Source organism: Pseudomonas khorasanensis, from assembly GCF_014268505.2.
In the GTDB taxonomy this organism is placed as follows: Bacteria; Pseudomonadota; Gammaproteobacteria; order Pseudomonadales; family Pseudomonadaceae; genus Aquipseudomonas; species Aquipseudomonas khorasanensis.
On record NZ_JABWQP020000004.1, the window covers coordinates 57,672 to 173,014 of the forward strand.

The 115,343-nt window shown below is 60.7% G+C and carries 90 protein-coding genes, 3 pseudogenes and 1 riboswitch (1 of these 94 only partly in view); of the genes and pseudogenes, 49 read left to right on the forward strand and 44 right to left on the reverse strand.

Annotation, left to right across the window (positions count from 1 at the left end; genetic code table 11):
• From HU727_RS11855 to hemE, 7 genes are all read left to right on the forward strand, one after another.
• Nucleotides 1–171 carry the end of a type IV pilus secretin PilQ gene (locus HU727_RS11855; RefSeq protein WP_186531891.1) on the forward strand. The gene continues 1,908 nt to the left of window position 1, outside the view, so the window shows 171 of its 2,079 coding nt (coding positions 1,909–2,079); the start codon falls outside the window, past its left edge; its stop codon occupies nucleotides 169–171.
• A 4-nt stretch (nucleotides 172–175) separates the two neighbouring features.
• Nucleotides 176–694, forward strand: coding sequence for a shikimate kinase AroK (gene aroK, locus HU727_RS11860; protein ID WP_186531889.1), 519 nt, complete (start codon nucleotides 176–178; stop codon nucleotides 692–694).
• A 152-nt stretch (nucleotides 695–846) separates the two neighbouring features.
• Entirely contained in the window at nucleotides 847–1,947 is a 1,101-nt protein-coding gene (gene aroB, locus HU727_RS11865) for a 3-dehydroquinate synthase (RefSeq protein WP_186531887.1), read from the forward strand.
• A 10-nt stretch (nucleotides 1,948–1,957) separates the two neighbouring features.
• Nucleotides 1,958–3,553 carry an AAA family ATPase gene (locus HU727_RS11870; RefSeq protein WP_186531885.1) on the forward strand — a complete coding sequence of 532 codons (1,596 nt, stop codon included), beginning with the start codon at nucleotides 1,958–1,960 and terminating at the stop codon, nucleotides 3,551–3,553.
• Nucleotides 3,554–3,903: 350 nt separating this feature from the next.
• Nucleotides 3,904–8,349: a glutamate synthase large subunit gene (gene gltB / locus HU727_RS11875; RefSeq protein ID WP_186531883.1), complete on the forward strand. Its 4,446-nt coding sequence runs from the start codon at nucleotides 3,904–3,906 to the stop codon at nucleotides 8,347–8,349.
• Between the two features lie 33 nt (nucleotides 8,350–8,382).
• Nucleotides 8,383–9,801 carry an FAD-dependent oxidoreductase gene (locus HU727_RS11880; protein ID WP_007909438.1) on the forward strand — a complete coding sequence of 473 codons (1,419 nt, stop codon included), beginning with the start codon at nucleotides 8,383–8,385 and terminating at the stop codon, nucleotides 9,799–9,801.
• Between the two features lie 253 nt (nucleotides 9,802–10,054).
• A complete protein-coding gene (hemE, locus tag HU727_RS11885; protein WP_083367241.1) occupies nucleotides 10,055–11,122 on the forward strand; it encodes a uroporphyrinogen decarboxylase in 1,068 nt (355 codons plus the stop codon).
• 57 nt (nucleotides 11,123–11,179) lie between these two features.
• On the opposite strand, the gene HU727_RS11890 is transcribed toward hemE, so the two are convergent.
• The 3 genes from HU727_RS11890 to HU727_RS11900 all read right to left on the reverse strand — a co-directional run bounded on the left by HU727_RS11890 (nucleotide 11,180) and on the right by HU727_RS11900 (nucleotide 14,412).
• Nucleotides 11,180–11,824 carry a retron system putative HNH endonuclease gene (locus HU727_RS11890; RefSeq protein ID WP_186531881.1) on the reverse strand — a complete coding sequence of 215 codons (645 nt, stop codon included), beginning with the start codon at nucleotides 11,822–11,824 and terminating at the stop codon, nucleotides 11,180–11,182.
• Nucleotides 11,821–13,089, reverse strand: coding sequence for an AAA family ATPase (locus tag HU727_RS11895; protein WP_186531880.1), 1,269 nt, complete (start codon nucleotides 13,087–13,089; stop codon nucleotides 11,821–11,823). The genes HU727_RS11890 and HU727_RS11895 overlap by 4 nt, the downstream gene beginning before the upstream one ends.
• Nucleotides 13,090–13,167: 78 nt before the next feature.
• Nucleotides 13,168–14,412, reverse strand: coding sequence for an MFS transporter (locus HU727_RS11900; protein WP_437180409.1), 1,245 nt, complete (start codon nucleotides 14,410–14,412; stop codon nucleotides 13,168–13,170).
• Between the two features lie 151 nt (nucleotides 14,413–14,563).
• Between HU727_RS11900 and HU727_RS11905 the strand changes: the two genes are divergently transcribed.
• Together HU727_RS11905 and HU727_RS11910 are read left to right on the forward strand one after the other, a co-directional pair.
• Complete coding sequence (locus tag HU727_RS11905) at nucleotides 14,564–15,466, forward strand: LysR family transcriptional regulator (RefSeq protein WP_186531878.1); 903 nt, start codon at nucleotides 14,564–14,566, stop codon at nucleotides 15,464–15,466.
• Nucleotides 15,467–15,741: 275 nt separating this feature from the next.
• A complete protein-coding gene (locus tag HU727_RS11910) occupies nucleotides 15,742–15,927 on the forward strand; it encodes a helix-turn-helix domain-containing protein (RefSeq protein ID WP_186531877.1) in 186 nt (61 codons plus the stop codon).
• 115 nt (nucleotides 15,928–16,042) lie between these two features.
• Here the strand turns inward: HU727_RS11910 and HU727_RS11915 are convergent, their stop codons facing one another.
• From HU727_RS11915 to HU727_RS12015, 21 genes are read right to left on the reverse strand one after another with little or no spacing between them, the layout of a single operon-like run.
• Entirely contained in the window at nucleotides 16,043–16,486 is a 444-nt protein-coding gene (locus tag HU727_RS11915; protein WP_186531876.1) for an excinuclease, read from the reverse strand.
• A 20-nt stretch (nucleotides 16,487–16,506) separates the two neighbouring features.
• Nucleotides 16,507–17,742 (reverse strand): beta-ketoacyl-ACP synthase, encoded by a 1,236-nt coding sequence (locus HU727_RS11920; protein ID WP_186531874.1) that lies wholly within the window; start codon nucleotides 17,740–17,742, stop codon nucleotides 16,507–16,509.
• On the reverse strand, nucleotides 17,742–18,470 hold the full coding sequence (gene fabG / locus HU727_RS11925; RefSeq protein WP_186531873.1) for a 3-oxoacyl-ACP reductase FabG: 729 nt from the start codon (nucleotides 18,468–18,470) through the stop codon (nucleotides 17,742–17,744). Before fabG ends, HU727_RS11920 begins: the two co-directional genes overlap by 1 nt.
• Nucleotides 18,463–18,927, reverse strand: coding sequence for a hotdog family protein (locus HU727_RS11930; protein WP_186531872.1), 465 nt, complete (start codon nucleotides 18,925–18,927; stop codon nucleotides 18,463–18,465). Before HU727_RS11930 ends, fabG begins: the two co-directional genes overlap by 8 nt.
• On the reverse strand, nucleotides 18,924–20,120 hold the full coding sequence (locus HU727_RS11935) for a beta-ketoacyl-[acyl-carrier-protein] synthase family protein (RefSeq protein WP_186531871.1): 1,197 nt from the start codon (nucleotides 20,118–20,120) through the stop codon (nucleotides 18,924–18,926). Before HU727_RS11935 ends, HU727_RS11930 begins: the two co-directional genes overlap by 4 nt.
• On the reverse strand, nucleotides 20,117–20,728 hold the full coding sequence (locus HU727_RS11940; RefSeq protein WP_186531870.1) for a hypothetical protein: 612 nt from the start codon (nucleotides 20,726–20,728) through the stop codon (nucleotides 20,117–20,119). Before HU727_RS11940 ends, HU727_RS11935 begins: the two co-directional genes overlap by 4 nt.
• Nucleotides 20,728–21,453 (reverse strand): class I SAM-dependent methyltransferase, encoded by a 726-nt coding sequence (locus HU727_RS11945; RefSeq protein ID WP_186531869.1) that lies wholly within the window; start codon nucleotides 21,451–21,453, stop codon nucleotides 20,728–20,730. Before HU727_RS11945 ends, HU727_RS11940 begins: the two co-directional genes overlap by 1 nt.
• Nucleotides 21,450–22,697: an NAD(P)/FAD-dependent oxidoreductase gene (locus tag HU727_RS11950; protein WP_186531868.1), complete on the reverse strand. Its 1,248-nt coding sequence runs from the start codon at nucleotides 22,695–22,697 to the stop codon at nucleotides 21,450–21,452. The genes HU727_RS11945 and HU727_RS11950 overlap by 4 nt, the downstream gene beginning before the upstream one ends.
• Nucleotides 22,684–23,847: a cation:proton antiporter gene (locus HU727_RS11955; protein WP_186531867.1), complete on the reverse strand. Its 1,164-nt coding sequence runs from the start codon at nucleotides 23,845–23,847 to the stop codon at nucleotides 22,684–22,686. The genes HU727_RS11950 and HU727_RS11955 overlap by 14 nt, the downstream gene beginning before the upstream one ends.
• Nucleotides 23,844–26,174 carry an MMPL family transporter gene (locus tag HU727_RS11960; protein WP_186531865.1) on the reverse strand — a complete coding sequence of 777 codons (2,331 nt, stop codon included), beginning with the start codon at nucleotides 26,172–26,174 and terminating at the stop codon, nucleotides 23,844–23,846. The genes HU727_RS11955 and HU727_RS11960 overlap by 4 nt, the downstream gene beginning before the upstream one ends.
• Nucleotides 26,158–26,760 (reverse strand): outer membrane lipoprotein carrier protein LolA, encoded by a 603-nt coding sequence (locus tag HU727_RS11965; RefSeq protein WP_186531863.1) that lies wholly within the window; start codon nucleotides 26,758–26,760, stop codon nucleotides 26,158–26,160. The genes HU727_RS11960 and HU727_RS11965 overlap by 17 nt, the downstream gene beginning before the upstream one ends.
• A complete protein-coding gene (locus HU727_RS11970) occupies nucleotides 26,757–27,182 on the reverse strand; it encodes an acyl-CoA thioesterase (protein ID WP_186531861.1) in 426 nt (141 codons plus the stop codon). Before HU727_RS11970 ends, HU727_RS11965 begins: the two co-directional genes overlap by 4 nt.
• On the reverse strand, nucleotides 27,175–28,719 hold the full coding sequence (locus tag HU727_RS11975; protein WP_186531859.1) for an HAL/PAL/TAL family ammonia-lyase: 1,545 nt from the start codon (nucleotides 28,717–28,719) through the stop codon (nucleotides 27,175–27,177). Before HU727_RS11975 ends, HU727_RS11970 begins: the two co-directional genes overlap by 8 nt.
• The gene (locus tag HU727_RS11980; protein WP_186531858.1) at nucleotides 28,700–29,647 is read right to left on the reverse strand and encodes a lysophospholipid acyltransferase family protein; all 948 of its coding nucleotides are present in this window, start codon (nucleotides 29,645–29,647) and stop codon (nucleotides 28,700–28,702) included. Before HU727_RS11980 ends, HU727_RS11975 begins: the two co-directional genes overlap by 20 nt.
• On the reverse strand, nucleotides 29,644–30,378 hold the full coding sequence (locus HU727_RS11985) for a glycosyltransferase family 2 protein (RefSeq protein ID WP_186531857.1): 735 nt from the start codon (nucleotides 30,376–30,378) through the stop codon (nucleotides 29,644–29,646). Before HU727_RS11985 ends, HU727_RS11980 begins: the two co-directional genes overlap by 4 nt.
• Nucleotides 30,371–32,050: an acyl-CoA synthetase family protein gene (locus HU727_RS11990; protein ID WP_186531856.1), complete on the reverse strand. Its 1,680-nt coding sequence runs from the start codon at nucleotides 32,048–32,050 to the stop codon at nucleotides 30,371–30,373. The genes HU727_RS11985 and HU727_RS11990 overlap by 8 nt, the downstream gene beginning before the upstream one ends.
• Nucleotides 32,047–32,592 (reverse strand): COG4648 family protein, encoded by a 546-nt coding sequence (locus HU727_RS11995; protein ID WP_186531855.1) that lies wholly within the window; start codon nucleotides 32,590–32,592, stop codon nucleotides 32,047–32,049. Before HU727_RS11995 ends, HU727_RS11990 begins: the two co-directional genes overlap by 4 nt.
• Nucleotides 32,589–32,843, reverse strand: coding sequence for an acyl carrier protein (locus HU727_RS12000; RefSeq protein WP_186531854.1), 255 nt, complete (start codon nucleotides 32,841–32,843; stop codon nucleotides 32,589–32,591). The genes HU727_RS11995 and HU727_RS12000 overlap by 4 nt, the downstream gene beginning before the upstream one ends.
• 9 nt (nucleotides 32,844–32,852) lie before the next feature.
• On the reverse strand, nucleotides 32,853–33,128 hold the full coding sequence (locus HU727_RS12005; protein WP_186531853.1) for a phosphopantetheine-binding protein: 276 nt from the start codon (nucleotides 33,126–33,128) through the stop codon (nucleotides 32,853–32,855).
• A complete protein-coding gene (locus HU727_RS12010) occupies nucleotides 33,106–33,918 on the reverse strand; it encodes a lysophospholipid acyltransferase family protein (protein WP_186531851.1) in 813 nt (270 codons plus the stop codon). Before HU727_RS12010 ends, HU727_RS12005 begins: the two co-directional genes overlap by 23 nt.
• Nucleotides 33,894–34,619: a beta-ketoacyl synthase chain length factor gene (locus HU727_RS12015; protein WP_186531849.1), complete on the reverse strand. Its 726-nt coding sequence runs from the start codon at nucleotides 34,617–34,619 to the stop codon at nucleotides 33,894–33,896. Before HU727_RS12015 ends, HU727_RS12010 begins: the two co-directional genes overlap by 25 nt.
• 356 nt (nucleotides 34,620–34,975) lie before the next feature.
• Between HU727_RS12015 and HU727_RS12020 the strand changes: the two genes are divergently transcribed.
• Complete coding sequence (locus HU727_RS12020) at nucleotides 34,976–35,746, forward strand: ParA family protein (protein ID WP_186531847.1); 771 nt, start codon at nucleotides 34,976–34,978, stop codon at nucleotides 35,744–35,746.
• 132 nt (nucleotides 35,747–35,878) lie between these two features.
• Here HU727_RS12020 and trxC read toward each other — a convergent pair whose 3' ends face one another.
• From trxC to HU727_RS26100, 6 genes and pseudogenes are all read right to left on the reverse strand, one after another.
• A complete protein-coding gene (gene trxC / locus HU727_RS12025) occupies nucleotides 35,879–36,313 on the reverse strand; it encodes a thioredoxin TrxC (protein WP_186531845.1) in 435 nt (144 codons plus the stop codon).
• Between the two features lie 80 nt (nucleotides 36,314–36,393).
• On the reverse strand, nucleotides 36,394–37,857 hold the full coding sequence (selO, locus tag HU727_RS12030; RefSeq protein ID WP_186531843.1) for a protein adenylyltransferase SelO: 1,464 nt from the start codon (nucleotides 37,855–37,857) through the stop codon (nucleotides 36,394–36,396).
• 48 nt (nucleotides 37,858–37,905) lie between these two features.
• Nucleotides 37,906–41,259 (reverse strand): mechanosensitive channel MscK, encoded by a 3,354-nt coding sequence (gene mscK / locus HU727_RS12035; RefSeq protein WP_186531841.1) that lies wholly within the window; start codon nucleotides 41,257–41,259, stop codon nucleotides 37,906–37,908.
• Between the two features lie 34 nt (nucleotides 41,260–41,293).
• Nucleotides 41,294–43,036: a potassium/proton antiporter gene (locus tag HU727_RS12040; protein ID WP_186531839.1), complete on the reverse strand. Its 1,743-nt coding sequence runs from the start codon at nucleotides 43,034–43,036 to the stop codon at nucleotides 41,294–41,296.
• Between the two features lie 320 nt (nucleotides 43,037–43,356).
• Nucleotides 43,357–44,229: a methyl-accepting chemotaxis protein gene (locus tag HU727_RS26095; RefSeq protein ID WP_371042268.1), complete on the reverse strand. Its 873-nt coding sequence runs from the start codon at nucleotides 44,227–44,229 to the stop codon at nucleotides 43,357–43,359.
• A 30-nt stretch (nucleotides 44,230–44,259) separates the two neighbouring features.
• Nucleotides 44,260–44,982, reverse strand: a pseudogene (locus tag HU727_RS26100) (MCP four helix bundle domain-containing protein); the annotation flags it as partial.
• A gap of 276 nt (nucleotides 44,983–45,258) precedes the next feature.
• Here HU727_RS26100 and HU727_RS12050 point away from each other — a divergent pair.
• The 4 genes and pseudogenes from HU727_RS12050 (at nucleotide 45,259) to HU727_RS26110 (ending at nucleotide 47,825) form a co-directional block, all read left to right on the forward strand.
• The gene (locus HU727_RS12050; protein ID WP_186531835.1) at nucleotides 45,259–45,489 is read left to right on the forward strand and encodes a hypothetical protein; all 231 of its coding nucleotides are present in this window, start codon (nucleotides 45,259–45,261) and stop codon (nucleotides 45,487–45,489) included.
• Nucleotides 45,486–45,788 carry a cell division protein ZapA gene (locus tag HU727_RS12055; RefSeq protein ID WP_186531833.1) on the forward strand — a complete coding sequence of 101 codons (303 nt, stop codon included), beginning with the start codon at nucleotides 45,486–45,488 and terminating at the stop codon, nucleotides 45,786–45,788. The genes HU727_RS12050 and HU727_RS12055 overlap by 4 nt, the downstream gene beginning before the upstream one ends.
• Nucleotides 45,789–45,932: 144 nt before the next feature.
• Nucleotides 45,933–46,958, forward strand: a pseudogene (locus HU727_RS26105) (HAMP domain-containing protein); the annotation flags it as partial.
• 135 nt (nucleotides 46,959–47,093) lie between these two features.
• Nucleotides 47,094–47,825 carry a methyl-accepting chemotaxis protein gene (locus tag HU727_RS26110; RefSeq protein ID WP_437180410.1) on the forward strand — a complete coding sequence of 244 codons (732 nt, stop codon included), beginning with the start codon at nucleotides 47,094–47,096 and terminating at the stop codon, nucleotides 47,823–47,825.
• 145 nt (nucleotides 47,826–47,970) lie between these two features.
• Here HU727_RS26110 and HU727_RS12065 read toward each other — a convergent pair whose 3' ends face one another.
• Together HU727_RS12065 and putA are read right to left on the reverse strand one after the other, a co-directional pair.
• Nucleotides 47,971–49,773 (reverse strand): acyl-CoA dehydrogenase, encoded by a 1,803-nt coding sequence (locus HU727_RS12065; RefSeq protein WP_186531829.1) that lies wholly within the window; start codon nucleotides 49,771–49,773, stop codon nucleotides 47,971–47,973.
• Between the two features lie 213 nt (nucleotides 49,774–49,986).
• Complete coding sequence (gene putA / locus HU727_RS12070) at nucleotides 49,987–53,940, reverse strand: trifunctional transcriptional regulator/proline dehydrogenase/L-glutamate gamma-semialdehyde dehydrogenase (protein ID WP_186531827.1); 3,954 nt, start codon at nucleotides 53,938–53,940, stop codon at nucleotides 49,987–49,989.
• 458 nt (nucleotides 53,941–54,398) lie between these two features.
• On the opposite strand from putA, the gene putP reads away from it, so the two are divergent.
• The 5 genes from putP to HU727_RS12095 all read left to right on the forward strand — a co-directional run bounded on the left by putP (nucleotide 54,399) and on the right by HU727_RS12095 (nucleotide 60,509).
• Complete coding sequence (gene putP, locus HU727_RS12075; RefSeq protein ID WP_186531825.1) at nucleotides 54,399–55,883, forward strand: sodium/proline symporter PutP; 1,485 nt, start codon at nucleotides 54,399–54,401, stop codon at nucleotides 55,881–55,883.
• A gap of 257 nt (nucleotides 55,884–56,140) precedes the next feature.
• Nucleotides 56,141–58,156 (forward strand): type VI secretion system Vgr family protein, encoded by a 2,016-nt coding sequence (locus tag HU727_RS12080; protein ID WP_186531823.1) that lies wholly within the window; start codon nucleotides 56,141–56,143, stop codon nucleotides 58,154–58,156.
• The gene (locus HU727_RS12085) at nucleotides 58,146–58,859 is read left to right on the forward strand and encodes a DUF4123 domain-containing protein (RefSeq protein ID WP_186531821.1); all 714 of its coding nucleotides are present in this window, start codon (nucleotides 58,146–58,148) and stop codon (nucleotides 58,857–58,859) included. The genes HU727_RS12080 and HU727_RS12085 overlap by 11 nt, the downstream gene beginning before the upstream one ends.
• A gap of 326 nt (nucleotides 58,860–59,185) precedes the next feature.
• The gene (locus HU727_RS12090; RefSeq protein ID WP_186531820.1) at nucleotides 59,186–59,506 is read left to right on the forward strand and encodes a hypothetical protein; all 321 of its coding nucleotides are present in this window, start codon (nucleotides 59,186–59,188) and stop codon (nucleotides 59,504–59,506) included.
• 163 nt (nucleotides 59,507–59,669) lie between these two features.
• Nucleotides 59,670–60,509, forward strand: a complete 840-nt coding sequence (locus HU727_RS12095) for a 23S rRNA (adenine(2030)-N(6))-methyltransferase RlmJ (protein ID WP_166218667.1) — start codon at nucleotides 59,670–59,672, stop codon at nucleotides 60,507–60,509.
• Nucleotides 60,510–60,666: 157 nt separating this feature from the next.
• Here the strand turns inward: HU727_RS12095 and msrA are convergent, their stop codons facing one another.
• The 5 genes and pseudogenes from msrA to aceE all read right to left on the reverse strand — a co-directional run bounded on the left by msrA (nucleotide 60,667) and on the right by aceE (nucleotide 70,764).
• Nucleotides 60,667–61,332, reverse strand: coding sequence for a peptide-methionine (S)-S-oxide reductase MsrA (gene msrA, locus HU727_RS12100; RefSeq protein ID WP_186531819.1), 666 nt, complete (start codon nucleotides 61,330–61,332; stop codon nucleotides 60,667–60,669).
• Between the two features lie 195 nt (nucleotides 61,333–61,527).
• A complete protein-coding gene (locus HU727_RS12105) occupies nucleotides 61,528–64,224 on the reverse strand; it encodes a putative bifunctional diguanylate cyclase/phosphodiesterase (protein ID WP_186531818.1) in 2,697 nt (898 codons plus the stop codon).
• 254 nt (nucleotides 64,225–64,478) lie between these two features.
• Nucleotides 64,479–65,875: pseudogene (locus tag HU727_RS12110) on the reverse strand (alkaline phosphatase D family protein).
• 279 nt (nucleotides 65,876–66,154) lie between these two features.
• Complete coding sequence (aceF, locus tag HU727_RS12115) at nucleotides 66,155–68,107, reverse strand: dihydrolipoyllysine-residue acetyltransferase (protein WP_186531817.1); 1,953 nt, start codon at nucleotides 68,105–68,107, stop codon at nucleotides 66,155–66,157.
• A gap of 11 nt (nucleotides 68,108–68,118) precedes the next feature.
• The gene (gene aceE, locus HU727_RS12120; protein ID WP_186531816.1) at nucleotides 68,119–70,764 is read right to left on the reverse strand and encodes a pyruvate dehydrogenase (acetyl-transferring), homodimeric type; all 2,646 of its coding nucleotides are present in this window, start codon (nucleotides 70,762–70,764) and stop codon (nucleotides 68,119–68,121) included.
• Between the two features lie 384 nt (nucleotides 70,765–71,148).
• Between aceE and glnE the strand changes: the two genes are divergently transcribed.
• From glnE to HU727_RS12175, 11 genes are all read left to right on the forward strand, one after another.
• Entirely contained in the window at nucleotides 71,149–74,088 is a 2,940-nt protein-coding gene (glnE, locus tag HU727_RS12125; protein ID WP_186531815.1) for a bifunctional [glutamate--ammonia ligase]-adenylyl-L-tyrosine phosphorylase/[glutamate--ammonia-ligase] adenylyltransferase, read from the forward strand.
• 201 nt (nucleotides 74,089–74,289) lie between these two features.
• A complete protein-coding gene (waaF, locus tag HU727_RS12130; protein ID WP_186531814.1) occupies nucleotides 74,290–75,324 on the forward strand; it encodes a lipopolysaccharide heptosyltransferase II in 1,035 nt (344 codons plus the stop codon).
• A gap of 1 nt (nucleotide 75,325) precedes the next feature.
• On the forward strand, nucleotides 75,326–76,387 hold the full coding sequence (gene waaC, locus HU727_RS12135; RefSeq protein WP_186531812.1) for a lipopolysaccharide heptosyltransferase I: 1,062 nt from the start codon (nucleotides 75,326–75,328) through the stop codon (nucleotides 76,385–76,387).
• Nucleotides 76,387–77,508 carry a glycosyltransferase family 4 protein gene (locus HU727_RS12140; RefSeq protein WP_186531810.1) on the forward strand — a complete coding sequence of 374 codons (1,122 nt, stop codon included), beginning with the start codon at nucleotides 76,387–76,389 and terminating at the stop codon, nucleotides 77,506–77,508. Before waaC ends, HU727_RS12140 begins: the two co-directional genes overlap by 1 nt.
• A complete protein-coding gene (gene rfaP / locus HU727_RS12145; RefSeq protein ID WP_186531808.1) occupies nucleotides 77,509–78,315 on the forward strand; it encodes a lipopolysaccharide core heptose(I) kinase RfaP in 807 nt (268 codons plus the stop codon).
• Nucleotides 78,315–79,049, forward strand: coding sequence for a lipopolysaccharide kinase InaA family protein (locus HU727_RS12150; RefSeq protein ID WP_186531806.1), 735 nt, complete (start codon nucleotides 78,315–78,317; stop codon nucleotides 79,047–79,049). The genes rfaP and HU727_RS12150 overlap by 1 nt, the downstream gene beginning before the upstream one ends.
• The gene (locus HU727_RS12155; RefSeq protein WP_186531804.1) at nucleotides 79,046–79,798 is read left to right on the forward strand and encodes a lipopolysaccharide kinase InaA family protein; all 753 of its coding nucleotides are present in this window, start codon (nucleotides 79,046–79,048) and stop codon (nucleotides 79,796–79,798) included. Before HU727_RS12150 ends, HU727_RS12155 begins: the two co-directional genes overlap by 4 nt.
• Nucleotides 79,798–81,249 (forward strand): lipopolysaccharide kinase InaA family protein, encoded by a 1,452-nt coding sequence (locus HU727_RS12160; RefSeq protein ID WP_186531802.1) that lies wholly within the window; start codon nucleotides 79,798–79,800, stop codon nucleotides 81,247–81,249. The genes HU727_RS12155 and HU727_RS12160 overlap by 1 nt, the downstream gene beginning before the upstream one ends.
• Nucleotides 81,250–81,603: 354 nt before the next feature.
• The gene (locus tag HU727_RS12165) at nucleotides 81,604–83,358 is read left to right on the forward strand and encodes a carbamoyltransferase family protein (protein WP_186531800.1); all 1,755 of its coding nucleotides are present in this window, start codon (nucleotides 81,604–81,606) and stop codon (nucleotides 83,356–83,358) included.
• Nucleotides 83,351–84,259: a glycosyltransferase family 2 protein gene (locus tag HU727_RS12170; RefSeq protein ID WP_186531798.1), complete on the forward strand. Its 909-nt coding sequence runs from the start codon at nucleotides 83,351–83,353 to the stop codon at nucleotides 84,257–84,259. The genes HU727_RS12165 and HU727_RS12170 overlap by 8 nt, the downstream gene beginning before the upstream one ends.
• Nucleotides 84,260–84,307: 48 nt before the next feature.
• A complete protein-coding gene (locus HU727_RS12175; protein WP_186531797.1) occupies nucleotides 84,308–85,768 on the forward strand; it encodes a hypothetical protein in 1,461 nt (486 codons plus the stop codon).
• Between the two features lie 3 nt (nucleotides 85,769–85,771).
• Here HU727_RS12175 and HU727_RS12180 read toward each other — a convergent pair whose 3' ends face one another.
• Nucleotides 85,772–86,425 carry a lipopolysaccharide kinase InaA family protein gene (locus tag HU727_RS12180; protein ID WP_186531796.1) on the reverse strand — a complete coding sequence of 218 codons (654 nt, stop codon included), beginning with the start codon at nucleotides 86,423–86,425 and terminating at the stop codon, nucleotides 85,772–85,774.
• A 129-nt stretch (nucleotides 86,426–86,554) separates the two neighbouring features.
• Between HU727_RS12180 and msbA the strand changes: the two genes are divergently transcribed.
• The 7 genes from msbA (at nucleotide 86,555) to HU727_RS12215 (ending at nucleotide 94,792) form a co-directional block, all read left to right on the forward strand.
• A complete protein-coding gene (msbA, locus tag HU727_RS12185; protein ID WP_186531795.1) occupies nucleotides 86,555–88,375 on the forward strand; it encodes a lipid A export permease/ATP-binding protein MsbA in 1,821 nt (606 codons plus the stop codon).
• Nucleotides 88,369–89,265 carry a GNAT family N-acetyltransferase gene (locus HU727_RS12190; RefSeq protein ID WP_186531794.1) on the forward strand — a complete coding sequence of 299 codons (897 nt, stop codon included), beginning with the start codon at nucleotides 88,369–88,371 and terminating at the stop codon, nucleotides 89,263–89,265. Before msbA ends, HU727_RS12190 begins: the two co-directional genes overlap by 7 nt.
• A gap of 4 nt (nucleotides 89,266–89,269) precedes the next feature.
• Nucleotides 89,270–90,670 (forward strand): PIG-L deacetylase family protein, encoded by a 1,401-nt coding sequence (locus tag HU727_RS12195; RefSeq protein WP_186531793.1) that lies wholly within the window; start codon nucleotides 89,270–89,272, stop codon nucleotides 90,668–90,670.
• A gap of 64 nt (nucleotides 90,671–90,734) precedes the next feature.
• A complete protein-coding gene (gene hldE / locus HU727_RS12200) occupies nucleotides 90,735–92,156 on the forward strand; it encodes a bifunctional D-glycero-beta-D-manno-heptose-7-phosphate kinase/D-glycero-beta-D-manno-heptose 1-phosphate adenylyltransferase HldE (protein ID WP_186531792.1) in 1,422 nt (473 codons plus the stop codon).
• A 129-nt stretch (nucleotides 92,157–92,285) separates the two neighbouring features.
• Complete coding sequence (locus HU727_RS12205) at nucleotides 92,286–93,260, forward strand: glycosyltransferase family protein (RefSeq protein ID WP_186531791.1); 975 nt, start codon at nucleotides 92,286–92,288, stop codon at nucleotides 93,258–93,260.
• The gene (locus HU727_RS12210) at nucleotides 93,261–93,947 is read left to right on the forward strand and encodes a hypothetical protein (protein WP_186531789.1); all 687 of its coding nucleotides are present in this window, start codon (nucleotides 93,261–93,263) and stop codon (nucleotides 93,945–93,947) included. It begins immediately after the preceding gene.
• Nucleotides 93,948–93,994: 47 nt separating this feature from the next.
• The gene (locus HU727_RS12215) at nucleotides 93,995–94,792 is read left to right on the forward strand and encodes a hypothetical protein (RefSeq protein ID WP_186531788.1); all 798 of its coding nucleotides are present in this window, start codon (nucleotides 93,995–93,997) and stop codon (nucleotides 94,790–94,792) included.
• 4 nt (nucleotides 94,793–94,796) lie between these two features.
• On the opposite strand, the gene HU727_RS12220 is transcribed toward HU727_RS12215, so the two are convergent.
• The 4 genes from HU727_RS12220 to HU727_RS12235 all read right to left on the reverse strand — a co-directional run bounded on the left by HU727_RS12220 (nucleotide 94,797) and on the right by HU727_RS12235 (nucleotide 98,289).
• Entirely contained in the window at nucleotides 94,797–95,762 is a 966-nt protein-coding gene (locus tag HU727_RS12220; protein WP_186531787.1) for a metal ABC transporter ATPase, read from the reverse strand.
• A 31-nt stretch (nucleotides 95,763–95,793) separates the two neighbouring features.
• Nucleotides 95,794–96,606 (reverse strand): aldo/keto reductase, encoded by an 813-nt coding sequence (locus tag HU727_RS12225; protein ID WP_186531786.1) that lies wholly within the window; start codon nucleotides 96,604–96,606, stop codon nucleotides 95,794–95,796.
• Nucleotides 96,603–97,778, reverse strand: a complete 1,176-nt coding sequence (locus HU727_RS12230; RefSeq protein ID WP_186531785.1) for an NAD(P)/FAD-dependent oxidoreductase — start codon at nucleotides 97,776–97,778, stop codon at nucleotides 96,603–96,605. The genes HU727_RS12225 and HU727_RS12230 overlap by 4 nt, the downstream gene beginning before the upstream one ends.
• A 178-nt stretch (nucleotides 97,779–97,956) precedes the next feature.
• Entirely contained in the window at nucleotides 97,957–98,289 is a 333-nt protein-coding gene (locus tag HU727_RS12235) for a DMT family transporter (RefSeq protein WP_016771980.1), read from the reverse strand.
• 109 nt (nucleotides 98,290–98,398) lie between these two features.
• Here HU727_RS12235 and HU727_RS12240 point away from each other — a divergent pair, with 109 nt between their 5' ends.
• Together HU727_RS12240 and waaA are read left to right on the forward strand one after the other, a co-directional pair.
• Entirely contained in the window at nucleotides 98,399–99,295 is an 897-nt protein-coding gene (locus HU727_RS12240) for a LysR family transcriptional regulator (protein ID WP_186531784.1), read from the forward strand.
• An 11-nt stretch (nucleotides 99,296–99,306) separates the two neighbouring features.
• Nucleotides 99,307–100,581 (forward strand): lipid IV(A) 3-deoxy-D-manno-octulosonic acid transferase, encoded by a 1,275-nt coding sequence (gene waaA / locus HU727_RS12245; protein WP_186531783.1) that lies wholly within the window; start codon nucleotides 99,307–99,309, stop codon nucleotides 100,579–100,581.
• A 57-nt stretch (nucleotides 100,582–100,638) separates the two neighbouring features.
• Here waaA and HU727_RS12250 read toward each other — a convergent pair whose 3' ends face one another.
• Nucleotides 100,639–102,072 (reverse strand): TolC family outer membrane protein, encoded by a 1,434-nt coding sequence (locus HU727_RS12250; protein ID WP_186531781.1) that lies wholly within the window; start codon nucleotides 102,070–102,072, stop codon nucleotides 100,639–100,641.
• Between the two features lie 205 nt (nucleotides 102,073–102,277).
• Nucleotides 102,278–102,383, forward strand: a riboswitch (TPP riboswitch).
• A 146-nt stretch (nucleotides 102,384–102,529) separates the two neighbouring features.
• Here HU727_RS12250 and thiC point away from each other — a divergent pair.
• On the forward strand, nucleotides 102,530–104,422 hold the full coding sequence (gene thiC, locus HU727_RS12255; protein WP_186531779.1) for a phosphomethylpyrimidine synthase ThiC: 1,893 nt from the start codon (nucleotides 102,530–102,532) through the stop codon (nucleotides 104,420–104,422).
• 114 nt (nucleotides 104,423–104,536) lie between these two features.
• The gene (gene cytX / locus HU727_RS12260; protein WP_186531777.1) at nucleotides 104,537–105,829 is read left to right on the forward strand and encodes a putative hydroxymethylpyrimidine transporter CytX; all 1,293 of its coding nucleotides are present in this window, start codon (nucleotides 104,537–104,539) and stop codon (nucleotides 105,827–105,829) included.
• On the opposite strand, the gene HU727_RS12265 is transcribed toward cytX, so the two are convergent.
• The gene (locus tag HU727_RS12265; protein ID WP_186531775.1) at nucleotides 105,798–106,544 is read right to left on the reverse strand and encodes an RsiV family protein; all 747 of its coding nucleotides are present in this window, start codon (nucleotides 106,542–106,544) and stop codon (nucleotides 105,798–105,800) included. The genes cytX and HU727_RS12265 overlap by 32 nt on opposite strands.
• 227 nt (nucleotides 106,545–106,771) lie before the next feature.
• Between HU727_RS12265 and HU727_RS12270 the strand changes: the two genes are divergently transcribed.
• The 8 genes from HU727_RS12270 to parC all read left to right on the forward strand — a co-directional run bounded on the left by HU727_RS12270 (nucleotide 106,772) and on the right by parC (nucleotide 115,243).
• Nucleotides 106,772–107,389, forward strand: coding sequence for an NUDIX domain-containing protein (locus tag HU727_RS12270; protein ID WP_186531773.1), 618 nt, complete (start codon nucleotides 106,772–106,774; stop codon nucleotides 107,387–107,389).
• Nucleotides 107,380–107,832: a DUF1249 domain-containing protein gene (locus HU727_RS12275; protein WP_186531771.1), complete on the forward strand. Its 453-nt coding sequence runs from the start codon at nucleotides 107,380–107,382 to the stop codon at nucleotides 107,830–107,832. Before HU727_RS12270 ends, HU727_RS12275 begins: the two co-directional genes overlap by 10 nt.
• A gap of 98 nt (nucleotides 107,833–107,930) precedes the next feature.
• Nucleotides 107,931–108,746, forward strand: a complete 816-nt coding sequence (cpdA, locus tag HU727_RS12280) for a 3',5'-cyclic-AMP phosphodiesterase (RefSeq protein WP_186531770.1) — start codon at nucleotides 107,931–107,933, stop codon at nucleotides 108,744–108,746.
• Nucleotides 108,747–108,903: 157 nt separating this feature from the next.
• The gene (locus tag HU727_RS12285) at nucleotides 108,904–109,512 is read left to right on the forward strand and encodes a YqiA/YcfP family alpha/beta fold hydrolase (protein ID WP_186531769.1); all 609 of its coding nucleotides are present in this window, start codon (nucleotides 108,904–108,906) and stop codon (nucleotides 109,510–109,512) included.
• Nucleotides 109,513–109,553: 41 nt separating this feature from the next.
• The gene (parE, locus tag HU727_RS12290) at nucleotides 109,554–111,461 is read left to right on the forward strand and encodes a DNA topoisomerase IV subunit B (RefSeq protein WP_186531768.1); all 1,908 of its coding nucleotides are present in this window, start codon (nucleotides 109,554–109,556) and stop codon (nucleotides 111,459–111,461) included.
• A complete protein-coding gene (locus HU727_RS12295; protein ID WP_186531767.1) occupies nucleotides 111,461–112,450 on the forward strand; it encodes an esterase-like activity of phytase family protein in 990 nt (329 codons plus the stop codon). The genes parE and HU727_RS12295 overlap by 1 nt, the downstream gene beginning before the upstream one ends.
• Entirely contained in the window at nucleotides 112,447–112,971 is a 525-nt protein-coding gene (locus HU727_RS12300; protein ID WP_186531766.1) for a retropepsin-like aspartic protease family protein, read from the forward strand. Before HU727_RS12295 ends, HU727_RS12300 begins: the two co-directional genes overlap by 4 nt.
• Before the next feature lie 7 nt (nucleotides 112,972–112,978).
• Entirely contained in the window at nucleotides 112,979–115,243 is a 2,265-nt protein-coding gene (gene parC / locus HU727_RS12305; RefSeq protein ID WP_186531765.1) for a DNA topoisomerase IV subunit A, read from the forward strand.
• Nucleotides 115,244–115,343 lie beyond the last annotated feature (100 nt).

Below are 115,343 nucleotides of genomic sequence, written 5' to 3' on the forward strand. Positions count from 1 at the left end.
GTTTTTTCAAATACTCAGAGCAAGGTTGTAGATAAGGTGCCATTTCTTGGCGATGTGCCGTATCTTGGCCGCCTTTTCCGGCGTGATGTGGTTTCGGAGAAAAAATCCGAGCTGCTGGTATTTCTCACTCCGCGTATCATGAATAACCAGGCGATTGCTGTGAGTCGTTGATTCTGTGCGAAATTTGATACTTGTAGGACCGATGGGTGCTGGCAAAAGCACCATCGGCCGATTGCTGGCCAAAGAGCTGCGCCTGCCGTTCAAAGATTCCGACAAGGAAATTGAGCTGCGCACGGGTGCCAATATCCCATGGATTTTCGACAAGGAAGGCGAGCCCGGCTTTCGCGACCGTGAGCAGGCGATGATCGCCGAGCTGTGCGCGTTCGATGGCGTGGTGCTGGCGACCGGTGGCGGCGCGGTGATGCGTGATGCCAATCGCAAGGCGCTGCATGAAGGCGGGCGTGTGGTGTATCTGCATGCCTCCGTCGAACAGCAGGTCGGGCGCACCTCCCGCGATCGCAATCGACCGCTGCTGCGCACGGCCGATCCGGCAAAAACCCTGCGTGACCTGTTGACGATTCGGGATCCGCTGTACCGGGAAATTGCCGATCTGGTGGTGGAAACCGACGAGCGGCCCCCACGCATGGTGGTGCTCGACATTCTAGACCGCCTCGCGCAGTTGCCACCCCGTTAAAGCATCGCCCGAAATGCGCTATCCTCGGCGTCCCGTTACTGCCTGCCGAGGGTGTGGCGGATGGCGCGCCAGCGGCGTCATATCCGCTGAAGCCGCAGAACACAAATAATTCCAGGGCAGGATGCCTGCTTCCATCTTCACTGTGGGGACACATGCAGACACTCAAGGTCGATCTAGGCGAGCGCAGCTACCCGATTCATATTGGCGAAGGTCTGTTGGATCAGCCCGAGTTGCTGGCGCCGCATATCCACGGGCGGCAGGTGGCAATCATCTCCAACGAGACTGTTGCGCCGCTCTATCTTGAACGTCTGACCCGCAGCCTGGGGCAGTTCTCGGTGATCTCGGTGGTATTGCCCGATGGCGAAGCCTTCAAGAACTGGGAAACCCTGCAGCTGATTTTCGACGGTCTGCTGACTGCCCGTCACGACCGCCGCACCACCGTCATTGCTTTGGGTGGCGGTGTGATCGGCGACATGGCCGGTTTTGCTGCCGCCTGCTATCAGCGCGGTGTCGATTTCATTCAGATCCCTACCACGCTGCTGTCCCAAGTCGATTCGTCGGTGGGCGGCAAGACCGGCATCAACCACCCGCTCGGCAAGAACATGGTCGGCGCGTTCTATCAGCCGAACGTTGTGCTGATTGATACCGCTTCGCTGAAAACCCTGCCTGAGCGTGAGCTGTCGGCAGGTCTGGCGGAAGTCATCAAGTACGGTCTGATCTGTGACGAGCCGTTCCTGACCTGGCTCGAAGAAAACGTCGACGCCCTGCGTGCGCTGGATCAGAAAGCCCTGACTTATGCGATCGAACGTTCCTGCGCGGCCAAGGCTGCCGTGGTCGGCGCTGACGAAAAGGAAACCGGTGTGCGCGCCACGCTCAATCTCGGCCACACCTTCGGCCACGCCATCGAGACCCACATGGGCTATGGTGTCTGGTTGCATGGTGAGGCGGTCGCGGCAGGTACCGTGATGGCGCTGGAGATGTCCGCTCGTCTCGGCTGGATCAGCGAGCAGGAGCGTGATCGCGGTATTCGTCTGTTCCAGCGTGCCGGCCTGCCGGTGATCCCGCCTGCAGAGATGACCGAAGCCGATTTTCTTCAACACATGGCAATTGATAAAAAAGTGATCGACGGTCGTCTGCGCCTGGTGCTGCTGCGCCGGATGGGCGAAGCGGTAGTGACCGACGATTATCCGAAAGAGGTTCTACAGGCCACGCTGGGAGCGGATTACCGCGCCCTGGCTCAGCTTAAAGGTTAAAACGATTCCGATGACTAGTTTGCATGCCGACGAGGCGTTTCTCGGCCATTTTCAGTTAAGTCACGACCCCTTCGCGCCACGGGTGCCGGGCTTCAAATTCTTTCCGGCCCAGCGCAAGCCGGTGCTGGGTCAACTGCATCACCTGGCGCGTTACAGCCAGCTGCTGCTGGTGGTGACCGGCCCGCAGGGCAGCGGCAAGACCTTGCTGCGTCAGGCGCTGGTCGCCAGCACGAACAAGCAGTCGGTGCAGAGCGTGGTGGTTTCCGCCCGTGGCGCCGGTGATGCTGCCGGCGTATTGCGCCAGGTGGCGCAGGCGCTGGACGTCGCTCAGGCCGAACTCGGTGCGATTCTGGAGCAAGTGGTGCAGCTTGCCCTGACCGGGCAGGAAGTCTATCTGCTGGTGGACGACGCCGAGCAGCTCGACGAGTCGGCGCTTGAGGCGCTGATGGCGCTGGGCGCGGGCACTCCGGAAGGGCGCCCTCACGTGTTCCTGTTCGGCGAGTCATCGCTGATCGCTCAGCTCGAGGCCTTGCACCTCGAAGAAGAGCGTTTCCACGTCATCGAATTGCAGCCGTACACCGAAGAAGAGACCCGCGAATATCTCGACCAGCGGCTGGAAGGTGCGGGCCGGGGTGTCGAACTTTTCACTGCGGATCAGATCTCTGATATTCACGAAAGCTCCGAGGGCTGGCCGGGCAACATCAACCAGGTCGCTCGCGATGCTCTGATCGAAGTCATGATTGCCAGCCGCTCCGCGGTCAAGCGTCCAAGTATGGGGTTCAACATGCCGAAGAAACACGTATTGGCGATTTCCGCCGTCGTTGTGGTCGCGGTTGCCGCCGCCTGGCTGATGCCGGGTCGCAGCAAGGCACCGACCACCGGTGCTCCGGCCACTGAACAGGCACAATTGCCATTGGGCCAGGGCGCAGCGAATGGCGCCAACCCGTCCGTTGAGTTCGCCGGCAACACCCAGCCGATGCCGCTGCCGCTGGTCGGCAACTCACAACCGGTTATGCGTGGCCCGCTGGCCGAAGCCGCCGGTGGCATTACCGAAGGCGATGACGGTGTGCCGCTGGAAGGCTCCAGCGATACGCCGCCAACCGTGACCACCTCCGCGCCGCCTGCTGGCGTTCCAGCAGGCCCTGCGCCAACACCGGTTCCGGTCCCTGCCGCCAAGCCGGCGCCAACCCCGGCACCGACGCAAATCGCCACGGCCAAGCCTGCTCCGGCAACGCCAGCGCCCGCCGCGAAACCGGCGCCAGCCGCTGCGGCCAAACCGGCCACCGCTGCCAAGCCAGTCACCGTTGCCAAAGCGGCCGGCGGCAGCTGGTACGCCGGTCAGCCGACCAGCAATTATGTCGTGCAGATCCTCGGCACCAGCTCGGAAACTGCCGCGCAGAGCTTCGTCAAGGAGCAGGGCGGCGAGTACCGTTATTTCAAGAAAGTCCTCAACGGCAAGCCGCTCTACGTGATCACCTATGGCAACTTTGCCAATCGTGATGCGGCTGTTTCTGCCATCAAGGCCTTGCCAGCGAAGGTTCAGGCTGGTAAACCTTGGCCTCGCACTGTCGCCAGCGTCCAACAGGAACTGGCAACAACTCGCTGAAGATTCGGCGACCTTACCCAGGTCGCCTCTCCCGGCACCTCAAAATTTCCCCAAGTGCGCGCCGCCTGAAAAGGCCGCGTGCCTTGTGGTGTCTGCGTCACAGTAGTCTTTGAGTCGTTGCGGTCAGAATTTAAAAAAGTTTTGACTAGCACAGCATATCGCTTTAAACCTTTCACAATTGCGACATGAATTTGCGACAGTTCGTCGTCAAATTTGTGAGCCTCTGTGTCGCTGTGTACAATGACCACCCTTTTGCCCCGCCAAGCCGGCGTACGTTCGGCGCGGAATGCAAGTGGTTGAATTGAAAAGAAATTTGCCTCCAATAGAGGCAGCCTGGTGAGAAAGTGTCTATGAAAGCAGGTCTGTACCAACCAGATGAATTCAAGGATAACTGTGGTTTCGGCCTGATAGCTCATATGCAGGGCGAGCCCAGTCATACCCTTTTGCAAACGGCCATCGAGGCCCTGACCTGCATGACCCACCGCGGTGGGATTAATGCCGACGGCAAGACCGGTGACGGTTGCGGTCTGCTGATTCAAAAACCCGACGCCTTTCTGCGAGCCATTGCCCTGGAAAGCTTCGGCGCCGAAATGCCCAGGCAATATGCCGTGGGCATGGTCTTCTTCAATCAGGATCCGGCCAAGGCCGAAGCCGCTCGCGAGAACATGAACCGCGAGATCCTTGCCGAAGGCCTGCAACTGATCGGTTGGCGCAAGGTGCCGATCGACACCAGCGTCCTCGGCCGCCTGGCCCTTGAGCGCCTGCCGCAGATCGAGCAGGTCTACATCGGCGGTGAAGGCCTGAGCGATCAGGACATGGCCGTGAAGCTGTTCAGCGCCCGTCGCCGTTCGTCGGTATCCAATGCCGCCGACACCGACCACTACATCTGCAGCTTTTCGCACAAGACCATCATCTATAAAGGCCTGATGATGCCGGCCGACCTGGCGGCGTTTTATCCAGACCTGAGCGACGAGCGCCTGCAAACCGCGATCTGCGTGTTTCACCAGCGCTTCTCCACCAACACTCTGCCGAAGTGGCCGCTGGCACAGCCGTTCCGCTTCCTCGCCCACAACGGCGAGATCAACACCATCACCGGTAACCGCAACTGGGCGCAGGCCCGCCGGACCAAGTTCACCAATGATCTGATGGATCTGGAAGAGCTCGGCCCGCTGGTCAACCGTGTCGGTTCCGACTCATCGAGCATGGACAACATGCTTGAGCTGATGGTTACCGGCGGCATCGACCTCTTCCGTGGCGTGCGGATGATCATTCCGCCTGCGTGGCAGAACGTCGAAACCATGGACCCGGATCTGCGTGCGTTCTACGAGTACAACTCGATGCACATGGAACCGTGGGACGGCCCGGCCGGCGTGGTCATGACCGACGGTCGCTACGCGGTGTGCCTGCTCGACCGTAACGGTCTGCGTCCGGCGCGCTGGGTTACCACCACCAACGGTTTCATCACCGTTGCGTCGGAAATCGGCGTCTGGAACTACCAGCCAGAAGACGTGATCGCCAAGGGCCGTGTCGGCCCGGGCCAGATCCTTGCCGTGGACACCGAAACCGGACAGATCCTCGACACCGATGCGATCGACAACCGTCTCAAGTCCCGTCATCCGTACAAGCAATGGCTGCGCAAGAATGCCCTGCGCATTCAGGCGACCATGGAAGACAATGACCACGGTTCGGCTTTCTACGACGTCGATCAGCTCAAGCAGTACATGAAGATGTATCAGGTCACGTTCGAAGAACGCGATCAGGTCCTGCGTCCGCTCGGCGAGCAAGGCTACGAAGCCGTCGGCTCCATGGGCGACGACACGCCGATGGCCGTGCTGTCCCAGCGCGTGCGCACGCCGTACGACTATTTCCGTCAGCAGTTCGCGCAGGTCACCAACCCGCCAATCGATCCGCTGCGCGAAGCGATCGTGATGTCGCTGGAAATCTGCCTCGGTGCCGAGCGCAACATCTTCCAGGAGTCGCCGGAGCACGCCTCGCGTGTGATCCTCAGCTCGCCAGTGATTTCGCCAGCCAAGTGGCGTTCGCTGATGAACCTCGACCGTCCGGGTTTTGAACGGGCGATCATCGACCTCAACTACGACGAAAGCCTCGGCCTCGAAGCGGCGATCCGCAATGTCGCCGATCAGGCGGAAGAAGCCGTGCGCGCCGGTCGTACCCAGATCGTGCTGAGCGACCGCCATATCGCCCCGGGCAAACTGCCCATCCACGCCTCGCTGGCGACCGGTGCCGTGCACCACCGCCTGACCGAGAAAGGCCTGCGTTGCGATTCCAACATTCTTGTTGAAACCGCAACCGCGCGCGATCCGCACCACTTTGCCGTGCTGATCGGCTTCGGCGCCTCGGCGGTGTATCCGTTCCTGGCCTACGAAGTGCTCGGCGACCTGATCCGTACCGGTGAAGTGCTGGGCGACCTCTATGAGGTGTTCAAGAACTACCGAAAAGGCATCACCAAGGGCCTGCTCAAGATCCTGTCGAAGATGGGCATTTCGACCATCGCCTCGTACCGTGGTGCGCAGCTGTTTGAAGCCATCGGTCTGTCCGAAGAGGTCTGCGAGCTGAGCTTCCGTGGCGTGCCTAGCCGCATCAAGGGCGCGCGTTTCGTCGACATTGAAGCCGAGCAGAAAGCCCTGGCCGTCGAAGCCTGGAGTCCGCGCAAGCCGATCCAGCAGGGCGGTCTGCTGAAGTTCGTCCACGGTGGCGAATACCACGCGTACAACCCGGACGTGGTCAATACCCTGCAAGCCGCCGTGCAGCAGGGCGACTATGCCAAGTTCAAGGAATACACTTCGCTGGTGGACAACCGTCCGGTGTCGATGATTCGCGACCTGCTCAAGGTCAAGACCCTCGACACGCCGCTGGACATCAGCGAAATCGAGCCGCTGGAATCGGTGCTCAAGCGCTTTGACTCCGCTGGCATCTCGCTGGGCGCACTGTCGCCGGAAGCTCACGAAGCCTTGGCCGAAGCCATGAACCGCCTCGGTGCGCGTTCCAACTCGGGTGAAGGTGGTGAGGATCCAGCACGTTACGGCACCATCAAAAGCTCGAAGATCAAACAAGTCGCCACAGGCCGTTTCGGCGTAACCCCGGAATACCTGGTCAACGCCGAAGTGCTGCAGATCAAGGTCGCGCAAGGCGCCAAGCCGGGCGAGGGCGGGCAACTGCCGGGCGGTAAAGTGAACGGGCTGATCGCCAAGCTGCGTTATGCAGTGCCGGGCGTGACCCTGATTTCGCCACCGCCGCACCACGACATCTATTCGATCGAAGACTTGTCGCAGCTGATTTTCGACCTCAAACAGGTCAACCCGCAGGCACTGGTTTCGGTGAAGCTGGTAGCGGAAGCGGGCGTCGGCACCATTGCCGCCGGTGTGGCCAAGGCTTATGCGGACCTGATCACCATCTCCGGCTACGACGGGGGCACCGGTGCTTCGCCGCTGACCTCGATCAAGTACGCCGGTGCGCCGTGGGAACTGGGCCTGGCTGAAACTCACCAGACCCTGCGCGGCAACGACCTGCGCGGCAAGGTCCGGGTGCAGACCGACGGTGGCCTGAAAACCGGTCTCGACGTGATCAAGGCGGCGATTCTCGGCGCCGAGAGCTTCGGCTTCGGCACCGCGCCAATGATCGCGCTGGGCTGCAAATACCTGCGCATTTGCCACCTGAACAACTGCGCCACCGGCGTTGCGACTCAGAACGAGAAGCTGCGCAAGGACCACTACATCGGTACCGTCGACATGGTGGTGAATTTCTTCACCTATGTCGCCGAGGAAACCCGTGAGTGGCTGGCCAAACTTGGCGTGCGCTCCCTCGAAGAGCTGATCGGCCGCACCGATCTGCTGGAAATCCTCGAAGGCCAGACCGCCAAGCAAAACCACCTGGACCTGACACCGCTGCTGGGCAGCGATCATATTCCGGCAGACAAGCCACAGTTCTGCGGCGTTGAGCGCAACCCGCCGTTCGACAAAGGCCTGCTGGCCGAGAAGATGGTCGAGCTGGCAACCGCGGCGATCAACGACCTCAGCGGCGCCGAGTTCGAACTGGATATCTGCAACTGCGATCGTTCGATCGGCGCACGGATCTCCGGCGAAATCGCGCGCAAGCATGGCAACCAGGGCATGGCCAAGGCGCCGATCACTTTCCGCTTCAAAGGCACGGCCGGGCAAAGCTTCGGTGTGTGGAACGCTGGCGGCCTGAACCTGTACCTGGAAGGTGACGCCAACGACTACGTCGGCAAGGGCATGACCGGCGGCAAACTGGTCATCGTTCCGCCGAAAGGCAGCGTCTACAAGACTCAGGAAAGCGCAATCATCGGCAACACCTGTCTGTACGGCGCCACGGGCGGCAAGCTGTTCGCCGCCGGTACCGCGGGCGAGCGTTTCGCTGTGCGTAACTCCGGTGCCCACACGGTTGTGGAAGGCACTGGCGATCATTGCTGTGAGTACATGACCGGTGGTTTCGTCTGCGTCCTGGGCAAGACCGGTTACAACTTCGGCTCAGGCATGACCGGTGGTTTCGCCTACGTGCTCGATCAGGACAACACCTTTGTTGACCGGGTCAACCATGAACTCGTGGAAATCCAGCGGATCAGCGGCGAGGCGATGGAAGCCTATCGCAGCCATTTGCAGAACGTGCTGAACGAGTACGTCGCGGAAACCGACAGCGAGTGGGGTCGTGAACTCGCTGAAAACCTCGATGATTACTTGCGGCGTTTCTGGTTGGTCAAGCCCAAGGCTGCCAGCTTGAAAACCCTGCTATCCAGCACTCGTGCCAACCCGCAGTGATATGCGCCTGAAGAGTTTGATGAGGTTTTAACAATGGCTGAACGTCTGAATAACGACTTCCAGTTCATCGATGTCGGGCGCAAGGATCCGAAGAAGAAACTGTTGCGTCAACGCAAGAAAGAGTTCGTGGAAATCTACGAACCGTTCAAACCCCAGCAGTCGGCCGATCAGGCCCACCGCTGCCTGGGTTGCGGCAACCCGTATTGCGAATGGAAGTGCCCGGTGCACAACTTCATTCCCAACTGGCTGAAGCTGGTGGCCGAGGGCAACATCCTTCAGGCCGCCGAGCTGTCGCACCAGACCAACACCCTGCCGGAAGTCTGCGGCCGGGTGTGCCCGCAGGATCGCCTGTGTGAAGGTGCTTGCACCCTCAATGACGGTTTTGGTGCGGTGACCATCGGTTCGGTCGAGAAATACATCACCGACACCGCATTCGCCATGGGCTGGCGCCCGGACATGTCCAAGGTCAAGCCGACCGGCAAGCGCGTCGCGATTATCGGCGCGGGCCCGGCGGGTCTTGGCTGCGCGGACGTACTGGTGCGCGGCGGCGTGACCCCGGTGGTGTTCGACAAGAACCCGGAAATCGGTGGCTTGCTGACCTTCGGCATCCCCGAGTTCAAGCTTGAAAAGACCGTGCTGAGCAATCGACGCGAAGTCTTCACTGGCATGGGCATCGAGTTCCGCCTCAACACCGAAGTCGGCAAAGACGTGACCATGGAGCAATTGCTCGCCGAATACGATGCCGTGTTCATGGGCATGGGCACCTACACCTACATGAAGGGCGGTTTTGCCGGTGAGGACTTGCCGGGCGTTTACGACGCGCTCGATTTCCTGATCGCCAACGTCAATCGCAACCTGGGCTTTGAAAAGTCGCCGGAAGATTTCGTCGACATGAAAGGCAAAAAGGTTGTTGTACTTGGCGGCGGCGATACGGCGATGGACTGCAACCGCACCTCGATTCGTCAGGGCGCCAAGTCGGTGACCTGTGCCTATCGTCGTGACGAAGCGAACATGCCCGGCTCGCGCAAAGAGGTGAAGAACGCCAAGGAAGAGGGCGTGAAATTCCTCTACAACCGTCAACCGATCGCCATCGTTGGTGAAGACAAGGTCGAAGGCGTGAAAGTGGTCGAGACCCGTCTCGGCGAACCGGACGCCCGTGGCCGTCGCAGCCCCGAGCCGATCCCGGGTTCGGAAGAGATCATCCCGGCCGACGCCGTGGTCATTGCGTTCGGTTTCCGCCCGAGCCCGGCGCCGTGGTTCGAGCAGTTCGAGATCCAGACCGACAGCCAGGGTCGCGTTGTCGCGCCCGAGCAAGGTCAGTACAAGCACCAGACCAGCAACCCGAAAATCTTCGCCGGTGGCGACATGGTGCGCGGGTCCGATCTGGTGGTGACGGCGATCTTCGAAGGCCGCAATGCCGCCGAAGGGATCCTGGATTACCTGGGCGTCTAACCCCGGCGCCTGAGCCAAACGCACTAACCCTGTGGGAGCGAGCCTGCTCGCGAAAGCGGTCTGTCAGCCAACTTCAATGTTGGATGTGCCGGCCTCTTCGCGAGCAGGCTCGCTCCCACAGTTGTTTTAGGGTGTTGCGGAAAATCGTGTTCCAGCGCAATAAATTGACCCGATAGACAAAAGGCTGACCCACATCCGTGCCTTTTGCGTCGCGCTCTGAGAAAATGCCCGCACTTTTTTTCCGGATGCCGACATGACTGCCCTGAAGAACGACCGTTTCCTTCGCGCCCTGCTCAAGCAACCCGTTGACGTCACCCCGGTGTGGATGATGCGCCAGGCCGGTCGCTACCTGCCGGAGTACCGCGCCAGCCGCGCCCACGCCGGCGACTTCATGAGCCTGTGCATGAACCCGGAATTCGCCTGCGAAGTCACCCTGCAGCCGCTTGACCGCTATCCGCAACTGGACGCGGCGATCCTGTTTTCCGACATCCTCACCATTCCCGATGCCATGGGCCAGGGCCTGTACTTCGAGACCGGTGAAGGTCCGCGCTTCAAAAAAGTCGTCAGCACCCTGGCCGATATCGAAGCGCTGCCGATCCCGGATCCGCATAAAGACCTCGGTTATGTCATGGACGCGGTCAGCACCATCCGTCGCGAACTCAACGGTCGTGTACCGCTGATCGGCTTCTCCGGCAGCCCGTGGACGCTGGCGACCTACATGGTCGAAGGCGGCTCGTCGAAAGATTTCCGCAAGACCAAAGCGATGCTTTACGACAACCCGCAAGCCATGCACTTGTTGCTGGACAAGCTTGCGCAGTCGGTGACCTCGTACCTCAACGGCCAGATCATGGCCGGTGCGCAAGCGGTGCAGATCTTCGATACCTGGGGCGGCAACCTGTCGGCGGCGGCGTATCAGGAATTCTCCCTGGCCTACATGAAAAAAATCGTCAGCGGCCTGATCCGCGAGCATGACGGTCGCAAAGTGCCGGTGATCCTCTTCACCAAGAATGGCGGCCTGTGGCTGGAAAGCATCGCCGAGGCTGGCGCTGACGCCCTGGGCCTGGACTGGACGTGCGACATCGGCAACGCCCGCGCCCGCGTCGGCGATAAGGTGGCGCTGCAAGGCAACATGGACCCGACCGTGCTCTACGCCAAACCGGAAGCGATCCGCACGGAAGTCGGGCGCATTCTGGCCAGTTACGGCAAGGGCAGCGGCCACGTGTTCAACCTTGGCCACGGCATCACGCCGGAAGTTGATCCGGAGCATGCGGGCGCTTTCCTGCGCGCGGTGCATGAGCTGTCGGCGCAGTATCACGAGTGATCAGCGCACAATAAAAAACGCCCGGCCAAGTGCCGGGCGTTTTTGTTTGAACAAACCTTAACGACCGAGCAATTGCTCGGCGTAGCGCGCGATGATGTGGTCGAAAGGCTTTTGATCGGAGGCTTTGGCCGCTCGAATCACATTGACGAGGCGTTCAAGGTCTTCATTGCTGGCGCTCGCGATGAATTCATCATCAAACAGTCGACGGATCGTGTCTCGGCGCCGGTTGTTCAGGTAGGCAATATCCAGCGCCAGAACTTCAATCATTTTGGCGGCTGGCAGGTCTTCAGAGTCTGCGGGCTGGATTCCGCCATTTTGCAGATATCGGAAGCGCAGTTCGCATTGCTCATCCATTGGAGATATGTGCAACGCTTCTTCAAACCAGTTGCCTTTGCGGTGTCCACAATGCAGTGGATTGCCGGGCCTGGTTTCACGCAGACAAGACGCGAAAAGATTTTCGTAGTCCAGCGCAAGGGCTTCAAAGTGCTCTTGAGGGCGCAAATGTTCTATGTGACTGGTAGCCGCTTCTATCTCTCTGCCGCAATAACAGCAGAGTGATCCTTGTTCCTCTAACAAGGCCGCGTGTAGCTCTCGCTTTTGCGGGTTTTGCAGAACGGGATAGGTTGGAACCCATTCATCGTTTGCCGAGCTTTTCCAGTCTGTGAATGAGGCGGGTTCAGTTCCTTTGAGCACTCGCTTCATTTACCAAGAATCTCCTTGCGCCTGAGCAGTGCCTCTGCACCGGCAAACTCCGGAAGATCCGGAGCCTTCTTCTTCAGGGCCTCAAGCTGCGATTTCGCCCTTTGCAGGTCGTTGTTCTCCAAGGTTGAAAAAAGCTCCGAGAGCAGGTTTTCAATCTCGGGTTCGCGCTGTTCAACGCCCATGACTTCTTCGAGCACGCTGCTGGAGTCCAGACCATAGGTAACGCGAGGGTGTGAGGATTCGCCGTTGTGCAGGACGATCACCTCTTCGGGCTTCAAGCTGCCGATGATTTGCGGGGAGTGACTGGCGGCGATGAACTGGACATTGGGGAACGCTGTCGTCAATGCCGGAACGATGCTGCGTTGCCACGCGGGATGCAGATGAATATCCAGTTCATCAATGATGATCACGCCTGATGTATTCTTCAGGGCGTCCTTGCCCATATGAGGGTTGAGGATGTACATACGGCGGGCGATGTCGGTGAATAGCGCGATCATGCCGCGCTGACCGTCACTGAGGTGATTGAAGGGAATGGTTTTCTGGTCGATGTCGATCAGCAAGCTTTGCAACCTGAGGTCATAGCGCAGATTTTGTGCATGAGGAATTGCGCAAGCTATAGCACTGTTGACCCAAACCAGCTCGTCGTTGAAATCTGCAGAATGTTGATTGGCATCCAGAAGATCCTGCATTCGTTCCAGTGTTCTGCCGATCAACCAGCTCTCGAAATCACTGAGATCTGCCACTGCATCGAACCAGTTTGCATAACCATCAAAACGCGACAGGCGTTGTTTGGCTGCAAACTCTGCTGATACGCCTGCGCCTTGCCAGCGACGATTGGAGCGATAGAACGCCAGCATCGGTAAATCGACCGGCATGGCCAGGTTGATCTTCTGCCTGAGCTTGACCAACTCAGCCTCGAAAGCTGAATTCACGAGTGGGGGAAAGCCATCTCCGTCTCGTTTCAGAATCCATTCGGTTGCGCCAAAAAACACCCCCGCCCCTTGTACCAGCAGCGGGTACTGCCGTTCGAAACGGCTTCTGTTTTCAAAGCGGTCAATGACGAAGCGAATATCTTCATCTTTTATTGAGATCTGACTCGGCTTTACCGCGTTGCCGAATTCGATGAAGGAAACAGCAATGGCCTGGAGCAATGATGTCTTACCGCTGCCATTGACCCCCACCACCAGATTGAACCCAGGCTGGAAGTCAAAAGTGGCATCTTCGTAGCAACGAAAATTCTTAATGTGGAGACGGTCCAGGCGCATTCTGGCTTCCCTTTACCCAAACAGACGAATGTCGTCAGTGTACCTTGGCGTGCGATTACCGCTAGGGCGCAGTTGTGGCTAAACCTGTGCTGCGCCGGGCAACCGCGGCAACTTCGCCAGCTTCAACGCCACCAGCAAGGCAATCAGCAACAACGCGCCAATAAACAGGCCGATGCCATTCCACCCGCCCAGATGCCAGAACACCCCGCCCGCCGTCCCGGCAATGCTCGACCCGGCGTAATAACTGAACAGATACAACGACGATGCTTGCCCCTTGGCCCTCAACGCCCGCCGGCCGATCCAGCTGCTCGCCACCGAGTGCGCTGCAAAAAATCCGAAAGTGAATACCAGCATGCCGACGATCACCAACAGCAGCGACGTGAACATTGTCAGGGCCAGTCCTGCGAACATCAGCGCAATGGTCGCCCACAACACTTTGCGTCGGCCCATTTTGTCCGCCAGCGAACCGATCCTTGCCGAGCTGTAGATGCCGGACAGATAAACCACCGAGAGCAAGCCGACAAACACCTGATCAAGGTTGTACGGCGCCGCGAGCAAGCGATAGCCGATGTAGTTGAAGAGGGTGACGAACGCGCCCATCAGCACGAAGGCTTCAAGAAACAGCAGCGGCAGACCGGCATCGCGAAAGTGCAGGGTGAAGCCGTCGAGCAAACTGCGCGGGTGCAGTGAGCGGGGGCGGAAGTTGCGCGACTCCGGGAGGATTTTCCAGAACACCGCCGCCGCAATCAGCGCCAGACCGCCGATGACCAGCATCGCCGTGTGCCAGCTGACAAAGTCGATCAGCACGCCGGTGATCAAGCGCCCGCTCATCCCGCCGATCGCATTGCCGCCGATGTACAAACCCATTGCCAGGCCGATGTGTTGTGGATGGATTTCTTCGCTCAGATAGGTCATCGCTACCGCTGCCAGGCCGCTCAATGACAGGCCGATCAGCGCACGCATGATTAATACGCCGTGCCAGCTCGGCATCATAGAACTGGCGATGGTGCACAACGCGGCAGCAAACAGTGCGGCGACCATCACCGGTTTACGGCCGATGCGGTCGGAAATCGGCCCGGTGATCAGCAGACCGAAGGCCAACATGCCGGTCGCCACCGACAGGATCAGACTGCTCTGCGCAGCGTTGATTCCGTACTCGTGGGACAGCAGCGGCATCATCGGTTGCACGCAATAGAGCAGGGCAAACGTCGCAAAGCCGCCACAGAATAGTGCCAGCACCGTGCGCATGAACGCCGGCGTGCCTTTTTCGATGTAGATCTCCTGCAGCACGGCGCGGGTATCGTCGTCGGCAGGGGGCGGGATTTCGTGGGCAAGGGGCGCGACAGCAGTTTTCACTTCAGACCTCGGAGAGCGCAGCCGGGCAGGCAATGAAAAAATCATATAGCTGGCTAATGTTTCTATCCAATATATTGTTCGACCTGTTTGATAGCTTCAGCGACCTAATGGAAATCCTATGGAACTGCGTCATCTGCGTTACTTCATCGCCGTCGCCGAAGAACTGCATTTCGGCCGGGCCGCGCAGGTGCTGGGTATCTCGCAGCCACCGCTGAGCCAGCAGATTCAGGCGCTGGAGCAACAGCTGGGCGCGCGGTTGTTTGAGCGGACCAATCGTCGGGTCGAGTTGAGCGAGGCCGGCCGCTTGTTCCTGCAGGAGGCGCGACTGGTATTGGCGCAGGTCGACAAGGCGGCGGATGTCGCCCGGCGCGCGCAGCTGGGCGAACTGGGGGAATTGAAGATTGGCTTCACCTCTTCGGCGCCGTTCAACTCGACCATCCCTCAGGCGATTTTCTCGTTTCGTCAGCGTTTCCCCGCGGTCCATTTGAGCCTGCGGGAGATGAGCAGCACCATGGTCGCGGATGCCTTGGTCGATCAGTCGATCGAGGTGGGCATCATGCGCCCGCTCGGCTTGCCGGATTCGCTGAGTGTCGTCGAGTTGATGCGTGAGCCGCTGGTGGCTGTGCTCAGTTCGAAGCATCCGCTGGTCCAGGACAGCGAGGAAGGTCTGTTCCTGTCGGCGCTGGCGCTGGAGCCGTTCGTGTTTTTTCCGCGCAGCTATGGCAGTGGCCTATATGCGCAGTTGTTGAGCCTGGCCCGTGACGCCGGCTTCAGCCCGCACTTCGCACAGGAGGCCGGCGAGGCAATGACCATTATCGGCCTGGTCGCGGCGGGCCTTGGCGTGTCCGTGCTGCCGGCGTCCTACCAACGCATGCGCATCGACGGCGTGGTCTATCGCCCACTGCTCGATCCCGAAGCGATTTCAGCGGTATGGCTGGTGCAGCGCAAAGATCAGAAATCGCCGATGGCCAAGGCGTTTGTCGAACTGCTGACGCGCAAGGTTGAGCCTCTGACGGTGTGAAGGCGGCTGGCGCTTTCGCGAGCAGGCTCGCTCCCACAGTTGAGCTGGGTCTCCACCGAAATTGTGTCCTAGCTCCTGTGGGAGCGAGCCTGCTCGCGAAGAGGCCGGAAGCAGCACACGTGCTGGTCCCGGTAGCAGCACACTCTGTGGTCAGTGATCATTTCTGAATCATACGAAGTTAGGAAGTCTCCTACCCAGGTACAGGAAACCGCTGTCTTGTCGGCATTCCTAATCGTCGCTAATTTGTGTTTCCTCATCACTTCCCGAAGAGAACCATGATCGAAAAATTCACGCGTTGGGACTCCGCCGATTTTCTGCTGACGGATGCGGACCTGAAAGATTATCTGGAGGCTTGTATGGACGAAGCAGGAGAGGATGACCGGTTCATTGTCAAAGCGCATGAAACCATAGAGCGAGCGCGTCTTGAAATTATGGGTAACTATGCCGAAAGGGGCTTGTGAGACTCTGAGGATCCTGGGGCAACCAGCCATCGCAGATCCAGGCAGGTAACCGGCGATGACAAGTCAACCTGCCTGTAAAAGGGCGCCGAATGGCGCCCTTTGTCGTTTCTGGCGGTTACTGAATCCTCGCCAGATCACCCTTCAACGCAACGCCCGCCATGATCGCGCCGGCGTGGCATTCGTAGGTCTGCGCGTCCTTGCGCTCGTTGCTCTTGTAGAAGCTGACGATATTGGTCACGGCGTTGGCGCCGGCGTTCTTGGCGGCCTGGTGCAGGCTGATGATTGCCGATTGGGCGACCCACTCGCAGGCGACTTCATCGGATTTGTTGAAGGCGTTGGTTTTCTTGTTGGTCACGGCGCCGGAGCTGACGACGGTGACCTTGCCGGCCGGGGTGTTGCCGGCCAGATAGAACTTCACGCTGCCATCGATTTTGCCGGAGCGGGTGGCTTCGGCGACGGCTTTGTCGAACGGCAGGTAGACCGCCGTGTCGCGGGCCTGGCTGACCGCGGGCAAGGCGCAGAGCAACAGAGTGGCGGCAGCGAGTTTCTTGAAGTGCATGAAGGTCTCCTTGACCTGGATTAATTCGGTTGCGGCCAGCGGCGGAAGATCAACGAAGTGTTGACGCCACCGAAAGCGAAATTGTTGTTCATCACGTAGTCGTGGTGCATCTGGCGGAACTCGCCGCGCAGGTAGTCGAGCTTGCCGCAGTGCGGGTCGACTTCGTCGAGGTTGAACGTGTGCACGTACTGATCGCGATTGAGCATTTCGATGCTGAACCATGACTCCAGCGCGCCACAGGCGCCGAGCGTATGGCCGAGGAAGCTCTTTTGCGAGCTGATCGGCATGTGCTCACCGAACAGGCTGCTGGTGGCGAGCGTTTCGGCGATGTCGCCCTGTTCGGTCGCCGTGCCGTGACCGTTCACATAGCCGATGGCGTCCGGGCTGATCCCGGCGTCTTCCAGTGCCAGCTCCATGGCGCGGCGCATGGTCGTTTGTTCGGGACGGGTGGTGTGCTGGCCATCGGCGTTGCTGCCGAAACCGACGATTTCGGCGTGAATGTGCGCGCCACGGGCGAGGGCGTGTTCCAGTTCTTCGAGGACCAGCATGCCGCCACCTTCGCCAATTACCAGACCATCGCGGCCCTTGTCGTACGGGCGCGGGCTGGTTTGCGGTGCGTCGTTTTTCAGGCTCGTGGCATACAGCGCGTCGAAGACCATGGCTTCGGTCGGGCACAGCTCTTCGGCGCCACCGGCGAGCATCAATGGCAAGCGGCCGAACTTGATCGCCTCGTAGGCGTAGCCGATGCCCTGGCTGCCGCTGGTGCAGGCGCTGGACGTCGGGATCAGGCGCCCGGTAAGGCCGAAGAAGATGCTGATGTTCGCGGCCGTGGTGTGCGGCATCATCCGCACGTAGGAGTTGGCGTTCAGCCCCTCGGCCACCGAGTTGAGCAGCATGTTGCCGAACGCCTTGATCTCGTCGGTGCTGCCGGTGGAGGAACCGCAAGCGACGCCCATGCGCCCGTCCTTGATCGATTCGTCGCCGAGCAGGCCGGCATCGGCCAGGGCTTGTTCTGCCGCACCGACCGCCAGCCGCGAAACCCGGCCCATGCTGCGCAGTTGCTTGCGGGTCCAGTGCGCCGGTACCACGAAGTCATCGATGGGCCCGGCCAGCCGTGTGTTGAGTTCGCTGAAGCGGTCCCACTCGTCCATCCGGCGAATGCCGCTGCGGTTGGCCGCGAAGTTGCCGGCAATGGTCTGCCAGTCGCTGCCCAGCGAGGTGATGCCGGCCATGCCGGTGACGACGACGCGCTTCATCAGCACAGGCCTCCGTTGACCGCCAGAACCTGACGGGTGATGTACGAGGCTTCCGCCGACATCAGGAAATTCACCGCACTGGCTACCTCTTCAGGCGTGCCCATGCGTTGCGCGGGGATCATTTTCATCAGCTCTTGCACCGGCACGTTTTCGTCGAGCATGGCCGTGTCGATCAGGCCCGGCGCGACGCAGTTAACGGTGATTTTGCGCTTGCCCAGCTCGATCGCCAACGCTTTTGCCGCACCGATCACGCCGGCCTTGGACGCGCTGTAATTGACCTGGCCACGGTTGCCGATCAGCCCTGAAACCGAGGTGATGCAGACGATGCGCCCGGCGGCGCGGCGACGGATCATTGGCATCATCACCGGGTGCAGGACGTTATAGAAACCGTCGAGGTTGGTGCGCAGGACGACGTCCCAATCGTCATCGCTCAGCGCCGGAAACGCGCCGTCGCGGGTCAGCCCGGCGTTGAGCACCACGCCGTAATAGGCGCCATGGGTGTCGACATCGGCTTCGAGAATGCTTTTGCAGGTCTCACGGTCGGCGACGTCGAATTGCAGGATGCGCGCCTTACGCCCCAGTGCCTGGATTTCAGCCTGCACCGCCTGGGCTTCGGTCATGCCGCTGCGGCAATGCAGAACAATGTCGTGCCCGGCTTGAGCCAGACGCAAGGCAATGGCGCGGCCGATACCACGGCTGGAGCCGGTGACCAGTACGGATTCAGTCATCGTTCGACTCCTTTGTCTGTTGCAGATATTGGTTGGCTTGCGGCGGGCGGAACACGTTCAGTCGAGCGCTGGCGTGGATACCGTCGCCGTTGATGTGGCATTCGAACACGCCCATGCCGTTATCGTCTTCCAGTGAGCGCAGACCATGGATGGTCAATTCGCTGCCTGCCGGGAACGCCTCGACATTGCATTCGAACTTGCGCGTGCCGAGCAGAAAGCCCAGTTCCACCGGATTGCCCTTTTGCCGTGCGTGGCACCCGGCGAACGCGGCGACGCTCTGTGCCATCAGCTCGACGCCGACCCACGCGGGCAGGCTGCCGTCGGGCAGGCTGAACAGGCCGTCGGGTTTGACCGTGATGCGGGTGAAAATCTGCTCATCGTCGAAGCGGTCGATCGTGTCGATCAGAATCATGTCGCCAGCGTGGGGCAGCAGTTCGGCGAGCGGCCAGTCGTTCATGGGGCGTCTCCGATAATCAGGCTGACGTTATTGCCACCGAAGGCAAACGAGTTGCTCATCAGGTAGCGCGGTGCAATGGACGACAGACGTTCGCTCGCGGTCACCCACTTCAGCGCCGGCAGCGCAGGATCGGCCTGGCCGTCCCATAGGTGCGGCGGCAAAGCTTGTTGAGGGTTTTCGGCGCTCAGGCTCAGCCAGCAAAACGCCGCTTCCAGCGCGCCGGCCGCGCCAAGCGTGTGGCCGGTCAGCGGCTTGGTCGAGGAGCAGGCGACGCCTTCTGTAAACAGCGCCGCGACGGCCAGACTTTCCATGGCGTCGTTATGCTGGGTGGCGGTGCCGTGCAGGTTCAGGTAGTTGATTTGGGCCGGCTGCAGGTGCGCGCGAACCAAGGCTTTGTGCATCGCTTGCAGGGCGCCGCGACCGCTCGGTTCCGGCGCGGAAATATGGTGCGCATCAGAGCTGGCGCCAGCACCCAGCAGGGCAATGCCCGGTCCTTCGCCACGCTGCTTGCTCATCACAAACAGCACCGCAGCTTCGCCTATGTTGATGCCGTTGCGATTGGCTGAAAACGGATTGCAACGTTCATCAGAGACCGCTTCCAGCGAGGAGAACCCGTTGAGGGTCAGCTTGCACAAACTGTCGACGCCGCCGCACAGCACCGCGTCGCACAGGCCCAGATCAAGCAGCCGCTGGGCGCTCATCAAGGCGCGTGCGCTGGAGGTGCAGGCCGTGGATATCACGTAGGCCGGACCGCTCAGTTGCAGCCAGTCGGCGAGGAAATTCGCGGGTGCGCCGAGCTCCTGCTGACGGTAGTCGTACTCGCTGGGAAATTGCTGCTCGCGGATGTAGTGGGCCAGGCCACGACTGGCCTCATCTATGCCCGAAGTGCTGGTGCCAAGCACCACGCCGATGCGGTCACGGCCAAAGGTCTGGATCGCGCGGTCGATGTCGTCACGGATCTGCAGCGCGGCTTCCAGCAACAGTTGATTGTTGCGGCTGCTCTGATCGGCAAGATCCGCAGGAATCGACGCCAGCTCACCGCGCACGGCGGCCACCGGTAATTCACGCTCGGCCACCCAGCCGGATTCGCGGCGCATCCCCGAGCTGTCGCCGGCGAAAAGGTTGCGCGCGACTTCAGACTTGTCGCGGCCCAGGGCGCAGATCACGCCGAGAGCATTCAGGTAAGCGGTCATGGTGTCGATTCACCTAACGGGGAAACGCGATAATTCAAGCCTTGCGACAGGTCCACTTCGAAGCTCAGCGGTTGCGCGTAGCGGATGTCCCAGCGTGTCGGCAAGGAACGCTGCGCGCCTTGTTGCTGCGCGGCGGGGTAGTTGCGCTGCAGTTCGGCGGACGGCGTCAGGGCAAAAAGCAGCGCGGCGAACAATTCCCGGGCTTCGGGATTGGGCGGCAACAGACCATCGGCCTGCCAATGCCCGTCGATCAATTGCTGACGGGCCTGGGGAATGCCTAGCGGGTCCATCATCGACCAGCGCGTACCGGCGCCTTCGCGCTGGATCACCAGCAATGAATCCTGACGCTGCCCGGCTTGCTGGCGTTCGATGTGCAGTTGCAGCGGCAGGGGCAGTGTTGGGTCGGCCGCTGGCAGCGGTGGCTGGCTGGCGCAGGCATTGAGCAGCAGGGCTGACAAAACGATCACCAGCCATGCAGCAAACCCTGTGGGAGCGAGCCTGCTCGCGAATGCAATCTGACATTCGCCACCTTTGCTGACTGATACACCGCTTTCGCGAGCAGGCTCGCTCCCACAGGGTTTCAGGTGTTCAGATCGGTAGCCGTACATCAGACAGATTCCTGCAATGGCTTGCGCGCGACGACATTCACCAGCGTCTCTTCGCGCTCACCGAATGGCTTGGGTTTGCTCAACCCCAACCGCTCCAGCAGACCGAAATCCTTCGACCGGCTCCACCACAGATACGGGTAAGAGACGTTGCGCTCGGCAAACTCGAAACCCTGCCCGCGAATCATCTGCAAATACTCGGCGGCGCTCTTCTGAACGTGCATCGGATGACGGAACAGCCAGCGAATCACCCACGTATCAATGTAAGCCTCGGTGGACTCGGCGAACAGCAGATAACCGCCCGGCTTGAGTACGCGATAGAACTCCGCCAAAGCCTTTTCCTGCTCCACCAAGTGGTGGAAGGTCTGGTGGCAGAACAGCAGATCGACGCTGGCATCCGCCACGTTGAGCATCGCGCAATCGCTGCCGATCAGCTCGACTTCCAGCCCAAGGCGCGCGGCCTCTTCGGCGCTCAGCGCGAGGCTGTGCGGGTCGGCATCGACGCCGATCAGCCGCTGTGGAGCGAAGGTCTGGCGCAAGTGGCCGAAGGATTTGCCCTGGCCGCACCCGGCATCAAGCAATACAGGATTGGCGGGCAGGGGATCGCTGAACAGTCCATGCAAATCATTGATCGCCACGCGCAACACATGGTGCTGCCAGGTGTGGCTGCGCAGGAACCAGAAGCCGAAGCGCGTTTCCTCGACGTAACTGTCGCTCAAGTAGCTCATGAGGCGTCCTGTGCACAGAGTTCGGAAATCATCTTCAAGCGCCGGCGCGCTTCGCTGACGAACGGGTTGCTTTCGTCCCAGGCGTAACCGGCCAGAATCGAGCAGATCATCCGCCGAATGTCCGCCTGGCTGTCTTCGTAAAAAATCACGTCCTGGAACGTGCCGGCGTACCAACCCTCGACGTAGCAGCGGAAAGTGTCCACGCCGCGTTTCAGCGGTTCGGCAAACTCGCTTTGCCAGTCGACCGCTTCACCCTGCAACTGGCGATGCAGCACGCCTGCAGCCATGCTCGCCGAACGCATGGCAATGGTCACACCGGAGGAAAACACCGGGTCGAGGAATTCCGCCGCGTTCCCCAGCAGTGCGAACCCCGGGCCGTGCAAGGATTTGACGTTGGCCGCGTAGCCACCGAGCGTGCGTGCCGGCGTGTCCCAGACTGCTTTATCGAGGACGCCGGCGAGGCTCGGCGTCTCGGCGATGAAGCTGCGCAGACAGGCGTCGAGATCGCTGTCGCGGTTCTTGAAGTGTTCTTCAGCCGCCACCACGCCCACCGAGCAACGACCGTTGCTGAACGGGATGGTCCAGAACCACACGTCGCGGTGTTCGGGATGGGTGGTGACGAGGATTTTTTCGCGGTCGAACGCCGGGTTGTCGATGTGATCTTCAACGTGGGTGAACACGGCCTGGCGCACCGGAAAATTCGACGGCGCTTCGAGGTCGAGCAAGCGTGACAGCACTCGGCCGTAACCGCTGGCATCCAGCACGAAATCCGCTTCGACGCGGTATTCACTGCCATCTTCGCGGCGCACGTCTAGCTGCGGTTTTGCGCCTTCGAAGTCGACGCTGACGATCGCATCGCCATAGCGGATTTCTACGCCCTGCAATGCCGCTTGATCGGCCAGCAGTTTGTCGAAATCGGCGCGCTGAACCTGAAAGGTGGTCGGCTTGCCAGCCGTGAACGTATCGCTGAAATCGAAGGCGCTGTAGCGCTCGCCCCAGGCAAACGCTGCACCGGTCTTGCGCTGGAAGCCGGCGGCGATGACGGCGTCGAGCATGCCGGCTTCCTCGACGAAATCCAGGCAATGGCTGAGCAGGCTTTCGCCGATGGAAAAGCGTGGGAAATGCTGGCGTTCGAGCACCAGCACATCGTGGCCCTTGCGCTTGAGCAGGGCGGCGGCGATAGCGCCGGACGGGCCGGCACCGATGATCACGACCTGACGGGATTCCATTTCAACGATTGGCACGTGAGCTCCGGGGCAAAGGGTTATTCAGATTCAGGGGCGCGCGATGCAGACCGATAAGGGCCGGCAGCAGCGTCGCGATCAGGCCCATCAGCATCAGCGCGAAATACAGCGCCGGGGTGATGAGCTGTTGTTGCAGCAGCAAGTTGAGAAAGACGATTTCGCTCAGGCCGCGAATGTTCAGCAGCACGCTTTCACGCCAGCGGCTGGCGCCTGTGAACGAGGCGCCGGCCCAGCCCAGGCCCAGCCAGTTGCCGAGCAGTTTACTGGCAATCGGCAACAACAGCAGCGCCGCCCATTGCCTGGCGTCGAGGCTGGCGAGCGCGCTGTGTACGTCGATCTGCACGATGCCGAAAGTGAGAATCAGCGGAATCGCGATCCAGGTCTGCAGACGGCTCATCCAGCGTGCCGGCAATGGCAGCACCAGCGGTACTTTCAGCACGGCCATGCACAGCAAATAGCCGATGCCGAAAATCAGCGCGTTGAGTTTGTAATGCTCGGCCATTACCAGCAATGCGAAGAATCCGAGGCTGTAAGTCAGCGGACGGCGCACCCGCAACAGATGCAACAACAGCGGAACGCCAGCCATGGCCACCGGCAGCAACAAACTGCTCAGGTGCAGGCTGCCCTGGGCGAGGCCGAACAGCGTCCAGCAGGTCAGGTCGATGAGAATGGCGGTCTGGACCAGACGCCGGGTGGCGGCGGGCGGATAGTCGATGTGGCGCAGGTACAGGTACAACACCGGGATCGCGGTAATCGCAAAGACCAGGCCGATCGCCAGCGCGTTGAGCCACGGTTGCGACGGCAACAGCCAATACGCAACCGCCAGCCCGCAAGCGAACGGCACGGCAAAACTGGGCACAGCGATTTTCACGCTCTGGCGATCCAGGCGCAGGTCGATGACGTCGCTGAGAATATGCCCCAGCAGCACGGCGAAGCTGAGGCTGTAGAGGTTTTTCAGCCAGTGCGGAGCGATCAACTCCGCGCCGCTGAGCTGCCAGCCCGGCTCGATCCAGAAGTACATCAGCAGTGGCAAGCCGAAGCTCGCCAGCAGCAACTGACTGACAATCGGAATCAGGCCGAAGTGGCGGCCGACACGGGTTGCCAGCGCAAAAAGTATCAGGGCGAGCAACCAGAAAGCGACGACCATCATGAGCGCGTCTCCGCAGCGGCTTCATGCCGCCCGGCCCACGGCGCGAGCATGAAGCTGAACGCCAGGCCAAGGCTTACCGACAGGCCGAAATTACTCACCGCCGGCGTGCTTGAAACCGCCAGCAGTCCGAACGACAACCAGGTCGTCACCGCTGCGAGCAAGGTACCGAGCAGACTCACCGCCGCGCCGCCGACCTGTTCGCGCATGAGGATCGCATAATCGACGCTGATCGCCGTCACCAGCAGCAGGCCGAACAGGCTGAACAGCGTCAGCGGCTGACCGAGCCAGCCGAGGCTGGCCAGACTGCACAGCGCCGCCAGCAGCGGCAGGGCGACGATGCGCAACGCGCCGGTCAGGCCGAACGGCAGGATCAGCACCAGCACGATCAACACGCAGGAAGCGAGTTTCAGTTCGGCGGCGCTGATCTGCGTGGCGGCGAAAACCTTGTTCAGATCGCCCAGGCGATCGACCAGCACCACCCCCGGCAAGTCCAGCGCCTGTACGCGCAGCAGCGACGGATTGTTCAAGCCCTGCAGGCTGGTCATCGCGGCAACGCCGTCTGCGGTCGGTCCGAGCCAGAGCGTTCGATAAGGCTCGCCGAGCGGCCCGGCCAGCGCCGCGTCGATGTCTTCGGCAGGCAACGTCTGCAACTGCTGCAATTCGTTTTGCAACGCCGCCGCTGGCACGCCGAGATCGAGCAGCGGCTGCCAGAACGACGGCAGCCTGTTCAATGCTTCGCGCACTTGCTGTTGCTGGCTCGGCGCGCTGACCAATTGGTCGAGGGCCAGATAGCCCTGCAGCTTGTCGAGGTTGACCAGTTGCTGCAAACGCTCACTCAACGCTGCCTGCCGCTCGAGCAACTGCTGCTGGTTGGCGGCGCGGATGAGGAAGAACTGACTGGTCGGCTGATAACCGGTAATGCGTGCGATGGTCTGCGCTTCATCGGTCAGATGCTGCGGCGCACCGACCCATTGGCGGATGTCGTTTTTGCTTTGCAGCTGCATCAGACCGCCGATGCAGCAAGCGATCAGCAAGGCCAATAGCACCGAAGTGCTGACGCGTTCTATCAGTTTTTCGCGCAGACGGATCAGGCGTTCCGCCAGTCGCAGCGGCCATCGCGCCGGGCGCAGTTCGACATTTTTCAGCAGCGCCGGGAGCAGACAGACGGCAGACAGGTAGGCACCGAGCAAGCCTGCGGCGGAGAACACGGCGATTTGCGTCAACGCCGGGAACGGTGTCCACGCCAGCGCCAGATAACCGATGACGCTGGTGATCAGACTCAGTGTCAGCCCCGGCAAGGTCAGGCGCAGGGCCGGCCAACTGCGCCATGGCTTGAGGCTCCAGCTCTTGGACAGATAGTGCAGCGGATAATCCACGGCGACGCCGATCAGGCTAGAGCCGAGCACCAGCGTCATCACATGCATGTGGCCGAATAGCGCCACGCACGCCACGGCACCAAACAACATGCCGACCAGCACCGGGACGAACGCCAGCAACACGCGCCAGCGACGAAACGCCAACAGCAGCAACAGCAGAATGCCGACCGTCGCGCCGCCGCCTACCCAAGTCATTTCGCGGGTGGCTTGTTGTTGCCCGTTGGCTGCGAACAGCAGGCCGCTGGCGGCAAGCAATTGCACGTCGGACTTTGCCGCCTGCTCGCGGCTGCGCTGGAGCAGATCCGCCACTTGCAGCGGCAGGTTCATGTCGAAGGCGTTGCCGGTGGTACGTGCACGCAGCATCACCCAGCTGTTGCCGTCGGCATCGGCGACCAGAGCGCCGCTGCCGATGTCCAGTTGCACCGCGCCGTGTTTCGGCTGGCTGTTCTGGATGCGTCCGGTCAGGCCCAGCCAATCGTCCTGGCTGGGCACCAGCGTGAAACCGTTGAACGGGTCGAACAGGGCCTGCACCCGTTGCTGAATGAACGCATCGGGGTGCTCGCTGAGCAGTTGGCGATCATCTTCCGAGAGCATCGCCAATCGCCCTTGCAGCAATTGCGTGCGCAGCGCCGGCAAGTCCGCTTGCAGGTTCCACTGCACTTTTTCGAACAGACCGCTGGCCTGCCATTGCTCGCCCAGTTGCTGCGCCATGGCCAGCGCATGCTGGCGATCGGCGTGGCCGACCAGCACCAGCATTTCCCGGTTGAGCGGCTCCTGGATGCGCTGTTCGGCGCGCAGTTCGAGGGCGTCTGGACTCGTCCCGGGCACCAACTCCATCAGGTTCGCCGATAGAGGCGCACCGTCGCGCCACTGCCAGCCGGCCAGCGCCACCACGGCCAGCAGCAGGGTCAGAAACAGCCAGGGCAGCCTGCGTTCACTCAGCAAAGTCATGTTGCTCCGCATCGCTCAACGGTTGCTCGGCCGTGCTGTCCTGCAGGCGCAGCAGCGTGCTGTCGCCTTGGGTTTCCATCAGTTCGATGGTTTGCACCAATTCGCCGCCGTCGATGTTGATGCGGTTGAACACTTGCTTGAGCAGCATCGAGCGCGGGGTCAACGTCAGTATCCACTGCTGTGCCGTGCCGCTCAGAGCCAGCTCGAAATCCCGTTGCAAGCCGCTGCTGTCGCCTTGCAGCACGGCGAGGAACAAGCGGTTCTGCTCGGCCCCGGCGCTCTTGCCTGGCAGCAATTGCCAGCCGTTGTTGTCGCGACGGGCGATGCCTTTGGCGGTGATGCGGTAGTCCTGCTGCAGCGGGGTTTTCAACAACCACAGCAGACCATGATCTTTCGCCAAGACAAAACTGCCTTTGCTGATCAGCGGTTTCGGCAAGGCGCGCAGGTGTTTTTCCTGAGTGAACCGGCCATGGATCACATCCGGTTTCGCCAGTTGCTCACTAAGTTGTTGCAGGTCAAAGGCGTTGGCCCATGACGACACGGCCAGCAGCGCCAAAGCGCCAAGGCTTTTGAAAAAAGGGTTCATCGCAGCATCCTTTCCACGGCATCGGTGAAAACTTTCGGTGAAGCCAGCTGCATTTCACGGCTGCTGACCTCGACGGCGACCTGCACCGAGCTGGCGCGGGTCAGGCGTTCGCCGCTTTGCAGGTCGGTGATCAGGTAGTTGATCTTCAGACGGTTTTCCCATTCGACCAGACTGGCGCGCACATTCAGCCGTTGGCCGAACACCGCGCCGCGCACGTAACGCAGTTGCAGGTCGATGATCGGCCAGGCGTAACCCGACTCGACCATGTGCGTGTAGTTGTGGCCGATCTTGTCCAGCAGCGCGCACCGGGCCACTTCCAGGTATTTGACGTAATGGCCGTGCCAGACCACATGCATCGTATCGACGTCGAAAAACGGCACGAGGATCTCGGTATCGGCGTGAAGCACTCCGGCACTACGCATGCAGCCTCCAGTGTTGCGCGGCGATGCGTTGCAGGCACAGGCGCAGCTCGCCTTCCAGCGCACGGTCTTCGATGACGGGCGGGAAGTCTTTAGCCAGTTCTTCATGCATCGCGGCCAGTGCTGGCGGCAGCGGGCGTGCGTCTGCGGCTTGAGCGCGCAGCCACACGCCCTGATTGGCGGCAAGCAACGTGGCGGCGGCGACCTGTTCGGTCAGCTCCAGCACGCGGATCGCATCACGGGCGGCGATGGTGCCCATGCTCACCTTGTCCTGGTTATGGCATTCGGTGGAGCGAGAAAATACGCTCGCCGGCATGGTGTTTTTCAGCGCTTCGGCGGTCCACGCGCTGGTGCCGATCTGCACTGCCTTGAAGCCGTGATTGATCATCGCCCGATCCGCCGGGGCGCCGGACAGGTTGCTCGGCAAGCCATGGTTGTAGCGCTCGTCGACCAGCAGCGCGAGTTGCCGATCGAGCAGGTCGGCGACGTTGGCCACGAGGTTTTTCAGGCTGTCCATGGCGAACGCAATATGCCCGCCGTAGAAGTGCCCGCCGTGCAGCACACGCTCGGCTTCGGCGTCGATGATCGGGTTGTCGTTGGCGCTGTTCAGTTCGGTCTCGATGAACCCGCGCAGCCAGGTCAGGCTGTCGGCCAGCACGCCGAGTACATGCGGCGCGCAACGCAGCGAGTAACGATCCTGCAGGCGATGCAACGGCGCGGTCGGTGCATCGATCGCCAGATCCTTGCGCAGCCACGCGGCCACCTGCATTTGCCCGGGATGCGGTTTTGCGGCGAACAGGCGCTCGTCGAAATGCTCTGGATTGCCCTGCAGCGCCACGACGTTGAGCGCAGTGATGCGCGTGGCCAGTTGCAGCAGGTAATCGGCGCGGGCGAAGGCGAGGCAGGCGAGACCGGTCATCACCGCCGTGCCGTTCATCAGTGCCAGCGCTTCTTTCGGACGCAGCACCAGCGGTGTCCAGCCCAGCTCGCGGTGCACATCGGCGGCTTGGCGGCGTTCGCCACGGAACATTACTTCGCGCTCACCGGACAGGGTCGCGGCGACGTAGGACAGCGGCGTCAGATCGCCGCTGGCGCCGACCGAGCCTTCCTCGGGAATCAGCGGCAGGATGTCGTATTCGAGAAACGCGTGCAGACGCTCCAGCAGCTCCACGCGCACCCCGGACACGCCGTGGCACAGCGACTGCAAACGCGCCGCGAGCACTGCGCGTGTGGCCTGCGCGTCGAGCAGTTTGCCCAGCCCGCAACCATGAAACGTATAGAGATGGCGCGGCAACGCTTCGACGTGATGCAGCGGCACCGCGACCACGCAGGAATCGCCGTACCCGGTGGTGACGCCGTAGATCACGCCTTCCTTGTCCAGAAGCGAATCGAGAAAACGCGCGCCCTTGGCGATGCGCTCGCGATAGTCGGCGTCATCCTGCAATTGCACGGGCGCCTGACGGTTGGCCAGGGCCAGCACGTCTTCGATGCGCAAAGGGCGTTCGCCGAAGGTTACCGGCTCATGGGTGGGCGTCGTCATCGGTCTTCCAGAAAGGGTAAAAGTTGAACCATTGCTGCGGGGCTTCGAGGCAATAGTGACTCAGGCGTTGCGCATAGCGGCTGGCCCACTGATGAATGACCTGCTCGCGCTCGCGGCGTGTCCACACCACCGCGTCGGCGAAAGGTTCGAGGGTCAGGCGATAGTGGCCGTCGGGTTGCTTGAGGCACATCAGCAGATTGACCGGGCACTTGAGCAGGCCGGCCAGCAGCCACGGACCTTGCGGGAACGGCGCCGGGTGGCCGAGAAAATCCACGGTCACGCTACGGCCGCCGTGCAGCGGCACGCGGTCGCCGGCAATGGCCAGCCACTCACCGCGCTCCAGGCGTTCGTGCAGTTGCAGCATGATCACCGGGTCGAGTTCGCTGACCTGAATCAGGCGCAGATTGGTCGCCCCCGCTTCGCCGAGCAAACGGTTGAACTGCTCGGCGTGCTTGGTGTGCACCAGCACGTTCATGGTGACCTTTTCGCCAATCTCGGCCAGCGCCCGGCACACCTCGAGATTGCCCAGGTGCGCACCGACCAGCAGTTGCCCGCGACTGCCGCGCAACTGGTTGCGCAGCAGGGCAGGGTCGATGATTTCAATGTGTTCGATGCTTAATTTACCGTTCCACACGTCGAGCTTGTCGAGCAGCGAATCGGCGAAGGTCATGAACTGGCTGAACACTCGCCAGTGGGTCGGGCGCAAGTCGTCGCGCTGACTCCAGTCGGCCAGGCGCTGCTGATATTGCCAGGCGCTGCGCCGGGCGATGCGGCCGAAGAGGAAAAAATACAGAACGATGCCGTACAGCAACGGGCTGAGCAGGCGCCGGCCAAGGACTTTGGCGGCGAACGCGGTGAATTTCATCAGCAGGAAACTGCCGCGCTCTTCGCGGTCGGCCCAGTGCTTCTTGTCGGCGTTTTCGCTCATGGTTTCCACCGTCGCCAGAGGATTACCGGCATACGCAGCAACATGCCGAAGAACAGCCGCGTGTGCATGCTGGAAATCAGCGCGTTGTCATGAAACAGGCGAAAGTGCGACACACCGTCCAGCGGGTAATGCACGCTGGTCTGCAGCCAGCGCATCGGTTGATTGCGCCACGACAGGCGTACAAGAATGTCCGAGTCGAAATCCATGCGCTTGCCGACTTTCGCCGAGTCGATCACCACCAGGGTCGGCGCCAAAGGGTAGACGCGGAAACCGCACATCGAATCGCGGATCTGCAACGACAGGGTGTTGATCCACACCATTACGTGAGTCAGATAGCGCGCATACAAACGCCCTTTCGGCACGCTCTCATCGAACAGCGGATAACCGCAGATCATCGCTTCGGGATGGGCGCGGGATTCTTCAACGAAGCGCGCCACGTCGTGCAAGTCGTGCTGGCCGTCGGCGTCGACCTGCAAGGCATGGCTGAAGCCCAGCCGCGAGGCTTCGCGCAAACCTGTCATCACCGCACCGCCCTTGCCCTGATTGGCTGTGAGGCGCACCAGAAAAACCCGGTCGCGCTCGGCCAGGGTGTCGAGCACCCGCGCGCAGGAGGGCTCGCTGGCATCGTCCACCAGAATGCACGGCAGGCCTTGCGCAAGCAGAGCATCGACCACGGTGGCAATCGCGGTTTCGTGGTTGTACACCGGGATTACGGCGCAGGGGTTATGCATGGGGAGCCCCCAGAAGAATGCGTCCACTGGAGCAGGTCGCCGTGGCATTTCGGTAAGCGAAATACAGTTTGCCGCGCTCCGCATCGAAACGCAGGTGCAGCTGGATCTCATCACCGGGCCGCACCAGTTGCTGGAACTTCAGCACTTCCATACCGGCGAACGCGCCCGTCAGGTTCAGCAACTGCCTGCCAAGATTCAACGCCCATTCCACCTGCACAACGCCGGGCAGCACGGGGGCCTTGGGGAAGTGGCCGCTGAAGTAGGCCAGGTCCGGCGGTACGTTGAGTTGCAGGTGCCACTCGCCATCGGTTTGCGCTTGCGCCAGCACCTCGGGCGCTTTCGGGCGGTCACCGATGAGCAGCGCTTCGATGTCGGCCTGAGGCAGTTTGCCCTGGCTGTTCAGCGGCAGTTGCCGCACCAGGCGCCAGCGCCGGGGCAGGGCCAGCGCCTCGCAATGCTCTCTCAGGTGCTGGCGCAAGGTTTCGGTCAGGCTGCGACGGCCGTGTTCGCGCAGGGCAAACAGGCCTGACTCGCTCAGCACCAGCAAGGCGCCGAGGGATGCACGGTTTTCCTGAACCACGCCCAGCCGCGCTTCGGCGACCCAGTCGTGGGTGACAAGGGCTTGCTCGAGCATCGGCAGGGAAACACGTTTTTCTTCGAGTTTGACGATCCGGTCCAGTCGCCCCAGCAGTTCAAATCGACCGTCGGCAGCGATGCGCGCGGCATCGGCGGTGTGTTCGATACGGCCGACGGGCAGATAGGGGGAGGCGACGAGCAGCGCGCCGTCGCTGTCCTGACTCAGCTCGACACCGGCAAACGGCTGCCACAAGGGTTCGCCCTGACGCCAGGCGATGCCACCGGTTTCCGAGCTGCCGAGGATTTCCGTCGGCCACTGCTGCAAGCGCTGCTTGAGACGCTGTGCCGCCTCGGCCGGTAATGCCCCGCCGGAAGAAAACACCCGACGCACAGCACTCATGGCCGGCCAGTCGAGGTTGTCGCCCATGCGCTTGAGCAAGGCCGGGCTGGCGACCCAGGCAAACGCCGGATGTTCGCGGCTGGCACGCTGCAAGTCTTCAGCAAAGGCGAGTTGCCTGCGCACGATCGGGCGTCCGGCGCACAACGGCCACAGCACGCGGAAGAGCAGGCCGTAAATATGCTGGGTGGCGACGCTGCCGATGATGCAGGCTTCGCCCAGGCCAGTGCCCCATAGCTGCTCCAATGCTTCGACTTCATTGGCCAGTTGGCGCAGGGTCTTGTCGATGCGCTTGGGTTCGCCGCTGGAGCCGGAGGTGCACAGGCTCAGACGGCATTGATCCAGATCCAGCTCGGCGCCGGACAATGGCGGTTGCTGGAAGTCGTTCAATTGCGCGTCGTCGGGTTGATCCGTCAGCCACAGATCGACTTCACCCGCCCAACGCTGGCGGGTCTGCGGTTGCAGATCCGAGGGCAGCAAAACGCTGACGCCGGCACGCCAGGCGCCGAGCAGGGCGATGGCGAGGTCGGCGGCATCTTCAAGTTGCACGGCCAGCCGATTGATGCCTCTGGCTTGCAGACCGGCCGCGACGCTCAATGCGCACTCGTGCAACTGTGCGTGATCCAGTGCCGGCGCCTGGCAGATCGCCCGTGCCGGCAACGCCTTGAGCAACAGTCGCTCAAGTTTTATCCAATTCATGTACGGCCTCTTACCCGTTGTCGTATCAGCCATTCAATGGCAAACATCAGGCCGATCAATCCGTAGGAGATCAGGCCGGTGTACAACATCCACCAATCCAGCGGCGCCCACAGGGTGAGGAGGGCGGCGCACAAACCGTTGCAAAAGAAAAACACGCTCCAGGCCACCGTGACCTTGCGCGTGTAGAGAATGGCAATATCCGGCAGCTCCGGCTCACGCAACCGCGCCAGACGCTCGACCATCGGTGGCCCGTATTTCAGGCTCAGACCGAACATTGCCAGCATGAAAGCGCTGATCAGCACGGGGTACCAGCGCAGCAATTGCGGGCTGTCGAACGCTGCCAGCAGCAGGCAGAACACGATGGCTACGCAAGCCATCCACAGGCTGCCGGGTTTGCGTTCGCCGGTCAGGGCACGTGCCAGCCACAGGCTGCCCAGCAGCAGCGCAAATTGCCACGGGGCAAAATGCTCCATGCCGAAATACACCGCAAAGGGGTACAGCAGACCGGCCAGCAACAGGCCCAGGCCGATCAGCCGGCTCATGCGGCCGGTTGAACCAGACGGAACACCGCCTCGACCACGTCACCGACGGTGCGCACCGATTTGAATTCCTCGGCGGCGATTTTCTTGCCGGTCTGGCGTTTGATGTGGTCGATCAGGTCAACGGCGTCGATGCTGTCGATTTCCAGATCCTGATACAGGTTGGCGTCCATGCTGACCCGGCCCGGATCCAGTTCGAACAGCTCGACCAGGGCATCGCGCAGGGTAATGAAAATATCGTCACGAGTTTGCATGGTCCGGTCTCAAGCTGGCTGTTTTGCCGTGACGAATGCCGCGAGGCTCGCCACGCTGGTGAAATGGTTGCGGGTGTCTTTGGCATCGGCGTCAATCTTGATGCCGTATTTTTTCTGGATCGCCAGACCCAATTCCAGCGCATCCACGGAATCCAGACCAAGGCCCTCACCAAACAGTGTTTGTTCGTCGCCGATGTCGTCAGGGCCGATGTCTTCAAGGCCGAGGGCGTCGATGATCAACAGTTTGATGTCACGCACCAGGCTAGCGGTGTTCAGTTCGCTCATCTGCGGCGAGCTCCTTAATGAAATAGTCATGCAAATAATCGTTGAGCTTGCGCGAGGCCTGCGGTGCGGGGCCTTGCGCGGCGAAGGTCTGTGGGTCTATATCGGCCCCGACGCGAAAACTGAAGTGCACGCGGCGATTGGGGATGCGATACCACGGTTCGGCTTTGGTCAGGGTGGTCGGGCTGACCTTGATGATCACCGGCGTCACGATTTTCGCACCGCGCAGGGCAATCGCCGCCGCCCCCCGATGAAAGGCCGGCGGCTGCCCCGGCTGGGTGCGCGTGCCTTCGGGGAAAATGATCAGGGTCTGGCCGTCCTGCAGCGACTGTGCAGCGGCATCAAGCATGTCCATGCTGCCGTCGTTGCTGATGTACTCGGTGCGGCGCAGCGGGCCACGGGTAAAGGGGTTTTCCCACAGCGTTTTCTTCACAACGCAATTGGCGTGGCGCACCAGGCCGATCAGAAACACCACATCGATCAGCGAGGGGTGGTTGGCAATGATCATCTGGCCCGGACGGCCAAGGCGTTCGGCGCCCTGAATGTCGTAGGTGAGCACGCCGGTGCGGGCCATGAACCGTACGAAAAACCAGAACAGCCGACTGACTGTGCGGCGTGCGCGCAGGCGACGTACGAGCGCGTCACCGGGCAGGCAGCCGAGCAACGGAAACACGAGCAGACGCAGGCACAGCCCGCCGAGCCCGAACAAGGCAAAGCTTGCGGCGGTGGCCAGCAGGCGCCAGTAGTAGGCGTCGCGGTGTTTGCCGGTCACGGGTTGCGTTGCCAGGTCCATACACGATTTTTCCAGGCATGTTGGCAATCAGGTTGCTGGCCGAGCAGGGTGAGCAGCAGGTTGAGCGGGTGCGGCCAGTGCGCCTTTGACTGGGTTTTCGTGCCGCTGTTCAGGGTCAGCCGCCAGTCCGTACCCGGGGTCAGCAATAAACCCACGGCGTAGGGGAACGGTACATCGTCAATCCAGCGCGAGTACGCCTCGGGCGGTTGCTCTTCGGTGATCACCAGCAACACCGCCGGGGCGCCTTCCTCGAGCAGCGCCGCAGCTTCCAGCATGCCGTGTTCGAGGCCGTCGCCTGCGGCGGCGAGGGCGGTCATCTCGCTGGTTTCGCCGCGCATGATCGACCACAGGCCGATGATCGCGTTGTGCACCGAGAGGCTGAACTGGGTTGGCGACAAAGGTTGCTCTGTCGCCAGGTCACTGAGGATATCGAACGTGCGCGGGGTTTCGCCGTGTCGCGAGATGAACACCAAAGGCAGGTTGTCCCGTCCGTCGGCCAGTGGCCAGCCAACGCTGAAGGCCATACGCGCCAGCCGGCTGAGGCGACGGCGCTGCATGGCCGGCAAAAACGACACATCGGGCGCGGCATCGCTGACCGGGAGCACGACGGGCTGCCGGCTCCACGCTTGCCAGGCGTCCACGCTGTCGAGCCCGGGAGCCCAGGCGCGCCATTGTGCGATGTTGAAGTTGATCACGGACATTCATCCCGCCCCTGCGGGCTTTCGTTGACGCGTTGAGTCGCCAGCGCCGCAGCTCGCTTGGCTTGGCGCATGGCGCCGGGTGGCGCGCATTATCCCGGTGCGACGGGTGCGTAGCAAATGCTGGTTACATTTTGGCCAACAAAATGTACCGAGCGGTTCGCCGGGTAACTGTCACTTGGCCATTATCCAGAATCTTCGCGGCCTGTCTGTCAGGTGTCTCCGTATTTATCGGCCGTTTTTTCCATGTCGGCCTGCCGATATTTACACCTGACGGCGTAGTCCCCGTCCGAGGAGGTAGCGAAGCGAGGTCACCCGCCACTACACTCGGTCATTCTTTGGTACACGGAGGTTTGGTCATGCGGCGCGTGGTGTTCAATCAGAAAGGTGGCGTAGGCAAATCCAGCATCGCCTGCAACCTGGCAGCGGTCAGCGCCAGCGAGGGGTATCGCACGTTGTTGGTCGATCTCGACGCCCAGGCCAACTCCACTCAATACCTGACCGGGCTGACCGGCGACGACATTCCGATGGGCATTGCCGATTTCTTCAAGCAGACCCTGTCGTCCGGTCCGTTTTCCAAAAAGAACCAGGCAGATATCTACGAAACCCCGTTCGACAACCTGCACATCATTACCGCCACCGCCGAACTGGCCGATCTACAGCCCAAACTTGAGGCCAAGCACAAGATCAACAAGCTGCGAAAATTGCTCGATGAACTGGCCGAGGATTACGACCGGATTTATCTGGATACTCCGCCAGCGCTGAATTTCTATGCGGTATCGGCGCTGATTGCGGCTGATCGTGTGCTGATCCCCTTCGATTGCGACAGCTTTTCTCGCCAGGCCCTGTACGGGCTGATCGCCGAGATTGAAGAATTGAAGGACGACCATAACGAAGGCCTTGAAGTCGAAGGCATCGTGGTCAATCAGTTTCAGGCGCGGGCCAGCCTGCCGCAGCAGATACTGGATGAGCTGATTGCCGAGGGCTTGCCGGTGCTGCCGGTGTATCTGAGCAGTTCCGTTCGCATGCGCGAATCCCATCAGGCCAGCATGCCGCTGATCCACCTCGATCCACGGCACAAGCTGACTCAGCAGTTTGTCGAACTGCACAATCTGCTGGAAGACCACTGATTCCCCGACTCACACGCAAATCTCCTGTGGGAGCGAGCCTGCTCGCGAAGAGGCCGGCACATTCAACATCGGCGCTGAATGATCGACCGCCTTCGCGAGCAGGCTCGCTCCCACAGGGTGGTCTGTGTTGGGTCAGATGCCTTGGCTACGTAGCCACGCCATCAACTGCGGCAACGGAAACGCGCCACTCTGGCGCGCGACTTCCTTGCCGTTTTTAAACAGAATCAGGCTTGGAATCGAACGAATCCCCAACTGCGCCGATAACTGCGGGTTCGCCTCGCTGTCGAGTTTGGCCAGACGACACTTGCCCGCCAACTGCGCGGCCGCCTGTTCGAACACCGGCGCAAACGACTTGCACGGCCCGCACCAGTCTGCCCAGACATCCACCAGCAGCGGCAGGTCGCCCTTGATCTGGCTGGCGTAATCGCCTTGCTTGAGTTCGAACGGTTTGCTCAACAGCACCGAAGATTTGCAGCGCCCGCACCTGGGCTGGTCGGCGAGGCGTTCGGCTGGGATACGGTTGAGGCCGTTACAGGTGGGGCAGGGGATGAGGAGAGGGGTATTCATGTTCAGCTCATTGAAATTCAGCGGTTCGTGCGACCTATCTGGAGCCGCAAGAACTGTTTATCAAGTTCGCACAGTGGGGCTCAGGAAGAACAACTGATTTCCAAATGCTTGCCCCACTCCGGCGGCCGCTCGGCATAACTCGCCATCCCCGGCTGCTCCTCGAACGGTTTGCTCAACACCGTGTGCAGCCGGCGAACCTCCGAGTAATCTCCTTGTTCTGCTGCATCGATGGCTTTTTGCGCGAGGTAATTGCGCAGGATGTACAGCGGATTGACCGCGTGCATCCGCGCACGGCGCTGTTCCTGACCGGCATCGCCCTCGCGGGCAACCCGGGCAACGTAACGTTCGCCCCACGCATCGAAACCCTTGATATCAACGAAGTCGTCGCGCAACCGGACGACAGCCTGTTCCGGTGACTGCTCACCGAGTCGGCGGAAGAACAGGGTGTAATCAACACCGCTGTTCTGCATCAGTTGCAGCAGACTCTCCAGCAGTTGCTGGTCGTCATCCTCAGCGGTGGTGAAACCGAAACGACGTCGCATCAGGTCCAGGTAATGCGCCTGAAACAGCGGCAGATACAGCTCCAGCGTTTGACGCAGGGCTTCGACGCTGATGAACGGTGTCAGCGCCTGCGCAAGGGCGCTGAGGTTCCACTGGCCGACCGGCACCTGGTTGCTGAACGAGTAACGGCCCTGATCATCGGAATGGTTGCAGATGAAGTGGGCGTCGAAATCATCGAGGAAGGCGAACGGGCCGAAGTCGAAGGTGATGCCGAGGATCGACATGTTGTCGGTGTTCATCACGCCGTGGCAGAAACCATAGGCCTGCCATTTGGCGATCAGTTCGGCATTGCGCTCGACGACTTCGCGGAACATCGCCAGATACGGTTCCGGCTGCTCCAGGCATTCGGGAAAGTGCATGGCCAGTACGTGTTCGCCGAGCTGCTTCTGCTGCTCGGGGCGCTTGGTGTAATAGAAGTATTCGAAGTGACCGAAGCGCACGTGGCTCGGTGCCAGGCGCAGGACCATCGCGGCACGTTCCTGCTTCTCGCGCCACACCGGGGTGTCGGAGTCGATCACGCACGCCGCGCGCGAAGAAGGGATGTTCAACGCATGCAGCGCTTCGGAGGCGAGGAATTCGCGAATCGACGAACGCAGCACCGCGCGCCCGTCGCCCATGCGCGAAAACGGCGTCTGCCCGGCGCCTTTGAGATGCAAGTCCCAGTGTTCGCCGGCTTCGTTGTAGACCTCGCCCAGCAGCAACCCGCGGCCATCGCCCAGTTGCGGGGTGTAGCCGCCGAACTGGTGCCCGGAATAGACCATCGCCCGTGGCTCGGCGTCAGCCCAGAGTTTGTGGCCGCCGAACAGTTGCGCGAATTCTTCGGTTTCTGCGGTGGCCGGATCGAGATCCAGCAAGGCCAGGGCTGCCGGGCTGGCGACGACCAGGCGCGGATTGTCGATTGGCTCGGGCAAGACGTGGGCGGAGAACGCATCGCCCAGACGGGCGAAGCGGTTATCGAAAGTCAGTTCGTCGAGGGCTTTCACGGGCCGGCTCCAGCAGAATGTCCGAGCATTCTGCTGGGACCATGACGGTTAGTCGAGTTTGGTCGGCGGCGGTTCCTGCGAGGGTTTCTGCGCATCGACGATCGGCACGATGGTTTTATTCTCGGGTTCCACCGGCACCATCTTGTATTCCTGGCCGTGCAGGTTCTTCAGATAAACCTCCATCTGGCGGAACGAGATGTTTATGTGCTGTTTCTTGAACTCGCGGTTGATGAAGCGGTTGACTTCGTCAAGCACCGGGTTGCGGTCACCGAGATCGCGCACGTGCATGCGCAATTCATGGTCAAGGGTGCTTTCGCCGAAGTTGAGGAAGTACACAAGCGGCTCGGGTTCCTTGAGCACACGCGGGTTTTCCCGGGCGGCCTTGAGCAACAGTTCTTTAACCAGGTCCAGATCGGAACCGTAATCGACACCCAGTTTCAGCGTCACCCGGGTGACGGTGTCGGTCAGCGACCAGTTGATCAGTTGCCCGGTGATGAACGTCTTGTTCGGAACAATGATGTCCTTGCGGTCGAAGTCGGTGATGGTCGTGGCGCGGATGCGGATCTTGCTCACCGTGCCCGACAGATTGCCGATGGTGATCGTGTCGCCGATCCGCACCGGACGTTCGAACAGAATCATGATGCCGGAGATGAAGTTCGCAAATATCTCCTGCATACCGAAGCCGAGGCCGACCGACAGCGCCGCCACCAGCCACTGCAACTTGTCCCAGCTCACGCCGAGGGTCGACAGGGTGGTGACGAAGCCGACGCCTGCAATCACATACGAAAGCAGCGTTGTGGTCGCGTAAGCACTGCCCTGAGCCAGATTGAGTTTGGACAGCACGAACACTTCGAGCAGGCCCGGCAGGTTGCGCGCCAACGCAAAAGTGATGCCGATGATGATCAGCGCGCCGAGCATGTCGCCGATGCTGATCGGCACCATGCTCATGTTCGAGCCAGTGCCGCTGGTGTATTCGTACAGAGTGATGTTGTCGAGGTACGAGAACACCGAAATCAGGTCCGACCAGACCCAGTACAGCGCCGCGATGAAGCCGCCGAGCAGGGCCAGGCGGATCAGGCGAAGGGATTGTTCGTTGACCTTCTCGATGTCCAGTGTCGGCTCTTCGATCACGGTTTCGCCGTCGCCGGCTTCCTTCGCCGCCTGACGTTTGGCCAGGGCGCGCTGGTAGGCCAGGCGACGTGCGGCAACGCTCAGGCCACGCACGAAAGTGGCTTCGATCACCAGCCAGAACATCAGCAGGTATAAGGTATTGATCAAGCGGTCGCTGAGTTTCAGCGCGGTGTAGTAATAGCCGAAGCACACCGCGACAAACAGGGCGATCGGCAGCAGAGTGAACATCACACCGACGGCTTTGCGGAACAGCGAGGCATTCTGGTGCGTCGGGCTGCTGATCAGCAGGCGGCTGAGCAACCACGCCATCAACGCGTAGCAGGTCAGCACCACGGGCATGCCCAGCACATCATCGGCCAGTGCTGCCGGCTGCAACTCGGCAACCGCTACCACGGCCACCAGCGCCATCACCACCAACCCGAGCCGGCGCACCCAGCCCTGGAGGAATTCGACTTGCGGTTTCTCCCAGCGGAAGTGCAGTTCCGCCACGCCGCCCGGCGCCAGAATCCGGTATGCGGTGTAGAACACCAGCCAGGCCTGGCCCATTTGCAGCAGGGCGGCGCCCATGTTGGCGTTCTGCCCGCGTGCGTCGATCTGCAAGGCCAGACCGCACAGCGCCAGACCCAATGCCACCGGCATCGCCAGCAGGATATTGATCAGAATCGCCTGAGGCGTGTGCCACTGGCTGTCACGCTTAAAGTGGCCGATGTCCTGGTGAACCTTGTTCAGGCGGCCGTACAGACTCTTGCGTCGCCACAGCAAGGCGCCGATCAGCAGCGCCAACGGCAGGAATAGCAGTGGGCGCTGGGTCAGGCCATCGGTCAGCTCGCTCAGGCTCGACGCCCAGGGCAACGTGTTGACCTGCCGCTCCAGGCGCTCGGGCACACCGCGCATCCACTCCACGTCCAGCGGTTTGTTGCTGGGAATCCAGAACATCTGTTCGTCGAGGGTCGCGCGCAGGCTTTGCGCGGTGCTGAGCAGTTGTTTCTGGTTGAGCTGCAGGGTGATCGATTCGTTGAGCATCGCGCTCAGTTCGCGGTTCAGCCGTTCCAGCAGGTCGGCGCGGGTGTTGGCCAGATCCAGCAGGCTTTTGCGCAGTTGCGGGGTGACTTGTTCCGGCGGCTGAGTGGCCAGCAAGTTGTCGACATAAGTCGACGGGTTGCTCAGCAGCTCGCGTTGCTGGCTGACATCGAACTGATAAAGGCGAATATCGGCGATCTGGTCGGCGAGGTCGCGGTCGACTTTGAGGTGCGGCAGCGCCTGTTTCTGTTTATAGAGAATCTTTGACAGCAACAGGCTGCCCTTGAGCACGCTGATCTGCTCGTCCAGTGCCGAGTCACTCTGGGTCAACGTGTCGAGTTGCTGTTTGGTCTGCAGGTTCTGCTGGGTGACTTCGTTGAGACGATCGGTGCTCTTGAGCAGGTAGTCGGAAAGCTTGAGGTTGGTAGCGCTCTCACTCGCCAGCAGACTGCTGCCGCCAGCCTTCTGCGCTTCGATCGATTGCTGGGTGACGGTTTCCTGCGATTGCGCCAGGCGCTTCTGGTTGATCAGGGTTTGCAGTTCCTGAATCTCGCGGTCGAGGCGGTCGGATTTCTCCGAGAGCAAATCGTGCTGCGCATTGCCCAGATCCTGCAGCTGGGTGTTGCCGGCCAGTTCCTGACGGCGCAGCGGAATCAACGCATTGAGTGCGGCCAACTCGGCATTCAACTGGTCGCGCTGTTCAGCGGTGACCGTTTTGCCGGTGTCCTTGCCGGATTTCAGAATGGCGTTGATCTGCTGAATGCGTGTCTGGCTGGCCGAGATCTCGGCCTGGGCGCGCTCAGGGCGGGTTTGCGCCGTGATGATCAGGCTGTTGGCGTCGGCCAGGGCTTTTTGCAGATCGCTTTGCTGGGTCGAGCGATCCGTGAGGATCTGCTCCAGTTGCTGGATCGACTCTTTGGGGAAGCGCTGCGCCACGGGTACTGGCGCGCTGGCCTTGAGACGGCTCAGTTCGCGGGTATTTTCAATCGTCAGCTTGGGCGCGCTGGCCAGCTGACGCTTGAGATCGATCAGCTTCTGCTCGTAATCACGCTGATTGTTGAGCTGGTTGAGCGTGTTCTGCAGGACGGTTTGCAGGGTCTTCTTGTCGGCGTCCGGCAGTTTGCTGTCGGCAAGCTTGTCCAGGCTGGCCTGCACGGCGTCGCTGGACGGTGGTTCGGCGGCGTGAAGCGGGCCGACAACAAGACTGAGGCCCAGCAGGGCCGCGGCGAAAAAGGAGCGCAGGGTAGGCATAGAGACCGGTCAAGCAAGTGAGAGTGGAGGCAGTTTAGAGGAAGAGTCCGGGGCCCGGGCGACTTCCTTCGGGGAATCTGACGCCCACTTTGCCGATCTTGTTCCCGTCCATGACCGCGACCGTCCAGTGGGTGTTGTTCCACTCCACCTGGTCACCGACGATGGGAGCACCGCCGACTTTCTGGGCAATGAAGGCGCCCAGGGTCATGTCCGGATCGATGCCGTCGGCCGGCAAGCCATACAGCGCAGCAACCGCTTTAAGCTGGGCGTCTCCCTCCAGCACGAAGTCGCCGAAGAAACGCAGATCGAGGCCACGTTGCGGCGCCTGGCTGAACAGTTTTCCGAGTGCCGGCAAGTTGTGTTCGTGGCCAATAACACACAGTAAATCATCGACTTCCAGCACCGTACTACCCGACGGATGGAGCAGTTGCTGGCCACGAAACAGGGCCGCGATGCGGGTGCCTTCGGGCATTTTCAGCTCGCGCAAGGGTGAGCCGATACACCATTTTTCCGCGCCGAGCTTGTAAACGAACAGCTCCCACTCGCTGGTGACGTGCACTTCCAGCGCCGCGCGGGAAATCGGCGCCGGCTCCGGCGGTACGGTCACCTTTAGCAGTTTGGCTACCCACGGCAGGCTCGTGCCCTGCACCAGCAGCGACACCAGCACAATGAAGAACGCGAGATTGAAATACAGCTGCGCATTGGGCAGCCCGGCCATCAGCGGGAATACCGCGAGAATGATCGGCACCGCGCCGCGCAGGCCGACCCAGGAAATAAAGGCTTTTTCGCGACCGTGGAAGGCCTTGAACGGCAGCAGGCCGACCATCACCGACAGCGGCCGCGCGAAGAGAATCATCCACAGCGCCAGACCGAGCGCGGGCAGGGCGATCGGCAACAAGTCGTGCGGCGTGACCAGCAGGCCCAGCACCAGAAACATGCCGATCTGCGCCAGCCAGGCCATGCCGTCGAGCATGTGCAGAATGCCGTGCCGGCTGCGCACCGGGCGGTTGCCGATGACAAGACCGCACAGGTACACGGCGAGGAAGCCGCTGCCATGCAAGGCGTTGGTCAGGGCGAAGACCACCAGACCGCCGGCGACGATCAGGATCGGATACAGCCCGGCCGCCAGATTAATGCGGTTGACCAGTTGCAGCATTACCCAGCCGCCGCCAAGGCCGATCACGCCGCCAATGCCGAATTCGCGAATCAGGTGCGTCAGCAGGCTCCACTGCAGGCCCGTCTGGCCGCTGGCAAGCATGTCGATCAAGGTGACAGTGAGAAACACCGCCATGGGGTCGTTGCTGCCGGATTCGATTTCCAGGCTGGCGCTGACCCGTTCGTTCAGACCTTTACCGCCCAGAAGCGAGAACACCGCTGCGGCGTCGGTCGAGCCAACGATGGCGCCAATCAGCAGGCCCTGAATCAGATTGAGGTCAAACAGCCACGCGGCGGCCATGCCGGTCAGCCCGGTGGTGATTAACACGCCAACGGTGGCCAGCGACAACGCCGGCCATAGCGCCACGCGGAAACTCGACACCCGCGTGCGCAAACCGCCATCGAGCAGAATCACCGCCAGGGCGAGGTTGCCGACCAGATAGGCCGTCGGGTAGTTATCGAAAATGATCCCGCCACCATCGACCCCGGCGGCCATGCCGACCGCGAGGATAATGACCAGGATCGGAATGCCGAGACGTGAAGAAAGAGAGCTGACGAGAATGCTTGCGCCTACCAGCAACGCGCCGATCAAGAACAGGCTGTTGATGGTCGTCGCATTCAAAGGCAGTACTCCAGAAGCGGAAAGACGAGGCACAAACTGACCATGCAGTCTGCGTGCCAGCGATTCTAACCTGTTGAAATGTGATGCTGTCAAAAAGGTTTTGCAGTTAACGCGTTAGTGATCGTTCCCACGCTCCGCGTGGGAATGCAGCCCGGGGCGCTCTGCGTCCCAAAACGCACGCAAAGCGTCCAATGAGGCATTCCCAGGCAGAGCGTGGGAGCGATCAGAGAATCAAAAGATCACAGCCTGCGGCAGCTCCTACGGGGGATGTCAATCCTGGGTAGGAGCTGCCGAAGGCTGCGATCTTTTGCTTTTGAAGGTTACAGGCTGAACCGCCCAACCATGTTGTTCAGGTCCAGCGCCAATCGCGATAGCTCATTGCTCGCGGCACTGGTCTGATTCGCGCCGGTCGCCGATTGCACCGACAGATCGCGGATGTTCACCAGGTTGCGATCCACTTCACGGGCCACTTGCGCTTGCTCTTCCGCAGCGCTGGCAATCACCAGGTTGCGCTCGTTGATTTCGACAATGGCGGTGTTGATGGTATCCAGCGACATTCCGGCGCCACGCGCGATGTTCAGTGTCGACTCGGCGCGCTCGGTGCTGTTGCGCATCGAATCCACGGCGTGTTCGGTGCCGCTCTGGATGCTGCCGATCATGCGTTCGATTTCGCTGGTCGACTGTTGAGTGCGATGCGCCAGGGCCCGAACCTCGTCAGCGACCACCGCAAAACCACGTCCGGCCTCACCGGCACGTGCCGCTTCGATCGCCGCGTTCAGCGCGAGCAGGTTGGTCTGGTCGGCCAGACCACGGATCACGTCCAGCACCTTGCCGATGTCGCGGGACTCGTTGGCCAGATCGCCGATCAGCGAGGCAGTGCTTTGTACATCTGCACTCATGCGTTCGATGGCGCTGACGGTTTCCTGCACCAGGTCACGACCGTCGCCAGCCGAGGTGGTGGCGTTTTTCGAGGCTTCCGACGTGCTGACCGCGTTTCGCGCGACTTCTTCCACGGCGCTGGTCATCTCGTTGACGGCGGTGGCCGCCTGCTCGATTTCGTTGTTCTGCTGAGTCAGCCCGCGAGCGCTTTCGTCGGTCACGCTGTTCAACTCTTCCGCTGCAGATGCAAGTTGCGTCGCCGAACCCGAGATGCGCTGCAGGGTGTCGCGCAGTTTCGATTGCATCTTGGCCATGGCCGCCAGCAGGCGACCGGCTTCATCTTCGCCATCGACATGGATCGGCTGCGTCAGGTTGCCCTCGGCGATGGTTTCCGCTGCGTCCAGTGCCTTGGAGATCGGTTTGGTGATGCTCACGGTCAACAGCCAGGCGAACAGCATGGTCAGGCCGCTGGCGATCACCAGAAGAGTGACTACCAGATTGAACGACATCGAATACTGATCTTTGGCGCCTTGATCGGTCTCGGCGATTTGCTGGGTGTTGATCTCCAGCAAGCGCGCCAGCGCGGTATTCACCGCTTCCGAGTTGCTCAGCAAATCGCTGTTGAGCATCTGCCGCAACTCGTCGACCTGGTTGTTGCGCGACAGGGTTTTCATGCGCTCTTCGAGCTGGCGGTACTGCGTGAGCAGCTGCACGTATTGATCGTAGGCCGCGCGCTCCTGCGGGCCGTCAATCAGCGGCTCATAAAGACGTTGCGCATCGGCGATCTGGCGGTTGCGCAGGTCGAACAGTTCGATGGTTTTCTGCTGCACGTCCGCTTCGCGGTTGATCAGCAAACGATAGGAAAGCACGCGCAGACGCAAGGTCAATTGGGTGAATTCGTCGAGGGCCTTGATCGATGGGACGCTGGCGGTGGCGATGTCTTCGCCGGCCGCACGGATTTTGCTCATCTGGTTGAGGGCGAATACCCCCAGAATCAACATCAGGCCGCCGATCAGGGCGAAACCGGTGAACGCCCGTGGGGCGATATTCATATTGCGAAGGGACATGGGCGGATACCAAAAAGGGCCGCATCCATGCGGGCTGAGACTGCTGTATGGGTGACTTATCGGTCATGCGACTAAAGTCTTGAGGTGGTGTGCGTATTTGTCGCAGACGGGCTTGAGCGACGAAGTGCAGGAACCAGATCGGACAATCACAGTCTTTTAAACTCGCAGGAAGGTTCGCCACCCAGGAAAATCAAGGCCTTGCGCCGGTTAACCCTGGCATCCGTGGTGACTTTTCTTTATCGTACGCGCCCTTTGAAAAACGCTTGGAAGATCAAAATGTTGGAAGCATCCCTCAGCCAATTGGAACAGCTCGTCAGCGACCTGGTGCAACAGAACCAGACCCTCGCACGGACCAACCAGACCCTGTCCGCGGAACTGGCCCAGGCCAAGGATGAAAACGAAAGCCTGCAACTGAACCTCATGGAGCAGGAAGAAAAACACGGCGCCACCGCTGCCCGCATTCAGGCCCTGGTTGATCGCGTCAACGCAGGCCCTGTCAGCGCATGAACTACGGCACAGCAGGGGTAAAAGTCATCTCCATTCTCGGGGAGGACTATTCGATCAAGGCACCGGCCGGGGAAGAACAGACCCTGCTGGACGCGGCCATGATGCTCAAGGCCGCGCTGGAAGATACCAAGCGCAAATACCCGACGCTGATCGGCGACCGCTTGCTGGTGCTGGCGGCGATGAATCTGTGCTCGCAGCAGATCGAAATGAAGAAACAGCACAAAGAAGAACTCGACCGTTATCAAGAGCAAGTCAGCGCCACGGTCGACACCATTGCCAAGACGATCAATCAGGGCTGATGGAGTTGCGCACAACCAAAGAATAGATTGTCGATAAGGTTGTATACAATCGGCACGGCTGTTGCAGTGTTCCAGCCACTTATTCTTTGGGGGTGCTCCATGCAGTGGTGGCGACGCAGTATTCAGTGGCAATTGATTCTTGGCATGGGCACGGCCCTGCTGATCAGCATCGTGATCGTGGTTGGCATTTATACCCTGGTGGTCAACCGCCTCGCCCAGCGCTATCTGGTCGAGCAAGCACTGCCGTCGAGCATCGAGGCGACGCGCAACGATATCGAACGCATCCTCGTGCAACCTCTCACTGCGGCCAAAGACATCGCCAGCAACACCATGGTGCGCGACTGGCTGGCAGCGGGCGAAGACAGCAGCAAAACCGCGCTCTTCGCTCAATATCTGGAAGGCATCCGCGCCGAACACAAAGCCTTTACCGCGTTGATCATCGGCACCGCATCCAGTCACTACATCAATGAAAAAGGCCTGGACCGCACCCTCAGTCCCTCCAAACCGGCCGATGCCTGGTTCTATTCCTTCCTCGATAGCGATCAGCCGCGCACCCTGAATATCGACAACGATAGCGCTACCGGCGAACTGGCTCTGTTTATCGACCTGAAGGTCGAGCAGGCCGGCAAAGTCGTCGGTGTGGCCGGCCTCGGTCTGAGTATGAAAGAGTTGTCTGAGCTGATTCACGACTTCAGTTTCGGTGAGCGCGGCAAGGTCTATCTCGTGCGTGCCGACGGTTTGATTCAGGTCCATCCCGAAGCGCAATCGAGCGGCAAGCGCACCCTGACCGATCAGATTGGCGCGCAGGCGGCGCAAGCAGTGATGGGGCATAAAGACGCGGTCAACAGCAGCTTTCAGCGCGACGGCGAAGATTTCCTCGCTTTCAGCCTGCCCCTGCGCGATCTCGGCTGGACGCTGGTGGCCGAAGTGCCGCAGTCGCAGATCTACGCCGAAGCGCGAAAAGCGATGTGGATGAGCGGTGGCATCGGTCTGCTGGTGGCGTTGGTCTGCCTCGCCCTGGTGGTCTGGCTGGCGCAGGGCCTGGTGCGACCGATTCGACAGGTAACACGGGCGTTGGTAGCCATCGGTAGCGGTGGTGGAGATTTGACCCACCGGTTAGATTCCAGCCGCGCCGACGAATTAGGCGATCTGGCTCGCGGCTTCAACCGTTTCCTCGACAGCCAGCGCGCGATGATCGGCGAGGTGCTGACCACCAGCGAGCGTCTGCGCACGGCCGTCGGGCAAGTGGCGAAGGTCGTCGACAACACTGCCGAGCGTTCCGGCCGCCAGCAGGAAATAACAGACATGGTCGCCACAGCCGTTCATGAAATGGGCCTGACGGTGCAGGAAATCGCTCAGAACGCCGGCAACGCAGCGCTGGCTTCGCAGACGGCGCGAGACGAAGCGCTATTGGCACGGGAAGTCGTGGGCGGCTCGATCCGCCATATCGAGAGCATGTCCGAAGAGATCGGCGTGGCGGCGGGGGCGGTCGGTGAACTGGCGCAGCAAGTGGCGTCGATCGACTCGGTATTGGCGGTGATTCGCGGTGTCTCCGAGCAAACCAACCTGCTGGCGCTGAATGCGGCCATCGAGGCTGCACGTGCCGGGGACATGGGGCGTGGATTCGCGGTGGTCGCCGATGAAGTGCGCACTCTGGCGCGCAGAACTCAAGCCTCGACCGACGAGATTCAACAGATGATCGGCAGCCTCAAACAAGGGGCGGAAAACGCGGTGTCTTCGATGCGTACAGGCCAGGCGGCGACGGGCACCGGCGTCGAGTCGAGCCAGCGTACCGGGGCGTCGTTGACGGCGATTACCGGGCAGGTCGAGCGCATCAGCGATATGAACCATCAGGTGGCGGCGGCGACGGAAGAGCAGTCAACGGTTACCGAAGAGATCAACCGTAACGTGCAGGGGATTTCCGATCTCGCCCGGGCGACGGCTGGGGAAGTTCGGGCGTGCCGTGAGGATTGTCAGATGCTGCAGCGGTTGGCAGATGATCTGGCGCGGCAGATGGGTGGGTTCAAGTTGAGTTGAGAGCTGTATCGCCTGAGCTGACGCCTTCGCGAGCAGGCTCGCTCCCACATTGGTTTCAGCGTGTTCACGAATCCTGTGAACACCACTCCTGGCCTGTGGGGGCGAGCCTGCTCGCGAATGGTTCAGTCGCTAAACAGCTTGTGGATCAGAACCACTCATCTCGCATCCCCAGACACGTATCATCCCGGGCCTGCAGCAAGTCCAGCTCATGGTGACAGCCCGGCACTTCCCAGGTCAGAAAATACCGCGCCGCCTGCAGCTTGCCCTTATAGAAGTCGGCGTCCGCGGCATTGCCTGTCGCCAGTCCTTCCTCGGCGCGAATCGCCTGCTCCAGCCAGCGCCAGCCGATCACCGTATGACCGAACACCTTCAGGTAAAGCGCAGAATTCGCCAGGCTGCTGTTGACCTTGCCTTGCGCCAGATCGGTCAGCAGGCCGATCGTCACGGTTTGCAGACGCGCGACGAGTTTTTCCAGCGGTTCACGCAGAGCGGTCAGCGATTCATATGCTGTGGCGCGCTCGGCCGTTGCAGCCATCAGGCGAACCAATTGCTTGAGACCCGCGCCGCCGTTTTGCGCCAGTTTTCGCCCGAGCAGGTCCAGCGACTGGATGCCATGGGTGCCTTCATGAATCGGGTTAAGACGGTTGTCGCGGTAGTACTGCTCCACCGGATATTCACGAGTGTAACCGTGGCCGCCCAGAATCTGGATCGCCAGTTCGTTGGCCTTCAGGCAAAACTCCGACGGCCAGGATTTAACGATCGGGGTGAGCAGGTCGAGCAGCTCGTGGGCCTGCTTGCGTTCGGCTTCGGTCTCCAGCGTGGTGGTGTCATCAAACAATCGCGCGGCATACAGACCAAGGTCAAATGCCCCTTCGACGTAGGATTTTTGCGTCAGCAGCATGCGTCTGACGTCCGCATGCTGAATGATCGCCACCGGCGCGGTCGTCGGGTCCTTGCTGTCCGGCACCCGGCCTTGTGGACGTTCGCGGGCGTATTCCAGCGAGTACAGATAACCGGCGTAGCCGAGCATCACCGCGCCCATGCCGACGCCAATGCGAGCCTCGTTCATCATCTGGAACATGTAGCTCAAACCCTGATGCGGCTTGCCCACCAGATAGCCTACGCACTCACCGTTATCGCCGAAATTCAGCGCCGTGGACGTGGTGCCGCGCCAGCCCATCTTGTGGAACAACCCCGCCAAAAGCACGTCGTTGCGCTGGCCCAGGCTGCCGTCGTCGTTGACGAGAAACTTCGGCACGATGAACAGCGAGATGCCTTTCACGCCCGGCGGCGCATCCGGCAGCTTGGCCAGAACCATGTGCACGATGTTTTCCGACAGCGGGTGATCGCCGCCGGAAATGAAGATCTTGTTGCCCTTGAGGCGATACGTGCCGTCGGCCGCCGGCTCGGCGCGGGTGCGAATATCCGACAGCGATGAACCGGCGTGCGGCTCGGTCAGGGCCATGGTGCCGAAAAAGCGACCATCGATCATCGGTTGCAGGAAGCGCTGTTTCTGTTCTTCGCTGCCGAAGCTTTCGATCAGGTTGGCCGCGCCCATGGTCAGGAACGGGTAGGACGTCGAGGCAGCGTTGGCCGACTGGAAATGCGCGAAGCAAGCCTGCGACAGCAACGTCGGAAGTTGCATGCCCCCCGCCTCGAAACTTCTCGCCGCGTTGAGGAATCCGGCTTCCAGGAAGGCATCCACCGCCGGTTTTACTTCAGGAATCAGAATCGCCTGGCCGTTCTCATAGCGCGGCTCGTTCTCGTCGCCTTTGCGGTTGTGCGGCGCAAAATACTTTTCGGCGATGCTGCGGGCGGTTCCGATGGCGGCGTCGAAAGTCTCGCGGTTGTGCTCGGCAAAACGCTCACGCCGGGTCAGGCCCTCGGCATCAAGGACTTCATACAGCTCGAAAGCCAGATTACGGGAACTGAGGAGCGTCTCGGACATGGCGGCCTACCTGAAGATTGGGGTCGGGCCGAGTCTAGGCTTGCTGATAAAGGCTGAACAGGATGATTGATGGGCGTGATACAGAAGCAAAAGATCGCAGCCTTCGGCAGCTCCTACATGGGACGGTGTAGGAGCTGCCGAAGGCTGCGATCTTTTGATCTTCTGTAGGAGTGATTCCAGGCGACCATTGCGGTCGCCTGGAATTGCAGCGGTTTAACCGATGGTCATCAAGCTGGCGTTACCACCCGCCGCAGCGGTGTTGACACTCAATGCACGCTCGATTACCAGACGCTCCAGCGCAATGTTGGTCTCGCCCTGGGACAAGCCCTGAACCCCAACAATTGCGCCGCCACGCTGGGCAATTTGCTGGCAGACGCTGCGCAACTGGTCGGAATGGCCGTGGTGCAGAACGGCATCAAACACCACCTCGTCCTTGTTCCAGTCGGCAACCCGCTTGACGCGCGTCTGAATTTCTTTCGGCAGACGTGCGAACAAGGACTTGGTCAGTTCGGATTCCGGCCACACCGCCGAACCCCCTACCGCCAGGACTGCCGCCAGTTGCGTCAGCAGGTCGCCTTCGACCTCGGCCAGGCACAACACGTGCTCGCGCGGCAGGATCGCATAACTGTTTTTCTCGCCGGTCGGACCGGCCAGCACACGGGTGATGCCGCTCTGCGATTGCGCCGCGTATTGCACGCACAAAGTGCTCAGGTCAGCGAACTTGTTGTGGTCGGCCCAGGCTTTCAGGGCGTTCAGCGGTTGGCTCATGGCGTCGCGCAGACGGACGTCTGGCGCGACGACCGCATCACCGCGAGCGAAGGACTGTTCGATGGCGTCGGTAGGACGCGTCGACAGCAATCGGTACAGATACAGCGGGCCACCGGCTTTCGGGCCGGTACCCGACAGGCCTTCGCCGCCGAATGGCTGTACGCCGACCACTGCACCGACGATGTTGCGGTTGACGTAGACGTTACCCGCATTGACGTTGTCGATCACCTTGGCGATGGTCTCGTCGATACGGGTGTGCACGCCCAGCGTCAGGCCATAACCGGAAGCATTGATCTGGCCGATCAACTGATCAATCTCTTTGCGCTTGTAGCGAACGACGTGCAGAACGGGGCCGAAGATCTCGCGTTGCAGCTCGTCGAAGCTTTCCAGTTCGATCAGGGTCGGCATGACAAAGGTGCCGCGCTTGACCTCTTCGCTGTCGGCAATCGCGACTTGATAAACGTTGCGACCTTTGTCGCGCATGCCCTGGATATGCTTGTCGATGCCGGCCTTGGCTTCGGCGTCGATCACCGGGCCGATGTCAACGGACAGACGCTCCGGGTTGCCGAGACGACTTTCCGCCATGGCACCTTTGAGCATTTCGATGACGCGGTCGGCGGAATCTTCCTGCAGGCACAGTACGCGCAGTGCCGAGCAGCGCTGGCCGGCGCTGTCGAAGGCCGAAGACACCACGTCGATGACAACCTGTTCGGTCAATGCCGAGGAGTCGACGATCATCGCGTTCTGGCCACCGGTTTCGGCGATCAGCGGAATCGGACGGCCCTGACTGTCGAGACGGCCAGCAATATTGCGTTGCAGCAGGCGCGCAACTTCGGTGGAGCCGGTAAACATCACGCCTTTGACGCGCTCATCACCCACCAGGCCGGCGCCGACGGTTTCACCGCGACCCGGCAGCAATTGCAGCACGCCTTCTGGAATCCCTGCTTCCAGCAGCAAGCGCACAGCTTGCGCGGCAACCAGCGGGGTTTGCTCGGCCGGTTTGGCCAATACCGGGTTACCGGCAGCCAGTGCGGCGGCGACCTGACCGCTGAAGATTGCCAGCGGGAAGTTCCACGGGCTGATGCAGACCACCGGGCCCAGTGGGCGGTGGGCGTCGTTGCTGAAATCGTTGCGTGCCTGCACGGCGTAATAACGCAGGAAGTCGACGGCTTCGCGCACTTCGGCGATGGCGTTGGCGAACGTTTTGCCGGCTTCGCGAGCCAACAGGCCCATCAGCGGCTGGATCTCGCCTTCCATCAAGTCAGCGGCGCGTTCCAGAATCGCCGCGCGCTCGGCTGGCGGGGTGGCCTGCCAGATAGGCGCAGCGTTCAGCGCGCATTGAATTGCATTGTCGACGTCTTCAACGGTGGCCTCCTGAACGTGACCGACCACATCGCGGTGATCAGCCGGGTTCAGAACCGCGACCGGCGCTTCGCTGCTGGAGGCGCAGCCAAGCATCGGTACGGCTTTCCAGTCGGTGTGCGCGGTGGCCAGCAAGGCGCAGGACAGCGACGCCAGACGGTGTTCGTTGGCCATGTCGATGCCGCTGGAGTTGGCACGCTCGGCACCGTACAGATCACGCGGCAGCGGAATGCGTGGATGCGGCAGGCCGAAACCACCTTCCACGGTCGCCATCTGCTCGATCTGCGCCACCGGATCGGCCACCAGCTCCTGGATCGAAATCGACTGGTCGGCGATGCGGTTGACGAACGAGGTGTTCGCGCCGTTTTCAAGCAGGCGGCGAACCAGATACGCCAACAGGGTTTCGTGCGTGCCGACCGGTGCGTACACGCGGCACGGGCGGTTCAGCTTGCCTTCGGACACTTTGCCGACAACCTGCTCGTAGAGCGGTTCGCCCATGCCGTGCAGGCACTGGAATTCGTACTGCCCCGGGTAATAGTTCTGACCGGCAATGTGGTAAATCGCCGACAAGGTGTGGGCGTTGTGCGTGGCGAATTGCGGGTAGATGACTTCCGGCACCGACAGCAGTTTGCGCGCGCAGGCAATGTAGGAAACGTCGGTGTACACCTTGCGGGTATAGACCGGATAGCCTTCCAGGCCTTCGACCTGGGCGCGCTTGATTTCGCTGTCCCAGTACGCGCCTTTTACCAAGCGGATCATCAGGCGATGGCGGCTGCGGCGGGCCAGATCGATCACATAATCGATCACGTACGGGCAGCGCTTCTGATAAGCCTGGATGACGAAACCAATGCCGTTCCAGCCCGTCAGCTGCGGCTCGAAGCAAAGACGCTCAAGCAGATCCAGCGACAGTTCGAGGCGGTCGGCTTCTTCGGCGTCGATGTTCAGGCCGATGTCGTATTGCTTGGCCAGCAAGGTCAGCGACAACAGGCGCGGGTACAGCTCGTCCATCACGCGCTCGTACTGCGCACGGCTGTAACGCGGGTGCAGCGCCGAGAGCTTGATGGAAATGCCCGGGCCTTCATAAATCCCGCGGCCGTGGGAAGCTTTGCCGATCGAGTGGATGGCTTGTTCGTACGAGGCGAGGTATTTCTGCGCATCGACTTCGGTGAGCGCAGCTTCACCGAGCATGTCGTAGGAATAACGGAAGCCCTTGGCTTCGAACTTGCTCGCATTGGCGAGCGCCTCGGCGATGGTCTCGCCGGTGACGAACTGCTCGCCCATCAGGCGCATGGCCATGTCGACGCCCTTGCGGATCATCGGCTCGCCGCTCTTGCCGATGATGCGGCTCAGCGACGACGTCAGGCCCGCTTCGTTGTGCGTGGACACCAGCTTGCCGGTGAGCAGCAGGCCCCAGGTCGCCGCGTTGACGAACAGCGAAGGGCTGTTGCCCAGGTGCGGATGCCAGTTGCCGGTGCTGATCTTGTCGCGGATCAATGCGTCGCGAGTGCCTTTGTCCGGGATGCGCAGCAGCGCTTCGGCCAGGCACATCAGCGCCACGCCTTCCTGGGACGACAGGGAAAACTCCTGCAGCAGACCCTGAACAATGCCTGCACGACCGCCGGCACTTTTCTGGTTACGCAGTTTTTCCGCGATGGACGCGGCGAGCTTGTTGGTGGCTTCGGCCATTGGAGCCGGCAAGCGCGCCTGCTCGATGAGCATCGGCACGACTTCTGGCTCGGGGCGGCGGTAGGCGGCAGTGATCGAAGCACGAAGAACCGACTGCGGAAGGATGCTTTCGGCGAATTCAAGGAAGCATTGGTGAGCGTGATCGGTTTGCACTTCGCCAGCTTCGTCGGCGTCTTTGGCGGTCAAACCGTTCAACTCGGTCAGGGTTGCACCACCCTCGAGTTTTTCCAGGTAATTGAAAATTGCCTGCTTGATCAGCCAGTGCGGCGTGCGATCAATCGAGGTCGCGGCGGCTTTGAGGCGCTCGCGGGTCGGGTCATCGAGTTTGACCCCAAGGGTGGTGGTAGCCATATTTTTATCCTCATGGTTGCCACAGTTGCGTGGCATCAGCTGGCCGCAAGATTAGCCGTGCACTGAAAGAGGTGCAACCGGGTGCAACCCTTTTTTGTCGGATAAATTCGCAGCTCGTCAGGAAATAATTTTCTGCCACGAAAGTACTGCCCCTGCTTGGTGCTTTTACTTCTAGCAAAGGGCCATAACTGCCATAAAAGGGAGCAAAAACGGGGTGATCGTCGATTAATTCGATTAGGTGCAACTAATTCTCTCGAAACTGGTTGCACCTTATTTGCTTTGTTGCATAGCATTCGCCGCCAAGGTGCAACCGGGACAATCCCGGCGTACCGGCTGATGGCTTTCCTGGGGAAACATCAGTCATAAATGCGCGGGATCCCGGATCGTCTGCCAAACGTCGTCGTTTGCGTGCGGTTCACCACCGCCGCTACATAAAAACAAAGCCAGGGCGTAACTCAATGAGCGTAAGCAATCCAACCCTGATCACGTTCGTGATCTACATCGCAGCAATGGTGCTGATCGGCTTCATGGCCTATCGCTCCACCAATAACCTTTCTGACTATATTCTCGGCGGTCGCAGTCTCGGCAGCGTCGTTACCGCGCTGTCGGCCGGTGCTTCCGACATGAGCGGCTGGTTGTTGATGGGCCTGCCGGGCGCCATTTACATGTCCGGCCTGTCCGAAAGCTGGATCGCCATCGGCCTGATCGTCGGTGCCTACCTGAACTGGCTGTTCGTCGCCGGCCGTCTGCGCGTGCAGACCGAGCACAACGGCGATGCCCTGACTCTGCCGGACTACTTCTCCAGCCGTTTCGAAGATAAAAGCGGTTTGCTGCGGATTATCTCGGCGGTTGTGATTCTGGTGTTCTTCACCATCTACTGCGCTTCCGGCATCGTCGCCGGCGCTCGTCTGTTCGAAAGTACTTTCGGCATGACGTACGAAACCGCACTGTGGGCCGGTGCTGCGGCAACGATTGCCTACACCTTTGTCGGCGGTTTCCTCGCAGTAAGCTGGACCGACACCGTGCAAGCCACGCTGATGATTTTCGCGTTGATCCTTACGCCAATCATCGTGCTGCTGGCTACCGGCGGCGTCGACACCACGTTCCTCGCAATCGAAGCCAACGATCCAAGCAACTTCGACATGCTCAAGGGCACCACTTTCATCGGCGTGATTTCGCTGTTGGGCTGGGGTCTTGGCTACTTCGGTCAGCCGCACATCCTCGCGCGTTTCATGGCGGCGGATTCGGTGAAATCGATTGCCAACGCACGTCGCATCTCCATGACCTGGATGATCCTGTGCCTGGGCGGCACTGTAGCCGTGGGCTTCTTCGGTATCGCTTACTTCTCGGCGCACCCGGAGCTGGCCGGTCCGGTCACCGAGAACCCGGAACGCGTGTTCATCGAACTGGCGAAAATCCTGTTCAACCCTTGGGTTGCCGGTGTGTTGCTGTCGGCCATTCTGGCTGCTGTCATGAGCACACTGAGTTGCCAGCTGCTGGTGTGCTCGAGCGCTCTGACCGAAGACTTCTATAAAACCTTCCTGCGTAAATCCGCATCGCAGGTTGAGCTGGTCTGGGTCGGTCGCGCCATGGTGCTGCTGGTGGCTCTGATCGCTATCGCACTGGCTGCCGACCCGGATAACCGTGTGCTGGGCCTGGTGTCCTACGCCTGGGCCGGTTTCGGTGCTGCTTTCGGCCCGGTTGTACTGATTTCTGTGATCTGGAAAGGCATGACCCGCGACGGCGCACTGGCCGGTATCCTGGTCGGCGCGATCACCGTGGTCGCCTGGAAACACTGGGAAGTGATGGGGCTGTACGAAATCATCCCAGGCTTCATCTTTGCCAGCCTGGCGATCTACTTCGTCAGCAAGGCGGGTGAGCCGACCCGTGGCATGGTCGAGCGCTTCGAAGCGGCGGAAAAAGATTTCAACCTGAACAAGTGATTGTTCTGAGCTGACGCTCACCCTGAAACGGCCCGTCTCCTACAGGAGGCGGGCCGTTTTTTATTGCCTCGAGTTTCACCCGCATCGCGCAGATTCAATGTGGGAGCAGATTCGAGGGATCTGTCTGTAGTCAAAAGCGCGACTTTCCGAGGTGCTATCAGCAAAGCACGTAGGGCAAATCTGAATTTCCCGTCACCTGCTCATCATCCGTTGCCCTCATGCAGAATCGCCGCCCTCACATTGCAGAGAGACATCGGATGTTCGCGCCTGCCAATCAACCGCGTTTCACGTTGACCCTCGAAGGCGCCCAGCATGACCTCAAGGTCCTTGAGTTCACGGGCAAGGAAGCCATCAGCCAACCCTTTCGATTCGAGCTGGAACTGGTCACCGAGCGAGCGGATCTGGACCTCGAAAGCCTGCTGCATGGCCAGGCTTTTCTCGGTTTCGATGCTCAGGGGTCGGGCATTCATGGTCAGATTTATCAGGTCGGGCAGGGGGATTCCGGGAAACGTCTGACACGCTATCACCTCAGCCTAGTCCCGCGTCTGACGTACCTTGGGCACCGCATCAATCAGCGGATTTTTCAGCATAAAAGCGTTCCGCAGATCGTGACGCAGATCCTCAAGGACCATTCGATCCTGCGCGATGCCTTCGAATTTCGTCTCGGTAGTGATTACCCGGTGCGCGAGTACTGCGTGCAGTACGCCGAAAGCGACCTGGCGTTCATTCAGCGTTTGTGTGCGGAAGTTGGCATTCATTACCACTTCCAACACAGCCCTGAAGGGCATCTGTTGGTGTTCGGTGATGACCAGACCGTATTCCCGAAACTGCCCGAGCCGACGCTGTATCTGCCGGGCAGCGGCATGTCCGGTGGCGCCCCCGCGATTCAGCGTTTCAACGTGCGGCTGGAGGCCCGTACCAGCGTCGTCACCCGGCGTGACTACGACTTCGAAAAACCACGCTTGTCTCTGGAAAGCCGCAGCGACGTTGAACAGCATCCGGTGCTGGAGGACTATCACTTCCCCGGACAATTCAACGACCGCGAAACCGGCAAGCACCTCGCACGGCGAGCGCTCGAACGGCACGTTGCCGATTACCGACAGGCCGAAGGCAGCAGCGACGAGTCGACATTGGTGTGCGGTCATTTCCTGCAACTCAGCGAGCATCCGCGTAGCGACTGGAACGATCTGTGGTTGCTCACGGCCGTCGAACACCGCGGCCGCCAGCCCCAAGTGCTGGAGGAATCGGTGACCAGCGATGGCGAATCCTTCCAGGGTTACCGCAATACTTTCGTGGCCACGCCGTGGGAGGTGTTCTTTCGTCCGGCGCTCGGCGCGGAAAAGCCGCGCATGTCGGGCTATCAACCCGCAGTGGTCACCGGCCCGAACGACCTGGAAATTCATTGCGATGAATACGGACGGGTCAAAGTACAACTGGCCTGGGATCGCGACGGCGAACTGAACGAGCACTCCAGTTGCTGGCTGCGCGTCGCCACCGGTTGGGCGCACGATCAGTACGGCAGCGTGTTGATTCCAAGGGTCGGCATGGAAGTGCTGGTCGGCTTTATCGATGGCGATGCTGACAAACCATTGGTCATGGGGTGCCTGCCCAACGCCGCAACACCTGTGCCGCTGGACCTGCCGGCAGACAAGACCCGCAGCGTCTTCCGCAGCCAGAGCAGCCCCGGGGGCGGCGGCTATAACGAGCTGCGCATCGAGGACAGGAAAGGCGCCGAGGAAATCTATCTGCGCGCCCAGCGCAACTGGACGCAGCATGTACTGAACGATCAACAGGTGCAGGTCGATAATCAGCGCAGTGTGGTGGTCACCGGAACTGCCCGGCATGAACTAAAAGCCGATGAGCAACGCATCACCCATGGCCAGCGACAGACCGAGGTCAGGCAGGATGATCATTTATCCGTGCTCGGCGACCAGCAGGTTCGGGTAAACAGTCAAGCGACCAGTGCCTCTGCGCAAATCCATATCAGCGCGGGTCAACAAGTGGTTATCGACGGCGGCGCGAGCGCCACGATTCAGGCCGGCGGGCAGTGGATCAATATCGGGCCGGGCGGCATTTTCAGCAGCGTGCCGATCGTTGTGGGCGGTGCGCCAATGGTGGCGACGAGTGCTGCGCCGGTGGTGCCAGGGCTGCCGGAAAAACTTGCCGCAGCGCCGGCAGCCATGCTCACCACCGCGCAGATCATGAGCTTCAAGGGCGATGCGCCATTCTGCGAAGAGTGTGAGCGCTGCAAGGAGGGTGTCTGTGCAGCCTGAAGACTTGACGCCCGACAAATGGCTGGCGTTTGAACCGCTGAGGGGCGCTGAGCAGTTGTTCGCAATTTTCAGCCGCGCCAGTGATGCCGGTGCTTTCGAAGCCTGGAAAGGCATGGCGAATCCGGTCTGGGCCGAGACGATGTATGCCGAGTGGGACGCTGTGATGCCTTACGTGGGAATTGTCGCTGCGGATGGTGAGTTTTTGCGCTGGGTGGCTGAAACTAGGTCGCGGGACTGGGGGTGGCTGGCGGTGTCTTCGGCGAGTCTTGAAGTTGTGATCGAACACTTTCGCAGTTTGACCCAGGTACTGATGCCGGACGGTAAATCCGTGTTTTTCCGCTTCTGGGATGGGCGGTTTTTGTTGCCGATCCTGCAGTCTGGGGAGGTAGATCCTGCGCAGCTGCTGCCGGTGATCGCGCGAGGGCTGATCAACGGGCAAGCCTTTGAAATCGGCGGTCGGGCGATGGTTTCCGGGCGAGTCTTTCCGTGGTGGACTGTTCCGGAGACAGTGTTGGCGCAGACTGACGAAGGCGTGCGGGTTGCCAATGTTCTGCAATGGCTGAGCGAAGAGCACCCGGCATTGTTCGAGGACTTTCCCGAGTCAGTTTTGCGCTGCAAGGTCGGGGAGTTTTTCAAATTATCGATGTCGGAAGATTCGTCACGATCAGCGCTTCTGGAGTTTTTGCTGGCAGAGGCAGAGTGAAATTTCGGGGCAAACGCTTCGGACGTTTCCTTCGAATCGCGGCGGTTTTCATGAACTGGTACGCGGTGAGTTGCAGGGATAGTCTTTTCGTTGTCACCACCAGAACGGTGACAGGGGGTAGGATCCCGAACTCTGAAGTGCACAAGTGCCGCAGGCTGAATACGAGGGTCAAAACGTATTCATGACAAGTTGACGGCGGCTGTGTGCGGGACACGTTTCGACGTGGCTGATTTGGAGTTCTCAGTTCCTACTCCCGCACATGGCTGCCACCCAAACCCGTAGGAAGGTCAATGGCGGCTCCACTCAGAACTTCAAGGATGCCGAGAATGACAACGACAAAACATGATCCGCCCTACAAGAAAATTACGCCTCACCCCGACAACCGCTTCATGGCCCTGACCGGCAATTGCAGCGACATGCCCAGCCTGTTCATCGACACCCACGTGCCTCTCGACATCCTTATGGACGCCGCTAACTACCGCATCCGCGCCGTGGCCCAGGTCCTGGAAAACATGTGCATGCGCGGCTCGATCGAATGTGATTCCTTCATCCTCAGCGACTTTGCCCTGCTGTGCGCCATCCCATTGCGTGATGGCTGTGACGTGCTCGATGTCATCGGCAAGCGCCTGCGCAGCTTACCCGTCTGAGAAAGATCAAAAGATCGCAGCCTTCGGCAGCTCCTACAGGAGGTTGACGGCCACTCCGGAGCATCGAAGGCTGCGATCTTTTATAGTCGTGGCCCGCTCAGCCGCCAACCCCTGACTTGCTGCCCGGTAAAAGGTAAACTTTGCGCCCTTCGCAGGAGCAGCCATGAATTATCGTCACGCCTTCCATGCCGGCAATCACGCCGATGTGTTCAAACACCTGACCTTGACCCGCCTCATCGCCTTGATGTCGCGCAAGGAGCAGCCGTTTGCCTATCTCGATAGTCACGCCGGCATCGGTCTGTATGACTTGCAGGGCGATCAGGCCAATCGCACCGGCGAGTACCTGGAGGGCATTGCACGGTTGTGGGATCAGCCGGATTTGCCTGCGTTGACTGCCGACTACATGAAGGTGCTGCACGACATGAACCCGGATGGCCAGTTGCGCTATTACCCGGGTTCGCCGGAGTTGGCGCGGCGTCTGACGCGGCCTCAGGATCGGGTGATGCTCAACGAGAAGCACCCCGAAGACGGTGTGCTGCTCAAGGACAACATGGCTGGCGATCGCCGGGTGAAAGTGCATCTGGGCGAGGGCTGGCATGTTGCGCGGGCGATGCTGCCGGTGCAGGAGAAACGTGCGGTGATGCTGATCGACCCACCGTTCGAACAACTGGACGAGATGCAGCGCTGCGCGGCGTCGATGAAAGAAGCTATCGGGCGTATGCGCCAAACCGTGGCGGCGATCTGGTACCCGGTGAAGGATCAGCGCGCGTTGCGACGTTTCTATCAAGACCTCGCCGGCACTGGCGCACCGAAGTTGCTGCGCGTCGAGCTGCTGGTGCATCCGCTGGATACGCCAAACAGCCTGAACGGCTCGGGTCTGGCGATCGCCAATCCGCCGTGGGGGCTTGAGGAGGAACTGCGTGAGTTGCTGCCGTGGTTGTCGAAGAAGCTGGGGCAGACTCAGGGTGGCTGGCAGATGGATTGGTTGATCGCCGAGAGTTGATCAGCAACTCATACCTGTGGCGAGGGAGCTTGCTCCCGCTCGGCTGCGCAGCAGTCGTAGAATCCGCAGACTTCGTTTTCACTGGAAGAACGCATTCACCGGTTTCAGGGGCGCTTCGCACCCCAGCGGGAGCAAGCTCCCTCGCCACAGCTTCAGGTTAATTACCCGCCAGGCTCGCTGGCATGCACACACCAGTACCGCCGATGCCGCAATAGCCTTCCGGATTCTTCGCCAGGTACTGCTGGTGATACGTCTCGGCGAAGTAAACCGTCGGAGCCTGGTCGATCTCGGTGCTGATTTCACCCAGACCGGCCTTCGCCAGCTCAGCTTGATAGACGGCTTTGCTTTCAAGCGCCGCGTCCAGTTGCTCGGGTGAAGTCGCGTAGATCACCGAGCGGTACTGGGTGCCGATGTCGTTGCCCTGGCGCATGCCCTGAGTCGGGTTGTGCAGTTCCCAGAACATCGCCAGCAGTTCTTCGTAGCTGACTTGGGCCTTGTCATACACCACCAGCACCACTTCCGCATGGCCGGTCAGGCCTGAGCAAACCTCCTCGTACGTCGGGTTCGGCGTGAAGCCACCGGCGTAACCGACCACGGTGCTGACCACGCCTTCGCGCTGCCAGAAGCGCCGTTCCGCGCCCCAGAAACAGCCCAGACCGAAAATCGCAAAGTCGACGTCCTGAAAAAATGGACCGAGCAACGGGGTGTCTTCGAAGACAAAGTGTTTTTCCGGCAGGGTCATTGCGGTTTCGCGGCCGGGCAGGGCTTGTTCTTTGGTTGGAAGCACGTTTTTGTTCACCAGAATTTCCGAGCGCAGAACCATGATCGTTCCTCTCAGTCAGGATGGGATGTAAAAAGTAGACCGCCAGTGTGCCGAATGATGCCGGAGTTCGCACTATCCAAATGTGGGAGCGGGCCTGCTCGCGAAAGCGGTGTGTCAGGCGATGATGATGTCGACGGTTTTATCGCCTTCGCGAGCAGGCTCGCTCCCACAGGGGGATCATCATAGAGGTGGGGGTTACAGGCAAAGCGGCCCGCGCGGGTAGCGCTTGAGCGCTTTGATCAGCTCGCCGCCCGGAATCGGCCGGTCGAACAGATAACCTTGACCCACGTCGCAACGATGACGGCGCAGGAATGCCAGTTGCTCGGCGGTTTCGATGCCTTCGGCCACGACCTTGAGTTTCAGGTTATGGGCCATGGCAATCACCGCAGAGGTGATTTCCATGTCGTCCTGGTTGTCCGGGATTTCGTGGATAAAGCTGCGATCGATCTTGATGATGTCGATCGGGAATTTCTTCAGATAGCTCAGCGATGAATAACCGGTGCCGAAGTCGTCCATGGCCAGGGTCAGGCCCAGACGCTTGAGTTGATCGAGCTGCAAGTGCGTGTCTTCGGTGGCCTCCAGCAGCAGCCCTTCGGTCAGCTCCAGTTCCAGCAGATTGGCTGGCAGCTCTTCTTCCTTGAGGATATTGGCGATGGAAGCCACCAGGTCCGGGTCGGAGAACTGTTTGGGCGACAGGTTGATCGCCACCTGGAGATTGCCCAGGCCAGCGGCGGTCAGGGATTTACTCATGCGGCAGGCCTGGCGGGCGATCCACTTGCCGATCGGAATGATCAGGCCGGTCTCTTCGGCGACACTGATGAACTGGTCCGGGCGGATCATGCCGCGCTCCGGATGGTTCCAGCGCAGCAGCGCTTCCATGCCCAACAGACGACCGCTGCGCAGGCACAGCTTGGGCTGGTAGAACACGTCCAGCTCGTTCTGGGTCAGGGCGCGGCGCAGGTTGTTCTCGACGAACAGTTTGTAGCTGGCCTCGGCGTTCAGCGCTTCGGTGAACACCTGCACCTGATGCTTGCCGTTGGCCTTGGCCTTGTGCAGCGCGAGGCCAGCGTTGCGCATCAGGGTCTGCGGATCACGTCCGTGCAACGGTGCGCAGGCAAGGCCGACGGAGCCGGTAACGCTGATCAGCTGGTTGTCGACGAACATCGGTTTGTCGAGCGTCATCAGCAACTGGCTGGCGATCTGCTGTCCGGCCTCAAGACTGGTGTCGTCGAGCAATACGGCGAATTCATTGCTGGCGAAGCGCGCCAGGCTGCCGCTCGGGCTCAGGCTGTTGCGCAGGCGCCGGGCAAGGCTGATCAACAGTTTGTCGCCGGTCTGGTGACCGAGGCTGTCGTTGATCCGCTTGAAGTTGTCGATGTCCACCAGCAACAGGCTGATCGGCGCATCGCTGTCGCGCGCGAAACGCTCATCGAGGTTACGGATAAACGCTGGACGATTGCCGAGGTTAGTCAGGTTGTCGGTATAGGCCAGGCGCTCGATGCGTTGCTGCGCCAGCTTGGTCTGGGTGATGTCTTCGTAGATGCCGATGTAGTGCGTCAGCTCACGGTTGTCGCCATAGACCTTGGAGATCGACAACTGCCCCCAATACGGTTCGAGGTTCTTGCGCCGGCTCTTGAATTCGCCCTGCCAGCTGTTGCTCTGGGCCAGCGCCGAGGGCGCGTCGAACAGCAGTTCGCTGAGGTTTTCCAGGGCCGGCAATTCCGACAGGCGCTGGCCGTGCACTTCCTCGGTGGTGTACTGGGTGATCGCGGTGAAGCTCGGGTTGACGTACTCGACCACGCCGTCGCAGTTAACCAGCAGAAATGCGTTGGCGCTTTGCTCCACCGCGCGCTGAAACAGGTGCAAGGCGCTGGTCGCGGTGCGGCGGTTGTGGTTGTTGATCACTTGCGCGAACTGGTCGGCGAGTTCACCGGCAAAGGCGATTTCGTCGGACTGCCAGGCGCGGGTGACGCCCGTCTGTTCCAGGCACAACACGCCGACCACCTGACCGTCGACGCGAATGCTGGCGTCGAGCATGGCGTTGACATCACGAGGACGCATCGCCTGCGCCATCTCGCGAGTGCGCGGGTCGCGCATGGCGTTGTGAGCGTCAATGGCTCGGCTGCTGTGCAGCGCTTCCATGTAATCGGGGAAGCCGCTGATATCGATCGGGTCCGGCAGGAGGTATTCCTGGGTCGCCCGGTGGTAGGCGGAGATCGGCAGCAACCTCTGGCCATCGAGATTCCACAGGCTGGCGCAGTCGATTTCATAGATATCGCAGGCGCAGCGGGTGATCAGTTCGGCGGCTTCCTGCAGCGAGTTGTGCGTGCTGTAGCGCTGGCGGGCGAGCAGCAGAATCAGGTCCTGCTGGGCGCGCACGCGTTCCAGATGCTGCAGCTGTTCCTGCTGCGCGCGCTGGTTCAATTCGAGGGCGATCTGCAGGCGCGAATTCTGGGTTTCGAGATCAACCGAAAGCATTGGCGGCGCTTCGTCGAACACACTGTCGACCGCCAGCAGATAGCCGCGCAGCAAGTGCCGGTTGTGCTGCTTATAGGCTTCGCCCAATTCGAGGATGCTCAACGCGCCGGCCGCTGTGTGCAGGGTATAGCGCACCAGATAATGCGGGCTTTGGGCCAGCTGTTGCTGGATCGCGTCGTGCAGTTGATAGCGCGCTTCGGGCTCCATCAGACAGGCATAGGGCGAACCGACGAGCGCACAGAGTTCCACAGCCGGCTGACCGAACTGGCGTTCGCAATTGGGATCGAGGAACAGCATCGCCCAACTGGCTTCATTCAAGCGCTCGAAACGCAGCATGCCGAGCCGCGAGGGCACAGGCAACTGCGTCACTACCTCGGCCGCCATACGGCTGGCGGCATCGGGTTGGCTCTTCATGAAGGGAACTCGCTTGGAAATATGCTGAATGCGCCGGGCTCTCGCCCTCTTATCTGTTGGCTGCGGCAAGGTTGCATCATTGCGGCCCCGACTGACAAGAGAGATGAAGGCCAAGTGCTATAAGAATATGTCGGCTGGAGTGAACATTTCTGCAGCTCGGGATTGAAAAGAGCAAAAGATCGCAGCCTTGAGCAGTCTCTACAGGGAAATGCGTTTCCTGCAGGAGCTGCCGACGGCTGCGATCTGTTGGGGCCTCAACGCAATTTAATACTGATCGATTGCAGCTTTTTGCCCTCGCGATCATGGTAATTGACCAGAATCTGATCAGTCTCAACCACCAAGTGCGCAAAGTTGTCCTGGCTCACCACGGCACTGGTCAGCTCGTGCCGGTAGTCGCCGGCTGCGGTGAAAGCCAGCGGTTGATCGAGAATGAACGTCGAGGCTTTGGCATAGGGCAACAGTCTGCTGTTGTGCGCGGCGAGGACACGATGGTGTGCACTTCAAAGTCGGTGTCCTCGCTGTGAGTGAGGCGACTGGTCAATGAACCATGGACGTCACCGGAGACGAACAGCACATTCTTGATCCGATGGGTGCGGATGGTTTCCAGCAGACGCAGGCGCTGTTCGGGGAACGCTTTCCAGGCATCACCACCGTTGAACTTGCGATCGGGATAAAACATCACGCTGGTGACCACGAATTTCACCCGCGCCGGGCTGTGGATCAGCCATTCGAGCAGGGCCTGTTCCTGTTCCACGTCGAGAATGCGCCGGTCTTCTGCCGACAAGTTTCGTCGAGTGCGACTGTCGGTCACAAACCAGGCGATATCGCTGTCGCCGAATTGATACCAGTAATGCCGCAAGCTGTTCCTCTCTATCTGACCCTTGCTGTTATATGCATAAACCGGGCTGTGACTGGCTTGATAAAGTTCATATGCCGCCATGGCGTTACGGTATAAATCTTTGTCCGCTTCTTTGGCATTGGCGGGCCAGTTATCTTCGATTTCATGATCATCAAGCATCATGTAAGTCGACGTATTGGACATCAATCGTTGAATGTTCGGTTGCGAGAAGGCGGTTCGATATTTTTTCAGGATGTCTTTGGCTTCGCGATCCGGTGCGATGATATTCAGGTCATCTACGTACACTTGATCTCCTGTCATGATTACTGCACTGACCGGAATCTGACTGCGTTCGACAAGTTCATTGATGGCGCCAAAAATCCTGTCGCCCAGTTGCGGTAATGAGGCGATGCCAGCGGTTATCCGCAAATAACGGCAAGAGCCGACGATAAATGCTCGAGGCTGGCTGGCTTGCCGAGTGCGGGTACGAAATCCGTAAACCTGTCGTGGCCACTGCAATGGAAACTCTACAACCGTGTCGATGGTATGCACCGGATTCATCGGGCTCAACCAGCCGGCCTGGTATTCATATTCACAATCGGCATCAAGATCTTGCAGTACCAGCACACCCGACATGTCGTTGCCCGGATTGAGCAGCGCAAATACGCTGTTGCTCCATTTCTCCGCGCCGGCTTTACGGGCGCGAACTCCTGCAAATACCCGTTTTTTATCCTGATGCTCACCGCGAATAAAAACGCGCACTTCGTTAGTTGTGGTATGGCCCACGATTGGGCCGATAGTGGGTTTGAACATGATCGATTCCGTTCGATTGTTTAATGGCTGAAGAATAAATAATGGGTGCGTACTTTATTTAACTTTTCTAAGCGAAGGTTAGTTGGGTGGCGGGATTAAATATTGGCGTTAAGTAGACCAGGCCTGTAGCCGATTTCAGCGCTAGTTGTGGGAAGGGCACGCGGACCGGTTTATTTCAGGCAAAAAAAAGCCCCGTCAAACTGACGGGGTTGAGGTACGAGCGTGTGGCGCTCGAAAGGGGACGCCAATCGGCCCTCCGTTGCCGGAGGGCCGATCGAGTTACAGCAGGATGGTGCGGATGTCCGCCAGCAGGCTGCCCAGGCGTTGAGTGAAGCGGGCAGCAGCAGCACCGTTGATCACGCGGTGATCGTAGGACAACGACAGCGGCAGCATCAGTTTCGGCTGGAAGGCTTTGCCATCCCAGACTGGCTGAATGGTTGCCTTGGAAACACCGAGGATCGCCACTTCCGGCGCGTTGACGATCGGCGTGAAGCCGGTGCCGCCAATGTGGCCCAGGCTGGAAATGGTGAAGCAGGCGCCTTGCATGTCGTCAGCGGTGAGCTTCTTGTCGCGGGCCTTGGCGGCCAGTGCAGCGGCTTCGGCTGCCAGTTGCAACAGGCTCTTTTGATCGACGTTCTTGATGACCGGTACCAGCAGACCATCCGGAGTGTCGACGGCGAAGCCGATGTTGACGTACTTCTTGCGGATGATCGCCTTGCCGCTCGGAGCCAGCGAACTGTTGAAGTCCGGCAGTTCCTTGAGCATGTGCGCGCAGGATTTGAGCAGCAGCGGCAGGATGGTCAGCTTGACGCCGGCCTTCTCTGCAACGGCCTTCTGCGCCACGCGGAACGCTTCCAGCTCGGTGATATCAGCCGAATCGAACTGAGTCACGTGCGGAATGTTCAGCCAGCTGCGGTGCAGGCTCGACGCGCCGATCTGCATCAGGCGGGTCATCGGCACTTCTTCGATTTCGCCGAAACGGCTGAAGTCGACGACCGGGATCGGCGGGATGCCCGCGCCACCGGTAGCACCGCCAGCAGCCGGCGCTTCCTTGGCCTTCTGCATCATCGCCTTGACGTAAACCTGCACGTCTTCTTTCAGGATGCGACCGTGCGGGCCGCTGGCGCCGACGGCGCTCAGCTCGACGCCGAACTCGCGGGCCAGTTGACGCACGGCAGGACCGGCGTGAACTTTCGCACCCGGCTTGGCCGGTGCGGCGGCTGGAGCGGCGGCAGGCGCAGATGCTGCCGGAGCAGCAGCGGCAGGAGCCGGAGCGCTTGGTGCCGCAGCGGCAGCCGGCGCCGGAGCAGCAGGTGCTGCGCCTTTGACTTTCAGCTTCAGAATCAGGTCGCCGGTACCGACTTCGTCATCCAGCTTGATGGAAACGCTTTCAACCACGCCAGCGGCAGGCGATGGAATTTCCATGCTGGCCTTGTCGGATTCCAGGGTGATCAACGATTGATCAGCCTCGACGGTATCGCCCGTCTTGACCAGCACTTCGATGATCTTGGCCTTGCCGGCCGAACCGATGTCTGGAACGTGGATGTCCTGAACGCTGTCGGCGGCCGGTGCAGCCTGAGCAGCAGCCGGGGCTGGCGCAGCGGCAGCAGCAGGCGCAGCAGCCTGAGCCGGAGCGACAGCAGCAGGGGCCGCAGCACCTGCCACTTCCAGATCCAGAATCAGGTCGCCGGTGCCGACTTCGTCGTTGAGCTTGACGCTGATGGCTTTGACCACGCCAGTGGCAGGCGACGGGATTTCCATGCTGGCCTTGTCGGATTCAAGGGTGATCAGCGATTGATCAGCCTCGACGGTGTCGCCGACCTTGACCTGGATCTCGATGATCTGAGCCTTGCCCGACGAACCGATGTCCGGCACATGCACTTGCTGCACCGAAGCGGCAGCAGGGGCAGCGGCGGGCGCGGCGGCGGGCGCTGCAGCCGGTTTTTCTTCGGCTTTGGCGGCAGGCGCTGCAGCAGGCGCCGGGGCGGCTTCAGCAGCGCCCTCGACTTCCAGCTCCAGCAGTTCGTCGCCTTCTTTCAGACGGTCGCCCAGCTTTACTTTCAGGCTTTTGATGACGCCCGCTTTCGGGGCCGGCACTTCCATGCTGGCCTTGTCCGATTCCAGGGTCAGGATGCTCTGGTCGGCTTCGATACGGTCGCCGACCTTCACAAACAGTTCAATTACTTCACCTTCACCGCTGCCGATGTCAGGTACGCGAATGAGTTCGCTCACAAAATGTCTCCTCAGCAGTCCAGTGGGTTGCGTTTTTCCGGGTCGATGCCGAACTTGACGATGGCTTCAGCCACCACTTTCGGTTCGATATCACCACGGTCAGCCAGTGCTTCCAGGGCTGCCAACACCACGAAATGACGGTCGACTTCGAAGAAATGACGCAGTTTCTTGCGGCTGTCGCTGCGGCCGAAACCGTCGGTGCCCAGGACTTTGAATTCCTTGGACGGTACCCACTGACGGATCTGTTCGGCGAACAGCTTCATGTAGTCGGTAGAGGCAATGACCGGACCCTTGCGGCCGTTCAGGCACTCTTCGACGTAGCTCAGCTTCGGCTTCTGGCCAGGCTTGAGACGGTTGCTGCGCTCAACGGCGAGGCCGTCGCGACGCAGTTCGTTGAAGCTGGTGACGCTCCACACGTCGGCGCCGACGTTGAACTCTTCACGCAGGATCTTCGCCGCTTCACGCACTTCGCGCAGGATGGTGCCGGAGCCCATCAACTGAACGTGGTGCGCCGCATCGCGGGTGTCTTCCTCAAGCAGGTACATGCCCTTCTTGATGCCTTCTTCGGCACCGGCCGGCATGGCTGGCTGCTGGTACGACTCGTTCATTACGGTGATGTAATAGAAGATGTCCTGTTGCTCTTCGGTCATCTTCTTCATGCCGTCCTGAATGATCACCGCCAGCTCGTAGCCGTAGGTCGGATCGTAGGTGCGGCAGTTCGGGATGGTGGCAGCCAGCAGGTGGCTGTGACCGTCTTCGTGCTGCAGACCTTCACCGTTCAGGGTGGTTCTGCCTGCGGTGCCGCCGATCAGGAAACCACGGGTACGGCTGTCGCCCGCAGCCCAGGCCAGGTCGCCGATACGCTGGAAGCCGAACATCGAGTAGAAGATGTAAAACGGCAGCATTGGCTGGTTGTGGCTGGAGTACGAAGTACCGGCCGCGATGAAGGAACTCATGGCGCCCGCTTCGTTGATGCCTTCTTCAAGGATCTGACCTTTCTGGTCTTCCTTGTAGAACATCACCTGGTCTTTATCGACTGGCTCGTAGAGCTGGCCAACGGAGGAGTAGATGCCCAGTTGACGGAACATGCCTTCCATACCGAAGGTACGGGCTTCGTCCGGGATGATCGGAACGATGCGCGGGCCGATTTCCTTGTCCTTGACCAGTTGCGCGAGGATTCGCACGAAGGCCATGGTGGTGGAAATTTCACGGTCGCCCGAGCCATCAAGAATGGCCTTGAGAGTGTCCAGGTCCGGGGTCGGTACGCTGAAGCTCTGCGCGCGGCGCTGTGGCACGAAACCGCCCAGTGCGGCACGACGCTCGGCAAGGTAGCGGCCTTCGGCGCTGTTTGGCTCTGGCTTGAAGAACGGCAGGTTCTCCAGCTCCTCGTCTTTGACTGGAATGTCGAAGCGGTCGCGGAACAGCTTCAGGCTGTCGACATCGACTTTCTTGGTGTTGTGCGCGGTGTTTTTCGCTTCGCCGGCACCGGTGCCATAACCCTTGATGGTCTTGGCCAGGATGACGGTCGGCTGTTCTTTGTGGTTGACCGCTTCGTGGTACGCCGCGTAGACCTTGTATGGGTCGTGGCCGCCACGGTTGAGTTTCCAGATCTCGTCGTCGGACAGATCGGCAACCATCGCCTTGAGTTCAGGCGTGTTGAAGAAGTGTTCACGGACGAACGCGCCGTCTTTGGCTTTGTAGTTCTGGTACTCGCCGTCGATGACTTCGTCCATGCGACGTTGCAGGATGCCGTCGACGTCTTTGGCCAGCAGCGGATCCCAGAAACGGCCCCAGATGACTTTGGTGACGTTCCACTGAGCACCGCGGAACACGCCTTCGAGTTCCTGGATGATCTTGCCGTTGCCGCGAACCGGGCCGTCGAGGCGCTGCAAGTTGCAGTTGATGACGAAGATCAGGTTGTCCAGCTTCTCGCGGCCGGCCAGGGAGATCGCGCCCAGGGATTCCGGCTCGTCGCACTCGCCATCGCCCAGGAAGCACCAGACTTTCTGTTTGCCCGGCTGGATGAAACCGCGGTGTTCCAGGTACTTCATGAAGCGTGCCTGGTAGATCGCCTGGATCGGGCCCAGACCCATCGATACGGTCGGGAACTGCCAGAAATCAGGCATCAGCCACGGGTGCGGGTAGGACGACAGGCCTTGACCGTCGACTTCCTGACGGAAGTTGTTCATCTGGTCTTCGGTGATGCGGCCTTCCATGAATGCACGGGCGTAAACGCCTGGAGAGGTGTGGCCCTGGAAGTAGATCAGGTCGCCGCCGTGTTCGTCGGTCGGGGCCTGGAAGAAATAGTTGAAGCCGATGTCATACAGGGTCGCACTGGAAGCGAAGCTGGAGATGTGACCACCCAGGTCAGAATCTTTCAGGTTCGTACGCATTACCATGGCCATCGCGTTCCAGCGTACCAGCGAGCGAATGCGGCGTTCCATGAACAGGTCGCCAGGCATGCGTGCTTCGTGGGTAACGGGGATCGTGTTGCGGTAAGGCGTGGTGATGGCGTAAGGGAGCTGCGAGCCGCTGCGGGTCGCGAGTTCGCCCATACGGGTCATCAGATAGTGAGCACGGTCTTCGCCTTCTTTGTCGAGAACCGATTCCAGGGCGTCCAGCCATTCCTGGGTTTCGACGGGATCGAGGTCTTGCATGGCTTGCTCCAGGGCGGAAAGGCTTCCAGAATCGGTTGCCTGAGTTTGCGACTGGCCTTGTGGGCAGACGATTTAAAATTCTTGGATTGCCGACAGGTTGTTCCGGCGGCGTGTAGTTTTACTACAAATCTTCCGGCATTTCAGCCTTTCGAATGTATAGACGAGTAGTAAAACTACAGATGAAAGGCTTGTGGCCTCCGACTGCGTTGTGAGAATAATCGTTAAGGCGGGTCGATTTCCATCCGAATCAGGTGAAAGTTTGATGCTCCGTGCCAAAGAAGAAGAAATTTCAGCTATTTCTAACTTTTGTTCGACAGTCCTTCACGTAGCGGGTTTTCATCATTCACTACAAGCGGCCATTTCCACGCCGATCAAGGATAGACCATGACCCTGCCCGTGCTTGCCGATCTGCCCGCCATTCTCCTGCCGTTGGTCAGCCGATCGGAGCAGTCGTTCCGTACGGCCGTCGCCTCACTTGAAGATGACCACGGCCTCTCGAACTGGTCGCCCGAGCGCTGGGCGCAGTTCGCCCGCGTCTGCGCTGCCAGCGAGTTTGTCATTGAACAGAGCGTTCGTGACCCTTTGATGTTGCTATCGCTGGTGCAGTCAGGCGAACTCGATCGACCGTTTGCGCCCGGCGAATTGTGCGCACAGATTGCCGCTGCGGTGAACACCGCACAAACCGAAGACGAGCTTGGTCGCGTCCTGCGCCGCCAGCGTACGCGCCATCAGGTGCGAATCATCTGGCGTGACCTGACCCGCCAGGCTGATCTGATACAAAGCTGCCGCGACCTGTCGGACATGGCCGACGCCACCATTGATCAGGCTTACCAATGGCTGTACGGCCGCCATTGCGAGCAGTTCGGTACGCCGACGGGCCGGCGCAGCGGTTTGCCGCAGCACATGGTCGTCCTCGGCATGGGCAAGCTCGGCGCGGTGGAGCTGAACCTGTCGTCGGACATCGACCTGATCTTCGCCTACCCCGAGGGCGGTGAAACCGTTGGGGTGAAACGCTCGCTGGACAACCAGGAAGTCTTCATCCGCCTCGGCCAACGTTTGATCAAGGCGCTTGACCCGATGACGGTCGACGGTTTTGTGTTTCGCGTCGACATGCGCCTGCGCCCTTACGGTTCGTCCGGCGCGCTGGTGCTGAGCTTTAATGCGCTGGAGCAGTATTACCAGGACCAGGGCCGCGACTGGGAACGCTACGCGATGATCAAGGCGCGGGTGGTTGCTGGCGATCAAATGGCCGGCGCGCAACTGCTCGACATGCTGCGTCCGTTCGTTTACCGGCGTTATCTGGACTTCTCGGCGATCGAAGCGCTGCGCACCATGAAGCAGTTGATCCAGCAGGAAGTGCGGCGCAAGGGCATGGCCGACAACATCAAGCTCGGCTCGGGCGGCATTCGTGAAGTCGAGTTTATCGCCCAGGCTTTCCAGCTGATCCATGGTGGCCGCGATCTGAGCCTGCAGCAGCGCCCTCTATTAAAGGTGTTGAGCACGCTGGAAGGCCAGGGCTATCTGCCGCCGGCGGTGGTCAGTGAGTTGCGTGAAGGTTACGAGTTTCTGCGCTACACCGAACATGCGATTCAAGCGATTGCCGACCGCCAGACGCAGATGTTGCCGGACGGCGCACAGGATCAGGCGCGTATCGCGTTCATGCTCGGTTTTCCCGACTGGGAGGCTTTCCACGAAAAGCTGATGTTCTGGCGCGGACGCGTGGCCTGGCATTTCGCTCAGGTGATTGCCGATCCCGATGAAGAAGAGGGCAGCGAAAGCGAAGTGGTGGTGGGCGGTGAATGGCTGCCTCTGTGGGAGGAGGAACAGGACGAAGAGGCCGCCTGCCGGCAATTGCAGGAGGGCGGTTTCGCCGATGCCGGCAAAGCCTTGAAGGCGCTGGCCGGTCTGCGCGGCAGTCCGCAATTGCGCGCGATGCAGCGACTGGGGCGTGAACGGCTGGATGCCTTTATTCCGCGATTGCTCGCCCAAGCGGTGGAACATGACAACCCCGACCTGGTGCTCGAACGGGTGCTGCCGCTGGTGGAAGCGGTCGCACGGCGTTCGGCTTATCTGGTGCTGCTGACGGAAAATCCCGGCGCGCTGCGGCGTCTACTGACGTTGTGTGCGGCGAGCCCTTGGATTGCCGAACAGATCACTCGTTTCCCGCTGCTGCTCGACGAATTGCTCAACGAAGGTCGCCTGTTCAAGCCGCCGCTGGCGCCGGAACTGGCGGCCGAGTTGCGCGAGCGACTGACGCGGATTCCCGAGGACGACCTCGAGCAGCAGATGGAGGCTCTGCGTCACTTCAAACTGGCGCACCGGTTGCGCGTGGCGGCGTCGGAAATTGCCGGCAGCCTGCCCTTGATGAAGGTCAGCGATTACCTGACCTGGCTGGCCGAAGCGATTCTCGAGCAAGTGCTGGCGCTGGCCTGGCGCCAGACCGTGGCCAAGTACGGCACGCCGCTGCGCACGGACGGCACCTTGTGCGATCCCGGCTTCATCATCGTCGGGTATGGCAAGGTTGGCGGGCTGGAGTTGGGGCACGGTTCCGACCTGGATCTGGTGTTCATTCACGACGGCGACCCGCAGGCGGAAACCGACGGGCCCAAGCCGATCGATGGCGCTCAGTTCTTTACACGGCTGGGGCAGCGGATTATTCACTTGCTGACGGCGCAGACCAACTCGGGTCAGCTCTATGAAGTCGATATGCGCCTGCGGCCGTCCGGTGCTTCAGGGCTGTTGGTGAGTTCCCTCGGCGCGTTTGCCCGCTATCAGGAAAATGAAGCCTGGACGTGGGAGCATCAGGCGCTGGTGCGCGCGCGGGTATTGGTCGGCAGTCAGGATGTCGGGCAGGCGTTCGAGAAAGTGCGCGCCCAGGTGCTGGGCAGAAACCGTGATCTGGCGAAGCTGCAACAGGAAGTCAGCGAGATGCGCGCGAAGATGCGTGACAACCTTGGCACCAAAAGCACCGCGGCCGGTACAGCGGCGAATGCCTTTGACGCGACCGCCCCGTTTGACCTCAAGCAGGACGCCGGAGGTATCGTCGATATTGAATTTATGGTGCAATACGCGGCCCTGGCGTGGTCGCAAAGCCATCCGCCATTGCTGCGCTGGACCGATAACATCCGCATTCTGGAAGAGCTGGAACACGAAGGGCTGATGCCTGCCGAAGATGCCAGTCTGTTGCGCGAGGCCTACAAAGCCTACCGCTCTGCCGCTCACCGGCAAGCCTTGCAGAAGGACGCCGGGGTCATCCCGGGCGACCAGTTTGCCGACGAGCGTCGACAGGTGATGCGGATCTGGAAAGAGTTGGGGTTAAGTTAAGGCGTCAATGTGAATGCGTAATCCTGTGAAGAGGGAGCAAGCTCCCTCTTCACAAAGGTTTATGCTGACTGAAATGTGTACGAATTGATCCGGCGAGCCTTTACCTGCTTGTCCAAATGCCCCGTCAGTCAAAGCTGGCGAGTGCTGGATTCTCGAGGCGGGGAGGCGTAAATGCCTCCCCGGTTCGTTTTTGGAAACCACATGAATATTTTGATCGTTGGGCCCAGTTGGGTCGGTGACATGGTGATGGCGCAGACACTGTTTCAGTGTCTCAAACAGCGCCACCCGCAATGCGAAATCGACGTGCTGGCGCCCGAATGGAGCCGGCCGATCCTTGAACGCATGCCTGAAGTGCGCAAGGCCTTGAGCTTCCCGCTCGGCCACGGCGCGCTGGAACTGGCGACGCGTCGGCGCATCGGAAAATCCCTGCGAGGTCAGTACGATCAGGCGATTTTGCTGCCCAACTCGCTGAAGTCGGCGCTGGTGCCGTTTTTCGCCGGCATCGCGAAACGCACCGGCTGGCGCGGCGAGTTCCGCTATGGCCTGCTCAACGACGTGCGTACCCTCGACAAAGAACGTTATCCGTTGATGATCGAGCGTTTCATGGCCTTGGCCTATGAGGCGAATGCCGAGCTGCCGAAACCCTATCCGCGCCCGAATCTGCAGATCGATCCGGTCACCCGCGAAGCGGCGCTGGCCAGGTTTGGTTTGTCCCTGGACCGTCCGGTATTGGCCCTGTGCCCCGGCGCCGAGTTCGGCGAATCCAAGCGCTGGCCTTCCGAGCATTACGCCAAAGTCGCCGAAGCGCGCATCCGCGAAGGCTGGCAGGTCTGGCTGTTCGGCTCGAAAAATGATCACGCTGTCGGCGAAGACATTCGTGCGCGGTTGATCCCGGGTCTGCGCGAAGAATCGGTGAATCTGAGCGGCGGCACTTCCCTGGCCGAGGCTATTGACCTGCTGTCCTGCGCCGACTCGGTCGTCTCCAACGACTCGGGCCTGATGCACGTCGCCGCTGCGTTGAATCGTCCGCTGGTCGCGGTTTACGGGTCCACTTCGCCCGGCTTCACGCCGCCATTGGCCGAGCAGGTCGAAATCGTCCGGCTGGGTATCGAATGCAGCCCATGCTTTGATCGGACTTGCCGTTTCGGTCATTACAACTGCCTGCGCCAGCTGATGCCGGACGCGGTCAACGATGCCTTGCAGAAGTTGCAGGGCTCTGTGGTCGAGGTTCATTAACTTGCGGGTATTGCTGATCAAGACTTCATCGCTGGGCGACGTTATTCACGCGTTGCCGGCGTTGACCGACGCGGCCCGGGCCATCCCCGGGATCAAGTTCGACTGGGTCGTGGAAGAAGGTTTCGCCGAGCTTCCGACCTGGCACCCTGCCGTCGACAAAGTGATCCCGGTGGCGATCCGGCGCTGGCGTAAAAATATCTGGAAGACGCTCACCAGCGGTGAGTGGAAACGCTTCAAGCAAAGCGTGCGCGCCAACCGATACGATCTGGTGATCGACGCCCAGGGCCTGCTGAAAAGTGCGTGGCTGACCCGCTACGTCAAAGCCCCGGTGGCCGGCCTCGACAAGGGGTCGGCCCGCGAGCCGATGGCTTCGCGTTTCTACGATCGCAAGCTCGCCGTCGCTCGTGGTCAGCACGCCGTCGAGCGCGTGCGGCAACTCTTCGCCATCGCCCTCGGTTACGACTTGCCTAAAGGGCTTGGCGATTACGGCTTGAGCGTCGAACGACTGGTCGAGCTGCCGCGCAAGAACGCTTTCGTGGTTTTCCTTCACGGCACCACGTGGGACAGCAAGCACTGGCCGGAAGCCTACTGGCGCGAATTGACCGAGCGCGTCGGCTACCTCGGCGTCGGGGTGAAATTGCCGTGGGGCAATCCTCAGGAAAAGGCCCGGGCCGAACGCATCGCCGCCGGTTTCAAACATGCCGAAGTACTGCCGAAACTCAATCTGGCTGGCGTCGGCAAAGTCCTCGCCGGCGCGCAGGCTTGTGTGGCGGTGGACACCGGTCTCGGTCACCTGGCCGCTGCGCTGGATGTGCCGACCATTTCCCTGTTCGGTCCGACCAATCCGGGCCTGACGGGCGCCTACGGCAGACTGCAGATTCACCTGGCCAGCGATTTCCCCTGCGCCCCTTGTCTGCAAAAGAAGTGCACTTACCAACCGACCGCGCAGGATGCCCGTCAGTTTGACCTGAAGCGTGAGCAGCCTTTGTGCTTCACGCGTCTGAACCCCGAGCGTGTCGCCAGCCGACTGAGCACGTTGTTGATGGCTGAGGAGCTGCGCTGATGCAATTGGCATTCGTCCTGTACAAATATTTCCCGTTCGGTGGCTTGCAGCGCGACTTCATGCGCATCGCCCTTGAATGCCAGAAGCGCGGCCACAGCATTCGCGTCTACACGCTGATCTGGGAAGGTGACGTGCCGCCCGGTTTCGAAGTGCTGGTGGCGCCGGTCAAGGCGTTCTTCAATCACCGTCGAAACGAAAAACTCAGCGCGTGGATGGAGGCGGATCTGGCCAGGCGCCCGGTGGATCGTCTGATCGGCTTCAACAAAATGCCGGGTCTGGACGTCTACTACGCCGCCGACGGCTGCTTTGAAGACAAGGCGCAGAATCTGCGTAACTCGCTGTATCGCCGCTGGGGTCGCTACCGCCACTTCGCCGAATACGAGCGCGCGGTGTTCGCCAAGGATGCGAAAACCGAAGTGCTGATGATTTCTGAAGTGCAGCAGCCGCTGTTCATCAAGCATTACGACACCCCGCTCGAGCGCTTTCATCTGCTGCCACCGGGCATTGCTCAGGATCGCCGTCGTCCGGCAGACGCGGACGAAATTCGCGCCGGTTTTCGCGCCGAATTCAACCTCAAGGATGACGAGCTGCTATTGGTGCAGATCGGCTCCGGGTTCAAGACCAAGGGTGTCGATCGCAGCCTGAAGGCGCTGGCCGCATTGCCTGCCGACCTGAAGAATCGTACCCGGCTGTTTGTAATCGGCCAGGATGACCCCAAGTTGTTCCAGATGCAGAGTGCAACGTTGGGCCTGGGCGACAACGTGACCTTTCTGAAGGGGCGCAGCGATATTCCGCGTTTCCTGCTCGGCGCCGACCTGTTGATTCACCCGGCGTACAACGAAAACACCGGCACCGTGCTGCTCGAAGCGCTGGTCGCCGGGCTGCCGGTGCTGGTCAGCGCGGTCTGCGGTTACGCCCATTACATCGCCGAGGCGGACGCCGGGCGAGTGCTGGACGAACCGTTCGATCAGGCGCAACTGACGCAGTACCTGACCGAGATGCTGAGCGATAACTCTGCACGGGCGGCCTGGAGCCGCAATGGTCTGGCCTTCGCCGAGACGGCCGACCTCTACAGCATGCCGCAGCACGCGGCGGATGTGATTCTGGCGGAGCACGCTTAAATGAAGTTGATGCTGGCTGAACCGTTCAAAAGCCTTTGGGCCGGACGCGACCCGTTCGCTGAAGTCGAAGGCTTGCAGGGCGAGGTATACCGCGAGCTGGAAGCCCGTCGGACATTGCGCACGGAGGTCGACGGCCACGGGTTTTTCGTCAAGATTCACCGTGGCATCGGCTGGGGCGAGATCTTCAAGAATCTGTTGACCGCCAAGCTGCCGGTGCTCGGTGCGGGGCAAGAGTGGAAAGCCATTCAGCGTCTGCAGGAAGTTGGCGTGCCAACCATGACCGCTGTTGCCTACGGCGAGAAGGGCAGCAATCCGGCGGATCAGCATTCGTTCATCGTCACCGAAGAGCTGGCGCCGACCATCAGCCTCGAAGACTTCAGCATCGATTGGGTCAAGCAGCCGCCCGAGCCGGCGCTCAAGCGCGCGCTGATCGCCGAAGTTGCGCGGATGACCGGCATGATGCACCGCGCGGGCGTCAATCACCGCGACTGCTACATCTGCCACTTTCTGCTGCACACCGACAAACCGGTGACGGCGCAAGACTTCAAACTTTCGATCATCGACCTGCACCGCGCCCAGACCCGCCCGGCGATCACCCGGCGCTGGCGTAACAAGGATCTGGCGGGGTTGTATTTTTCCGCGCTGGACATTGGCCTGACCCGCCGTGACAAGTTGCGTTTCCTCAAAGGCTATTTTCAGCAGCCGCTACGGCAGATTCTGGCTGAGGAAGCGCCGTTGCTGAACTGGCTGCAGGGCAAGGCCGACAAACTCTATGATCGCAAGCAGCGTTACGGGGATGCGCTCTGATGGCGGGCTGGACGCTTGAGCCGCAGTACAGCGATCTTGCCGAAGACTTCGGCAGCCTCGAAGCTGTGTTTGCCCTGCAAGGCGAACGTTTGACCCGCGATCCGCTGTCGGAGGTCATCCGCGTGCAGCGCAACGGCGTCAACTATTACGTCAAGCGCTACGTCGGCGCAGGCAAGGGTCTGCGCCGCTACCTGGGCAAGCCGCGCGTGAAGATGGAATGGCAGAATCTCAAGCGCTTCGCCAAGTGGGGCATTCCGACTGCCGAGGTGGTGGCCTGGGGTCTGGAGCGACGTGGCGCGGCCTATGACCGTGGCGCGATGATTACCCGTGAACTGCCCAATACCGAAGACCTTTCGGCACTGGCCGAACGTAAGGATCCGAAGCTCAAGGATGCTGCCTGGGTCGATGGTGTCAGTCGGCAATTGGCCGGGTATACGCGCACGATGCATGAGCACCGGTTTACCCATAACGACCTGAAATGGCGCAACCTGTTGATTGACGATCAGGCCCGGATATTTCTTATCGATTGCCCCAATGGTGAGTTCTGGCGTGGTTTTTGGCTCAAATACCGGATCACCAAGGACCTGGCCTGTCTCGACAAACTGGCCAAATATCACCTGTCCAATACCCAGCGCTTGCGTTTCTATAAGCAATATCGCCAGTGCGATCGGCTTGATGTGGCCGACAAGAAACGGATTCGGCACGTGGTGAGATTTTTTGAGGGACGTGAATGACTGACTTTCTTGCCGAAGAAGACCGGGCGCTGCTTGAGCGCCATGGTCTCGGCACGTTCGATGCGCTGTGGGCCAAGCAGCTTGAGGCGGTGGATGAGCCCAACACCGCCCATGGCGGCTGGAGCAGCGTGTTCCGCCTGGATCTGGAAGGCCGGGGCTTTTACCTCAAGCGTCAGAGCAATTACCTGACCCGCACGTTGCATGCGCCATTGGGTGAGCCCAGCTTTGCCCGTGAATTTCGTAATATCAGCCGTTATCGCAAGCTCGGTATCCCCGCGCTGCAAGCGGTCTTTTTCGGCGAGCGCAAAGTCAATGGCGAGATTCGCGCGATCCTGCTGACCCGCGCTCTGGACGGCTGGAGCGATCTGGAATCGCTGCTCGGGCTCTGGGCGCAGCTCAGTGCGGCGCAGCATTCGGCCATCCTCAAGGCGTGCGGGCTGCTGGCGCGACGGCTGCACGGGTCACGTCAAGTGCACGGCTGTTTCTATCCCAAGCATATTTTCCTGCGCGCCACCGGCGAAGGCTACGAGGCGCAGCTGATCGATCTGGAGAAAACCCGGCCGTTGCTGTTTGGCATGCGCGACCGGATCAAGGATCTTGAGCCGCTGCAGCGCCGCGCGCCGCAGTGGAGCGAGGCACAGCTGCGCGAATTGCTCGCCGCCTATCTCGACCAGCCAACAGACAGTTCGCTGCTCGACCGCTGGCTGGTCCAGCTGACGGCGCGGCGCAGCCACAAGGAGACTCGCTGATGCAATTGTCCGAGCTGGCCCAAGCCGGGCGTACCCCTTCACTGCCGCTGACCGTGACCCTGGCGGACGCGGCCGGCGCGGCAGATCTGCAATTGCTGAGCCTGCTGCGCGTGCTGCCGGGACAGCGCTATGTCGGTGCCGGTGTCTGGCGCGGCCGGCCGGTACTGGCGAAATTATTGGTCGGCAGCAAAGCCGCGCGGCATTTCCAGCGTGAGCTGGCGGGCGTGCGGCTGCTGGCGGCTCAAGGTATGACCACGCCGCTGCTTTTGGCGGATGGCCTGAAAGACGGCGAGGGCGGCTGGCTGCTTTTTGAGTTTCTTCAAGACGCAGAAAGCCTTGGCGATGCCTGGGCAAAGCTCGAGTCGCTGCCGCCGCTGGCCGATGAGCAAACCGCCGTGCTGGCCGAGGCACTCGATGCCATTGGCCGGCTGCACGGTAAAGGGCTTTGGCAGGAAGACTTGCACCTGGACAACCTGCTGCGTCATGGCGGTCAGTTGTATCTGATCGACGGCGCAGGAGTTCGCGTTGAGACGGCGGGCCAGCCATTGTCCCGGCAAAAAGTGTTGGAAAACCTCGGTGTTTTTTTCGCCCAGTTGCCCAAGGTACTTGAACCCTTCACCGAAGAGTTGCTGGTGCATTACCTGCTGAGCAACAGCGAGCATGCGTTGCCGCTGGAGGCGTTGCAGAAACAGATCGACAAGGTCCGAAGCTGGCGGCTCAGGGACTATCTGATCAAGGTCGGCCGCGACTGCACGTTGTTTGCAGTTCAGCGCAGTGCATTTGCCTTGCGCGCCATTCGCCGCGAGGAAGAAGCCGCCATGCTGCCTGTGCTCGACCAGGCGGATGCGTTGCTCGATCAGGGTCATCTTTACAAGACCGGCGGCGCGGCCAGCGTCGGCAAAGTCGAGGCGGCCGGGCGCACACTCGTGATCAAACGCTACAACATCAAGGGGTTTGCCCATTGGCTCAAGCGATTCTGGCGCCCGAGCCGGGCCTGGCATTCGTGGCGCGAAGGCAATCGTCTCGCCTTCCTCGGCATTGCCACGCCCAAACCTCTGGCGGTGCTGGAGAAGCGTTTCTTGTGGCTGCGCCGTAGCGCGTATCTGGTAACTGAATTTCTGCCGGGCCCCGACATCATCGAACGCTTTGCACCGTACGTTGAAAATGGCGAAGCGCCGGAGTCGGAGCTACTGGCCCTGGATCAGTTGTTCGCGCGATTGATCGCGGAGCGCATCAGCCATGGCGACTTCAAAGGGCACAACCTGTTCTGGCAGAACGATCGCTGGGCACTGATCGATCTGGATTCGATGTGTCAGCACCGCTCGGTGAGCAGCTTCGCCCCGGCGTATGCCCGGGACCGGGCGCGGTTCATGCGTAACTGGCCAGAAAGCAGCGCGCTGTACGAGGTGATTGATCAGCGGCTTCCGAAGGACGTCTCCAGCGCTGGCTGAATCGCTCTGCAAGCCGGCTCGATTGAATGCGAGTCAGTCTGTCGGCATCAGACAGCGTTGCGGACTTGTCCTACACCCGCAGAGCTGATCGCCGACTGCCCAACGCCATTGCCTCAATGCTGACGTGTTGCCTTGCGTATCACGGCGACGGTCTGGTTCGCGGCGCGCGCAGGCGACTCCTGATTGTCTGGGCGCGGTTTATTGCTTCCGTCGCTACGAGTGAATTAGTACAGGGTAATTTCAGTGACGTTTACGCTATAATCCCGCCCTTTAGCTGTCCCTCGCCCTGTGCGAAGACACATCAATTTTCAAGGCGCATCGCGCCTGAACGCAGATTAAAGAGGCTAGACCCCTGTGGCATTGACGATTCTTGGCCTGTCCGGCGCCCTTAGCCATGATCCTTCAGCGGCCTTGTACATCGACGGCAAGCTGGTGGCGGCCGCTGAGGAAGAGCGCTTCGTACGCGATAAGCATGCAAAGAACCGCATGCCCTACGAATCGGCAAAGTTCTGCCTCGAACAGGCCGGCATCAAGCCGTCCGACGTTGACGTGGTGGCGATCCCTTTTGCCCCGATCAGCCTGTTCGGCAAGGCCCGCTGGCACTATGCCAAGCGCTACTGGTACGCCCCGGACCGCGCGCTTGATGCGATCCTGATGGGCAACCGTCGCTACAAGCGCTATCGCAACAAGATCGTCTGGTGCCTCGAGCAGCTGGGGTTCGATCCGAAGAAAATCAAGATCGAGCCGGTCGAGCATCACCTGGCTCACGCCTCCAGCGCCTATCACTGCTCGGGTTTCAAAGAGAAAACCGCGATCCTCGGCATCGATGGCAAGGGCGAGTACGCCACGACCTTCTTCGGTTACGGCGAGAATGGCAAGATTCACAAGATCAAGGAATTCTTCGATCCCGACTCCCTCGGTGGTCTGTACGGTGCGATCACCGAATTCCTCGGTTTCGAGATGCTGGACGGTGAGTTCAAGGTCATGGGCATGGCGCCGTACGGCGACGCCAGCAAATACGACTTCTCCCGCCTGGCCTCTTTCGAGAACGGCGAGCTGGTGATCAATACCGACTATGCCAACGTCATCGGTCTGCGTCGCTACAAGGAGAAGGGCAAAGGCTTCTACTTCTCGCCGAAGCTGATCGAGTGGCTGGGCCCCAAGCGTGAGGGCGACATCGCCGACGAGCCTTACATCCACTACGCTGCGAGCATGCAAGCGCTGTTCGAAAAATTGGCGCTGCAGATGATCGACTACTACCTGGGCGACGTGCTCAAGGAAACCGGCAAACTGGCTTTCGCCGGTGGCTGTGCATTGAACGTCAAGCTGAACCAGAAAATCATTGCCCGCGACGACATCACAGAGCTGTTCGTACAGCCAGCGTCCGGCGATGCCGGCACCGCAGTTGGCGCTGCGGCTTACGTGTCTCACGCCCGTGGTGTGCCGGTCGAGAAGATGGAGCACGTCTACCTCGGCCCGTCGTACAGCAACGAGGACGTGATCGCTGCGTGTGCCCGTCACGAGAACAAGCCGACCTGGCGCAAGCTCGACAATATGCCGGAGCAGATCGCCAAAATCATGGTAGAAGGCAATCCGGTGGCCTGGTTTCAGGGCCGCATGGAGTTCGGTCCGCGCGCACTGGGTGGTCGTTCGATCATTGGTTGCCCGAGCGTGGCGGGTGTTGCTGATCGTATCAACCACCAGATCAAGTTCCGCGAGCGCTGGAGGCCATTCTGCCCATCGATGCTCGACACTGTCGCGCCGCAGATGATCAAGATCGATCATCCCGCGCCGTTCATGACGTTTACTTTTGAAGTGGCGGAAGAATGGAAAACCCGCGTACCGGAAGTCGTTCATGAAGACGGTACTTCCCGCGCCCAGGTGCTCAAGCGTGAATACAATCCGCGCTATTACGACATGATGAAGGCGCTGGAGAACCTGACCGGCAATGGTGTGTCGTTGAACACTTCGCTCAATCGTCGCGGCGAGCCGATGATCTGTTCGCCGACCGACGCGTTGAACATGTTTTTCGGCTCTGACCTGCAGTATCTGATCATGGAAGATATTCTTGTCGTCAAAGACGGTGTGCAAGGAAACGGTCTTGACTGAAACACTGATCAGCGTCGTCATTCCTGCGTACAACTACGCCAGATCGCTGCCACGGGCTGTGGAATCGGTGCTGGCGCAGTTGCATGAGGCGACCGCAGATCTTCTGGTTATCGATGACGGTTCCACTGATGCGACGCCTGAGGTCATTCAAGCGTTGTTGGCCAAAAATGCCGGACGCTTTCGTGCAATACGCAAGCGTAATGGCGGGTTATCTTCGGTGCGCAATCGTGGTATCGAGGAAACGACCGGGCGATTTCTGGTTTTTCTCGATGCAGATGATGAAATGGCTCCGGGCGCACTGGCGGCTTTGTCCGCCCACATCGCCAGTCACCCTGACAGCCGTATGATCATCGGTGCTCACTGGTCGATTTTTTCGGGCGGCAAGCGCAGCCTGCAGGCGGTAAAACCATTGCCGGTCGGGGCTCGGCAACGGGTCAGAGGTTATCTGCTGGATAAAACCGTGTCGATTTCCAACGGTGCCTGCGCGATGCATCGCGATGTGTTTGCACCGGGCAACTATCCCGAACACCTGCGCAACGTTGAAGATCTTCCGGTCTTCGCCCAGGTCTTGGCGCGTTATCCTTGCAGTGTGCTGGAGCAACCTCTGGCGCTCATTTACAAACACGCCGACAGCATGCGGCATGATCTGCGTCAGAGCCTCGCGGCGGGTACGGAGCAAGTGGTCAGCGAGGTCTTCTCCATTCAGCGTATGCCGCAGGAGTTCCACGATCTGCGCCAGGCCTATCTGGCACAACGTTGCCTCTCTTTGTTTCGCGATTGCTACTCCCATCGCGAATACGCGTTGGCGAAAACATTTTATATGCAAGCGCTACGTGCCGACTGGCGCATCCTGGGGCGTTGGTCGTACATGCGCAAAGCCTTGCGCCTGCTGCTTCGATAGATCGTTTTTTTTTGCGTACCTGTGGCGCGTGATGTTTGAGGGAATTGGGTGAACGGTACGGACAGTAAATGGGCGGCCAAGGCTGTTCAGGTAATCAGCGAGCGACCGGTCAGTGTGGCGTTCTGGACAAGCGTTGTGCTTTCGCTGATTGCAGTGTTGGGTACCGCAACGGTGGGGCGCGATGCGGCGTTGTACATCGACACCGCGCAACAGGTGGTCCTGCACGGAACTGACGCCGCCTGGCAGCATTTTGACTGGCCCTGGTTTTCTCTCCTTCTGGCGTTGACGCATCGCGTTCTGCATCTCCCCCTGGAGTTAAGCGCCTATCTCTGGTGCGGTCTGTTTTTCGCTGGAACCAGTGCCTTGATGGTGGACTGTGTCCGCCGACGCTCCCCCGAGTTGGCCGGCTGGGCGTGTCTGATAGTGCTGGCGATGCCTGCATTCAATGCCTTTCGAAATGACATCATCCGCGAATGCGGCTTCTGGTTTTTCTGCACCCTGACACTGTGGCAGGCACTGCGCTGGCAAGCCCTTGGCGGCTGGCTCAGGGCGGCGATGATTCATCTGGCCATTTTGGCAGCCGCGCTGTTTCGTCTTGAGGCGTTGCTGCTGTTGCCTGCGCTGGGGCTGTGGCAATTGCCTGGTCTGTGGTCGTCCGGGCAGCGTAGCCGAGTGCTGCAGTTTGCCCTGCTGCCTGTGCTGGGGTTGTTGGCCGCATCGGCCTGGGGTGTGTTCATGTCGGCGCGCTTCATGTTCTACCTGGACATGATTGCGCCGCAGGGCGTGTACGCTTCGTTTCAGATGCTTTCGGATCAGTTCGCCCATTCCCTGATCAATAAATATTCGCAGGACGAAGCCGGGCGCATCGTGTTCTTCGGCATGTTGGGCACGATGACGATCACTTTCATCAAGCTGATGGGGCCGTTCGCCGCGCCGTTTGTGCTGCGCCGCAACTGGGGTGTGCTGGGCGTTTACTGGCGTGACTATCGTCCGTTCGCCTGGGCTGCGCTGCTGTACCTGGTGGTGCTGATCGTGTTCTTCATCAAAATGCAGTTCATGAACACGCGCTACCTGAGCTTCCTGAATCTGCTGTTTGTACCGGTGCTGGCGATGGGGATGGCGGCGTTTGCCCGGCAGTGTCCGCGCTGGAGCAAGGTTCTGGTAGTGGTGGCGCTACTGGTGATGCTGTCCAATGTGATCTCCACCGGTGCCGGAAAAACCCACTATGTGGCAGCTGGCCGCTGGGTGTCGACGCATGTCGAGCCTGATGCAGCCGCCTGGTTCGAAGACGGGCGCATCAGCTACTACGCGGGGCGGGGTTATGTCCTGCCGACACTGACCCGTGAGCAGGCGATGTCCGCGGAACATGCCGGTCAATACCGATATTTTCTGATTGAAGGTAAGGGCGATGAACCATGGCTGAGCGAATGGCTGGTGGCGCACAAGATGCGCATCATCGAACGTTTCGCCAATCGCAAGGGCGCCACGATTTTGATCATCGGCCAGTAAGCGTCAGCTCAGCAACGGCCGCAGGCGATCGATAAACGGGGCTTGTCCGCTGCGTGGTAGCGCCTGTTGGTAGCCTTCAAGGAACGTCTCGCCAGCATCCTGTCCCAGCAGCCATTGCCGGTCTTCCTTGTAGCGGAGCAAGTGGGCGAAATTGCGCAGTCTTTTGCTGTCGCTCAGCGCTCGCCTCTGGCAGCGCAGGTCGGCGATGTCGATCAGGCCGAGTTGATTTTCCGGAGTCTGTACCACGTTGCCGAAGTGCAATGAGCGGAAGTAAACGCCCTTTTCATGCAGTTGCGCGATGAACGCGCCGAGTTCGGCACGCAGTGTGTCGGTTTCTTGCGGGGTGCCTTGCAACTGGCGCACGGTTTCGCCGGCCAGTGGTGCGTAATACACACCGTCGCGCTGAATGCTGGGAATACGATAAACCGCGATGACGTTCGGGCAGAGAATGCCACGCTGCTGCAACGCCCTTGTGTTATTGGCGAAGCGCTGGGCGTAGGGAAAGAACAGCGCCGAACTCAACAGGCGCTTGCGGCGAAACAGCTTGAGCATGCGGCCGTCGGCCAACCTGAGCACTTTATCGCCGCAGCCATCGGCCTCGAGTACCCGGGCACCTTTACGCAGTGCCTCGTAAGTGCTGTGATCGATCGATTGCATGCCTGACTGACTCCCCCATCGTGAGCCGGCTATCTTAACCGACTTGGCCAAGGCTGGCGCCCAGTGATGTTGATTGGCGCAAAAGGGCCTGTGATATCATCGCCGCCTCACTGATTTGCGCGGATTCCCATGAGCAGTCCTGAACCGAAAGCCCAGTCTACGCTGGCGATCTATTTCCGCCTTTTGGCTTACGTGCGGCCATACGCCGGCCTGTTCATCCTGAGTATCGTTGGCTTCCTGATTTTCGCATCGACCCAGCCGATGTTGGCCTACATCCTCAAATACTTTGTCGACGGCCTGGCCAACCCGGAGGCGAGCCTGTTCCCCGGTAACCCTTACCTGGGCAAGTTGCAATTGCTCGAGAGCGTGCCTTTATTGATCGTTCTGATTGCCGTATGGCAAGGCGTCGGTTCCTATCTGGGCAACTATTTCCTGGCGCGGGTTTCCCTGGGCCTGGTGCATGACTTGCGTGTGGTCCTGTTCAACAAGCTGCTTGATCTGCCCAACAGTTACTTCGACAAGAACAACTCCGGTCACCTGATTTCCCGCATCACTTTCAACGTGACCATGGTCACCGGTGCCGCCACAGATGCGATCAAAGTGGTGATCCGCGAGGGCATGACAGTCATTTTCCTGTTCTGCACCCTGTTGTGGATGAACTGGAAACTGACGCTGGTCATGGTCGCCATCCTGCCGGTCATCGGTCTGATGGTGAACAGCACCAGTAAGAAATTCCGCAAGCAGAGCAAGAAAATTCAGGTCTCGATGGGCAACGTCACCCATGTGGCGTCCGAGACGATTCATGGTTATCGCGTCGTTCGCAGTTTCGGTGGCGAAACGTACGAGAAGGTCCGCTTCCGTGACGCCAGCCAGAGCAACACCGACAAGCAACTGACCATGACCAAGACCGGTGCGGTTTATACGCCGATGCTGCAATTGGTGACTTACAGCGCCATGGCCGTGGTGATGTTTCTGGTTCTGTACCTTCGCGGGGATGCATCGCCGGGTGAACTCGTGGCCTATATCACCATGGCGGGCCTGCTGCCAAAACCGATTCGCCAGCTCTCTGAAGTCAGCTCCACGATCCAGAAAGGCGTGGCCGGTGCCGAAAGCATTTTTGAACAACTGGACGAGCCGGCGGAAGTCGATCGCGGGACGGTCGAGCGTGACCGTCTGGACGGTCGCCTGGAAGTACGCAACCTCAGCTTCAGTTATCCCAACAGCGAGAAAAAGGTTCTCGATGACATCAGTTTTGTCGTCGAGCCGGGCCAGATGGTTGCGCTGGTGGGGCGCTCAGGCAGTGGCAAATCCACTCTGGCCGGCCTGATTCCGCGTTTCTACCAGCACGAGCACGGGCAGATTCTGCTCGATGACGTGCAGGTGCAGGATTTAACCATGCGCAGCCTGCGGCGGCAGATTGCACTGGTCACCCAGCAGGTCACGCTGTTCAACGATACGGTCACCAACAACATCGCTTACGGTGATCTGGCGGGGGCGCCGTTCGAAGAGGTCAAGCGCGCGGCCACCGAGGCCTACGCCGACGAATTCATCATCAAGATGCCGCAGGGCTATGAAACCCTGGTTGGCGAAAACGGCGTGCTGCTGTCCGGTGGACAGCGTCAGCGCATCGCCATCGCCCGGGCGCTGCTCAAGGATGCGCCGCTGCTGATTCTTGACGAGGCGACTTCGGCCCTTGATACCGAATCCGAGCGGCATATCCAGGCAGCGCTGGACCATGTGGTGCAGAACCGCACGACCCTGGTCATCGCCCACCGCTTGAGCACCATCGAAAAGGCTGACCTGATTCTGGTCATGGACGAGGGCAAGATTGTCGAGCGGGGCAGTCACGCACAACTTCTGGCGCTCAATGGTTACTACGCCCGGTTGCACGCCAAGGAATTCGAAGAAGGTGACGAGCTGCAACCGACCCATGCGACCGACCTATGCTGACGGCGTTTCGCGTCTGGCGAGAGCGCGGATGGAGCGAGATCGACAAGGCCGCTTATGCCATTGCCTGGCAGCGCTTCGGTGGCAGTTTCGCCACCCATCCCGAGGTCGTGGAGCGGTTGTCGACGTTTGTCGGGATCCAGTTGCGCTACCTTGGCTGGGTCGTTGATGGCGAAGTTGTCGCTGCCGTCGCTTGTTGGGGCAGGCACGCCGCTCTGTCCAAAGAGGTGCTCAAGCGCGAGGGCAAACGCGGCCTGCTCGACATGGGCAATGCCGAACTGATCCTGCCGATTGCCCCGGACGTTGTGGTTCCGGTGCGCCAGCGCATGGCGTATGTGTCGCAACTAAATGCCGGGCAAATCAGCACCCTGCGCGCCCAACCCGAGGGGCTTGCGCTGGCGCGGCTGCCTGAGGATTACTCGAAGAAGTTTCGTTACAACCAGCGCCGCGAACAGCGCTTGCTGGAAGAGGCGGGCGGCTCGCTGGTGCCGATGTCGGACCTGACACCGCAGGAGCAAGCCGCCGCTTACGGCGACCTGTTCCAGCGCCGATGGGGTTTCGAGGTGCCCGGCAAGGCCGGACTGGTCGAGGTCTTCACGCTGTTGCGCGAATTCATGACCGGGTCGGTGGTGATGCTGGAGTCGGCACCGGTGGCTATCCAGATTCTTTACCGCGTCGAAGCGCCCCAGTGGGTGTCGCTGGAATACGTCAACGGCGGCGTCGACCCGCAGAGCCGCGAGTTCAGCCCGGGCAGCGTACTGAGCTTCGTCAATACCCAGCAGGCCTGGGCGGATGCTCAGGCGCTGGGCAAGACACTGCGTTATTCATTCGGTCGCGCCGACCGTGAATACAAGGATCGCTGGTGCCACACGGTGCCCGTCTACAAGGTCTGAATCGATGAGTGCTCGCAAGCAACAGCTACTTAAATCTCACCGACGCAGCAAGCGATTGTTCCTGATCGCGTTTCTGATCGCACTGCTGGCGGCTGGGTTCTGGCTGGGCTGGTGGCTGGTGCCGGTGTTGCTGGTGCTGGCGTGGGTGGCGCATGAGGCGTGGTTTGCCGATCATCTGTTTTATCGGCCCACCGACGACTATCAATACCACTTCCCCGCCGGCACCCCATGCCAGGCTGTGAGTCTGAGCGCCGGTATCGTACATTTGAACGAGCCATTGGCGCCGGGGGAAACACTGATCCTGGAGCTCGAAGTCAAGGCCACCTGGCTGGTGCGCTGGCTGGACCCTTATGTCGAGCTGGGGGACGATCGCCAGGACTTTGAGCGGGGCGTCAAAGGCCGCAGGTTTCTCAATCTGTCCGGGCAAGCCGCAGCACTTGGCCAAAACGCTCTGACCTTGCGCGGCCGCCATTGCACGCTAAGTGGCACCGGCACGTTGTGGGTGATGAGCAATCCCGACTACGCCCGCCAACGGATCATGGTGATCGCGCCTCATGCCGATGATGCGGAGCTGGCGGCTTTCGGTCTCTACAGTCGCAGTGAAGATGCGTGCATCGTCACGCTGACCCAAGGCGAAATCGAAGCCGAAGACTATCAGCGCCTGGGTCTGAACCAGGCTCAGGCGGCTCGCCTGAAAGGCAGGCTGCGCAGCTGGGACAGTCTGGCCATTCCGCTGTGGGGTGGTGTCCCGCTCAGCCAGTGCGTGCAGTTGGGTTACTACTGCCTGCAGCTGCCGGCAATGGCCGACGAGCCGGGCAAAGCGTTCGGATCGCGGGAGTCCGGCGAAAACGATGTGCGCAGTGTGCGCCAGCACAACCCGGTGAGCCTGCCGGGCGATGTCGACGGCCTGCCAACCTGGACCAATCTGGTGGCCGATGTGCAGTCGCTGCTGGAGCACTTTCGCCCCGAAGTGGTCGTCACGCCCCATCCCGAACTGGACCCGCACAGCGATCACGTCGCCTCCACCCGTGCTGTCATGGAAGCGATCTCGGCCAGTGCCTGGAAACCGGCGACCTTGCTGATGTATGCCAATCACTTGCATGACAATGATCGCTGGCCGATGGGGCCGGCCGGCGGCGGTGTCGCTTTGCCGCCTGCTATCGAGCCCCTGCCGGCCGATCGTTTGTGGAGCCCGGTACTGTCGGCGGACCTGCAACTGGACAAGGCCATGGCGCTGGCCATGGAGCACGACTTGCAGGGTCCGCTCGGTTTCAAACGGCAGTTGCGTCGGGGCATTCAGCAGGTTTTTGCCGGGCGCCGTTGGCCAGTTTCTGGCAGTAACGAGTTTTTCCGCAAGGCTGTACGGCGTCATGAACTGTTCTGGGTGCGCGACCTTTCAGATTGAAGCGGACGGCGCTTTACCCTGTGTTAATATCGCGGCCCTGTTCATTTTGTATGTGGGTTGCTCCATGAAGTTGTCCATGCCGCGTTTCGATCAAGCCCCGGTCTTGGTAGTCGGCGATGTCATGCTCGACCGTTACTGGCATGGCGGAACCTCACGGATTTCCCCTGAGGCGCCGGTGCCGGTGGTCAAGGTCGAGCAAATCGAAGACCGCCCGGGCGGTGCCGCGAACGTTGCCTTGAACATTGCCGCGCTGGGTGCGCCGGCGTCGCTGGTCGGTGTGACCGGTGATGACGAAGCCGCCGACAGCCTGAGCAACAGTCTCGAGGGCGCGGGCGTGCGTGCCTTGTTCCAGCGCATTGCGCACCAGCCAACCATCGTCAAGCTGCGGGTCATGAGCCGGCACCAGCAACTGCTGCGTATCGACTTTGAAGAACCGTTCGCCACCGACGCGCTGGCCCTCGGTTCGCAAGTCGATGACCTGCTCGAAGGCATCAAGGTGCTGGTGCTCTCCGATTACGGCAAGGGCGCGTTGAAAAACCATCAGGCGCTGATTCAGGCCGCACGGGCGAAAAACATCCCGGTGCTCGCCGACCCGAAAGGCAAGGATTTTTCGATTTACCGTGGCGCCAGCCTGATCACCCCGAACCTCAGCGAGTTCGAAGCCATCGTCGGCGGTTGTGTCGATGAGCACGAGCTCGTCAGCAAGGGCGCGGCGCTGATGCACGATCTTGAGCTCGGTGCGCTGCTGGTCACCCGTGGCGAACACGGCATGACCTTGCTGCGTCCGGATCAGCCGGCGCTGCATTTGCCGGCCCGTGCCCGTGAAGTGTTCGATGTCACCGGCGCCGGCGACACGGTCATTTCGACGCTGGCCGCAGCGATTGCTGCCGGTGAAGACCTGCCCCACGCTGTGGCACTGGCCAATCTGGCGGCGGGTATCGTGGTCGGCAAGCTCGGTACGGCCGCCATCAGTGCTCCGGAACTGCGCCGGGCCATTCAGCGTGAAGAAGGTTCCGAGCGCGGCGTGCTGGGGCTGGAGCAATTGGTGCTCGCGGTTGCCGATGCCCGCGCGCACAACGAGAGGATTGTGTTCACCAACGGTTGCTTCGATATTCTGCACGCCGGCCATGTGACCTATCTGGAACAGGCACGGGCCCAGGGCGATCGCCTGATTGTCGCGGTCAATGACGACGCTTCGGTCAGCCGCCTGAAAGGCCCCGGCCGCCCTATCAACAGCGTCGATCGGCGCATGGCGGTTCTGGCGGGCCTGGGCGCGGTGGACTGGGTGATCAGTTTCCCTGAAGGCACACCGGAGAACCTGCTGCGCGAGGTCAAACCCGACGTGCTGGTCAAGGGCGGCGATTACGGAATCGACCAGGTAGTCGGTGCGGATATCGTTACCGCTTACGGCGGTACCGTGAAAGTGCTGGGTCTGGTGGAAAACAGCTCGACAACGGCCATTGTCGAAAAAATCCGCAGTCGCTGACCAGATGAATTTTTCCCGTTGTGTACCGTGCGTGACGGATCCCCCCTCGGGAATCTCACCGTCTCCGTTGATGCTGGCAGGTTTGAATCCGCTGTGCCTGCCTGCTTACGTTACGTGGTCACTTAATCTATGAAAGTCATGCTCCTGGTGATGGACGAGCAGCGGGTCATTCTCGACCGGCTCTACGACATCGTTCAGCAGAACTGTGACGAGTGTTTCATCTATCGTCTGAGCAAGCAGCAGCAGATGAACCTGGGAGCGTTTCTGGCCTCGGTCGATTACCAGACGTTTGACCGTGTGGTGATTTTCTCGCGGGTCAAGCGCCTGGCTCCGCAACTGCGGGTGCTCAAGTGCATTCCAGGTTTGATCTTTCTCGAGCACGACGCTTACCAGAACTACATGCCTGCGAGTAAGTATCGCGGCGTCTATTCGCGTCTTTATAGCCGTTTGCCGAGCTGTCGTGCCTTGGTGTCCGGTGCGGTGGTCGCGCGCAAGATGTTGGCCGAAGGCATCGATACGGTGTTCGTCTCCAAGGGCTACGACGAGCAGATGCTGCACAACACCGGCGTCGAACGGGACATCCCGATCGGCTTCCTGGGCAGTTTGAAAAGCACCGAGTACGCCGAGCGCAAGGCCATGCTCGAATCGCTTTCACGGCGCACCGGCATGCTCGTGACTCGCACCCAATCAGGCGCCGAATACCTCGAAACCCTCAACCGCATCAGGATCTTCGTCAGCGCCGATATCGGCATGAACGAATTCATGATCAAGAACTTTGAAGCCATGGCGTGCGGCTGTGTGTTGCTGGCCTGGAGCCAGGGCGAAGAGGATCAACTGCTGGGTTTCGAAGACATGCACAACACTGTGTTCTACCGCAGCGAAGACGAGGCGGTGGCGAAGATCAAGCTGCTGCAGGAAGACCCCGGATTGGCGCAACGTATTGCCAGCAACGGCCAGGCATTTGCTGAAAGTCGCTACTCGTTCTCGCGGGTCGGCCAGGCACTCGCCACTGCCATACAGCGCGAGATGCGTCCCTGGCAGCCGCCTTCAGCCTTTACCCGATTCTGGGTGAAGCTGCGTTACGGCCTGAAGGTGCCGGTCTGAATGATGGATGAAACCATGGCGCTGGATGCGCTGCCCGGCGGTGACCAGTCCGTGTTCGGCGCGCTGCCCCAGGGACTGCGCGATTGCCTTGGCCACGCTGTGCGGGTGGTGTTGGTCGCCAATAACCCTGCCATCACGGCGGCGGATTTCCAGGCGCTGAATATCGGCGCCGACGATGTCGTCGTCAGTTTCAATACATGCATCAAGGCGACGCTGCTCAGCGAGCAAAGCGTCAACGTCTTTGTGCACGGCTACAACGCGCCGGACGCTTATTTTTTCGGTCTGCCTTACGGGCCGGACGTTCAACGGCTGTTCGCGCAGGCCAGTGAGCGTTGTTTCAGCATGCTGGTAGGCTGCGCCGCGCCGATGTGCCCGTTACCGGGGGTGGCGATGTATTGGGATCGTATTCCGTTGCCGCCGCTCTGGAACTACCCGGTCGATCGACCGGGCGGCAAGCGCTATGTCGGGCCTACTACCGGCTTCAACGCACTCGTGCTGCTCGACTGGCTGCGCGGGCACGCCGGTTATACCTATCAACTGATGACCTTGGGTTTCTCCAACGAAGCGGGAAAACTCTGGGGCGGTCACGCCTGGGATTACGAGCGCGACTGGTTGCAGAAGTCGGACGTCATTGTGGTGCCGCTGCAGCCGCGCCGCTGGTGGCAAAAACTGTTTCGCCAGAAATAAGCCAGCGTGGCGGGTCGCCCGTACAACTTTAAAAAGGTGCCGTTGAGTTGAAGATCGCCGTGGCTTTTTTCGGGATTCCGAGAAACTCGCAGATTTGCTTTCCCTCCATAGAGCAGAACGTCCTCGCACAGTTGCCGGCGGGCAGCGACGTGAAGTGCTTCTATCACCTGTACAAGATCGACGAAGTACAAAACTCCCGGTCGGGGGAGGCAGGTGAGTTGGCGGCCGACAATTACCTGCCCTTCGAGTCGATGACCGGCGCGCTCACTTCGACAGAGGGGGTGCTGGAGCGTTGGGATTTCGAGCAGGTCAAGGCGCAGGGCGATACCTGGGCCGATGACTATGCGTCAGTGCGTAACCTCATTTATCAGCTCAATTCGCTGCACACCGTCACCATCATGATCGAACCGTTCAACCCGGATTTCGTCGTGTTCGTGCGCCCGGACAATTTCTTCCATAACCCGCTCCCGGGCTACGTGTTCAATCACGCCGATGCCCGCAGGCACAACGTCTACATTCCCGACTGGCAGTGGTGGGGCGGGCTGAACGACCGCTTGGCGATCTGTGGTCGCGACACCTACGTGGCATACGGCAAGCGTGTCGAGCGCATCTTCGATTTCTGCAAGGCAACTGGCCGTAAACTGCACTCCGAGCGCCTGCTCAAATACGCGTTGCTGGAAGCGGGCGCCAAAGTCTGCACGCTGCCGACCCAGGCCTCGCGAGTGCGAATCACCGGTGCATTTGCCGAGGAGTCGTTCTCGCCGAAGCGTGGCATGGGCAAGCGCGAAAACCGCTACTTCCATCTCTTCGCGACGTTGCGCACCTGGTGGGATCGCCGGCGCTAGCGGATTATCGGCTCACGCTTTTCCTGCCAAGCCCGACCAGACGCAGCGCCTTGATGCTCAATTGCTTGAGGCCGGCGCGCGGCGCTTTTGCCGGTTGCAGGCCTTGCTGCACCAGCCAGTCCTTCCAGCGAATGCGCTCGTCGTGCACGACCCAGCCTTGCTGTGTAGCGAAGCTTTCAGCCAAATGAATGCCCCGTGTGCTGGCCGGCACCAGTTTGTCGCGTTTGAGGGTGTACAGCTCGGCGGTTGGTGCGCCGTCGTTGAGCGGCATCAAATACAAGTCCGGGCGTTTACGGTCCAGCCGCGCGACCAATTGATCGCCTTCGAGGCGTTCCTCGACATGAAACAGGCTCAAGGATTTGGCTTCCTTGGGCACTTCCAGGCGCAAGTCATAAATCAACTGTAGCGATGCGGTCGGCAGATGCACATAGGCCCTTGGTCGTTCCAGCAGCTGCAGATTGGCGCAGCGCACCGGGCGCGCTGAACCAGACAGCGGCGTCAGGCGAAAGGGCAGCGCTTCGCGATAATGCAGGGCGGCAGAATAGGGCGCCGGCAGCCAGGTGTCGTTGAAGCGCCCGCCGAGCCAGCCTTCCGGGGTTTCCAGCAAGCACTCTTCGGCAATCTCCTGGATTGCGGTGTGCAGCGGAATATTCAGCTCATGGGCCGGCACGTAGCCGGAAATCAGCTTGAGCACCACGTCCCCGCGATCCTGCCGGCGCTGACGCACCAGCACCCAGTAATCACGGTTCTGCCAATGCAGGGTCAGACGCACGGAGACGCCGAGGTTGGCCAGTTCCAGCGAAAAACGCTCGGTGTCCGCGACACTGACCGGTTTGCGCCGTTGCAGGGTCTGGGCGAAATTCAGCGGCATGCCAACGCTCTGATACGTCAGGCCTTCGGGCGTGGCTTCGACGAACAGCGGCAGCGTCTTGAAGTTGCTCGGGTTCTTGCGGATGAGCGTGCGCGGCATATCGGCTCCTGCTTAAGGCCGCAAGGCGGCGTCAGTGACCACGCAGGACCTGAGCAGCGGTCGCTACGTTATGGGCGAGGTGCAGCGGATTGATCGTACCGACAATAGCACTGGCGACGCCGGGCTGAGTAAACAGCAACTCGAAGCTGGCCCGCACCGGATCCACGCCAGGACTCAGGCAGACATGACCGCTGGCCAGGGCTTTTTTCACCAGAATGGCTTTGCCGCGTGCAGCAGCATAGTCAATGACAGCCTTTTCGTTTTGTTCGTTCAGATTGTAGGTGACCATCGCGCAGTCGCCTTGCTCCAGCGCTTTCAAGCCGCCTTCGACGGTTTTGCCGGAAAAACCAAAGCCCCGGATCTTGCCCTCGGCCTTCAGCGCCGCGAGCGTGGCGTACACCTCTTCGTGTTCGAGGATGGCCAGGTCGTTGCCGTCGGAGTGCACCAGAATCAGGTCGATAAAATCCGTTTCCAGACGTTGCAGGCTGCGCTCGACCGACATCCGCGTATGCGCGGCGCTGAAGTCATGTCGTGACAAGCCGTCGGCAAACTCTTCGCCAACCTTGCTGACGATCACCCAGTCCTTGCGTTGACCGCGCAGCAGCGGGCCGAGGCGTTCTTCGCTGCGGCCGTAGGCGGGTGCGGTGTCGATCAGATTGATGCCCAGTTCGCGTGCCTGCCTCAGCAGCATGCGGGCTTCGTCGTCGCCGGGAATCTGGAAGCCGTTGGGGTATTTCACGCCTTGGTCGCGACCGATTTTGACCGTGCCCAGGCCCAGCGGCGAAACCGTCAGGCCGGTGCTGCCCAGTGGGCGATGCAAATCGTGCAGAGTCGCAATGGTCATGGCAGCAGTTGCTCCCAGGCTGGCACGCCGAGCGGCGGTTTCGGCAGCGGTGGCAACGGCTCAGTCGCGTGCGGCTCAATGCCGTCGCGTTGCAGGGACGCGATGACGCGGTCGGCAAAATCCGGCGCCAGCGCCAGTTTGGTGGGCCAGCCCACCAGCAAGCGCCCCTCTTCTGCGAGGAAGGCGTTGTCCGGGCGCGTCAGGCCCGTTTGCAAGGGCTCGGCGCGGTCGACGCGCAGGGTCGCCCATTGGGTGGTGCTGAGGTCGATCCACGGCAGCAGTTGTGCGATTTCCTTTTGCGCGGTGGCGATTTGTTCGGCGGGCGTGCGGTCCACGCCTTCGCTTTCGGCGATGTCGCCACCCATGTACCAGACCCACTGACCGTCAGCCGCCGGGTGAGTGGTCACCGTAATGCGCGGTTTGGTGCCGCCACCCAGACAGTGGGCGTACAGCGGCTTCAGGCCGGGGCCCTTGGCGAGGATCATGTGCAGCGGCCGGCGTTGCATGGCTGGACGGCTCAGACCCAACGCTTCAAGCAATTGGGCCGTGCCGGCACCGGCGCTGAGGACGATGCGCTGGGCGCGGATCTCGCGACCATCGACTTTCAGGCCGACCAGCACGCCCGCTTCCAGCAGCGGCTCGATGACCTGACCGGCGAGCAGACCGTCACCGGCCAGATCGGCCAGACGCTGGATCAGGCTCGGTACGTCCACCACCAGTTCCGCGAGACGGTAGACCTTGCCCTTGAAGCGCTTGTCTTGCAGGGCCGGCGGCAGTTCGTCGCCCTTGACCTGATCGACCCGACCACGCACGGCCTTGCTGGCGAAGAAACTGGTGAGGTTGCCGGCCAGCGTGCCCGGCGACCACAGGTAATGGGCTTCGGACAGCAGGCGCACGCCTGACAGATCCAGCTCGCCATGGCCGGCCAGCGCCTCGCGCCAGCGCCGCGGCATGTCGGCGATGGCTTCCGAGGCGCCAGTCAGCGCGCCGTGCAGCGCATACTTGGCGCCGCCATGGATGATCCCCTGAGACTTCACACTCTGCCCACCACCCAGGCTGGCGCTCTCCACCAGCACGGTCGAAAAACCCTGACGGCGCAGTCGCGCGTTCAGCCAGAGGCCGGCGACACCAGCGCCGACAATCAGAACGTCGGTGGAAATAACGGATGGCATGCAGCGACCTCAGTGTTCAAGACGAGGGCGCAGTATACAGACTCGGGAAAATCGCGGATTTGTCGATGATCAATGTAGGAGTGAGCCTGCTCGCGATGGCGATGTATCAGGCGATGTAGATGCCGAATGACAGATCGCTATCGCGAGCAGGCTCACTCCTACAGGGAATACGTAGTCTTTAGTGACCGGCAGTTTTAGAGAATAGTTGGATTACCACGACACCGAGCACGATCAACGCCATCCCCAGCATCGCCGGAACATCCAGCTTCTGCCCGTAAATGAACAGCGCCGCGACGCTGACCATGACAATACCCATGCCCGCCCATACCGCGTACGCAACACCCACGGGCACCGTGCGCACCACCAGCGTCAGCATCCAGAAAGCGATCCCGTACCCGACGATGACAAGAATCAATGGCAGCGGCGTGCTGAAGCCTTTGACCGCTTTCATCGAAACGGTGGCTATCACTTCGGCGCAGATGGCAATGGCCAGATAGACGTAGGCGTTCATGGTGTCAGTCCTCAAATACTTCGTTGTTCGTTGAGGCGGCATTCTAGAGAATCGACAGATGGGGTAAAGTCATTACCTATCTGTTCTGTAGATGGGTTGGTAAAGCCGCATGCAATGGAATCTCGATCAATTGCGCATCTTTGTTGACGTCGCCGAACACCGTTCGTTCTCCGCCGTGGCGCGTCGACAACGCAAGGCGCAGTCGGCCATCAGCAGCGCCGTTGCCATGCTTGAAGAAGATTTGGGCGTCAGCCTGTTCGAGCGTAGCAGCGGCCGCCAGCCGAGCCTCACCGAGGCAGGCGCGGCGCTACTTGAAGAAGCGCGGGAAGTGTTGCGTCAATGCGAGCGCCTCAATGGGCGCGCCATGGCGATGCTGCGCGGCCAGGAAGCGCAGTTGCGGGTGGCGCAGGACGAGGCGATGCCGTATCAGGCGCTGGTGGACAGCTTCGGCGAACTGGCCGAGCAGTTTCCCAGCCTGGAAGTGCAACTGACCAGCGCCGCCCAAGGCGAAGTCGCACGCAAACTGGTCGAGCGCCGTGCCGACCTTGGCCTGTTGTTCTATCACGACGAAATCCCTGAAGCCCTTGAACGCCGCGTGCTTGGCAGCGTCGAGATGGTCACGGTCTGTGGCGTCAATCATGCGCTGGCCAAGCAGCCTTACGTGACGTGCCAGCAACTGGCGCAACATCGGCAACTGTTGATGTCGACGCAAACCAGCGTCTATCCCGGTCACGAGCCGGCCAGCCCGCACGTGTGGCGCGCCGACAGCTTCTACGTCATGGCCGAATGGCTGGTGCGCGATCTCGGCTGGGCCTGGCTGCCGCGCCACGTGGTGCAGTATTCGGCCTATCAGGGCGTGATGGTTGAACTGGACAGCGAATGGACGCCGCCGGCGCTGGTGGTCGAACTGGTCTGGCGCCGTGATGAGCCGCTCGGCCCGGCCGCCCGCTGGCTGGCTGAACGTTTTGCCGTGCACTTGCGGGCGATCGGCGATAAAAGCCGATAAACTCCGCCGCCATGAATAGAACTCTCTACACCGCGCTGTTTTACCTGGGGCTGCCATTGGTGGCGATTCGGCTGTGGCTACGTGCGCGCAAGGCGCCGGCGTATGCCAAACGGATTGGCGAACGCTTTTCCATCGGGATGCCGATGTTGCAGCCCGGCGGCATCTGGGTGCACGCCGTGTCGGTGGGCGAAAGCATCGCTGCGGCGCCGATGATTCGCGCGCTGCTGCAGCGATACCCACAGCTGCCGATCACCGTGACCTGCATGACGCCGACCGGCTCTGAGCGAATCCAGGCGCTGTTCGCCGGCGAGCCACGCATCCAGCATTGCTATCTTCCTTACGACTTGCCATGCGCAGCGGCGCGTTTTCTTGATCGGGCGCAGCCGAAGCTGGCGGTGATCATGGAAACCGAACTCTGGCCGAACCATATCCACCAGTGCGCCAAACGCGGCATCCCGGTGGCGCTGGCCAACGGACGACTGTCCGAGCGCTCGGCCAAGGGTTACGGCCGCTTCAGCAAACTCACCGCACCGATGCTCGCCGAAATGAGTCTGTTCGCCGTGCAGACCGAAGCCGAGGCCCAGCGCTTCCGCAATCTCGGCGCGCGGCCGGAAACGGTCGACGTGACCGGCTCGATCAAATTCGACCTGACCATCGACCCGCAATTGCTGCAACGGGCCAGCGAGCTGCGCAATCAATGGCAGGCGCAAGAGCGCCCGGTGTGGATTGCTGCCAGTACCCACGAAGGTGAGGATGAAGTGGTGCTCGACGCCCACCGTCGCCTGCTGACCAATCACCCGGATGCGTTGCTGATTCTGGTGCCGCGTCACCCGGAGCGCTTCAATTCGGTGTTTGAGCTGTGTGAGCGGGAAGGCTTCGCCACGGTGCGCCGTTCGAGCGGTGCCAATGTCGATGCGCAAACGTCGGTGCTGCTCGGCGACACCATGGGTGAGTTGCTGTTTCTTTATGCTCTGGCTGACAGCGCCTTTGTCGGCGGCAGCCTCGTGCCCAACGGCGGGCACAATTTGCTGGAGCCTGCGGCATTGGCGAAGCCGGTGATCAGCGGCCCGCATTTGTTCAACTTTCTCGACATCGCCGCGCAGTTGCGCGACGCCGGAGCGCTGGTCGAAGTGGACGATGCCGAAGGCCTGGCGATTGAAGTGCAGCGCTTGTTCGAACTGCCGCGTGACGCGCAGCGCATGGCCGAGGCCGGGTTGGCGGTGATGCGTCGTAATCAGGGCGCGTTGGAGCGCTTGCTGGATGGCTTGGGCAGATTGATCAGCTGAAGATCTGTGGCGAGGGAGCAAGCTCCCTCGCCACAGGTCTGGCGTTGGCTCTGAGATTCAGGGTCTGGCGCGCAGTTGTGCTTCGGCCGCTGACGCAAGATCCGGCGGCAGGAAATCCTTGTCCGGGTTGTAGTCGGCTTTCAGGTAGCGCCGCAGGTCTTCAAGGTCTCCCGGATTCAACGTCCCCGCCGCCTGCTTCAGGCGCAGGTTGTCGAGGATGTAGTCGTATCGGGTGTTGTTGTAGTTGCGCACCGAGGTGTACAGCTGACGCTGGGCATCGAGCACGTCGACGATGTTTCGCGTCCCGACCTGGTAGCCGATTTCCGTAGCTTCCACCGCGCTCTGGTTGGAAATGATCGACTGACGGCGCGCCTGGACCTGCTCGACATCGGTGTTGACCGCGCGGTGCAGATTACGGGTGTTTTCCACCACTTGCCGACGCAAGGCTTCGCGCTGTTGCTCGGTTTGGTCAAGCCGCGAATAGGACTCGCGAACCTGAGAGCTGGTCAATCCGCCGCTGTAGATCGGGATGTTCAGTTGCAGGCCCAGCGTGCTCTGCTCGACGTTGCCGCCGTAAGGTGCGCCGAACGAGTTAGGGTTGGCAAAGCCGAGGGCATCGTTGTCGCCCTTCTCGTATTTGGCCACCGCATCAAGGGTCGGCAAGTGGCCGGCCTTACGCTGCTTGAGGGTTTGCTCAGCGGAACTGACCGCATAGTTGCTGGCGAGCAGGTTGAGGTTTTGCCGAGCCGCCGTGTCGACCCAGGATTTCGCATCGTTCGGTGCTGGCGGCAGGATTGGCAGCGTGTGGACGATGCCCTGAATCGAGTTGTACTGACGGTTGGTCAGGGTGATCAGCGCTTGAAACGCATCATCGACCTGACGCTGCGCGACGATCCGGTTGGCCCGTGCGGTGTCGTAACTGGCCTGCGATTGCAGCACGTCGGTCTTGTCCGACAGGCCGACATCGAAGCGTTCGTTCGACTGATCAAGCTGACGTTTGAACGCGGCTTCTTCTGCCTTGGTCGAGGCGAGGTTGTCCTGACTGCGCAGCACGTTGAAGTAGCTTTCGGCGGTTTGCAGAATCAGGTTCTGCTCGGTGGCCGACAGCTGCAGCGCGGCTTGTTCATTGACGTCCTTGGCGGCCTGATACTGGAACCAGCGATCGGCGCGGAACAGCGGCTGAGCGAGTGTCGCCTGATACGAATGGGCGCTGCGGTTGGCGATGGCCGAAGGCTGGTCGATCGAGGTGCGCACATCGGCCACTTCAGCGCCACCGGAGAGGTTCGGCAGCAGCCCGGCACGCGCCTGTGGCACCACTTCTTTCTGCGCGCCGTACTGGGCGCGAGCCGCCGCCAGGTCGGCGTTGTTGTCGACCGCTTCCTGATAGACGCTGACCAGATCGGTACGGGTCGACAAGGGCGCTTCCGCTGCCCAGGCCATTGCGTTGGACGCACAAGACACGGCAACAGCCAGTGAAAGTTTGCGCAGCATGAGGCGATCCCTAGCATGAATATTATGGAAGTAATCCGGGCGCCAAAGGTAAGGCGCAGCCCGCGCAGCGTCAAGGCCTGGCAGGGCAAGGCGAGTGTAGTTGCGCATTGGTCCGGCAACAATCGGGCAGCCTGTGTATTTACGCCATTCATCAAGGCGTTCGCTGCGGTGTTGGCGTTCTGCACGGGTTGTGTCTAGACTGGCCGGGTTCTTGTCGGGGTGCCTTGCTATGAGGCTGAGATCGAATAATTTCGGATCCCGTTGAACCTGATCAGGTTAGCGCCTGCGTAGGGAACAAGATTTCTCGTCACCCGGCGAGTCCTCTTGTGCTTCGTCCGGGATATTGTTCGACAATCGAACGCTCGACGACGATGCACAGCACCAGTCCTGGTGCGTCCGTGCCTTTCAGGTTCTGCTCCGACAATCCACTGCCTGGATGCTGTCTGGAGAGCCCGTGATGACGACTACAAAATCAAAAAACGCGATCTACCTGAGTGACTCGGCCAAGGTCGACGAACAATCGGTCAAGCCGTTCACCCGTTCGCAAAAAGTCTACGTTCAGGGCTCGCGCCCGGACATCCGCGTACCGATGCGTGAAATCTCCCTTGACGTGACCCCGACCGACTTCGGCGGTGAAATCAACGCCCCCGTCACCGTTTACGACACCTCCGGCCCCTACACCGACCCGAACGTGGTGATCGATGTGCGCAAGGGCCTGGGCGATGTGCGTTCGGCGTGGATTGACGACCGTGGTGACACCGAACGCCTGAGTGGCCTGAGTTCCAACTTCGGTCAGGAGCGTCTGGCCGACCCGGAGCTGACCAAGCTGCGTTTCGCCCACGTCAACAACCCGCGCCGTGCCAGGGCTGGGGTAAACGTCAGCCAGATGCACTACGCGCGCAAGGGCATCATTACCGCCGAGATGGAATACGTCGCCATCCGCGAAAACATGAAGCTGCAAGAGGCCCGCGCTGCCGGCCTGTTAAAGCAGCAACACGCCGGCCACAGCTTCGGCGCGAGCATCCCGAAAGAAATCACCCCTGAGTTCGTCCGCGAAGAAATCGCTCGCGGTCGCGCGATCATTCCGGCCAACATCAACCACGTCGAACTGGAACCGATGATCATCGGCCGTAACTTCCTGGTGAAGATCAACGGCAACATCGGCAACAGTGCGCTGGGTTCTTCGATCGAAGAAGAAGTGGCGAAACTGACCTGGGGCATTCGTTGGGGTTCGGACACGGTGATGGACTTGTCCACCGGCAAGCACATTCACGAAACCCGCGAATGGATCATCCGCAACTCGCCGGTGCCGATCGGTACCGTGCCGATCTATCAGGCCCTGGAAAAGGTCAACGGCGTGGCCGAAGACCTGACCTGGGAGTTGTTCCGCGACACGCTGATCGAGCAAGCGGAGCAGGGCGTCGATTACTTCACCATCCATGCCGGCGTGCTGCTGCGCTATGTGCCGCTGACCGCCAAACGCGTGACCGGCATCGTTTCCCGTGGCGGTTCGATCATGGCCAAGTGGTGCCTGGCGCACCACAAAGAGAACTTCCTTTACACCCACTTCGACGAAATCTGCGAAATCATGAAGGCCTACGACGTCAGCTTCTCGCTGGGCGATGGCTTGCGTCCGGGCTCGATTGCCGACGCCAACGATGAGGCGCAGTTCGGCGAACTGGAAACCCTCGGCGAGTTGACCAAGATCGCCTGGAAACATGACGTCCAGTGCATGATCGAAGGCCCCGGCCACGTGCCGATGCAGTTGATCAAGGAGAACATGGACAAGCAGCTCGAGTGCTGCGACGAGGCGCCGTTCTACACCCTCGGTCCGCTGACCACCGACATCGCACCCGGTTACGACCACATCACCTCCGGTATCGGTGCGGCGATGATTGGCTGGTTCGGTTGCGCGATGCTGTGCTACGTGACGCCAAAGGAACACTTGGGCCTGCCGAACAAGGATGACGTGAAAACCGGCATCATCACTTACAAGATCGCCGCCCATGCCGCGGACTTGGCGAAAGGGCATCCGGGCGCGCAGATCCGTGACAACGCCCTGAGCAAGGCACGTTTCGAATTCCGTTGGGAGGACCAGTTCAACCTCGGTCTCGACCCGGACACCGCCCGTTCGTACCACGACGAAACCCTGCCAAAGGATTCGGCGAAAGTCGCGCATTTCTGCTCGATGTGCGGGCCGAAATTCTGCTCGATGAAGATCACTCAGGAAGTGCGTGAATACGCCGCCAACCAGCGGATCGAAGCGGTCGATGTGGACGTCGCCAAAGGCCTGGCGGAACAGGCCGAACGGTTCAAGAAGGAAGGCAGTCAGCTGTACAAAAAAGTCTGATCTGACCTGAGGTTGATGGTGCCTGTGCTGGCCTCTTCGCGAGCTTGCTCGTGAAGACGTCAGAACCGGCACCGAAGCTCTCAATGACAAAAATATTCGTCTGAGATAACACCCTTGAGCATTCAACCCAGTACCTATTCCCCCGACCTCGCCGTTCCCGCCGACCGGCGTGTCTTCGGCGGTCGCGATCTGTTTTCACTCTGGTTTTCCCTCGGCATTGGCCTGATGGTCTTGCAGACCGGCGCATTGCTCGCGCCGGGTCTGGGCCTGTCCGGTTCGTTGCTGGCAATTTTCCTCGGCACGCTGGTCGGCGTGCTGCTGCTGGCCGCCGTTGGCGTGATTGGCAGCGACACCGGTCTGTCGTCGATGGCAGCACTGAAACTCAGCCTCGGCAGCAAAGGCGCAAGCCTGCCGGCGCTGCTCAATCTGCTTCAGCTGATCGGTTGGGGTTCGTTCGAAATCATCGTCATGCGCGACGCCGCCAGCCTGCTGGGCACCCGTGCGTTCAGCGAGGGGTCGCTCTGGGCGAATCCGATCCTGTGGACGTTGTTCTTCGGTGCACTGGCCACGTTGCTCGCCGTGAGCGGGCCGCTGACCTTCGTGCGGCAGATTCTGCGCAAGTGGGGCATCTGGCTGTTGTTGGCCGCTTGCCTCTGGCTGACCTGGAACCTGTTCGCCAAGGCTGATCTGGCCGCACTCTGGGCGCGGGCCGGGGACGGTTCGATGCCGTTCGCCGTGGGCTTCGACATCGCCATCGCCATGCCGCTGTCGTGGCTGCCGCTGATCGCCGACTATTCGCGGTTCGGCAAACGCGCAAAAAACGTGTTCGGCGGCACGGCGGTGGGCTTCTTTATTGGCAACTTCTGGCTGATGAGCCTTGGCGTTGCGTACACACTGGCGTTTGCGCCGAGCGGTGAAGTCAATGCGCTGCTGCTGGCGCTGGCTGGGGCCGGTCTGGGCATTCCACTGCTGTTGATTTTGCTCGATGAGTCGGAAAACGCGTTCGCCGATATTCATTCGGCGGCGGTGTCGAGCGGGATTCTGTTGCGCTTGAAGGTCGAGCATCTGGCTTTGGCCATCGGCGTGATCTGCACGCTGATTGCACTGCTGGCGCCATTGGCGCAGTACCAGAATTTTCTGCTGCTGATCGGCTCGGTGTTTGCGCCGCTGTTCGGTGTGGTGCTGGTGGATCACTTTATCTTGCGCAAGCGCAGCGCTCAGGTCGCGTCAGCCGCATTGCGCTGGCCGGCGTTGTTGGCGTGGCTGGGGGGTGTCAGCACTTACCACTTGCTGGCAAATTTGTACCCGGATGTCGGCGCCACCCTGCCGGCGCTGGTGCTGGCAGGGTTGCTGCAACTCGTCCTGGGTCGGGCTTTCAGTTACGGCCCGGAAACAGCTCGGGCTTGAGAATGCCGTTCAGGCGCGGGTAAGGAATCTTCAGTTCGACGTGGCCCAGCGCGTAAGGCGCGATGGTGGTCACGTCGTACTTGAGGATCACGCCGCCATAGGTCAGCGCCACGTGAGGAGTCTTCACGAACGGCCAGTTCGCGACGAACTCCGCCTCCTGATCGAGCTTGGTGCTGATCAGCCAACTGTTGTGCGCTACCTGCGCCGCTTTCCAGAACGCCTCTTCCTGACCCGGCAGCAACATGTCGGACAGGTTCAGCACCTTGTGCTGCTGGCGCGAATAGTTGATGAAACCGCGGCCCGGTGTGCCATGGGCGCCGCCAGTGTCGAGGTAGCTCGACAGCTCAATGATCACCAGTCCGTCATGCTGCTCGCGTACTTTGGCTTGCAGGTAGCTGCTGTTGCGCGGGCCGGCGCTGGCCAGAAACTGCTCGCGGTAGGCCGCCAGGGTCGGCGCCACCGGGGCGTTTTTCTCGGTGCGGGTCATTTGCAGCAGGCGTTTTTCGATGATGCCGTCCAGGGGCGGCTCGTCCGGGAAACGCAGGGTGTCGATGTTCACCAGCGGGCAATCAGCATCGGAGCAGCCGGGCTTGAGTTGTTCTGAAGCGTCGCGGCTGGTTTCCAGCGGCGTGCGGTAGTTGGGTTGAAACAGGCTGGCACAGGCGCCCAGGGTCAGGGCAATAGCGGCCACAGAGGCAATTTTGAAAAGCGACATGGGCGTCCTTTCGAAAGCAGGGGAAGGCAAAAAGTTACCGCTTCGACTCTCAACGAGGCAGTCAGTTCGCCACTAAGCTAATTAGAGTGGGTTTCACCGTCACCGTCCATCCCGCTGAGGGTAAAGGGGCTGCATCAAACGGTGCGGGCGCGTTAGGATGGCGCGAAGTCGAGGTTGCCGGTCAAACACAGCAACCTCGTAATGGATGTGCAGTAAAGAGGATGCTTATGACCGATTTTGCCAACGCCATTCCGACCGCAGTCGATATCGTGCGGCGCGAAAAATGCTACGAGGGTTTCTACAAACTCGACCGTGTGCACCTGCGCCATGAATTGTTCGCCGGTGGCATGAGCCGCGAGATCAACCGTGAAATTTTCGTGCGCCACGATGCCGTGTGTGTGCTGCCCTACGACCCGCAGCGTGACGAAGTGGTGCTGATCGAACAGTTTCGCGTCGGCGCGCTGGGCAAGGCCGACAACCCTTGGCTGGTCGAACTGGTCGCCGGTCTGATCGACAAGGATGAACAACCGGAAGAGGTTGCTCACCGCGAAGCGCAGGAGGAAGCTGGGCTGGACATCAAGGCTTTGTGGCCGATGACCAAATATTTCCCGTCGCCGGGCGGCAGCAACGAGTTCGTGCATTTGTATCTGGGGCGTTGCAGCACCGAGGGCGTCGGTGGTTTGCACGGGCTGGAGGAAGAGGCAGAAGACATTCGCGTGACGGTCTGGGCATTTGAAGATGCTTTGCAGGCGGTCCGTGACGGACGTATTGCCAATGCGGCGAGCATCATCGCCCTGCAGTGGCTGGCGCTCAATCGCGCCGAAGTGAGGGGGCTATGGTCGTAAACAAGCTGCGCGATCGTTATCGAGTCGACCTCGTGGGGCTGCAAGCCGCCTGCGAGGCCAACTACGCGCGCTTGATGCGACTGCTGCCGGACATGCGCAATGAACCCGAGGCACGGCGCATCGCCGTGACCCAGGGCGAGCAGATGCTCGGTGTTCTGGCCCTGGAAGTGTTGCAGACCTGTCCGTACACCACTACGTTGCGAGTGCGTCAGGAACACAGCCTGCCATGGCTGCCGGTGCCGCAACTGGAAGTCCAGGTCTATCACGACGCGCGCATGGCCGAAGTCATCAGCGCCGAACATGCACGGCGCTTTCGCGGTATCTATCCTTACCCGAATGCCGCGATGCATCAGCCGGATGAAAAGGCTCAGCTCAACGTGTTCCTGGGGGAATGGCTGAGTCATTGCCTGGCGTTAGGGCATGAATACGAAGTCGTACGCTAGTTGTGAACTGCGTCCGGTTCGGCGATTTCCCCTTTGCATGATCCCCCAGCATAATTGCGGCACCCATCGATTCCGTGCCTTTGCCCCGGGAGAACGCCTTGCCCAGCGTATCCACATTGACCACCGCAGCCCCGGCGCTGCTGGTGCAGTTGTCCGACAGCCACTTGTTCGCCGAAGCGCACGGCACGCTGCTGGGCATGAAAACCCGCGAGAGCCTGCAAAAGGTTATCGACCTGGTGTTGGGGCAACAGCCGAAGATTGATCTGGTTCTGGCCACCGGGGACATTTCCCAGGACGGCACGCTGGAGTCTTATCAGCAATTTCGTCAGATGACCGCGCAAATCGATGCGCCGGCACGCTGGATTCCCGGCAACCACGACGAGCCGATGGTCATGGCGCAAGCGACGGTGCAGAGCGCATTGCTGGAACCTGTGGTCGATATCGGCAACTGGCGGGTGACCCTGCTGGATTCGGCCGTACCGGGTTCGGTGCCCGGGTATTTGCAGGACGATCAATTGCAACTGCTGGCCCGCGCGCTGAGCGAAGCGCCGGAGCGCCATCATCTGGTGTGCTTTCACCATCATCCCGTGTCGATCGGCTGCGCGTGGATGGAGCCGATCGGGCTGCGCAATCCTGAAGCGTTTTTTGACGTGCTGGATCGTTTTCCGCAGGTCCGCGCGGTGTTGTGGGGGCATGTGCATCAGGAAATCGACCGTGAGCGCAATGGCGTACGGCTGATGGCTTCGCCCTCCACCTGTATCCAGTTCGAGCCGGGGAGTGTCGACTTCAAGGTCGGCGAGCAGGCGCCGGGGTATCGCTGGTTGCGGTTGTGGCCGGATGGACGCCTGGAAACCGGCGTGGAGCGCGTTACTGGATTCGACTTTCAGGTTGATTACGGTTCCAACGGTTACTGAGGCCATACGGGCCTCTTCGCGAGCAGGCTCGCTCCCACAGGGAAACGCGTTTCAATGTGGGAGCGAGCCTGCTCGCGAAGGCGGCCGCACAAACACCCACGATTGCTCTGACTCCCTGTAAACTCCGCTATCTTTCGCCGACAGCCAGGGAGCTCAAATGTCCGGTTCGATCCTCTATATCCACGGTTTCAACAGCGCGCCGGCCTCTAAAAAGGCCTGCCAACTGGTCGCGGTCATGGAGCAACTGGGTTTGAGCGACCAATTGCGTGTTCCAGCCCTGCATCACCATCCGCGTGAAGCCATCGGTCAGCTGGAGCAGGCAATCGCCGAGCTGGGCCGGCCGTTACTGGTGGGAAGCTCGCTCGGCGGCTACTATGCGACTCACCTGGCCGAACGGCATGGCCTCAAAGCCCTGTTGGTCAACCCGGCGGTCAGCCCGCACCGGATGTTCGATGGTTATCTGGGCACGCAGAAAAACCTCTACACCGATGAATCCTGGGAATTGACCCACGACCACGTCACGGCGCTGGCCGAACTGCAAGTGCCGGCACCGCAGGATCCGCAGCGCTATCAGGTCTGGTTGCAAACCGGCGATGAAACGCTGGATTATCGCCTCGCCCAACAGTATTACCGTGCCTGTGCCTTGCGCATTCAGGCCGGCGGCGATCACAGCTTTCAGGGTTTTGCCCGGCAATTGCCGGCGTTGCTGAGTTTTGCCGGCATTGGCGCCGATGTGTATCAGGCAATCGATTTCACCGCGTTGTGAAGTCTTGCCCCTCTTTCATGAATGACTGACGACGAGACCTTATGGCCACTCCCAGCGCTAGTTCTTATAACGCCGACGCCATCGAAGTCCTCTCGGGCCTCGACCCGGTGCGCAAACGCCCCGGCATGTACACCGACACCAGTCGGCCGAACCACCTCGCCCAGGAAGTCATCGACAACAGCGTCGACGAAGCCCTGGCTGGCCACGCCAGATCGGTGCAGGTCATCCTGCACGCCGACCACTCGCTGGAAGTCAGCGACGACGGCCGTGGCATGCCGGTCGACATTCACCCGGAAGAGGGCGTGTCGGGCGTCGAACTGATCCTCACCAAACTCCATGCGGGCGGCAAGTTCTCCAACAAGAACTACCAGTTCTCCGGCGGCCTGCACGGCGTGGGTATCTCCGTGGTCAACGCCCTGTCGACCGAAGTCCGGGTGCGGGTGAAACGCGACGGCAACGAATACCAGATGACTTTCAACGACGGTTTCAAAGCCTCCGAGCTGGAAATCGTCGGCACCGTTGGCAAGCGCAACACCGGCACCAGCGTGTACTTCGCGCCGGACCCGAAATACTTCGATTCGCCCAAATTCTCCATCAGCCGCCTCAAGCACGTGCTCAAGGCCAAGGCTGTGTTGTGCCCGGGTCTGTTGGTCAGCTTCGAAGACAAAGGGACTGGCGAGAAAGTCGAATGGCATTACGAAGACGGTCTGCGCTCGTATCTGGTCGATGCCGTCAGCGAATTCGAGCGTTTGCCGAACGAGCCGTTCTGTGGGGTTTTTGCCGGTAACAAGGAGGCGGTCGACTGGGCGCTGCTGTGGCTGCCGGAAGGTGGCGACGCGGTGCAGGAGAGCTACGTCAACCTGATCCCGACGGCCCAGGGCGGTACCCACGTCAACGGCTTGCGTCAGGGCCTGCTCGACGCCATGCGCGAGTTCTGCGAATTCCGCAGCCTGCTGCCGCGTGGGGTGAAGCTGGCGCCGGAAGACGTCTGGGAACGCATCGCTTTCGTTCTGTCGATGAAGATGCAGGAGCCGCAATTCTCCGGTCAGACCAAGGAGCGCCTGTCCTCCCGTGAAGCGGCGGCATTCGTTTCAGGTGTGGTCAAGGACGCGTTCAGCCTGTGGCTCAACGCCAACCCGGAAACCGGTCTGGCGTTGGCGGAGCTGGCGATCAACAACGCTGGTCGTCGTCTCAAGGCGAGCAAAAAGGTCGAGCGCAAACGCGTGACCCAAGGCCCGGCGCTGCCCGGCAAACTGGCCGATTGCGCCGGGCAGGACCCGATGCGTTCCGAACTGTTTCTGGTCGAAGGTGACTCCGCCGGCGGTTCTGCCAAGCAGGCGCGGGACAAGGAGTTCCAGGCGATCCTGCCGTTGCGCGGCAAGATCCTTAACACCTGGGAAGTCGACGGCAGCGAAGTGCTCGCCAGCCAGGAAGTGCACAACATCGCCGTCGCCATCGGTGTCGACCCGGGCGCGGCGGACATGAGCCAACTGCGTTACGGCAAAATCTGCATCCTCGCCGACGCCGACTCCGACGGTCTGCACATCGCCACGCTGCTCTGCGCGCTGTTCGTCCAGCATTTCCGCCCGCTGGTGGATGCCGGTCACGTTTACGTGGCGATGCCGCCGCTGTACCGCATCGACCTCGGCAAGGAAATCTACTACGCCCTCGACGAAGCCGAGCGCGACGGCATCCTCGATCGTCTGGTGGCCGAGAAGAAACGCGGCAAGCCGCAGGTCACCCGATTCAAGGGCTTGGGTGAAATGAACCCGCCGCAGCTGCGTGAAACCACGATGGACCCCAATACCCGGCGTCTTGTGCAACTGACGCTGGGCGAAGACTTTGCCGAAACCTCGGAAATGATGGACATGCTGCTGGCGAAAAAACGCGCCGGCGACCGCAAGACCTGGCTTGAATCCAAAGGCAACCTGGCCGAGGTGCTGGCCTGATGCAGTTTGGCTGGGCCCTGGCCGGTGCCTTGCTGCTGAGCGCAATGAGCGTTTCGGCCGAGCCGCTGCAGGAATTGCGGCTGCTTTCCGGGCATCCGGTCGAGGGCATGCGCGGGGGCAACCTGTCGGGCCTGGCACAGTGCGGCGACGAACTGTGGACAGTCTCCGATCGCGATGACGAGCAGATCTATCGGCTCGATACCCGTGATCAGGTCTGGCAGGCGCAAACCGTGCACATCGACGTGCCGCCAGTGCCCGAGAGCGACTTGCCGTGGGGCTTGAGCTCGCGCACCTGGGCGGCGTCGTTCATTCGTGGTGGCGATCTGGACTTCGAAGGCATCAGCTGCGACAGCGCGGGCAACCGCTACATCGTCAGCGAAGCCCACGCAGCGGTATTGCGGGTGCCAGTCAGCGGCCCGGCGAACTGGCTGAAGATCTCGCCAATGCTGGTTCGCGAGGCGCGGGCGAGCGGCATGCTTGTGCACTTCAACGCGATCTTCGAGGGGCTGGCGATCAACCCGGCGGGCGATCGGATGTGGCTGGCCGCCGAACGGCGAAACCGCGGCTTGTTGATGATCAAGCGCCAGCAGACCGTGTGGGATTGCGATGGTCGTTGCGCTCTGCTCAGTGAAGGTGGCAAGGAGATGCAGCCGTCGCAGTTCCCCAAGGCCAGGGCGGTCGATCGGGATTTCTCCGACATATCGTTGTTCAACGGCAAACTGTTTACCCTTGAACGCAACGCTTTCCAGATTTGCCGTCGCGATGCGCAGACTGCGAAAGTCGAGCATTGCTGGTCGTATGCCGCCGAACTGTTGCAAGCCAACCGCCGTTACTCGCAGAACTACGGGCTGGAAGAAGCGCTGGTTATTGATGCCGAAGGTGCATGGGTCGGTGTCGACAATAACTTCGGTCCGCGTGCCGACGGTGAGGTTCGCCCGATCGTCTGGCGCTTCGCCGCACCAGACGGTGGCTGGAGCGCCAAGTCATGAGCCAGCAACCGCCGGGCAAGCGCGCCGGTCGGGTGCTGATGATCCTCGCCTGGTGCGCGGCGCTGTTCCTCGCGACACGGTTTTTCGGTCAGTGGGAACAGCGCCAGCAGAACCCGAATATCGTGGTGACGTCGGAGCAGGGCGAAGGCTTTATCGAAGTGAAACTGGCGAGCAATGCCCAGGGGCACTTTGTCGCCAGCGGCCAGATCAACGGCGAGCCGGTGGAGTTCATGCTCGACACGGGCGCTACCGACGTGGCGATCCCGGCGGATCTGGCCAAGCGGCTGAAGCTGGAAGAAGGTTTCGGCGTAACCCTGAGCACGGCCAATGGCCTGAGCCAGGGCTACCGTACAAAAATCAACCGCCTGCAATTGGGCGACATCGTGCTGCGCGACGTTCGCGCGCTGGTGGCGCCCGGCCTGCATGGCAATCAGGTGCTGCTCGGCATGAGCGCACTGAACAAACTTGAATTTACTCAGCGCGGTGGCACCATGCTGCTGCGCCAGACAACGAACCGATGAGGCCTGCATGAGCAATCCCCTTGATCTCAGCCTGGACGGTGTAGAACGCCGGTCACTGGCTGACTTCACCGAAAGTGCCTACCTCAACTACTCCATGTACGTGATCATGGACCGCGCGTTGCCGCATATCGGCGACGGCCTGAAACCGGTGCAGCGGCGAATCATCTACGCCATGAGCGAGCTGGGGCTGGACGCCGATTCCAAGCACAAGAAATCGGCGCGTACCGTCGGTGATGTGCTCGGCAAGTTCCACCCCCACGGCGACTCGGCGTGCTACGAAGCGATGGTGCTGATGGCGCAGCCGTTCAGCTATCGCTACACACTGGTCGACGGCCAGGGCAACTGGGGTGCGCCGGACGATCCGAAGTCCTTCGCCGCTATGCGTTACACCGAAGCGCGGCTGTCGCGTTACTCCGAAGTGCTGCTCAGCGAACTGGGCCAGGGCACGGCCGACTGGGGCCCGAACTTCGACGGCACCTTGCAGGAACCGCTGGTGTTGCCGGCGCGCCTGCCGAACATTCTGCTCAATGGCACCACCGGTATTGCCGTGGGCATGGCCACCGACGTGCCGCCGCACAACCTGCGTGAGGTCGCCACGGCCTGCGTGCGCCTGCTCGATGAGCCAAAAGCCACGGTCGAACAGCTCTGCGAGCATATTCAGGGCCCGGATTACCCGACCGAAGCTGAAATCATCACGCCGCGCGCCGATCTGCTGAAAATGTACGAAACCGGCAAGGGGTCGGTACGCATGCGTGCCGTTTACCACGTCGAGGACGGCGACATCATCGTCACCGCGCTGCCGCATCAGGTCTCCGGGGCCAAGGTGCTGGAGCAGATCGCTGCGTTGATGCAGGCCAAACCGTCGAAAGCGCCGCAGATCGCCGACCTGCGTGACGAATCCGACCACGAAAACCCGTGCCGCATCGTGATCATCCCGGTCAACAGCCGCGTCGATCACGAAGCGCTGATGCAGCATCTGTTCGCCAGCACCGAGCTGGAGTCGACCTACCGGGTCAACGTCAACATCATCGGCCTGGACGGCAAGCCACAGCTGAAAAACCTGCGCGCGCTGCTGGTCGAATGGCTGGAATTCCGCGTGCAGACCGTGCGTCGCCGCCTGCAATTCCGCCTCGACAAGGTCGAACGCCGCCTGCACCTGTTGGACGGTTTGCTGATCGCGTACCTCAATCTGGACGAAGTGATCCACATCATCCGTACCGAGGAACACCCGAAAGCCAAACTGATCGAGCGTTTTGCCCTCAGCGAAATTCAGGCCGACTACATACTCGACACCCGCCTGCGTCAGCTGGCGCGACTGGAAGAGATGAAGCTGCGCGACGAGCAGGACGAACTGCTCAAGGAACAGGCCAAGCTGCAAGCCCTGCTGGGCAGCGAAGCCAAGCTGAAGAAGCTGGTGCGCACCGAACTGCTCAAAGACGCCGAAACCTATGGCGATGACCGCCGTTCGCCAATCGTCGAGCGTGCCGAAGCCAAGGCATTGACCGAACACGATCTGCTGCCGAACGAGAAAGTTACCGTTGTTCTGTCGGAAAAAGGCTGGGTGCGTTCAGCCAAAGGCCATGACATCGATGCTACCGGCCTGTCGTACAAGGCGGGCGACGGCTTCAAAACCTCGGCGGCGGGGCGCTCCAACCAGTTTGCCGTGTTCATCGACTCCACCGGACGTAGTTATTCGGTCGCCGCGCATACCTTGCCGTCGGCCCGGGGCCAGGGCGAACCGCTGACCGGCCGCCTGACGCCGCCACCGGGCGCTTCGTTTGAATGCGTGCTGATGCCCGAAGACGATTCGTTGTACGTGATCGCCTCCGACGCCGGTTACGGTTTCGTGGTCAAAGGCGAAGACCTGCAAGCCAAGAACAAGGCCGGCAAGGCCCTGTTGAGTCTGCCGAACAACGCCAAGGTGATTTCGCCGCGCCCAGTGGCTGATCGTGAGCAGAACTGGCTGGCTTCGGTCACGACCGAAGGTCGCCTGCTGATCTTCAAAATCAGCGATCTGCCACAATTGGGTAAGGGCAAAGGTAACAAGATCATCGGCATTTCCGGTGAGCGCGTGGCCAGTCGCGAGGAATATGTCACGGACATCGCCGTCCTTCCGGAAGGCTCGACGCTGGTGTTGCAGGCCGGAAAACGGACCCTTTCGCTGAAGGCCGACGACCTGGAACATTACAAAGGTGAGCGTGGACGTCGCGGAAACAAACTCCCGAGGGGCTTCCAGAGGGTGGATGCGCTGCTCGTCGAAAACCTCAACTAGGCGAGAACGCCCCGCTAGAGGCCTCGATCTACGATTTAAAGCGTAGATCGACGCTTTGGCGCTGGAGTCGGAACGCATATTCACGGATGATATGGCCTTT

Excerpts from the sequence above, each read along its gene's own strand:
- aroB (WP_186531887.1), top strand. The coding sequence starts at position 847 with ATGCAGACACTCAAGGTCGATCTAGGCGAGCGCAGCTACCCGATTCAT.
- HU727_RS11870 (WP_186531885.1), top strand. The coding sequence starts at position 1,958 with ATGACTAGTTTGCATGCCGACGAGGCGTTTCTCGGCCATTTTCAGTTA.
- gltB (WP_186531883.1), top strand. The coding sequence starts at position 3,904 with ATGAAAGCAGGTCTGTACCAACCAGATGAATTCAAGGATAACTGTGGT.
- HU727_RS11880 (WP_007909438.1), top strand. The coding sequence starts at position 8,383 with ATGGCTGAACGTCTGAATAACGACTTCCAGTTCATCGATGTCGGGCGC.
- hemE (WP_083367241.1), top strand. The coding sequence starts at position 10,055 with ATGACTGCCCTGAAGAACGACCGTTTCCTTCGCGCCCTGCTCAAGCAA.
- HU727_RS11890 (WP_186531881.1), bottom strand. The coding sequence starts at position 11,824 with ATGAAGCGAGTGCTCAAAGGAACTGAACCCGCCTCATTCACAGACTGG.
- HU727_RS11895 (WP_186531880.1), bottom strand. The coding sequence starts at position 13,089 with ATGCGCCTGGACCGTCTCCACATTAAGAATTTTCGTTGCTACGAAGAT.
- HU727_RS11905 (WP_186531878.1), top strand. The coding sequence starts at position 14,564 with ATGGAACTGCGTCATCTGCGTTACTTCATCGCCGTCGCCGAAGAACTG.
- HU727_RS11910 (WP_186531877.1), top strand. The coding sequence starts at position 15,742 with ATGATCGAAAAATTCACGCGTTGGGACTCCGCCGATTTTCTGCTGACG.
- HU727_RS11915 (WP_186531876.1), bottom strand. The coding sequence starts at position 16,486 with ATGCACTTCAAGAAACTCGCTGCCGCCACTCTGTTGCTCTGCGCCTTG.
- HU727_RS11920 (WP_186531874.1), bottom strand. The coding sequence starts at position 17,742 with ATGAAGCGCGTCGTCGTCACCGGCATGGCCGGCATCACCTCGCTGGGC.
- fabG (WP_186531873.1), bottom strand. The coding sequence starts at position 18,470 with ATGACTGAATCCGTACTGGTCACCGGCTCCAGCCGTGGTATCGGCCGC.
- HU727_RS11930 (WP_186531872.1), bottom strand. The coding sequence starts at position 18,927 with ATGAACGACTGGCCGCTCGCCGAACTGCTGCCCCACGCTGGCGACATG.
- HU727_RS11935 (WP_186531871.1), bottom strand. The coding sequence starts at position 20,120 with ATGACCGCTTACCTGAATGCTCTCGGCGTGATCTGCGCCCTGGGCCGC.
- HU727_RS11940 (WP_186531870.1), bottom strand. The coding sequence starts at position 20,728 with ATGTACGGCTACCGATCTGAACACCTGAAACCCTGTGGGAGCGAGCCT.
- HU727_RS11945 (WP_186531869.1), bottom strand. The coding sequence starts at position 21,453 with ATGAGCTACTTGAGCGACAGTTACGTCGAGGAAACGCGCTTCGGCTTC.
- HU727_RS11955 (WP_186531867.1), bottom strand. The coding sequence starts at position 23,847 with ATGATGGTCGTCGCTTTCTGGTTGCTCGCCCTGATACTTTTTGCGCTG.
- HU727_RS11960 (WP_186531865.1), bottom strand. The coding sequence starts at position 26,174 with ATGACTTTGCTGAGTGAACGCAGGCTGCCCTGGCTGTTTCTGACCCTG.
- HU727_RS11965 (WP_186531863.1), bottom strand. The coding sequence starts at position 26,760 with ATGAACCCTTTTTTCAAAAGCCTTGGCGCTTTGGCGCTGCTGGCCGTG.
- HU727_RS11970 (WP_186531861.1), bottom strand. The coding sequence starts at position 27,182 with ATGCGTAGTGCCGGAGTGCTTCACGCCGATACCGAGATCCTCGTGCCG.
- HU727_RS11975 (WP_186531859.1), bottom strand. The coding sequence starts at position 28,719 with ATGACGACGCCCACCCATGAGCCGGTAACCTTCGGCGAACGCCCTTTG.
- HU727_RS11980 (WP_186531858.1), bottom strand. The coding sequence starts at position 29,647 with ATGAGCGAAAACGCCGACAAGAAGCACTGGGCCGACCGCGAAGAGCGC.
- HU727_RS11985 (WP_186531857.1), bottom strand. The coding sequence starts at position 30,378 with ATGCATAACCCCTGCGCCGTAATCCCGGTGTACAACCACGAAACCGCG.
- HU727_RS11990 (WP_186531856.1), bottom strand. The coding sequence starts at position 32,050 with ATGAATTGGATAAAACTTGAGCGACTGTTGCTCAAGGCGTTGCCGGCA.
- HU727_RS11995 (WP_186531855.1), bottom strand. The coding sequence starts at position 32,592 with ATGAGCCGGCTGATCGGCCTGGGCCTGTTGCTGGCCGGTCTGCTGTAC.
- HU727_RS12000 (WP_186531854.1), bottom strand. The coding sequence starts at position 32,843 with ATGCAAACTCGTGACGATATTTTCATTACCCTGCGCGATGCCCTGGTC.
- HU727_RS12005 (WP_186531853.1), bottom strand. The coding sequence starts at position 33,128 with ATGAGCGAACTGAACACCGCTAGCCTGGTGCGTGACATCAAACTGTTG.
- HU727_RS12010 (WP_186531851.1), bottom strand. The coding sequence starts at position 33,918 with ATGGACCTGGCAACGCAACCCGTGACCGGCAAACACCGCGACGCCTAC.
- HU727_RS12015 (WP_186531849.1), bottom strand. The coding sequence starts at position 34,619 with ATGTCCGTGATCAACTTCAACATCGCACAATGGCGCGCCTGGGCTCCC.
- HU727_RS12020 (WP_186531847.1), top strand. The coding sequence starts at position 34,976 with ATGCGGCGCGTGGTGTTCAATCAGAAAGGTGGCGTAGGCAAATCCAGC.
- trxC (WP_186531845.1), bottom strand. The coding sequence starts at position 36,313 with ATGAATACCCCTCTCCTCATCCCCTGCCCCACCTGTAACGGCCTCAAC.
- mscK (WP_186531841.1), bottom strand. The coding sequence starts at position 41,259 with ATGCCTACCCTGCGCTCCTTTTTCGCCGCGGCCCTGCTGGGCCTCAGT.
- HU727_RS26095 (WP_371042268.1), bottom strand. The coding sequence starts at position 44,229 with ATGGCCAAGATGCAATCGAAACTGCGCGACACCCTGCAGCGCATCTCG.
- HU727_RS12050 (WP_186531835.1), top strand. The coding sequence starts at position 45,259 with ATGTTGGAAGCATCCCTCAGCCAATTGGAACAGCTCGTCAGCGACCTG.
- HU727_RS12055 (WP_186531833.1), top strand. The coding sequence starts at position 45,486 with ATGAACTACGGCACAGCAGGGGTAAAAGTCATCTCCATTCTCGGGGAG.
- HU727_RS26110 (WP_437180410.1), top strand. The coding sequence starts at position 47,094 with ATGGTCGCCACAGCCGTTCATGAAATGGGCCTGACGGTGCAGGAAATC.
- HU727_RS12065 (WP_186531829.1), bottom strand. The coding sequence starts at position 49,773 with ATGTCCGAGACGCTCCTCAGTTCCCGTAATCTGGCTTTCGAGCTGTAT.
- putA (WP_186531827.1), bottom strand. The coding sequence starts at position 53,940 with ATGGCTACCACCACCCTTGGGGTCAAACTCGATGACCCGACCCGCGAG.
- putP (WP_186531825.1), top strand. The coding sequence starts at position 54,399 with ATGAGCGTAAGCAATCCAACCCTGATCACGTTCGTGATCTACATCGCA.
- HU727_RS12080 (WP_186531823.1), top strand. The coding sequence starts at position 56,141 with ATGTTCGCGCCTGCCAATCAACCGCGTTTCACGTTGACCCTCGAAGGC.
- HU727_RS12090 (WP_186531820.1), top strand. The coding sequence starts at position 59,186 with ATGACAACGACAAAACATGATCCGCCCTACAAGAAAATTACGCCTCAC.
- HU727_RS12095 (WP_166218667.1), top strand. The coding sequence starts at position 59,670 with ATGAATTATCGTCACGCCTTCCATGCCGGCAATCACGCCGATGTGTTC.
- msrA (WP_186531819.1), bottom strand. The coding sequence starts at position 61,332 with ATGGTTCTGCGCTCGGAAATTCTGGTGAACAAAAACGTGCTTCCAACC.
- HU727_RS12105 (WP_186531818.1), bottom strand. The coding sequence starts at position 64,224 with ATGAAGAGCCAACCCGATGCCGCCAGCCGTATGGCGGCCGAGGTAGTG.
- aceE (WP_186531816.1), bottom strand. The coding sequence starts at position 70,764 with ATGCAAGACCTCGATCCCGTCGAAACCCAGGAATGGCTGGACGCCCTG.
- glnE (WP_186531815.1), top strand. The coding sequence starts at position 71,149 with ATGACCCTGCCCGTGCTTGCCGATCTGCCCGCCATTCTCCTGCCGTTG.
- waaF (WP_186531814.1), top strand. The coding sequence starts at position 74,290 with ATGAATATTTTGATCGTTGGGCCCAGTTGGGTCGGTGACATGGTGATG.
- HU727_RS12140 (WP_186531810.1), top strand. The coding sequence starts at position 76,387 with ATGCAATTGGCATTCGTCCTGTACAAATATTTCCCGTTCGGTGGCTTG.
- rfaP (WP_186531808.1), top strand. The coding sequence starts at position 77,509 with ATGAAGTTGATGCTGGCTGAACCGTTCAAAAGCCTTTGGGCCGGACGC.
- HU727_RS12150 (WP_186531806.1), top strand. The coding sequence starts at position 78,315 with ATGGCGGGCTGGACGCTTGAGCCGCAGTACAGCGATCTTGCCGAAGAC.
- HU727_RS12155 (WP_186531804.1), top strand. The coding sequence starts at position 79,046 with ATGACTGACTTTCTTGCCGAAGAAGACCGGGCGCTGCTTGAGCGCCAT.
- HU727_RS12160 (WP_186531802.1), top strand. The coding sequence starts at position 79,798 with ATGCAATTGTCCGAGCTGGCCCAAGCCGGGCGTACCCCTTCACTGCCG.
- HU727_RS12180 (WP_186531796.1), bottom strand. The coding sequence starts at position 86,425 with ATGCAATCGATCGATCACAGCACTTACGAGGCACTGCGTAAAGGTGCC.
- msbA (WP_186531795.1), top strand. The coding sequence starts at position 86,555 with ATGAGCAGTCCTGAACCGAAAGCCCAGTCTACGCTGGCGATCTATTTC.
- HU727_RS12190 (WP_186531794.1), top strand. The coding sequence starts at position 88,369 with ATGCTGACGGCGTTTCGCGTCTGGCGAGAGCGCGGATGGAGCGAGATC.
- HU727_RS12195 (WP_186531793.1), top strand. The coding sequence starts at position 89,270 with ATGAGTGCTCGCAAGCAACAGCTACTTAAATCTCACCGACGCAGCAAG.
- hldE (WP_186531792.1), top strand. The coding sequence starts at position 90,735 with ATGAAGTTGTCCATGCCGCGTTTCGATCAAGCCCCGGTCTTGGTAGTC.
- HU727_RS12205 (WP_186531791.1), top strand. The coding sequence starts at position 92,286 with ATGAAAGTCATGCTCCTGGTGATGGACGAGCAGCGGGTCATTCTCGAC.
- HU727_RS12210 (WP_186531789.1), top strand. The coding sequence starts at position 93,261 with ATGATGGATGAAACCATGGCGCTGGATGCGCTGCCCGGCGGTGACCAG.
- HU727_RS12220 (WP_186531787.1), bottom strand. The coding sequence starts at position 95,762 with ATGCCGCGCACGCTCATCCGCAAGAACCCGAGCAACTTCAAGACGCTG.
- HU727_RS12225 (WP_186531786.1), bottom strand. The coding sequence starts at position 96,606 with ATGACCATTGCGACTCTGCACGATTTGCATCGCCCACTGGGCAGCACC.
- HU727_RS12230 (WP_186531785.1), bottom strand. The coding sequence starts at position 97,778 with ATGCCATCCGTTATTTCCACCGACGTTCTGATTGTCGGCGCTGGTGTC.
- HU727_RS12235 (WP_016771980.1), bottom strand. The coding sequence starts at position 98,289 with ATGAACGCCTACGTCTATCTGGCCATTGCCATCTGCGCCGAAGTGATA.
- HU727_RS12240 (WP_186531784.1), top strand. The coding sequence starts at position 98,399 with ATGCAATGGAATCTCGATCAATTGCGCATCTTTGTTGACGTCGCCGAA.
- waaA (WP_186531783.1), top strand. The coding sequence starts at position 99,307 with ATGAATAGAACTCTCTACACCGCGCTGTTTTACCTGGGGCTGCCATTG.
- HU727_RS12250 (WP_186531781.1), bottom strand. The coding sequence starts at position 102,072 with ATGCTGCGCAAACTTTCACTGGCTGTTGCCGTGTCTTGTGCGTCCAAC.
- thiC (WP_186531779.1), top strand. The coding sequence starts at position 102,530 with ATGACGACTACAAAATCAAAAAACGCGATCTACCTGAGTGACTCGGCC.
- HU727_RS12265 (WP_186531775.1), bottom strand. The coding sequence starts at position 106,544 with ATGTCGCTTTTCAAAATTGCCTCTGTGGCCGCTATTGCCCTGACCCTG.
- HU727_RS12270 (WP_186531773.1), top strand. The coding sequence starts at position 106,772 with ATGACCGATTTTGCCAACGCCATTCCGACCGCAGTCGATATCGTGCGG.
- HU727_RS12275 (WP_186531771.1), top strand. The coding sequence starts at position 107,380 with ATGGTCGTAAACAAGCTGCGCGATCGTTATCGAGTCGACCTCGTGGGG.
- HU727_RS12285 (WP_186531769.1), top strand. The coding sequence starts at position 108,904 with ATGTCCGGTTCGATCCTCTATATCCACGGTTTCAACAGCGCGCCGGCC.
- parE (WP_186531768.1), top strand. The coding sequence starts at position 109,554 with ATGGCCACTCCCAGCGCTAGTTCTTATAACGCCGACGCCATCGAAGTC.
- HU727_RS12295 (WP_186531767.1), top strand. The coding sequence starts at position 111,461 with ATGCAGTTTGGCTGGGCCCTGGCCGGTGCCTTGCTGCTGAGCGCAATG.
- HU727_RS12300 (WP_186531766.1), top strand. The coding sequence starts at position 112,447 with ATGAGCCAGCAACCGCCGGGCAAGCGCGCCGGTCGGGTGCTGATGATC.
- parC (WP_186531765.1), top strand. The coding sequence starts at position 112,979 with ATGAGCAATCCCCTTGATCTCAGCCTGGACGGTGTAGAACGCCGGTCA.